Origin of the sequence: Rahnella sp. BIGb0236 (genome assembly GCF_004364755.1) — a bacterium.
Taxonomy (GTDB): Bacteria; Pseudomonadota; Gammaproteobacteria; order Enterobacterales; family Enterobacteriaceae; genus Rahnella; species Rahnella victoriana.
In genome coordinates, this window is sequence record NZ_SOAO01000004.1 from 344,450 (window position 1) to 427,220 (window position 82,771).

Below are 82,771 nucleotides of genomic sequence, written 5' to 3' on the forward strand. Positions count from 1 at the left end.
GCTTGCCGCCGGTTTCCCCGACACCGACTGAAGCACAGCCTGTGCCTGACAACGGTCAGGTGAAAGAACGTGTCGATTTGCCGGGTGACATGAGCGATGCGCTCTCAGCTCAGCAAAATCAGGTGGATGGCGTGGCGCAAGGCAGCATGGCGCCTGCCGCTCAGTCACTGACCTCTCTGCCCACTGCACCGGCAACGGTGAACGGTTCGGCACGGACTCAGGCTCCGGCGGGTTCTCAGCCTTCCGCGACCCATACCCGTCCGGCGCAGCCTTCACGCAATACCCAGCCTGCGCATACCGCCAAAACTGCTGAGCATAAGCCTGCGGCGACGCACACGGCGAAAACACCGGCAACCAAATCTCAGACTGCCGCTCCTGCGGCGTCGGCCCCGGTCGTGGCTTCCGGCAGTGCATCTGCCATCAAGTCTGCACCGGGCACACACTTTACCCTGCAACTGAGCGGCGCATCGCAGTCGAATACACTGAATGCATTTGCCAGACAGCAGGGCCTGAAAAATTATCTGGTTTATCAGACAGCCCGCGACGGGAAGCCGTGGTTTGTGCTGGTGAGTGGTAACTATGCTTCTTCTGCAGAGGCGAAACGTGCTATTTCCAGCTTGCCTGCGGAAGTTCAGGCGAAAAAACCGTGGGTCAAGCCTGTACATCAGGTACAGCAAGACCTGAAAAAATGAAACTGATCTCAACGCGATTTGCTGTCTAAAAACAGGATACAATCCGCGGCTGTGAATTGTATAAGTAGCTACTGACGGCATGAAGAAGAACCGCGCGTTTTTGAAGTGGGCTGGCGGCAAATACCCGCTGATTGATGACATCAAACGTCATCTTCCGGCGGGAGATTGTCTGATCGAGCCTTTTGTTGGCGCGGGCTCGGTGTTTTTAAATACCGAGTATGACGCTTATATTCTGGCAGACATCAACAACGATCTGATCAATCTCTACAACATTGTGAAGACACGCACCGAGGAATTCGTGCGTGATGCTCGTGTGCTTTTTACGCCAGAGTTTAACGAATCAGATCGTTTTTACGTCCTGAGGGCTGAGTTTAATGCCAGCAGCGATCCTTATCGTCGTTCGGTACTTTTCCTCTATCTCAACCGCCATTGTTACAACGGCCTGTGTCGTTATAATCTCAGTGGTGCGTTTAACGTGCCTTTCGGACGTTATAAAAAACCGTATTTCCCTGAAGAAGAACTCTACTGGTTCGCTGAAAAAGCGAAGAATGCGGTGTTTGTGTGTGAGCATTATCAGGACACGTTGCTGAAAGCGCAGGCTGGCTCGGTGGTCTATTGTGATCCGCCTTACGCGCCGCTTTCCGCCACCGCCAATTTTACGGCGTATCACACCAACAGTTTTAGTATGGATGATCAGCGCAATCTGGCCCGGCTGGCGTATCAGCTCTCTCATGAGAACAGTGTGCCGGTGCTGATTTCCAACCATGAAACACCACTGACTCTGGAATGGTACGCAGAGGCCAAGCTGCACCGCGTGTCAGCGCGGCGTACCATCAGCAGCAAAGTTGCACAACGCAGCATGGTGAATGAACTTTTAGCGCTATATCGCTGATTGCTGGCCCGCCGGTGATCGTCAGGTAACCCTATCGTATGGAGAAGCGGATGAAACAGTTTTTGATTGCACCGTCCATTCTGTCTGCTGACTTTGCCCGTCTGGGTGAAGACACAGCCAAAGCCCTGGAAGCGGGCGGAGATGTTGTCCATTTTGATGTGATGGATAACCACTACGTCCCTAATCTGACGATGGGGCCGGCCATTCTTAAATCGCTGCGCAATTACGGCATTACCGCGCCGATCGATGTTCACCTGATGGTCAAACCGGTTGATCGTCTGATCCCGGATTTTGCCGAAGCGGGTGCCTCTTACATCACATTCCATCCTGAAGCCTCCGAGCACGTCGACCGTTCGCTGCAACTGATTAAAAGCCACGGCTGTAAAGCCGGTCTGGTGTTTAACCCGGCGACCTCTCTGAGCTATCTCGATTATGTGATGGATAAACTTGATGTGATCCTGCTGATGTCGGTCAACCCCGGCTTTGGTGGTCAGTCGTTTATTCCCGGCACGCTGGATAAACTGCGTCAGGTGCGCAAAATTATTGATGCCAGCGGATATGACATTCGTCTGGAAGTCGACGGCGGTGTGAAAGCGGAGAATATCGGCGAAATCGCCGCCGCAGGCGCTGACATGTTTGTCGCCGGTTCGGCCATTTTCAACCAACCGGATTACCGCTCGGTGATCGACCATATGCGCAGTGAACTGGCTAAGGTCTCCCATGACTGAGGTCCTCGCCGCGCGCGGTGTCGGTTTTGATCTCGACGGTACGCTGGTGGACAGCGCGCCGGGTCTTTCCGAAGCGATGGATCTGGCGTTGCAGGATTTTGGATTGCCTGCTGCCGGTGTTGAGCGTCTCAGTACCTGGATTGGCAACGGTGCCGATGTCATGGTCGAGCGTGCGGTGCGCTGGGCCGAAGGCGATTTGTCAGCGGAGTATCTGCAAAAAGTCCGCGACAAATTCGATCACTATTATGCGGATACCGCCGCAACCGGCAGCCGTTTATATCCTCAGGTCAAAGAGACGCTGGCGGCACTGGCCGCAGCGGGGCTGCCAATGGGGCTGGTGACCAACAAACCGACGCCGTTCATCGCGCCTTTATTGCAATCGCTCGGTATCGACAGCTATTTCACCGTGGTGATTGGTGGCGACGATGTGGTGGCGAAAAAGCCGCATCCGGCCCCGGTCTACATGACGCTGGCTCTGCTGGGATTGCGCGCCAGTGAAATGGTCTTCGTGGGTGATTCACGCAATGATATTCATGCTGCACAGGCCGCTGGCTGCCCGTGTGTCGGCATGACTTACGGTTACAACTACGGCGAAACTATCGCGCTGACCAAACCCGATCGCGTACTGGATAATTTCGCCGACCTTTTGCCCACTCTGGGGCTGTCATCTTTAAAAGATCAGGAAGCATAAAATGAGTAAACCCATCGTATTTAGTGGCGCACAGCCCTCCGGCGAATTGACCATTGGCAACTACATGGGTGCGCTGCGTCAATGGGTCAAAATGCAGGACGACTACGAATGCATTTATTGCATCGTCGATTTGCACGCGATCACCGTGCGTCAGGATCCGGTAAAACTGCGCAAAGCGACGCTCGACACGCTGGCGCTGTATCTGGCGGTCGGCATTGATCCGAAGAAAAGTACCATCTTCGTGCAGTCTCATGTTCCTGAACACAGCCAGCTGAGCTGGGCGCTGAACTGTTACACCTATTTTGGTGAGCTGGGTCGTATGACGCAGTTCAAGGACAAATCCGCGCGCTACGAAACGTCCAACAGCGAAAGCATCACCGCCGGTCTGTTCGATTATCCGGTGCTGATGGCCGCCGATATTCTGCTGTACCAGACCAATCAGGTGCCGGTCGGTGAAGACCAGAAACAGCATCTGGAACTGAGCCGCGATATCGCTGCCCGTTTTAACGCGATTTACGGTGATGTGTTCACCGTGCCAGAACCGTTTATTCCTAAATCCGGTGCGCGTGTGATGTCGTTGCAGGAACCGACCAAGAAGATGTCCAAGTCGGATGACAACCGCAAAAACGTGATCGGCCTGCTGGAAGATCCGAAAGCGGTGACCAAAAAGATTAAAAGCGCGATGACCGATTCTGAAGAGCCACCGGTCATTCGTTACGATATTAAAAACAAGCCAGGCGTGTCGAACCTGCTGGATATTCTTTCCGGTGTGACCGGCAAAGCGATTCCTGAGCTGGAAGCGGAATTCGAAGGCCAGATGTATGGTCATCTGAAAGGCGCGGTAGCCGAAGCGGTATCCGGCATGCTGACCGAGGTGCAGGAGCGTTTTAACCGTTTCCGCAGCGACGAAGCTTACCTGCAACAGGTGATGAAAGAAGGGGCGGAGAAAGCCCGCGCCCGCGCCAGCGTGACACTGAAAAAGGCCTATGAAGCCATTGGTTTCGTCAGCTACGAATAAGTCAGGCCCGGCACTCCATCAAAAAGCCACGTCTTTTCGGACGTGGCTTTTTACTTTCAGGATTTCACGAGCCGGTGTTGAAGTTATAGGTAAAGGTCGCGTTATAGCGCCAGTCGCGGGACGAACTGTCGAGCGGCACATCGCCAATCGGTCTGGCGGCTTCCACGGATAACGAATAGTGACGGTTATCGCCAAACATCACGCCAATGGCGTAAGACGACAGATTTTGTTTGGGCAGCCCCGGCTGGTTAAATCCGGTATGTGCGGCATCCACTACGGCGTAAGGCTGAATGGTTTTCAGCCATTCTCCCTGTTCCAGACTGTGGATATAACGCATTTCCACCTGTCCGCCGACACCGTAATCCCCCTGGGCATCACTGTCGGGATAACCGCGCCCGTAATGCAGCGCACCAAAATTCACACGCTCCGGTTCAGGTAAATCATTATCCGACCAGTCACCTTCCACGGATGAACTCAACCGCCATTTTTTATCGAACAGATAGGCCGCATCGCCGTTAAATTTCCAGCGGGTAAACGTCAGATCTGCATTGGGTGTGGAGTTCGTCGCCCCCAGACCGTCGATCCCCTGACGGACATTGAAGGTGGTATTCCAGTAAGCCTGATCATATTCCCGGTAGCCGGTCAGTGACAATTCTGCGGCCGGATAGCGGATCCGCTGGCTGACCTGCGGCAGGTCAATCTGCTGATTGCCCAGCCTTGCCCGCAAATCGTATTGGTATTTTTTATCGAGATAATCCAGACCGCCGCTGACCGTCCATTGTTTTTTCCGCGTCAGCTGCAACGGATAACTGAATACCACGCCGCCGTTATATTGTGTCTGGGTGTTTTGCGCCCCGACGTCGATGCCGTTGGGCAGCAGTAATATGCTGTTGTAATCCTTATCTTTCTGCTGGTAATAACTGCCTTTCAGCTGCATCAGCAACCCGTCGTCGCCAAGATATTGCTGATAGTTCAGACCGGCGTAGGTCTTACGGGTATCGCTTTCCAGCGGGATTAAGGTCGCAATGCCGAACTGCTCGCCGTAGGTGCTCAGGCCGCTCAGCGTGGCGTTAACCACGGCAGAACTGTCACCTTTGCGGGTATCGACCGCTGTCGCAATATTCCAGTTCCGCTGGCGTACCGCGTCGACATTCAGCGTGGTCGCGCCGTAAATGTTGTTCGGATTATTGGCCGAGGCGCTGACTTTGGTATCCGGCGTGCGCCCCATCAGAAGGGTGTAACGTTCAAAGGTATCCTGCGTCAGCGGCTTCTCCGCCATGATGTGCTGCGATAATTTACTCAGCCAGCGGCCCACCTGCTGATTGTCGCTGCGGATTTGCGTACCGGAAATGTATCCCTCCACCAGACCGATGCTGAGCACGCCCTCTTTAAAGTTATCGGCCGGAATATAGGCGTAAGAGAGAATAAAACCGTCACGGTGATAGCGTTGGGTGATCGTGTCGGTGGCCGCCAGTAATGCCGAAAGCGGCACCTGTTTGCCGATAAAGGGAGCGAAGGGTGCGGCCAGTGAATCCAGCGGATACTGAGTGCCGCCGACAAACTGAATGTGTCTGACGTCAATCAGGGTCTGGGGTGTCAGGCTGGGAGGAGACTTTTGTGCGGGCAAGGCGATATTTTGCGTTTTGGCCGGAGGCTGGGAAATCGGCTGCGCCAGTTTGGCCGGGTTATTCGGGTCGATCAGGGTAGGAAACATATCTGCCGAGCTGTAGCCAATGGCAGAACCCAGTAAAGCCACTATGCAGGATTTTATTCTCATAAACATTCCTTTGAACGCACAGGGAAACGTTACCACTCAGAGATGCCAGCCCGCTCTCCGCCAGAACCGGAGAGCGGGCTTTTTCTACCCACGCTCATTAACAGATTTACGGCGCGGTTTTGACTTTCAGACCCAGGCCGCCGGTCAGTCCTCCCACTGTCGTGCCTACCCCGGCCAGTAAACCGCCGGATGGCGTGACGGATGTGCCAGCGCCTGCCGAAATGCCGCCGGAATTGCTGGCGGTCGTGGTGGTTGTGCTGCTGGCAGGAACCAGAATGGTCCCGGTTTTAGACACGGCCTGTCCGGTGCCGGTCACCACCTGTCCGAGACCGGCCAGCGCCGGTGTGGTGGTTGCCAGTTGCGTCCCTGCGCCGCTGACGGTAGTGCCCACCTGATTCAGCAAGCCGTTAACCGGTGTGCCCAGCCCTGTTGCGCCGCCGACGTCTTGTGTGGTGCCCTGAACTTTGGCGACAACGGGCGTCACGATCCCGGTGGTCGCCGTGGTGACTTTAGAAAGCTCACCGGTTTGCACGTTTGTCGCTAATCCGTTACCCGTTGTGGTGACCACTTTCCCGACGTTATTGACCAGCCCGCCTGCTGCCGATGTCACGCCGCTGACCGGTGTTCCTGTGGTATTGGCGGCCAGCGAAGTCCCCAGCCCTGACACACCGGTGCCCACATCCGCCACGGCGATGGGCACACCGGCGACGGTGGTGCCGACGGCATTCGGATTGGTGCCGAGTTGTCCCAGCCCGTTTTTCACGCCGCTGCCCACGTCAGTCACCGCTTTACCGGTACTGTCGATGATAGTCACGACGCCAGTCCCGGCGACCGGAATATTACTGATCGGTGTCTGGGTGGCGATGCTGCTGACCTGCGTACCCAGACCACTGACCGCGCTGCCTGCGCTGCTCAGGATCGTCGCGCTGGCAAGCGTGGTTGACGGTGTTGTCCCTGTGCCGCCGGTTCCTGTTCCGCCGCCAGTCCCGGTTCCGCCACCGCTACCGGTGCCATCCCCGGTACCCGATCCTGTGCCGCTTCCATTCCCGGCGGTGGAGGTTCCGTCACCGCCCGTTGAAGTCCCTGTCCCTGAACCTGTGCCATCGCCGGTCGTTGCTGAGCCGGTGGTGGACGTTTTTGCCGTATGAGAAGAACCGCCGCCGCCACTGCCGCTACAGGCAGCCAGTGACAGGGCGACTAAGATTGCCAGGGCAACCTTGTTTACATGACCAAGATGAATGGTATGGCGCATGAGATGACCCTCCACGGGAGAATACGCCACAGTTGGCGCTCTTAAAGTTTAAGTTTAAGATGCTGGATATTCCATTTGACAGGGGGTTTTATTTCAAAATGAGATCGGGGTTTGCCGTGTATAAGGAATTATATTCTGTTATCAGAATCTTCCCATAATGCGACAGGGAGAAGTGAAATGTTATTCACTTCTCTGAATTGATTAATAAAATAAATGGAGTTTTTTTAAGCAGAAGGCGCGGATTGCGGCGTTTCGCTGGCAAACCAGTTGAGTTTCGGCCGCAGGCTGACCACGCTGCCGACAATAATCAGGCTGGGACTTTGGACCTGTTTCGCCAGTTTTTCGAGTTCAGTGAGCGTTCCGGTGACCACGCGCTGCTGCTGGCTGGTGCCATTTTCCACCAGCGCGACAGGCGTTTCTGCTGCCAGACCGTTTTCCAGCAAACGGCGCTGGATCTCAGCGGCCTGCGTCAGCCCCATATAAAACACCAGCGTTTGCTGGCTTTGCGCCATGCACGCCCAGTCAATAATGCCGTCCTGTTTTGCATGACCGGTGATAAGCCTGACGCTTTGCGCGTGGTCACGGTGAGTCAGCGGAATGCCGCTGTAGGCCGAACAACCGGAGGCGGCTGTGATGCCCGGTACGACGGAAAAGGCAATGCCCGCCGCTTTCAGGGCTTCGAGTTCTTCGCCACCACGACCAAAAATAAACGGATCGCCGCCTTTCAGCCGGACAACCCGTTTGCCCATCTGCGCCTGTTCCAGCAGGATTTCATTGATGCGTTCCTGCGGCACACAGTGGTGTCCGGCACGTTTGCCGACGAAAATCCGCTCCGCGTCGCGGCGCACCAGATTCAGCACGCTGTCAGACACCAGCCGGTCGTACACCACCACGTCGGCCAGTTGCATCTGCTGCAAGCCTTTGAGCGTCAGCAGTCCGGCGTCGCCCGGCCCCGCACCGACCAGGATCACTTCGCCATGCTTATCCACCAGCTCGCGGAACATTGCGTCGAGATAGTCGCGGCTTTGCGTGTCGTCGTTATTCGCCAGTGACTGTGCCAGACGATGATGATTGAACAGCTTTTCCCACCAGCGGCGGCGCTCAGAGGCGTCAGGAAAATGCGTTTTGACCCGCGCCCGCAATCCGCCCGCCACCTGCGCCAGCTTGCCCAGATGTTGCGGCAAAATGGATTCCAGACGTTCGCGCAGCAGACGCGCCAGCACCGGCGCGTTCCCGCCGGAAGACACCGCGATCATCAGCGGAGACCGGTCGATGATGGACGGCATGATCACGCTGGCGCTTTCCGGCGCGTCCACCACGTTACAAAACACGCGGCGATGCTCAGCGGCTTCGCTGACTTCCTGATTCACCAAATCGGAATCGGTCGCGGCGACCACCAGCCATTTTTCATCCACCAGCAGCGGTGAGAATTCACCGCGCAACAGGCGGACTTTGCCTTCGTCTGCCCAGATCTGAAATTGCGGCGTAAAGGTAAGCGCATTCACCGTCAGTGTTGCACCGGCATCCAGCAGCAAACGTGCTTTACGTTCAGCCACGTCACCGGCACCCACCAGCAGACAGGCTCTGTTTTTTAACTGACAAAAAAGGGGCAGGTAATCCATAGACAGTGTTCTCTGAGACAGCATGTTTTGAAAAAAGAATAACGCCGCCCGGAGGCGGCGTGGAAAGCGCGGAGTTTAGCAGGTTACAGCCTGAAGGCTGGCGGTATTGATTTCCACCTTCCCGTCGCGCACACGGACTTCGTAAGCCGGAACCGAATACTGGCCGTCTTCCATGCACAGGCCGTCAGTCAGGCGGAAATGTTGTTTTTTCAGCGGACTGGCGACCCACAGCTCGCCCTGATGTTCAGCGATAATCCCGCGTGAAAGTACGCTGGCCTGCGCGAAGGGATCGATATTCGACAGGGCAAAAATTTGCTCATCGGCGTAAGGGCGGAACAGCGCGATTTGCTGATCACCTGCCAGTGCGCACACGCCGCAGGCAGGCAGGATCTGATCGACAGAACAAAGCGTTAACCACTGGCTCATCATACTTCCTCCCCGTCAGTGACCAGCGTCACCGGAATACGTTCGTCAGGACGCGCCGGACGATGCTGCTGACGTTCACCGACAAACTGCACGTTCGGATCACGCTGGCTGCTGTTGATAAAGTGGCTGAAGCGGGTTTGTGCCGCCGGATCATTCAGCGTTTCCTGCCATTCGCAGACCGCAGATTCGCGCAGACGCGCCAGTTCAGCTTCCAGCTGATCGTTAAGGCCGAGTTTGTCATCGATGATGACTTTACGCAGATAGCTGATGCCGCCTTCGAGATTGTCCATCCAGACTGACGTGCGTTGCAGCTTATCGGCGGTGCGGATGTAGAACATCATGAAACGATCGAGATAACGCAGCAGCGTGTCGTTATCCAGATCGGCGGCCAGCAAATCGCCGTGGCGGGGTTTCATGCCGCCGTTGCCGCAGACATACAGGTTCCAGCCGTTTTCCGTGGCGATAATCCCGACGTCTTTGCCCTGCGCTTCGGAACATTCACGGGTACAGCCCGACACGCCGAACTTCATTTTGTGTGGCGTGCGGATGCCTTTATAGCGGTTTTCCAGACTGATGCCGAAACCGAGGCTGTCGCCCACGCCGTAACGGCACCAGGTGCTGCCGACACAGGTTTTCGCCATGCGCAGGGCTTTGGCGTACGCCTGACCGGTTTCGAATCCGGCGTTAATCAGTTTCTGCCAGATGGCCGGTAAATCGTCTTTTTGCGCGCCGAACATGCCGATGCGCTGCGAGCCGGTGATCTTGGTGTAGAGATTGTATTCCGCCGCGATTTCGCCGATGGCCTGCAATCCCTGCGGGGTAATTTCACCGCCCGGCGAGCGCGGGATCACGGAATAAGTGCCGTCTTTTTGCATGTTAGCGAGGAACACGTCGTTGGTGTCCTGCAACGGCGTGTGCTGCGGTTTCAGTACGTAGTCGTTCCAGCAGGACGCCAGCAGCGAGCCGACGGTCGGTTTACACACTTCACAGCCGTAACCTTTGCCGTATTTGTTCAGCAGATCGTCGTACGAACGGATGCCTTCCACGCGGATCAGGTGATACAGCTCCTGACGGGAATACGCGAAGTGTTCGCACAGATGATGGTTAACTTCGATGCCTTGCTTGCTCAGTTCAGCATTCAGCACCTGCGTGACCAGCGGAATACAACCGCCGCAGCCGGTACCGGCTTTGGTTGCCGATTTCAGCGCCGCGACGGTATGGCAGCCGCCCTGAACGGCTTTGATGATGTCGCCTTTGGTGACGTCAAAACAGGAACAGATTTGCGCGCTTTCCGGCAGGGCATCGGTGCCAATCACCGCGCCGCCGCTGCCTGCATGAGCGGGCAGGATCAGCGCGTCCGGATTTTCCGGCAACGGAATGCTGTTCAGCACCAGTTGCAGCAGGTTGCCGTAATCGCTGGTATCCCCGACCAGTACCGCGCCGAGCAGGGTGGTGTTGTCTTCGCTGACCACCAGACGTTTGTACAGCGCCTTGCTTTCATCCAGATACACATAGCTGCGGGCACCCGGCGTACGGGCGTGGGCATCGCCGATACCGGCCACATCAACGCCCAGCAGTTTCAGTTTGGCGCTCATGTCTGCGCCGGTGAAGGCGTTATCGCGACCAAGTAAATGGTCGGCGGTGACCTGCGCCATTTTGTAGCCCGGCGCGACCAGACCGAAGGTGCGCTGATTCCACGACGCACATTCGCCGATGGCGTACACGTCCGGATCGCTGGTCTGGCACTGATCGTTAATCACGATGCCGCCGCGCGGGGCGATCTCTAAATCACACTGGCGCGCCAGTTTATCCTGCGGGCGGATACCGGTGGAGAACACGATGAAATCGACTTCCAGGAAGGTGCCGTCGGCGAATTCCATCGTTTTACGGGCTGACGTGCCGCCCTGAACAATCTGTTGAGTATTTTTGGCGGTGTGAACCCGCACGCCCATGCTTTCGATTTTCTGGCGTAGCTGGCTGCCGCCCATGGTATCAAGCTGTTCCGCCATCAGGCCGGGAGCGAACTCGACCACGTGCGTTTCCACACCGAGGTTTTTCAGCGCACCGGCGGCTTCAAGGCCGAGTAACCCGCCGCCGACCACGGCACCGCGTTTGCTGCGACGGGCGCAGGATTCGATGGCGTGTAAGTCTTCAATGGTGCGGTAAACGAAGCAATCCTGACCGTCGGAACCCGCGATCGGCGGCACCCACGGGTAGGAGCCGGTGGCGATAATCAGTTTGTCGTAATACACCGTGCGGCCGCTGCTGGAATGAATGACTTTTTCCTTGCGGTTCAGCGTAATCGCCCGTTCGCCAATCAGCACGTTGACGTTGTGTTTTTCGTAGAAGCCTTCGCGAACCAGTGACAGTTCTTCGGCGGTATGATGGGAAAAATAGGAGGAAAGATGGACGCGGTCGTAGGCCACGCGCGGTTCTTCACACAATACCGTGATCTCGAACTGACCCGGTTCTGCTTTATCCAGTAAATCTTCGATAAAGCGATGGCCCACCATGCCGTTGCCTATTATCGCGAGTCTGACTTTGCTCATAAATGCCTCAAATTTGATTTTCTACGGCTAAACATAACCCGCGCGTAACAGGGGGTATTGATGCAAATCAAGCCGGTTTCAATATACTCCTTAGGTGGTATTTGCCTGATTTTATTGGGTTTTTATGTAACCTTTCGATTTATAAACACTTTCAGGCTATTGTTCTAAGATTGGCTCTCCCCTCACTGACAACGCAGTCTTTCTAAAAACGATGAGGTAACGCGTGACGAAAACTCTTTTGCGTACCATTAAAAATGTACGATTGCCTGACCGGGAAGGGTTATGGCAGATCGATATCGAAGACGGCGTGATCCGCCAGATTGTCTCCCAACTGGACAATGCCGATTACGGCGAAGATATACTGGATGCCGGGGGCGGGCTGGCAATACCTCCCTTTATCGAGCCGCATATTCATCTTGATACCACCCAGACCGCCGGTCAGCCCGCGTGGAATCAGTCCGGTACGTTGTTTGAAGGCATTGAACGCTGGGCAGAACGCAAGGCGCTGCTGTCGCACGAAGACGTCAAACAGCGCGCATGGCAGACGCTGAAATGGCAGATTGCCAATGGCATCCAGCATGTGCGCACGCACGTGGACGTCTCTGATCCGACGCTGACCGCGCTGAAGGCCATGCTGGAAGTGAAAGCCGAGGTGGCGCCCTGGGTGACGCTGCAAATTGTGGCGTTTCCGCAGGAAGGCATTATGTCGTACCCGAATGGCGAAGCCCTGCTGGAAGAGGCGCTCAGGCTGGGCGCGGACGTGGTCGGTGCCATTCCGCACTTCGAATTCACCCGCGAATACGGCGTGGAATCGCTGCATAAAACCTTCGCGCTGGCGAAGAAATACCATGCGCTTATCGACGTGCATTGCGATGAAATTGACGATGAACAGTCACGGTTTGTGGAAACCGTCGCCGCGCTGGCCCTGCGTGAGAATATGGGCGCACGTGTCACCGCCAGCCATACCACGGCGATGCATTCCTACAACGGCGCCTACACCTCGCGTTTATTCCGTTTGCTGAAAATGTCGGGTATTAACTTTGTCGCCAATCCGCTGGTCAATATCCACCTGCAGGGGCGGTTTGATACCTATCCGAAACGCCGCGGTATCACGCGGGTCAAAGAGATGCTCGATGCAGGGATTAACGTCTGTTTCGGCCATGATGACGTGTTCGACCCGTGGTATCCGCTGGGCACCGCCAACATGTTGCAGGTGCTGCATATGGGGCTGCATGTTTGTCAGCTTATGGGCTATCAGCAAATCGATGACGGCCTGAAACTGATCACCACTTACAGCGCCCGCACCATGAACCTGCAAGGCTACGGTCTGGAAAGCGGCCACGCCGCCAGTCTGGTGATCCTGCCTGCGCAAAGCGGTTTTGATGCGGTGCGTCGTCAGACGCCGGTGCAATATTCCCTGCGCGAGGGCGTGCTGATCGCACAAACGCAACTGGCGAAAACGACAATTCATCTGGATAAAGATTACCCCGTAGATTTCAACAGCTAACGCGGCATTTATCCGATGTAATATTTTGAAATATCTGAATAAATTATTCAAGAGCGTAAATAAAGGTAAAGGTCTGGCGCTGAGCGTAAAGGCTCTTTAGAATCAGTGAGATCTGTTGTTTGTATTCTGGAGAAAGGAACCGTCATGTTTAAACGTACTTTAGTGGCCCTGACTGCGCTGCTATCCCTGTCAGCCCTGTCGCCTGCATTTGCGGCTGGCCAGACTCACGTCATGCTGACCACGTCAGCAGGGAATATCGAACTGGAACTCGACAGTGCGAAGGCACCGGTTTCTGTGAAAAACTTCGTTGATTACGCCCAGAGCGGCTATTACAACAACACCATTTTCCACCGTGTGATCCCGGGCTTCATGGTACAGGGCGGCGGTTTCACCACTGACATGCAGCAGAAAGCCACCAAAGAGCCGATCAAGAACGAAGCCGACAACGGCCTGCGTAACCTGCGCGGAACGGTCGCCATGGCGCGTACTGCTGATAAAGACAGCGCCACCAGCCAGTTCTTCATCAACGTGGCAGACAATGCGTTCCTCGATCACGGCCAGCGTGATTTCGGCTATGCCGTATTCGGTAAAGTCATCAAAGGGATGGACGTGGTAGACAAAATGTCTCAGGTTAAAACCGACAATGTCGGGCCTTACCAGAACGTGCCGACGACCCCGATTGTGATCCTGTCTGCGAAAGTGCTGCCTTAATTTTTCAGCCTTTCTGCCAGAATACTGTTTTTCTAAGCCTCCGGTTCCGGGGGCTTTTTATTGCCCGTTTATTGACGCTCCTCTGATGAGACTTATAGTTTTAAGTAACGCGCCCGCGTCCCCCTTTCAAGGAAAATGACATGAGTGAAGCCCGTCTGATCGCCAAAGCCATGAGTGAAGGTAAACCGGTGGATGATCTGGTGATCCTGCCTGCACTGGCCAACCGGCATGGACTGATTACCGGCGCGACCGGTACCGGTAAAACCGTCACGCTGCAACGGATGGCGGAGCAGTTTTCCCGCATTGGCATTCCGGTTTTTCTGGCGGATGTGAAAGGCGATTTGTCCGGTATTGGCGCAGAAGGCGTGGCCTCGGAAAAGCTCAGCGCCCGGCTGAAGGGTATCGGCGTGACGGACTGGCAGCCGCAGGCGTGCAGCATTATTCCCTGGGATATCTTTGGGGAAAAAGGCCATCCGATCCGCGCGACGATTTCTGATCTGGGGCCGTTGCTGCTGGCGAGACTGCTTGATCTCAATGAAGTGCAAAGTGGCGTATTACAGCTGGTATTTAAGATTGCCGACGACAACGGACTGTTGTTGCTCGACATGAAAGATCTGCGGGCGATGGTGCAGTTTACCGGCGATAACGCGAAACAATTTCAGACGCAGTACGGCAACATTTCCTCAGCCTCCGTCGGGGCGATTCAGCGTGGTTTGCTGACGCTGGAAGGTCAGGGCGCCAATCAGTTCTTCGGCGAGCCGATGCTGGATATCAATGACCTGATGAAAACCGACAGCAACGGTCACGGCATTATCAACCTGCTGGCAGCGGATAAGCTGATTAACCAGCCGAAACTCTACGCCGTTTTCCTGCTGTGGCTGCTGGCGGAGTTGTTTGAGCAACTGCCGGAAGTCGGCGACCCTGAGCAACCGAAACTGGTGTTCTTTTTTGATGAAGCGCATCTGCTGTTTAATGATGCCCCGCAGGCATTGCTGACCAAAATCGAACAGGTGGTGCGCCTGATCCGCTCCAAAGGCGTGGGGATTTACTTCGTGACGCAAAACCCGCTGGATATCCCTGACAGCGTGCTCGGTCAGCTCGGCAACCGCGTACAACATGCCCTGCGCGCGTTTACGCCGCGTGATCAGAAAGCGGTAAAAGCGGCAGCACAAACGCTGCGTGCCAATCCGGCATTTGATGCGGAAACGGCGATTACCGAACTGGGCGTCGGCGAGGCGCTGGTGTCATTCCTTGATGAGAAAGGGCGGCCGGAAGTGGTACAGCGGGCGATGGTGATCGCCCCGGAATCGAAAATGGGCATGCTGGGCGAGGAAGGGCGCAACAAAGCCATCAATCAGTCGCCGCTGTATGGTCGCTACGAAGACAGTATTGACCGTGAATCCGCCTACGAGAAAATCACCGCGCAAGGGTTTGGCACCGTCGCCACACCGCAATCCGCCGGTTCGGCCAAACCCGCCGCAGAAGCCCCTTCCGGTGGCGGGCTGATGGGCGGACTGAATGAGATCCTGTTCGGCAGCACCGGCCCGCGCGGCGGCAAACGCGACGGCGTGGTGCAGGTTGCCGCAAAAAGCATGGCGCGGGATTTAGGGCGTCAGATTTTGCGCGGCGTGCTTGGCTCCATTATGGGCGGCCGGAAAAAGTAATCCCTCTTCAGCTTACGTTCATCAGCTGAAACGCATCAGCTGATGAGCAGATTATCGTGTCTGATATCTCAGTTTTGCCTGCAATTTCTCACTGACTACAAGGCTTTTTGCGAAACCTGGCACGTTGCTGCCAGCCGTTCAGGGGTAAAACCGTTCAACTTGAAGGCTGTCACGTTTTTCGCCTGTGCGGGTTTGTAGGCTGAATTGCTTTTGGGCTAAATCAATTCAGCAAAAAGGAGTTATTGTGAAAAAATTACTCGTTACCGGGATCGTTATGGGGCTTTTTTCGTGGCAGGCTGCAGCACAAACTATTGTGCTGACGGATGCTGAAGCCGGTACAGAACTGGGAAACTGGAAGACTGACAGCAAAAAGCTGAATATCGCAGGGGCAGATTTCAGCATCGAACAGAAAGTGCTGCATGGCGGTAAACAGGAAGGGTCAAAAGTCATCACGATTACCAGCAAAGGGCTGACGATTGCCCTGAGTCCGACGCGGGGGATGGATTTGCTGCATGTGACCGGCGATAACATTCGCTTAGGCTGGGATTCACCGGTTCAGGAAGTGGTCAATCCGGCGTATATCAACCTTGAAAGCCGTAACGGTGTGGGCTGGCTGGAAGGTTTCAATGAAATGATGGTACGGTGCGGCTTTGAATGGACCGGACATCCGGTGACCGCCGACGGCATGATTTATACGCTGCACGGCCGGGCGGGCAATACACCCGCCTCTAAAGTGGAGATTGATATTGCCGACAAAGCCCCTTATGCAATCACTGTGCGCGGCTTGCTGAAAGAAGACACCTTTAAGAAAGCCAGGCTGGAAACCTGGACCGCGCTGCGTTACGTGCCCGGCAGCTATTCCTGGACCATTCACGATACCCTGACAAACGCGTCGGATTATCCGCACGACTACCAGATTATTTATCACAGTAATTTCGGCCAGCCGATCCTTGAAGAAGGTGCCCGTTTCATTGCGCCGCTGAAATCGATTTCGCCATTCAATGATTACGCCAAAAAAGGGTTATCTGACTGGCAGACTTACGCCCGGCCGACCAAAGGCTTTGATGAAATGGTCTTTAATATGGTGCCGCTGGCAGATGCGCAGGGCAAAACCATCGCCGGTGTGGTGAACAAAGCGGGAAATAAAGGGGCATCGATTGAATTCGATACCCATCAGTTGCCGCTGCTGACGCTGTGGAAAAACACCGATACGCTGAAACAGGGCTACGTGACCGGTATTGAGCCGGGGACGAATTATGCCTATCCGGTGACCATCGAACGTGAACAGGGACGGGTGAAACAACTGCAGCCGGGCCAGAGCACGGTGTTTGAGCTGAAATATTCCCTGTTGCCGGATGTCGAAGCGGTGAAGCAGCTTGAAGCGCGGGTGAAAACGCTGCAAGCGGATCATAAAACGGACGTGAACGAGACGCCTGTCGCTGTTGAATAATCCGAGTTTAGGGCGCCGTGACGGGCGCCTTTTTTTCTCTGTCTATACTTAACTCCACAAGGTATGCGCCCGACTGGCGATACCCAGGGAGGAAATAAGATGGCGAAGAAACTGACACTCAGGCAGCAGGAAAAACTTTTTCGCGAACGTCAGCGGCAAAACTTTCAGGCCAGCAGCGCGCTGGATGGCGTGCAGGTAGAGGTTATCACGCTGGATAACGAACAAATCTCGCAACGTCTCACCGAACTGAGGAAGCACTATGAACGATAAACTCGTGGCCGGTGCCGACCCTTATTATTATCCCGGCATCAATGTGCTGAAAAACCGGCTGGAAATCCGCGAAGCGCATCGTCTGTTACAGGCTGAACAGGAATTTACTGCCCTGCGCGCGGCGATCATGCCACTCGGTCCTTCCGCGATGGGGTTACCGCATCTTTGCGCGGTGCATCTGGCTTTGTTCCAGGATATTTATCCGTGGGCGGGTCACTTTCGGGAAATAGATATCTACAAGGACGACACCCAGTTCTGCCATTTCGGCTACATCGAAAAGGAAGGCAATGCCCTGATGCAGGAACTGGAGGAAGAAGAGTTTCTGGTCGGGTTACCGCTGGATAAGTTCGCTGAGCGTCTCGGACATTACTACACCGGCCTGAATCTGTTGCATCCGTTCCGTGAGGGCAACGGGCGCGCGCTGAGGATTTTCATCGAGCAACTGGTGATCCACGCCGGTTACGACATTGAATGGGCGAAAGTCGATCGTGACCGCTGGCTGGCGGCCAATAAAACCGCCGTGTTTGGCGATGAAACCGATCTGGTGGCGATTTTCAATGACGTCGTCAGCGAAATCCACGATGAACATTGATCGACATAAAGCTGAAGCCTGAACGGAAAATTGCGTAGAATTGCCCGGTAAATTCTTTCACTTTTACCGGGTACGCTATGCTGCTGCTGATCGACAACTACGACTCCTTCACTTACAACCTCTACCAATATTTTTGCGAGCTTGGCGCGCAGGTAAAAGTGATGCGTAACGATCAACTGACGCTCACCGATATCGAACAGCTTGCCCCGTCACATCTGGTGATCTCTCCCGGCCCGTGCACACCGGATCAGGCCGGTATTTCCCTGCAAGCCATTACTCATTTTGCTGACCGTATGCCGATCCTCGGCGTGTGCCTCGGGCATCAGGCGATGGCGCAGGCATTTGGCGCAAACATCGTGCGGGCGCGTCAGGCCATTCACGGTAAAACTTCGCCCGTCCGCCACACCGGTAAAAGCGTTTTCAGCGGGCTGAACAATCCGCTGACTGTCACCCGCTATCATTCGCTGGTGGTGGCGCCGGAAACGTTGCCGGACTGTTTTGATGTCACGGCATGGACGGAACGGGATGGCCGTCGCGACGACATTATGGGCATCATGCACAACGCCTTGCCGCTGCATGGGGTTCAGTTCCATCCCGAAAGCATTCTGAGCGAGCAGGGGCATCAGCTTCTGGATAATTTCCTTAAAATCTAACCGTTTAATTCCTCGTTAACATCGCTGCAAAAATTACTTACCCATCAGGTGCGATTTCTGTTTGCCTGCGTGTGATTTTTTATGCATATTTTATGATTATATTTTCACATCACTATCAGTAAGGGCGAAGGGTTATGGCAGAAAAATCAGCGGTAGATCGGGGTACGTTCGACAAAGTGATTTTGCCGGTTTATTCACCTGCGAAATTTATTCCTGTTAAAGGTAAAGGCAGTCGTGTCTGGGATCAGCAGGGCACCGAATACGTTGATTTCGCGGGCGGTATCGCGGTAACGGCGCTCGGGCATTGCCATCCGGCACTGGTAAAAGCGTTACACGAACAGGGCGAAACCCTGTGGCATGTCAGCAACGTGTTTACCAACGAACCTGCACTGCGCCTGGCTCAGAAGCTGATCGACGCTACCTTTGCCGACCGCGTATTTTTCGCCAACTCCGGAGCGGAAGCCAACGAGGCCGCCTTTAAGCTGGCGCGTTACTACGCCTCGCACCGCCACAGCCCGTACAAAAGTAAGATCATCGCTTTCCATAACGCCTTCCACGGCCGCACGCTGTTCACGGTTTCCGTGGGCGGTCAGCCAAAATACTCCGACGGCTTTGGCCCGAAACCTGCTGACATCGTCCACGTGCCGTTTAACGATCTGGACGCCGTAAAAGCGGTGATCGACGATCACACCTGCGCCATTGTCGTGGAACCTGTTCAGGGCGAAGGCGGTGTCACGTCCGCCACCCCGGAATTCCTGCAAGGTCTGCGCGAGCTTTGCGACAAACATCAGGCGCTGCTGGTGCTCGATGAAGTACAAAGCGGCATGGGGCGCAGCGGTAAGCTGTTCAGCTATATGCATTACGGCGTGACGCCAGACATTCTGACCACCGCCAAGGCGCTGGGCGGCGGCTTCCCGGTTTCCGCCATGCTGGCAACCGAAGACGTAGCCTCGGTGATGGAGCCGGGCAAACACGGCACCACATACGGCGGAAACCCGCTGGCCTGCGCCGTCGCCGAAGCCGCGCTGGACATCATCAATACGCCTGAGGTGCTGGCCGGTATCAATGAACGCCGCGAGAAATTTATCAGCGCGCTGGAGGCCATCAATCAGAAATATCACATCTTCAGCGAGTTCCGTGGTCAGGGTCTGCTGATCGGCGCTGAGCTTTCCGATGCATATAAAAACCGCGCCGGAGAATTCCATACCGCCGCCGCCGACTGCGGGCTGATGATGCTGGTCGCCGGACCGAACGTGATGCGGTTTGCGCCATCGCTTGTGATCGACTTCGCGGATATTGAAGAGGGGATGGAAAGGTTTGAGAAAGCGGTAGCAAAGGTCGCAGGCTGACTGTTCCTCCCGCTGCGAAGGGTCCGATCGACGTTTTACTTCTATCCTGCAATGGCTGAACGGTTTTGCTTTTGCTCCTTCCCCTTTCACGAGGGGAAGGCTGGGATGGGGTGTTGGTTTGAGGGCAACCCAGACAATTAAGCCGACTTTAATACCCCACCCCAACCCTCCCCTTCGCAGGGGAGGGAGTTATAAATCACGCCTTCCGCGTCAGCCAGATCCCATGATGCGGCCTCTGCTTCCACGCCAGTGACGAAATGGTATGCATCACGCTGAGATGCGAAATCACCCGCCGCAGATGACGTTCCATCTCCGTCAGCGGCATGTCAGGGTGAAGCTCCGGTGCGTTAAACAGGTTGTTTTCACTGCCCGGTCCGTCGTAAAGCAGACGTTGCTGACAGCTCTGCAACGCGATTTCACAGGTCTGTAAATACTCCGTCGCCAGCGCCTCCGGCAGCATGTAATGCTCGCGGGCAAGGATCGTCATCGCATTGATATGCTCGACCACGAACTGGCTGTGCGTCACCCACAGACGCATATCCGCCAGATAATGCGAGTTAAAACCCGGTTCCTGCATGGCCTGATTCAGTGAGGTGAACAGCTTGTTGTGTGCCTGATTGACCTGCATACGGGTGTACGCCAGTTTGGCGGTGTCCGGGTTTTCCTCAAGCAAAAGCCGGATGGCGTCCTGATAGGTTTCCAGCGCCTGATGCGCATTCTGGCGCAGCAAACCGCTTTGCCATTGCGGCCACAGCCAGATGGTGCCACCGAACGCCAGTGCGCAGCCGATCAGCGTATCCACCAGACGCGGCACCAGAAAATGTATGCCATTCATCGCCAGCAATTGCAGGGTATAAACCGCCGTCACCGTCATACCGACCATCGCCAGCCCGTAGTTTTTACGCAACACCGTATACGACAACAAGGTGATCAGCAGCATGCATAACAGCGTGGTGCCTTCCGGCAGCTCCAGTTTTAACAATCCTGAGGCAATCAGTAATCCGGCCAGCGTGCCCAGCGCACGGTGCTGGATCCGCACGCGCGTGGCGTTATAGCCGTTCTGACTGACCAGCATGATGGTCAGCAAAATCCAGTACGGTTTGGGCAGATTGAAAAACAGACCGAGGCTGCTGCCAATCGCCAGAATAATGCCCAGACGGGCGGCGTTACGCAGGGCGACGGATTTGAACGAGAGATAACTTTTCAGCGCGGGCCAGAAGGGCAGACGCGGCTGCGTGTTCATCAGGTCACGTTTGTACAACGGGCGCTGTGTGCGTAACAGACGGGCAATGCGGCTGAAATGGTAATAACAAAACTGACCGACCGGATTGTCCGGCGTGCGCGCGGCGATTTTCTCCAGCGCCGCCAGTTCATTCGCCATCGTAAAACGCCCGGATAACCGGTGATAAAGAATGTCGTCGGCGATCACCCGCAGCCGCGCAGAAATCACCTGCGCGTTGCGGCGGATCACCGCCTCGGCATGGCTTTCTTCCACCAGCCTTTGCACTTCTTCCGGCTGATGCAGGCTGACGGTGATGTGCTCCTGCAAATCGAGCGCGACCTGAAAACGCTGAAACAGCCGCTTATGGTGATGATGATGCCCGTGCTGCGGCAGCATGTGCAGTTGCTGGTAGAGCAGGGCAATCAGGTCGATGACTTTCTGCTGGCGCGCCAGTAAGGGCGGCAGGGCGGTTTCGGGATCGGTGTGTTGGGTCAGCAGGCTGTATTTGGCTTCGAAATAATCCGCCAGTTGCAGATAAAGCTGGCTGAGGGTTTCGCGCATCGGCTGTTCTTTGGAGATACGAAACCATAACCAGTTAAACAATCCGTACCAGGCGGTGCCGGCGGCAAATAACACCGGTGCCTGCCACATCGGCCGGATCCCGGCCATGCTCAGCGTGAAGATGGTGGCGACCAGCGCACCGGGCAACAGACGCGCATGCAGCGGGCTGATTTCGCCGGTGACGCCGAGCAACAGGGCCAGAGACAGCATGATCAGCGGCAGGGGAATGTGCCAGTTTTCCAGCATCAGTTGCAGCAGAATGCTGCTCACAGCAAAGAGTGAACCGCCGATCATCAGGCGTTTAAAAAAGCGTTTGTGCGGGGTATCCAGACCGGCGACGTTACAACAGGCCGGACAGAGTGAAAAAAGCAGACCCATTTGCAGGTTGCCGAACAGCCAGCAAATGCCGACAGGCAGGCACAACACCAGCGTCTGGCGCAGCGCGTAATTTATTTCAGGATGGTAAAACAGTCTTCGCCATAGCGTCATGGGTAAAGCTTAGCCCATAAAAAAGGCGCGACAGTGTTCTGCCGCGCCGATTTTTGAGGGATTAACGTGTGCCGTAAACGACAATCGTTTTACCGTGTGCGGAGATCAGGCTCTGATCTTCCAGCATTTTGAGAATACGTCCGACTGTTTCACGTGAACAACCGACGATTTGGCCGATTTCCTGACGGGTGATCTTGATTTGCATCCCGTCCGGATGGGTCATTGCATCAGGCTGTTTAGCCAGATTAAGCAAGGTTTGAGCGATACGGCCTGTTACGTCGAGGAAGGCAAGGTTGCCGACTTTCTCTGACGTCACTTGCAGACGGTTAGCCATCTGCGCGGAAAGACGCATCAGAATATCCGGGTTTACCTGAATCAGCTGGCGGAATTTTTTATACGAAATTTCAGCCACTTCGCAGGCAGTTTTAGCACGTACCCAGGCACTGCGTTCCTGACCTTCTTCGAAGAGTCCCAGCTCGCCGATGAAGTCACCTTGGTTCAGGTAGGACAGTATCATCTCTTTGCCTTCTTCATCTTTAATCAGGACGGCAACCGACCCTTTCACGATGTAGTACAGCGTTTCGGCTTTTTCACCCTGGTGAATCAGCGTACTTTTAGACGGATACTTATGTATATGACAGTGAGACAGGAACCATTCAAGAGTCGGGTCTGTTTGTGGCTTGCCGAGAACCATTTGCTATTATCCTCTGTTGTTATCGCTGCCCAAAATCACAGGGCTCAGAGTTCCCTGTACGGCACTTCAACGTAAAAAGCGCCCTTTCAGCATATAACTCCCCAGAAATGCTGCAAGCGGGTGTCGGAGTGCAACAGCCTGTTTATTGCTGTTATCACCGTGGGTTCTGTTCTTAAACCGCGAAAACCGTCACCGCAATTCACTGGAAAGTATGTTTCGGCTTTGTTTGTAGCACAGGTTTGTGATGCTGTCTTCTGTTGTCTCGCTTCAGCATGATGGCGATCGGGTTACGTTGCCAGATTTTAGGTGAAAGGGTACTCTGAGAGCGGATATCGACAAGTTTATTCACCGGGAGAATAGTTCATGCACGCACGTGTTAAATGGGTTGAAGGGCTGACATTTTTAGGTGAGTCAGCGTCAGGGCATCAGATTTCAATGGATGGCAACGCGGGCGATAAAGCCCCCAGCCCGATGGAAATGCTGCTGATGTCTGCGGGCGGTTGCAGCGCGATCGATGTGGTGTCAATTTTGCAAAAAGGTCGCAACGACGTGCGCGATTGTGAAGTGAAACTGACCTCGCAGCGCCGCGAAGAAGCACCGCGTTTATTCACGCACATCAATCTGCATTTCATCGTCACCGGTAAAGATCTCACCGATAAGATTGTCGAGCGTGCGGTCAGCCTGTCTGCCGAAAAGTACTGCTCCGTGTCCCTGATGCTGGGTAAAGCGGCCACCATCACCCACAGCTTTGAAGTGATCAGCGTCGAATAAGTTACGACCAGTCATGCGCGTGGCACTGGCTGCGCAATAAATCCAAAAATCGCCGCGCGGCAAACGTCAGCGGCGATTTTTGCGAGTAAAGCACACAGTATTCTGCCTGCGGCAGGGTATCGATATTGAGCACACTCAACCTTTCTTCCAGCCCAAACGGCGCTTTCATCGCCCGCGCCACAATGGTCAGATAATCAGACTGCAACACCATATTTAGCCCGCACACCACCGAATCTGTATGCACCGGCATTTCCGCTGCCGGCTGATGAAATCCTCCCATCGATATCCTGATTTGCTGGTAATACCCCATATCCGTTTCGGGCAACAGCCAGCGCGCATCCTGTAATTCCGCCAGAGTTGTGGCGTCTGCCAGCGGATGTCCACGCCGGGCGATAACGCAGAAAGGGGCGCTGAACAGCGGCTCACGCACCAGATCTTCCAGCGGAAATCCCGGTCCGGCGGTGCCGACCGCGAAATCCAGTTTCCCTTCGCGCAGTGCAGGTAACAACGTGGAAAGTTGCCCCTCTTTGATCAGCAGTTTGGACTGCGGAAACTGCGTCTTAAATTCTCCTGCCAGTCCGGGAAAAACCGTCAGCGCCAGCAGCGATGAAAATCCAATGGCGACGGAGCCCTGCGAATATTGTTCGATCTGGCGAATTTCATCGGCGGCGCGCTCAAGTTCTTCGAGGATAAATTGCATACGCTGCGCAAATGCACGCCCCGTTTCGGTCAGCGTCATCCCCTGATTACCACGCACAATCAACTGCGTATCGAGCGTTTGTTCCAGTTCACGCAATGTTCTGCTGACCGCCGGTTGTGACTGATTCAACGCCCGCGCCGCGCCGCGAATACTGCCGCTGCGGATAACCTGCTGGAAAACCTTCAGTTGCTGTAATTTCGGCAAATAGCGCATCACGATCCCTATCAGTAAAAAGCATCACCCGCCCAAAAATTGCATCTTATGGTCAGGCTGTAAAGCTGATAGCGTCAGGATTGAGAAAAATAATATGTTGTTATTCAGTTGATTACGTGACGCATGTCGCATTTTACGATTCATCCGGCAGTGAGAAAATCTGACGTGGTGATAACAAAAAGGGATATCCGCTATGAAAAGTCGTTCCCTGATGATCTTCCTGCTATTTGTCGGTTACGCCGTGGTGTATATCGATAAAACAGTGATGGGCTTTGCGCTGCTGCCCATCGAGCGCGAATTTAATCTGCAACCTGAACAGCTGGGGTATATCACCGGCATTTTCTTCCTGGCCTATTCGCTGTTTCAGATCCCCGCGGGCTGGCTGAATGACCGGTTCGGCTACAAAAAAGTGCTCGGCATGTCGCTGTTCTTGCTGGGCGGCTTCGCGCTGTGTTTCGGAACGCTGGGCCTCAGCCTGGGATTACTGGTCACGTTCCGGTTTCTCTCCGGCGTCGGCCATTCCGGCTATCCTGCGTCCTGCGCCAAAGCGGTAGTGTCTAATTTCGCAGTTGAGAAGCGAACCTTTGCGCAGTCGATTTTGCTGTCTTCCGCCGGACTGGCGATGACTGCCGGACCGCTGATTGCGGTTTACAGCCTGGATCATCTTGGCTGGCGCGGATCGTTCTCCATTCTCGGATTGCTGGCTTTTGCCATCGCCGTAACGATTGTGATTTTTGTGCCCAATCCGCCGGAAGCGCAAGCCCGTACCGGCGCGAAAACCGGTTATCGGGACTTACTGAAAAACCCGATTGTCCTGCTGCTGTTTGTCTCAATTTTCTGCATCAACATTCCGTCTTACGGCCTGATGGCGTGGTTGCCGAAATATCTGGTCCAGCAGCGCGGTATGTCACTCGACGTATCCGGCATGGTGGTCGCGACAGGCGGGCTGGGTATTTGGATTTCTTCACTGGCAACCGGCTGGCTGGTCGGACGCTATATGCAGGGCAAAGAGCCGAAAGTGATTTTCTGCTGCGCACTGCTCAGTGCGCTGTGCATCTGGCTGGTCTTTACGTCGGCATCGGCGGTTACGGCCGGGTTGTTCCTGTTCCTCGGCTACGTTTTCCTGATGGCGTCCTTTGTGACCGTCTTTACGCTGCCGATGAAACGCCTGCCTTCTGACGTCATGGGCGCGGCGATGGGGATCATTAATACCGGCGGAACTCTCGGCGGATTTGTGGCGCCGATTGCGATGGGATATCTCATCACCGCCAGCCACGGTTACCTTTCTACGTTTGTATTTCTGGCGCTGGCGATGGTGGTGGCCGGTCTGGCTATCCTGCCGCTGGCAATAAAACCTCGTGCGCCAATGCGCGATGTGGCTTAACTGAGGAGAAGAGTGATGACTTTTAATTTCGAAGCAATGCTGGCTGAAGTCAAAGCGGACGTGCTGCGCTGGCGCAGACATATTCATGCCCATCCTGAACTCTCTTTTCAGGAGCATAAAACGGCGGCGTACATTACTCAACAGCTGGAAAGTTTCGGCGGTCTGACCCTGACACATCTGACGCCCAACAGCGTGATTGCCGATCTGAAAGGGGCGCATCCGGGGCCGGTATATGCGCTGCGGGCGGATATCGATGCCCTGCCGATTCAGGAAGAGAACGATGAACCTTTCTGCTCAACGGTCCCCGGCGTGATGCACGCCTGTGGTCATGATGCTCACACCGCAATGTTGCTGGGTGCGGCAAAAGTGCTGACCCAATGTCAGTCTGAGTTGCATGGTTCTGTGCGGTTTATCTTCCAGCATGCTGAAGAAGTGCCACCGGGCGGGGCACAGGAACTGGTGGATTTAGGTGTGCTGGATGGCGTTGAGAAAATCTTCGGCCTGCACGTGATGCCTAATTCTCCGACCGGTGAAGTGGGGCTGAAAGAGGGCGTGTTCTGCGCGTCCACAGATAACTTCGACATCACCATTACCGGCAAAGGCGGCCACGGTTCTATGCCGCATTTGTGTATCGATCCGGTGGTGATCGGCGCGGAAGTTGTCACCGCACTGCAAAACGTTGTGGCGCGCCGTATTGATCCGCTTCAGGTGCCGGTGCTGACTATCGCAACCTTCCAGACGGGCGAAAGTTATAACGTGATCCCGGAGCGGGTGAAGCTCGCCGGAACGCTGCGGACGCATCACAGCAACGTGCGCGAACAGGTGCCGCAGGTGATGGAGCAGATCATTTCGGGGATCACGGCAGCGCATGGCGCGACATACGGACTGCGCTGGACACGCGGCTATGTGAACGGCGACAACCATCCTGAGGCCTGTGCGATTGCGCGTCAGGTGATTGAAAAAACGCTGGGCCCGCAGGCGCTGCGCGAAGTGACTCAGCCGCTGTTTGGCGGAGAGGATTTCTCTTCCTACCAGCAAAAAGTGCCGGGGTGTTTTCTGTTTATTGGCAGCGGGAATGAAAAAATTGGCGCGACTTATGGCGTGCATAATCCGCGTTTTCGTCTCGATGAAGAGGCGTTACAGACGGGCGTCGCGCTGCATGTCGGGTTTATCCGTCAGTTGCTGATGAACGACGCCTGAGTCCGTTACTCGATCTTTTTGCCTTCCATCAGGCGCTGCACCAGCGGCGCCATAATCAGCTCCATCGCCAGCCCCATTTTTCCGCCCGGCACCACCAGCGTTTTGATGTGCGAGATAAACGAACCCTGCAACATCGCCAGCAGATACGGGAAATCAATGTCATCCAGCCCCTGGAAGTGGATCACCACAAAGCTTTCATCCAGTGAAGGAATGGCTTTAGCGGCAAACGGGTTGGAGGTATCGATAGTCGGTACGCGCTGGAAGTTGATGTGCGTGCGCGAGAACTGCGGCGTGATGTAACTGATGTAGTCATCCATCGAACGCACCACGGAATCCATTACCGCTTCGCGGGAATGTCCGCGCTCGCCGGTATCGCGCAACAGTTTCTGGATCCATTCAAGGTTAACGATGGGCACCACGCCGACCAGTAAATCAACCTGTGCGGCAACGTCAATTTTGTCTGCGACAACGCCGCCGTGCAGCCCTTCGTAGAACAAAATGTCAGTCGGTTCCGGCAGCGCCTGCCACGGCGTAAAGGTGCCCGGCACCTGATTGTAGGGAACCGCTTCGTCATAAGTATGCAGATACTTGCGCGAGCGGCCGGTGCCGTTCTGGCCATATTCGATAAAGCTTTTTTCCAGCAGACCAAAGTCGTTGGCTTCCGGCCCGAAATAGCTGATGTGACGTCCGAGGTCACGGGCTTTGCGGATTGCCGCATCCATTTCAGGGCGGGTGAAATGGTGAAAGCTGTCGCCTTCCAGCTCAGCGGCACGCAGGCCAAGCTGCTGAAATATTTTACGAAATGCCAGGCTGGTGGTGGTGGTGCCTGCTCCGCTGGAGCCGGTAACTGCTATAACAGGATGTTTTGCTGACATAGTCGGGCTTACTCCTTAAACGTCACGCCATATTGCCCTTCAGGTCATTCAGGGCAGGCGGAAACAAAGCGCATAATTAATCCCATTGTTACCATAATTATTCGCAGAGGGACAGGCTGTCCAAATCCATTTTATGATCGTGTTTACCAGTCCTGCGGGGTTTCTTCCTGTCCGGCGCGGAACTGACCGCGCGGCATAATGTTCAGCGTTTCATGCAGTTCTGACCAGACCAGCACGATCTCGCCACTTTTCAGCTGACGTTTTACGTCATCGACTTTTTGCTCCAGCGATCGTTCCTGCTCGCCGTAATCGGTGCCTTCGCGCAATACGAAGGATTCCACCACGCTGGTGAGCAGTTCGGCGTCCAGTTCCTGCCAGGGAATAATCACAATAGGGTTTCCTTTGTCTTTTTCTCTAAATGCGGGGCGATCCAGGCCGGAATGCGTTGTTCCAGCCACATCTGCGGATGACGCAAACTGCCGGACACAAAGCCGACATGTCCGCCGTGTTCGGTGAGCTGATATTCGACGCAAGCTGGCAAATCCTCTGCTTTCGGGATCACTTCCGGCGTCATAAACGGATCGTCTTTGGCGTGGATAATCAGCAACGGCGTTCTGATCTGCGCCAGCAGCGGCAAGGCGCTGCACCGGCGGTAATAATCCAGCGCATCGGCAAAACCGTGAGCTTTCGAGGTAATGGCGTCGTCGAAATCACGAATGCGGCGCATGGCTTTCAGTTGCGCCAGCGTGACGGGCAAGGTGCCCGGATATTTCGCCAGTTTGCGCGTGGCATTGCCTTTGAGCTGACCGAGCAGGTATCGCTGATAAATGCGCGATGAACCGCGCTCCAGCCGGTACGCGCAGGGTTCCAACATCAGCGGGGCGGACACCACCACGGCGGCGCTCAGCGTACAGGTGTCGCCTTCCTGCCCGAGATAACACGCCAGCATGTTGCCGCCGAGCGAGACACCCACCGCACCGGTCGGGACTTCGCCATAGGTTTCATTAAGCCAGCGGATGAAGAAACGGGCATCTTCGGTTTCACCGGAATGGTAGATGCGCAGCAGTTTGTTCGGCTCACCGCTGCATCCGCGAAAATGCATCACCACGCCGAGCCAGCCCTGATCTTTCCAGGCCTGCAATAACCCGTGGGCATAGGGGCTGTAGAAGCTGCCTTCCAGCCCGTGAAACAGGATCATGCGGGGTTTATGGCGCGCCTGTTCCGGGTCTTCACTCCAGGCTAAATCCAGAAAATCGCCGTCCGGCGTATCCAGCCTTTGCCAGTGAGGTTTGAGTTTGGCATGCCGCCGCACCAGTCGCGGTAACAGCGTCTGGAGGTGCGGATTACTGGCCCCGCGCAGGGGGCGAAAGGATTCAACCATAAGATGAATAAATTTCTCTTAAGAGGCTCTTGTGCGATCAATATCACGCTGTTAGCTTCAATGCTATCGCACATCTTTCGGGTCGGAGTACCCAAATTAAATGGAACTCGGTTTATTTTTATCAATGCTCGGATTTTTATGGGTCGCCGCCATTACCCCCGGCCCGAACAATATGTTGTTAACCACGTCTGGCGCTAACTTCGGTTTCTTCCGCTCAATCTGGCTGATGGTCGGCATTATGCTCGGTATGCAAAGTATTTTGCTGCTGGTCGCATTTGGTGTCGGCGGGCTGATCACGGTGTATCCCGCGTTACACCTTTTCCTCAAAATCGCCGGTAGCCTGTATCTGTTATGGCTGGCATGGAAAATTGCCACGTCGGCTTATGAAAAACTGGAAACCGGCGCGCCGCCACCGAAACCCATTCGCATGTATCAGGGCTGGTTGCTGCAATTTCTCAACCCGAAAGCCTGGCTGATGGGGCTGGGCGCGGTGGCGAGTTTCAGTCTGGCCGGTGCCGCCTATAACCATTCCATTGCCGGTATCAGCCTCGGCATGTTCCTGGTGAATCTGGTGTCCGGCATTATCTGGCTCGGCTTCGGTACCGTGATTGGTCGCCTGCTGCGCAGCAAACGCGCGTGGTACACCTTCAATATCGCGATGGGCATTCTGACCGCCGCCTGCGTGTTGCTGATCTGGCACTGATTTGCAGACAAAAGAAAGGCGCCGTCGTGGCGCCTTTCTCATTTCTTACCGAACGATCTTCTAGTCGAGATCAAAGGCCTTCGACATGTCTTCCAGTTGTTCCTGCGCATCGAGCCAGGTCATTTCGGTCTCTTCCAGCGCGCCTTTCACTTTGGTCTGTTGTTGCAGACATTCAGTGAGTTCGGCTTTACGGCTGATGTCGTAGATCGCGGAATCCGCCAGACGTTCTTCAAGGGTCGCCAGCTCGGTACTCAGTTTTTCCATCTGCGCTTCAAGTTTGGTGATGTGTTTGCGCAGTGGCTGGGTCTGGTTGCGGAAATCGGCTTCGCGACGTTTCTGGTCTTTACGCGATTGCGCGCTGTTCACGCCGCCGTCTTTGGCCGGTGCATCCTGCTGGCTTTCCTGACGCTGAATGTCCACCAGCCACTGCTGATAGTCTTCCAGATCGCCGTCGAACTGTTCCACTTTGCCGCCGTGAACCAGATACAAATCGTCAGTGGTGGAGCGCAGTAAATGGCGGTCATGCGACACAACCACCATCGCGCCTTCGAAGTCGATCAACGCCTCGGTCAGCGCCTGTCGCATATCGAGATCCAGGTGGTTAGTCGGTTCATCGAGCAGCAGCAGGTTAGGGCGCTGCCAGACGATCAGCGCCAGCACCAGACGCGCTTTTTCACCGCCGGAGAAGCGCCCGGTCGGATCCGTCACTTTATCGCCGTGGAAACCAAATCCGCCGAGATAATCGCGCAGTTGCTGTTCGGTTTCTTTATTTGCCAGACGCACCAGATGTTGCAGCGGTGAATCTTCTGCACGCAAAAACTCCAGCTGATGCTGGGCGAAGTAACCAAGCTTAACGCCTTTTGCCAGCCCGATATCACCCTGAAGCGGCGGCATAGTGCCAGCCAGCAATTTAATCAGCGTCGATTTACCGGCACCGTTACGGCCCAGTAAGCCGATCCGCGAGCCGGGCACCAGATTCAGTTTGATCGACTCCAGAATGGTGGTGTCGCCGTAACCGGCACTGACTTTTTCCATCCGCAGCAGCGGATCGGGCAAGCTTTCCGGCGAGCGGAAGCTAAAATGAAAAGGATTGTCGACGTGCGCCGGGGCAATCAGTTCCATGCGTTCCAGCATTTTGATGCGACTTTGCGCCTGTTTGGCTTTGGTCGCCTGCGCACGGAAACGGTCGATGTAACTTTGCAGATGCGCCACTTTTTCCTGCTGACTTTCAAATAATGCCTGCTGTTGCGACAGTTTGGTCGCCCGCTGGCGTTCGAAAGACGAGTAGTTACCGGTGTATTCGTTCAGCGACTGCTGTTCGATATGCAGGATTTTATCGACGATCGGATCAAGGAAATCACGGTCATGGGAAATCAGCACCAGCGTGCCGGTGTAGCCTTTCAGCCATTTTTCCAGCCAGATGACCGCGTCCAAATCCAGGTGGTTGGTCGGTTCGTCGAGCAGCAGTAAATCAGAACGGCAAATCAGCGCCTGCGCCAGGTTAAGACGCATACGCCAGCCGCCGGAGAAGGATTTCACCGGTTGCTGCAACTGATTCTGTGTGAAGCCTAAGCCGCTGAGCAGGCTGGCGGCGCGCGCCGGAATGGTCCAGGCGTTGATGGCATCGAGTTTACCGTGCAGCGTGGCGATGGCGTGGCCGTCATCCCGCTCGTTGGCTTGTTGTAATTGTGCTTCCAGCTGGCGGAATTCGCGGTCGCCGTCGATAACATACTCTATCGCAGGCTCGTCCAGAGCCGGTGTTTCCTGGTTGACCCAGGCCAGCGCCCAGTTAGACGGAAAGGTCAGGTTGCCTGCGTCAGCGCTCATTTCACCTTTTAACAGCGAAATCAGGGTGGATTTACCGCAGCCATTTTTGCCCACCAGCCCGACTTTCTGGCCGGGATTGATGGTCGCAGACGCGTTGTCCAGCAGCACATTTGTGCCGCGTCGGATTTGTAAGGAGGAGAAAACAATCATAAAGCGCCGTGTTGAGAGTATGTTAAATTGTCATGATATTCGTTTAAACAAGACGTATCGCGTCCCATTTAGTCTTTGCGAAGCATGGTAACGGAAAAACCGCACCCTGACGACGCTTTGGAGGTATTGATGTCGCAGCCACCAAAGGTTTTGCTGCTGTACGCCCATCCGGAATCACCCGATTCGGTCGCCAACCGCGTTTTGTTACAGCAGGCACAGCGGCTTGAACATGTCACCGTGCATGATTTGTATGCCCACTATCCTGATTTTTTTATTGATATCCACCGCGAACAACAACTGCTGCGCGAACACAAAGTGATTGTCTTTCAGCATCCTCTTTATACCTACAGTTGCCCGGCGCTATTGAAGGAATGGATGGATCGCGTGCTGGCGCGGGGTTTTGCCAGCGGGGCAGGCGGCAATGCCCTCAACGGCAAATACTGGCGTTCGGTGGTGACCACCGGCGAACCGGAAGGTGCCTACCGTGCGGGCGGCTATAACCGTTATCCGATGTCCGACATTATGCGTCCGTTCGAACTGACATCGGCGATGTGTCATATGCACTGGATGACGCCGATTATTATTTACTGGGCGCGACGTCAGAAACCCGATGTGTTGCAAAACCATGCTGAAGCCTACGGTGAATGGCTGCAATCCCCGTTGCCGCACGGAGGGATCGTCTGATGGACGTATCAAATATTCCGACGGCCATCCTGCTGTTTTTGTTCGCTGCGGTGGTTGCCGTCCCGCTGGCTCAACGTTTGGGTATCGGCGCGGTGCTGGGCTATTTGCTGGCCGGGATTGCCATCGGTCCGTGGGGGCTGGGCTTTATCCGCGACGTGGATGAAATTCTGCATTTCTCCGAGCTGGGTGTGGTTTTCCTGATGTTTATCATCGGGCTGGAACTGAACCCCGGAAAGCTGTGGGCGCTGCGGCGGCAAATTTTTGGCGTCGGCGCCGGGCAGGTGGTCCTGACTGCGCTGGTGCTTGGCGGTTTGTTATATCTGACGAAGTTTTCCTGGCAGGCGGCGGTGATCGGCGGTATCGGGCTGGCGATGTCTTCCACCGCGATGGCATTGCAGCTGATGCGCGACAAAGGCATGACGCGTAACGAAGGCGGTCAGCTGGGTTTCGCCGTGCTGCTGTTCCAGGATATTGCGGTTATTCCGGCACTGGCGCTGATCCCGATCCTCGCGGGCGGTTCGGAAGGCAGCAATAACTGGGAAATGATCGGCCTGAAAGTGCTGGCCTTTGGCGGCATGTTGATCGGCGGACGTTATCTGCTGCGGCCGATTTTCCGGCTGATTGTGGCCTCCGGCGTGCGTGAAGTGTTTACCGCTGCCGCATTGCTGGTGGTACTCGGTTCGGCGCTGTTTATGGATACGCTGGGCTTCTCGATGGCGCTCGGTACTTTTATCGCCGGGATTTTACTGGCAGAAAGTGAATATCAGCACGAACTGGAAATCGCTATCGAGCCATTTAAGGGTTTACTGCTCGGGCTGTTCTTTATTTCCGTCGGCATGGCGCTGAATCTGGGCGTGCTGTACACCCACATTTTGCTGGTGCTGGCAGGCGTGATTATTCTGGTGACGGTGAAAGGTGCGGTGTTATACGGGCTGTCCCGCGTGTTTGGTTTGCGCACTTCAGTCCGGCTGCAATTTTCGGCGGTGCTCAGTCAGGGCGGTGAATTTGCTTTCGTGCTGTTCTCGGCGGCAGGGGCGCAGAAAGTGATTTCCTCCTCGCAGCTTTCCCTGTTGCTGGTGGTGGTGACGATATCGATGATGACCACGCCGTTGCTGATGCAGTGGGTCGACCGGATCCTGGTCAAACGCTACAACGACGGTGAAGAAAGCGACGAAAAACATTTTGTGCAGGATGATGAGCCTCAGGTGATCATTGTCGGCTTCGGCCGTTTCGGCCAGGTGATCGGGCGTTTGCTGATGGCCAACAAGATGCGCATTACGGTGCTTGAGCGGGATATCAGTGCTGTCGGGCTGATGCGCACATACGGCTACAAGGTGTATTACGGCGATGCGACCGAACTGGAGCTGCTCAGGGCTTCGGGTGCTGAAAAGGCCAAATCGATTGTGATTACCTGTGATGAGCCTGCGGACACCATGACCATCGTGCATTTGTGTCAGCAGCATTTTCCGCATCTGAATATTCTGGCGCGCGCACGCGGACGCGTGGAAGCACACGAATTGTTGCAGGCGGGCGTGGTGAATTTCTCCCGCGAGACCTTTTCCAGTGCGCTTGAACTGGGTAAGAAAGCACTGGTCACGCTGGGTATGCATCCGCACAGTGCGTACCGCGCGCAGCAGCATTTTCGTCGTCTCGACATGCGCATGTTGCGTGAACTGGTACCGCAAAACCGTGGCGATGTGGCGCAGATTTCCCGTGTGAAAGAAGCCCGGCGCGAGCTGGAAGACATTTTCCAGAGTGAAATGCATAACGAACGTCGCCAGCTTGATGGCTGGGACGATGACGAATAGTCCGGTCGCGGAAAAATAATTTCGGTGGTTGATCGAAAACTGACCGGACGCAATGTCGGCAATTTTTGGAGAAGTAATATGGCTACAACCCGTAAACGGTTCATCGCTGGCGCGGTGTGTCCGAAATGTAAGGCGATGGATACACTGGCTTTATGGCAGGAAGATCAGGTTGAAGTGGTGGAGTGCATGAAGTGCGGACACCATCAGCGTCAGACGGATGCGCAGGTCAGTAAGAAGCTGCGCCCGGAAGAGCAGGTGATTGGTATTTTCGATCCGAAGTAGCGTTATCGCCCGTGTTTTTTTATGCTGTTAGTACAGAGACGCGGATTTCCGCTACACTCTTCGCCAAATTTATCCGGTCACGCTTTTCAGGATGATCTCATCGAAAGGCGTCCGTCACTGAATTAGCCTTAAGCGAAGTAGCGTGCGTTATGCAACGCCCGCAGACAACAAATTGAGTTTCCAACGGTAGGAGTTATCATGAAAGTAGCAAAAGACCTGGTCATCAGCGTGGCATATCAGGTACGTACAGAAGACGGTGTGTTGGTTGATGAATCTCCGGTGAGCGCGCCGTTGGATTACCTGCACGGCCATGGTTCCCTGATCTCCGGTCTGGAAACTGCGCTGGAAGGTCATGCCATCGGTGACGTATTTGACGTGCATGTTGGCGCGAATGACGCTTACGGCAACTACGACGACAACCTGGTTCAGCGCGTCCCTAAAGACGTCTTCATGGGCGTTGACGAACTGGAAGTGGGTATGCGTTTCCTGGCTGATACCGATCAGGGTCCGGTTCCTGTCGAAATCACTGAAGTGGATGGCGATCACGTTGTGGTTGATGGCAACCATATGCTGGCTGGCCAGAACCTGAACTTCCACGTTGAAGTTGTGGCAATCCGTGAAGCGACCGAAGAAGAACTGGCTCATGGCCACGTTCACGGCGAACACGGCCATGATCATGGTCACGACCATGAACACGGTGACGGTTGCTGCGGTGGCCACGGTCACAGCCATGATCACGACCATGACCATGACCACGGTAAGAAAGGTGGTTGCGGCGGTAACGGCGGCTGCGGTTGTCATTAATCGCCCGCACAGTGATATAAACGAAAGGCGCCGCAAGGGCGCCTTTTTGTTGCGTCGCAATCCGTATCAATAATGCGGGGGCGGCGTTTCTTCCGACTGATCGGCAATCATTGATGGCTGGCTGGCGCGCAGTTTGTCTGTCAGCAGGCGCAGATGGTCGTGCAATCTGCTCATTTCCAGCTGATGCTGTGTGACGATCAAATTCAGCTCTTCAATCGTGATTTCCTGAAAAGCCAGTTTGTTTTCCAGCATCTCCAGACGTTGTTCAACGGTATCTGAGTTCATCATCATTTCCTCGCTGTGTGGCTCAAATTGATCAGGTTGAGCACTGACCGGAACCTCATCCTGTATTGTAGACCGGCGATTCTACCCGTAAACCCCTCTGATTACCTGACCTCTGCGGCGCTTTATCTTCGCTCTCCATGACCCGACGAAACTAATTGATGTAAAAAAGGTCTGAATATGACGCTAATGGCGTGTATAGAGATTGTTTTGTCGTGAGACGGACAGTTATAGTAACCGCCGAACTTTCGTAATTATTACCAGAGGTCATACGCTTCTGGTCCTGGAGAAATGGATGAAATCACTGTTTAAAGTAACTCTGCTGGCAACCACCATGGCGCTTGCCCTGAATGCCACTCAGGTTATGGCTGCTGAAGCCACCGCACCGGCCGCTGCTGCACCTGCGCCAGCCGCTGCAGCTGCTCCGGCAGCAACAGATACGACCAAGTTTAAAAGTGATGACGAGCAGGCGGCATACGCTCTCGGCGCATCATTGGGTCGCTACATGGACAACTCCCTGAAAGAACAAGAAAAACTGGGCATCAAACTGGATAAAGACCAGTTGATCGCGGGTGTTCAGGACGCGTTTGCTAACAAAAGCAAACTGTCTGATCAGGAAATCGAGAAGACTCTGCAAACCTTCGAAGGCCGTGTGAAAGCTTCTGCACAGGCTAAGATGGAACAAGACGCTAAAGCTAACGCTGACAAAGGCGACAAATTCCGTGCTGATTTCGCCAAAGAAAAAGGCGTGAAGAAGACTGAATCCGGCCTGCTGTATCAGGTAGAAAAACCAGGTACCGGCGCAGCGCCTAAAGACAGCGATACCGTTGTCGTCAACTACAAAGGCACGCTGACCGACGGTACAGAGTTCGATAACTCTTACACCCGTGGTGAGCCGCTGTCCTTCCGTCTTGACGGTGTGATCCCAGGCTGGACCGAAGGCCTGAAACACATTAAGAAAGGCGGCAAAATCAAGCTGGTCATTCCACCGGAACTGGCTTACGGCAAAACGGGCGTCCCGGGGATCCCGGCTAACTCCACACTGGTGTTCGATGTTGAACTGCTGGATGTGAAAGCTGCGCCTAAAGCGGATCCTAAAGCAGCAGAGAAACCTGCTGAAGCAGAAGCGGCACCAAAAGCAAACTAAGTGGGTGTCGGGTTACTGTTCGGAAACCGTCGCTTAACGCGGCGGTTTTTTTTCGCCCGTCACTTTTCTCTGTACCCGCCCCTCTTTTTGTTGCGGTTACTCTATGATGATAACTTGACGCTTTTGTCTCCCCGGCATAACGTCACAGATCCATATAATCGTAAGGCCGTTTTTTCTGTATTTTTGATACAGTAACGACCCTGAAATGATGAATAATGCGTCCTGACTCCCGTTGGAAGGCGCGATATAGAGGGTGGTAGCTTCGATGTCTAATTCGCTTATAACTGGCGAAACCGGCGAACTGGATTTGCTGGACCAACGTCCTTTCAGCCAGGTCGATCATGAGATTTTGTCTTCATATGAGGCCGTGGTGGATGGACTGGCAATGCTGATTGGTGAGCATTGCGAAATTGTTCTGCATTCTCTGGAAGACCTGAAATGTTCGGCGGTTCGTATCGCTAATGGTGAGCATACCGGCCGTAAGATCGGCTCACCAATTACTGATCTGGCATTGCGCATGTTACATGACATGACCGGTGCGGACAGCAATGTGTCCAAAGCCTATTTTACCCGCGCGAAAAGCGGTGTGCTGATGAAGTCGGTCACCATCGCCATCCGCAACCGTGAGCAGCGTGTGATTGGCCTGCTGTGCATTAACATGAATCTTGACGTGCCTTTCTCGCAAATCATTCAGACCTTTATGCCGCCTGAGACGCAGGAAGTCGCCTCGTCGGTGAACTTCGCGTCATCCGTCGATGATCTGGTCGCGCAGACGCTGGAATTCACCATTGAAGAAGTGAACGCGGACCGCAACGTTTCTAACAATGCGAAGAACCGTCAGGTGGTACTGAATCTTTATGAAAAGGGTATTTTTGATATCAAAGATGCCATTAACCAGGTGGCTGATCGCCTGAACATTTCCAAGCACACGGTCTACCTGTATATCCGCCAGTTTAAAAGCGGTGATCTGGTGGGGAACGAACGTTGAAACTGCGTTACTGTCTGCTGGTCACCGGCCCTGCGTATGGCACGCAACAGGCCAGTGCCGCCTATCAGTTTGCTCTCGCGCTGATCGCCAGCGGTCACCAGCTCGACAGCGTGTTTTTTTATCGCGAAGGGGTGCTCAACGGCAATGTGCTTTCTGCACCCGCATCGGATGAATTCGATCTCGTGCGTTCCTGGCAACGGATGGCGGCAGATTATCAGGTGGCGCTCAATGTCTGTGTCGCTGCCGCATTACGCCGTGGCGTAATCGACGAAACGGAAGCCCATAATCAGGGGCACGGGCAGACAAATTTACAACCGGGTTTTACCCTGACCGGGCTGGGCAGTCTGGCGGAAGCCTCGCTGACCTGTGACCGTCTGGTGCAGTTCTGATGCGTGAGGGCAGGGAACAAAAATGAAAAAGATCGCGTTTGTGTTCACGCAGGGACCGCATGGAACGTCCGCAGGCCGTGAAGGACTGGATGCCTTGCTGGCCACCTCCGCCCTGACCGAAGACATTGGTGTCTTTTTCATGGCGGATGGCGTTTTTCAGTTAATGCCATCCCAGCAGCCGGAAAAAATTTTAGCGCGTAATTATATTGCCACGTTCGGCGTGTTATCTCTTTACGATGTCGATCAGTGTTTCGTTTGCGAAGCGTCTTTGAAGACACGGGGTCTGTCTGCCGGCCACGACTGGGTTCTGGACGTCGAGCCGTTATCAGTGGCTGAAATTCGCGGACGACTGGCTGATTATGATGTGGTAATGACGTTTTAATTCAGGATATTTCATGCTTTTTACGCTTGCACATTCCCCGCAACATTGTGATTTCTCACTGCTTATTAATATGGTTGCTCAGGACGATGCACTATTGCTGATGCAGGATGGCGTACTGGCCGCACTGGATGGCAGTGAGGCATGTGACCGGATGATTCAACAGGTGCAGTCAGTCTATGTGTTGAGCGAGGATTTAGCTGCCCGGGGATTGGTTGGTCAAATTTCGCACAAAATCACGTTGATCGACTATACTGGATTCGTCGCGCTGACTGAGAAACATGCCCAGCAAACAGCATGGTGAATCACTGATGTGCTGTATATTTCTTGACACCCTCTTAGGTCAGCCCTAAAATTCTGCGTCCCCATATTAGCTAATGCTTTTTATGGGGCGATTTATCACGCGTTTACAAAGTAGTTTATGAACCAAAATCCAGGAGCTTTTTAATGGCAACAATTAATCAGCTGGTACGCAAACCACGCTCTACGAAGGTTGCTAAAAGCAACGTTCCAGCGCTGGAAGCTTGCCCGCAGAAACGTGGCGTATGTACTCGTGTATATACTACCACCCCTAAAAAACCAAACTCCGCACTGCGTAAAGTATGCCGTGTGCGTTTGACTAACGGTTTTGAAGTTACCTCCTACATCGGCGGTGAAGGTCATAACCTGCAGGAACACTCCGTGATCCTGATCCGTGGCGGTCGTGTAAAAGACTTGCCAGGTGTGCGTTATCACACCGTCCGTGGCGCACTGGACTGTTCAGGCGTTAAGGATCGTAAGCAATCTCGTTCTAAATACGGCGTTAAAAAGCCGAAGTCTTAATGGTTCTCCGTTAAGTAAGGCCAAACATTTTCACTTTACTGTCAAAATAAACTCTTAGAGTTTTGGACAATCCTGAATTAACAACGGAGTATTTCCATGCCACGTCGTCGCGTCATTGGTCAACGTAAAATCCTGCCAGATCCTAAGTTCGGATCCGAACTGCTGGCAAAATTCGTCAACATTCTGATGGTAGATGGTAAAAAATCTACTGCAGAAGCAATCGTCTACACTGCTCTTGAGACCCTGGCTCAACGTAGCGGTAAAGGCCACCTGGAAGCTTTCGAAGTCGCACTGGACAACGTTCGTCCGACTGTCGAAGTTAAGTCCCGCCGCGTAGGTGGTTCTACTTATCAGGTTCCAGTTGAAGTCCGTCCGGTTCGTCGTAATGCTCTGGCAATGCGTTGGATCGTTGAAGCTGCTCGTAAACGCGGTGATAAATCCATGGCTCTCCGCCTGGCGAACGAACTTTCTGATGCTGCAGAGAACAAAGGTACTGCAGTTAAGAAACGTGAAGACGTTCACCGTATGGCTGAAGCCAACAAGGCGTTCGCCCACTACCGCTGGTAATCACTTCGCTGTAGTTATGCTAACCAAGCGGGCGCTTCAAGAAGCCAACCCGCTTGGGTTAACTGAACTTGAACGTCCTAGTTATAGAGGAATCAAATGGCTCGTAAAACACCCATTGAGCGCTACCGTAACATTGGTATCAGTGCTCACATCGACGCCGGTAAGACAACCACTACCGAACGTGTTCTGTTCTACACCGGTGTAAACCACAAAATCGGTGAAGTTCATGACGGCGCAGCTACCATGGACTGGATGGAGCAGGAGCAGGAACGTGGTATTACCATCACGTCCGCTGCGACGACCTGTTTCTGGTCAGGTATGGCTAAGCAGTTCGAACCACACCACATCAACATCATCGACACCCCAGGACACGTTGACTTCACCATCGAAGTTGAACGTTCCATGCGTGTTCTTGATGGCGCGGTAATGGTTTACTGTGCTGTTGGTGGTGTTCAGCCACAGTCTGAGACCGTATGGCGTCAGGCAAACAAATATAAAGTTCCACGTATCGCGTTCGTTAACAAAATGGACCGTATGGGTGCTAACTTCCTGAAAGTTGTTGATCAGATTGAAAAACGTCTGGGCGCAACTCCGGTGCCACTGCAACTGGCAATCGGCGCGGAAGAGAAATTCACCGGTGTTGTTGACCTGGTGAAGATGAAAGCTATCAACTGGAACGAAGCTGATCAGGGCGTTACCTTCGAATACGAAGAAATCCCTGCAAACATGCAAGAACTGGCTGAAGAATGGCGTCAGAAACTGGTTGAGGCCGCTGCTGAAGGCTCTGATGAGCTGATGGAGAAATTCTTTGGTGGCGAAGAGCTGACTGAAGAAGAGATCAAAACTTCTCTGCGTAAGCGCGTTCTGAACAACGAAATCATCCTGGTTACCTGTGGTTCTGCGTTTAAAAACAAAGGCGTACAGGCAATGCTGGATGCTGTTGTTGAGTATCTGCCAGCACCAACTGACGTTGAAGCTATCAACGGTCTGTTGGATGACGGTAAAGACACTCCGGCAGTTCGCCATTCTGACGATTCAGAGCCGTTCTCTGCTCTGGCGTTCAAAATCGCTACTGACCCATTCGTGGGTAACTTGACGTTCTTCCGTGTTTATTCCGGTCTCGTCAATTCAGGTGACACTGTATTTAACCCAGTGAAATCTCAGCGTGAACGTCTGGGTCGTATCGTTCAGATGCATGCTAACAAGCGTGAAGAAATTAAAGAAGTTCGTGCAGGCGATATCGCTGCAGCGATCGGTCTGAAAGACGTGACTACAGGTGATACCCTGTGTGATCCAGATAACGTGATTATCCTGGAACGCATGGAATTCCCTGAGCCGGTAATCTCCGTTGCGGTAGAACCAAAAACCAAAGCTGACCAGGAAAAAATGGGTCTGGCTCTGGGCCGTCTGGCGAAAGAAGACCCATCATTCCGCGTTTGGACTGATGAAGAGTCTGGTCAGACAATCATCGCAGGTATGGGTGAGCTTCACCTGGATATCCTGGTTGACCGTATGCGTCGTGAATTTAACGTTGAAGCTAACGTCGGTAAGCCGCAGGTTGCATACCGTGAAGCTATCCGCGCTAAAGTTACCGATGTTGAAGGTAAACACGCTAAGCAGTCTGGTGGTCGCGGTCAGTATGGTCACGTTGTGATCGACATGTACCCATTAGAACCTGGCACAAATCCGAAAGGATATGAGTTTGTCAACGAAATCAAAGGCGGTGTAATTCCTGGTGAATTCATCGGCGCGATTGACAAAGGCATCCAGGAACAGCTGAAGTCTGGTCCACTGGCCGGTTACCCGGTAGTAGATCTGGGCGTGCGTCTGCACTTCGGTTCTTACCATGACGTCGACTCCTCTGAGCTGGCGTTTAAACTGGCCGCTTCTATCGCCTTCAAAGATGGCTTTAAGAAAGCGAAACCAGTTCTGCTTGAGCCGATCATGAAGGTTGAAGTAGAGACTCCGGAAGAGAACACTGGTGACGTCATCGGTGACCTTAGCCGTCGTCGTGGTATGCTGAAAGGCCAAGAATCTAACGCTACTGGCGTTGTGATTCATGCTGAAGTTCCGCTTTCCGAAATGTTCGGTTATGCAACTCAGCTGCGTTCACTGACCAAAGGCCGTGCATCTTACTCCATGGAATTCCTGAAGTATGATGATGCGCCAAATAACGTGGCCCTGGCCGTTATTGAAGCTCGTGGCAAATAAGCCACAGTTTTAAACACAATGATCCCGTGCTCTCTCTATGAAGGGAGAGCACAAGAGTAAGGAATATAGCCGTGTCTAAAGAAAAATTTGAACGTAACAAACCGCACGTCAACGTTGGTACTATCGGCCACGTCGACCACGGTAAAACTACCCTGACTGCAGCAATCACTACCGTTCTGGCTAAAACCTACGGCGGTTCTGCACGCGCATTCGACCAGATCGATAACGCACCAGAAGAAAAAGCTCGTGGTATCACCATCAACACTTCCCACGTTGAATATGACACCCCGACTCGTCACTACGCGCACGTTGACTGCCCAGGGCACGCCGACTACGTGAAAAACATGATCACCGGTGCTGCTCAGATGGACGGCGCTATCCTGGTTGTTGCTGCAACTGATGGCCCTATGCCTCAGACTCGTGAGCACATCCTGCTGGGTCGCCAGGTTGGCGTTCCATACATGATCGTGTTCATGAACAAATGCGACATGGTTGATGATGAAGAGCTGCTGGAACTGGTAGAAATGGAAGTTCGTGAACTTCTGTCTGCTTACGAATTCCCAGGCGACGACATCCCGGTCATCAAAGGTTCAGCGCTGAAAGCACTGGAAGGCGATGCAAATTGGGAAGCGAAAATCATCGAACTGGCAGAAGCACTGGACAGCTACATTCCATTGCCAGAGCGTGCTATCGATAAGCCATTCCTGCTGCCAATCGAAGACGTATTCTCCATCTCCGGTCGTGGTACAGTTGTTACCGGTCGTGTAGAGCGCGGTATCGTTAAAGTTGGCGAAGAAGTTGAAATCGTTGGTATCAAGGACACTGTTAAGTCTACTTGTACTGGCGTTGAAATGTTCCGCAAACTGCTGGACGAAGGCCGTGCTGGTGAGAACGTTGGTGTTCTGCTGCGTGGTATCAAACGTGAAGACATCGAACGTGGTCAGGTTCTGGCTAAACCAGGTTCAATCAAACCACACACCAAGTTTGATTCTGAAGTGTACATCCTGAGCAAAGATGAAGGTGGTCGTCATACTCCATTCTTCAAAGGCTACCGTCCACAGTTCTACTTCCGTACAACTGACGTGACCGGTACTATCGAACTGCCAGAAGGCGTTGAGATGGTAATGCCTGGTGACAACGTGAACATGGTTGTTACCCTGATCCACCCAATCGCGATGGATGACGGTCTGCGTTTCGCAATCCGTGAAGGCGGCCGTACTGTAGGCGCTGGTGTTGTTGCTAAAGTTATCGCTTAATCGCTGATAATTTTTGCAAAATAAAAAGGGTGCTTCGGCACCCTTTTTTATTGCCTGAAATTTGTTCTCAGAAGTATGCAAACTGCATTTGCAATAATAACCATTCTCATTTACAGTTAGGTCAGGTTTTGTTCGAAGTGTGGTCTCTATGTACGTGTGTTTATGCAACAGTGTCAGTGATAAAACGATACGGCAGGCAGTTCGTCGTTATCAGCCCCAGACGTTTCAGCAGCTCAGAAATTTTGTTCCGGTGGGCACGCAGTGCGGTAAGTGTGTCCGTGCCGCGCGGCAGATAATGGAAGACGAATTACAACAAATACCCCAATTCGACAATATCGCCTGAAAATACATCGCTAAAAAGTAGGTGTTTTCTTTGACTTACTCTGAACCGGATCTACGCTTTAGATACCGGAACGGAGGAGTTACCTATGAAAGGCGATAAAAAAGTCATTGCACACCTCAATAAACTTCTTGGAAATGAACTGGTTGCCATCAATCAGTATTTTTTGCATGCCCGTATGTTTAAAAACTGGGGGCTGATGCGCCTCAACGGTATCGAATATCATGAATCCATCGATGAAATGAAGCATGCCGATATCTATATTGAGCGGATCCTGTTCCTGGAAGGCCTTCCTAATTTGCAGGATCTCGGAAAACTCAATATCGGTGAAGATGTTGAGGAAATGCTGAAGTCTGATTTGCTTCTGGAACTGGAAGGTGCGAAAGACTTACGCGAAGGCATTGCTTACGCAGACTCGGTGCATGATTACGTCAGCCGCGATTTAATGATTACTATTCTGGCCGATGAAGAACATCACATTGACTGGCTGGAAACTGAACTGGAATTGATCGGTCGTATCGGTATCCAGAATTACATTCAGTCTCAGCTCAAAGAAGAATCCCAGTAATTTTTGCTGCGTTAACTAAACATCAGCCAGATGGTTCTGCTCTCCTGGCTGATGTACACCAGCGCACCAGCCAATGCCAGACAAGGACCGAAAGGGATTTGCTCTGACATCTTATAAAGGCCCACACGCACCAGTGCAAAAACGATCCCCGTAAGCGCGGCGAGAATGCACAAATACGGCAACATCTGCCAGCCCACCCAGGCGCCAAGCGCCGCCAGCAGTTTGAAATCGCCGTATCCCATCCCTTCTTTTCCACTGACGATTTTGACTCCCCAGTACAAAACCCAAAGCACCAGATAGCCTGCGACCGCGCCATATAATGCATCCTGAAGTGTTACCTCACCGGAAATCGAATGAATCAATAATCCTGCCCAGAGCAGGGGAAGGGTCAGGCGATCCGGGAGCAGGTAAGTCGCCAGATCAATCAGGCTCAGGGCGAGAAGAAACCAGAACAGCAATAATGCACTCAACAGGCTCAGTGGTGTGGTAAACAGAAAGGAGAGACCCAGAAACATGACGGCACAACCGGCTTCCGTCAGTGGATATCTTTTCGCGATCGGGGCTGCGCAATAATGGCATTTTCCGCGTAACAGCAACCAGCTCAGCACCGGAATATTTTGCCAGTATTGCAGCGGGTGTTTACAGGCCGGACAGTGCGATGCGGGAAGGCTCAGGTTAAAGCCACATTCACCCTGTTGGCCATCATGCTGAATCATCAACGGTAAGCGATAAACGACGACGTTGAGAAAGCTGCCCAACAGCAAGCCGAAAATAGCGACACTGGTGTAATAAAACCCACCTGACAAAGGTGTGATGTAGTCCATTTGCTGCCAGCCAACAATCATATGAAAATTTCCTGGTGAGGTCATCTGCCCGTTAACGCAGTGTGAGTTGTGGAACACTGACATTTCCGGATTGTCCACCACCGGTCACTATCGTGATGGCCACGACCTGAATGCCATATTCCTTGTTGAGGATTTCAAGCCAGCGCAGCAGGGTGGAGTAAGGAATTTGTCCCACGCTGAAGGTGACGCCCTGTTCATTCTGTGTCGTTTTTGGCATTTGCAGGGATAAACCGGCCGCTGAGGTGTTGATCGCTTCCGTCAGCTTTTCCTTACTCGTTCTCTTTCCGGCAGGTGCACCAAGCCGTTGAGTTTGCTTCACCATCCATTCCAGCTGGTTACGCTGGGTGTTGACCATGACCCGGGATTTGGCGATTTGATTATCGAGGGGGGTTAACAAACCAAACCAGATAAAAGCCATCAATAACAGGCAGGCTGCGATCAGTATCAGCCGTCTTTCACTTTCGCTTTTAAGCATCAACCACTGTTTCATGATTTACTCCGCTGAGTCAGCGTGGCAGTCACGCCTGTTGCCGATGTCGTGAGGTTGGAAACAGCAAAGTGAAAATCATTGGCGGTAATTTTGAGAAAATCATCAATCGCCACACGGTTATCGGTCGTGATCTGCAATGTGAACTGATTCGTTTTCTGCTGGAAATCCAATTTATCGATGGCGATTTGCGGGACTTGTCCCTGATAAGCCGTGAGTTTTGCCAGCGCAGGCAGAAAGGCTGTGGGCGTTTTTTTCATGTTTTGTTCAAAATAGAATTTCAGGTTGCGGGTGTGCTTGTCCTGAGGGAACGCGCTTTGATGCAGGGTCAGCATCTGGTTTTTCAGCGCGGATTCTTGCTGCGACACCTGCCACCATGTGAAAAGTTTACTGCCGAGAATGAGTACCAGCGTGAATATCACCATACCTGCCGCTATCCGTTGCAGATGACGGCCCCAGGCGGGATCTTCCTCGCGCACGGCAAATTCGCCCTGAAGAAGATTCACGGCGGATGGACAATTATTTTTCATCACAATCAGCGGGTCGGAAGGCGCTTCTGCGTGAACCCAGTCAGGAGGAATCTCCTGATCATGCCCGTAATAGTGCACTACTTCAGGCATTGCGATAGCCAGCAACGTATCAAGTAATACTTGTTCGACCAGACACCCCGAATATTCTGACTGCCGGAGCAGCCATTGATGGTCAAGACGGGCGGCCGACCAGCCTTCCTCAGGCAGAGGGAGCAGTAACGCATCTATATAAACGTGCCTGACTGTCAGGCCGGCATCACGAAAACGGTGTATCCAGTTCCGTAAAAAATCGACTTCAATACCGGCGGCATACAGTGTTTGCTCCTGACGGTATAACTCAACCCAATGCAAGGTATCCACATCTGTGGCAATGCTTTCTTCTGTCTGCCAGGCAATCATCTGCCGGGTATTTTTACCCGCACGTTGTGGCACTGTGACCTGACGAAAAATGACTTCACTGGCGGGGATAAGCAGAGAAACGTTCTGTGCCGACGGTTGTGCGGCCAGTTCTGATAAATGCTCAGCGTCTGGTAAAAGATGAATATCCTCATCATTTTCTGCCAGCTCAGTGAACCAGTTAAGTGAGCGTTCTGGCGTGCTGCCTGCTCTGATAAACAGCCTGTTGGCCGGTTGACGGTGTTCCATTTACTCAATTACCCGATAGCGTCGCTGATAAATTGTGATTTTTGAATCTTCTGGATTGAAGTGCGCATAACTGCTCATGGTGTTTTGCTGTTCTTCAAAGTGACCCTGTGTGTGCAGAACGAAATACTGGCTGCGCACTGTCAGCAGCGGTTTCAAATCCCCGGTTTGCACGTCGAGAGTCAGCTTTTGTTTTTTAACCTCTTTCAGAAAAGCATCGACAGAGACCCAGCCTCTGCGTGGCCGTACGGCGATTAATTTCATTGCATCATCCTGATTAATTCCGCCAAGAAATAAGGCGCTCAGCAGGGGAGCCTGCGCTTCGGTCAGCGTATTGACATTGATTTGCTGAGACTCTTCCGGAAGCGCGCAAAGCTGAGTGCGGATCCGCGTCAGGGGCGAAAGAGGCAGGTCTGGCAGTAAAGCCAGTTCATTCATGGAGAAAAGGCGTTGGTTAGCCGCAGCCCGTGGTGGCGTCAGGGTTTCGTAATACTCGGATTCGGCACCGGCGGTACGGGTGTCGTTATCTGTATCAAGATAATCACTGAGGCTGTCGGTGAACCGGTCAATTTCGACGGAAGTTGCCTGTGCATCGAGCAGCAGTTGTTTCAATATCTGCGTATTGTAGGGTTCGTCCTCAAGCTTCGTGTCAGGTTCGTTATTGCGCAGACTATTGAGGTTGAAGCAGTTTTGACCATCGGTGACAATATAGTTTACAGAGAAACCGTCTGGTGCGATGAACGTCCCTTCCTGCATGGAAAACTGATCCAGGTTGTTGTTATATGCGTTTTCGGTCAGCTCTTTCCGAAGCCGGGGCAAGGCAATTTCTTCTGCGGCAAGGGTCAGCCAGCGCAACTGCTGCTGGTTGAGTAACCAGCTCTGACGTTGCTGGCTGACCTGAAATTGCAGCGTCATTTTCGCGGCTAATGCCGCCATGATCGCCAGGATCATTAACACGATCAGCAACGCCACACCTTGTTGCTTATTCATTGTTGAAGCGCCTCCCCGCTCATCGGAACCGGCGTTGCCGAAGTGGGATCTGTTTGCTCCGGCGCTTTGTCATCGGTATTCGCCTTTGTATCCTCAAGTGCGGCAGGCAGGAGGAACAAACGGCGTATTTCACCCATATCATCCAGCGTGACAACGAGTTCGATAGCGGCAGGAAACGTGGTGGTTTGATCCCATTTGTCAGCCCAGCCGGCAGAAAAGAAACGCCAGTGCAACGTGCGTACGCCGGTCAACATGGTCACGGGAGTGAGCGGTGCGGCATCCGGTAAAGGGGCGGAAGGCAGGGCGCTCGCGCTGCGCTTCAACGCATGATCGATTATGGCCCAATCAACCCGGGATAAATCGATGGCAGATAAGGGGGTTGCTGCCGGATAACTTCCCAGGGTGGTAAAACGCAGTGAGGTCTCCGTCGCGGATAAGTACGCCTCTTCTTCCTCCGTTTGCCTTGGCAATACCTGGATCAGGTCACGCTCCAGCAGTGAAAACGCCGTCTGGATTTCGTTGAGTCGCGCAGTATGTTCCTGTGCTATTTCGCTGTTTTTCACTGATGCCGAGAGGATCTGATAGGCCAGTAAGCTGAGCAGGGAAAATATCGCCATCGCAATCATGACTTCTATCAGCGTAAAGCCTTGCTGCCGGGCTGTGCGGTTTTTACTCATGGCTTGTCTGCCGATATCTGAGCCCAGCTGCTGACGGAAAGGAGCGGTGATCGGGCATCTTCAGATTGCTTAACCAGAACACGATTCTGGCGAATTTTATTATCCCGATCAGTGAGTTGCTGTTGCTCAACAAACCACTCCTGACCCGCCAGTGTGACGGGTTCTTTTGTTTTCTTTCCGGATTTGATCTGCGCTTCTGCCAGCGTATTTTCGGCGACCCAGCTGCCAAAAAGGCTGGTGCGGAAATGCTCTGCTGCACGCATCTGCGAACTCATACTGTTCAGCAATGCCAGCGCGGCAGTGGCGAAAATAGCGAGTGCGATGATCACCTCAAGCAGAGTCATTCCTTGCTGATTTTTAGCGTCGGGTTTTACCGGGATGCACATTATTTTTCAGGCCTTTTGACAGTGAAAATCAGAGGCAATCGGCCTTCTGAAATGATGCTGCAACAGGCCGGTTCAGACGCTGAAGGGGCGTAGCTAAGTTCAAATACTGAAAGCGTGCCGTCGGGCATAAAAACAATCTGTGGTGGACGGCTGACAGATTTGTTGAGCGGCATCGGAGTCAGGGAAAGGGTTTCTTCTTGCGTAAATTCACCCGTGAGCGGCATACGGGCAGAATCCATCTCTGCCCACTGCGGCTCGCTGGCGTCAGGAATTAACGGCAGCGCGTTACCCAAAATAACAAACCGGTAGGCGCTGCCCGTCAAAGAAAGCCCAAGGGGTTTTCCTTCTAACACGGCACGCTCAGAAGCATATTCCATCATCGCTTTCATTTTCTCAGCGCGCTGGAGTTGGGCGTTGTCAGAAGGTAAAACCATGACAACTACCCCCGCGGCAATGGCGAAGATCGCCAGTACCATCAGGATTTCCAGTAGCGTAAAGCCGGATTGTTTAGCAGCAGACAAGGTTATTGATCCTTCTCAACCCAGTTTTTAATGTCATCTGCCGTGTTCGGTTCACTGTCCGGTCCGGCGGAGAAGACATCGATAGCACCATGTTCACCCGGGCTGAGCAGCATATATTCGTTGCCCCACGGATCGGCAGGTAAGCGTTTGATGTAGCCGTCGTTGCGGTAATTCGCAGGCACCGGGCTAAGCTTAGGTAAGGTTACCAGCGCATCCAGTGTCTGTTCTGTTGTCGGATAGCGGTGGTTATCCAGCTTATACATGTCGAGCGCGTTCTCGAGAGCGACGATATCGCTGACGGCTTTCTGCGTATCGGCCCGCTCTTTATTCCCCATAACATTGGGAACAACCAGAGCGGCCAGAACGCCGAGAATGACGATGACCACCATCAGCTCCATTAAGGTGAAGCCTTGTTGTTTTTTATCCGTCACCGGAAGATTTTTTGAAATGTCTGACATGGGTTTATTCCTTTAACTGACCAGGTTATTGAGCTGGAGGATGGGTTGTAAAATCGACATGATGATGAACAAAACGATGCTCGCCATTGTGACGATCAAAAGGGGTTCAAACAGAGCTAAGGCCATGGAGAGCCGGTGTTGCATCAGCTTGTCCTGATTGTCTGCGGCGTGCGCCATGAGCTCCCCGAGGCGTCCGCTTTGTTCGCCGGAAGCAATCATGTACAGCATCATGGGCGGGAAGAGGCGTGTTTGTTCCAGCACGGCAAACAGCGAGCTGCCCTGACGGACATTTTCTGCCGCCTGTACAAGCAGAGAGTGGATACGCAGGTTGGTTATCCCTTCTGTCGAGATTTTCATCGCGTCCAGTAAAGGGACACCACTTGATTGCAGGATGCTGAGTGTACGGGCATAACGCGCACTGTTTATCGCCCTGATCAGCGGCCCGAAAACGGCAACACTGAGCAACGCTGTATGAAAACGCATAAGGTTGTTTTTACGGCGGAGAACCAGTTTCGCAGCAGCGATTGTCGCAAATATCCCAATGGCTAATAACCACCACGTCCGTTCGAGGAATCCGCTGATGCCGATTAAAATGCGGGTTGTGATGGGCAACGTATGCTTCATATGAACAAACTGTTCGATGATTTGCGGGACGACGGCCACCAGTAAAATAATAATTACCAGGATGGCGACGATCGTCAGCATCGCCGGATAGATCATAGCCTGCGACAGTTTGCTTTTGATCTGTTGCCGGATTTCATAATAATCCGCCATTTTTTCCAGCACGGACCCGAGTTGTCCGGTGCGTTCCCCGGCGGTGACCAGCGTTCTGAACATCGGGTCAAAGATGCGCGGGAAATCAGCCAGCGCATCGGCAAGCGTATGTCCTTCCACCACTTTGTGACGAATGGCGGTGAGTACCTGCGTGAGTCCGGCGTGCTCTGTTTGTCGGGCGATAACTGCCAGGGCTGCCTCAACGGGCAGGGCTGCGTTGGTTAATGTCGCAAGCTGACGTGAAAACAAGGAGACCGCATGAGAAGGGACGCGGGTTTTTAAACCTTTGCTTTTCATCTTGCTGGCTGTCAGCGAGTTGCCGACCTGCTTTATGTCGAGCAGCGTTAAACCCCGCTCCCGCACCATCTGGCGTGCCTGACGAAGATTGTCGGCTTCTATTACGCCACGTTGCGTCTTGCCCGCCACGGAGGTGGCATGGAAGGAGAAGCGGCTCATCAGACAGGGCTCCCTGTCGTCATCTCATGTTCCGCAGTGACCCTGATGACTTCTTCCAGCGTTGTTTCGCCGCTGATGGTTTTAAGCAGACCATTTTCCCGCAGGCTTCGGGCTGTTTTGCGATGAATATTCTCAATGGAAAATTCATCCTGATTTTCATGAATGGCCTGGCGGATGGCATTATCGACAACCATGCACTCGTGTATCGCTGCCCGGCCCTTGTAACCCGTAAAATGACACTGTGCGCATCCCACGGCTTTAAACACGGCGACCGGTGGTTCAGGTAAAAAGTGGAACAAAGGAATATGGGAGATATCCAGCGGCGCTGGCTGAGCACAATGTGGACACAGACGCCGAACAAGACGCTGAGCTACCACCCCCAGCAACGACGAGGCGAGGAGGAAAGGCTCCAGTCCCATATCACGCAGACGGGTAATGGCACCGACGGCACTGTTGGTGTGCAACGTTGACATGACCAGATGGCCGGTCAGTGACGCCTGTACGGCAATCTGAGCGGTTTCGTTGTCGCGGATCTCACCGACCATCACCACATCCGGATCCTGACGTAAAATTGCCCGCAGTCCGAGAGCAAAGGTCATTTCCACGCGCGGGTTAACCTGAGTCTGGCCCACACCTTCCAGTTCATACTCGATCGGGTCTTCTACGGTAAGAATGTTGCGCTCGTTATTGTTCAGTGCAGAGAGCACCGCATAGAGCGTCGTACTTTTACCGGAACCGGTCGGACCGGTGACCAGAATGATGCCATGAGGTTTATGGATTAATGCGGTGAGCTGTTGCTCATCCTGCGGAGAAAGGCCAAGTTGCGGGATATCAAGGCATAAATTATTTTTATCCAGCAGACGCATTACCACACGCTCACCGTATTGAGCCGGGATTGTCGACACGCGAATATCAATTGCACGGTGACCGATACGCAACGAAATGCGCCCGTCCTGAGGTAACCGCTTTTCGGCGATATCCAGTTTTGCCATGACCTTGATACGGGATACCAGAAACGGAGCCAGCTTGCGGGCCGGCTGCAGGATCTGACGCAAGACGCCATCGATCCGGAACCGGATGCTAAGCATGCGTTCGAAGGTTTCGATATGAATATCTGAAGCCCCTTCTTTTACCGCTTCGGAGAGCACCGCATTAATCAGACGGATAATCGGTGAGTTTTCGTCGCTGGCCAGCAAGTCTTCGTTATCCGGCAGATCTTCAGACAAGGACAGAAGGTCGACTTCATTATCAAGGTCATCAATAATTTGCTGAGAGGCTCCGCTGCTCCGCTGGTAGGTAGCCGATAACTTTTCATCGAAAAGGGGAGTCTCCACGATTTCAATTGCCGTGATTTCCCCCAGGACACGACGTGCTTCAAGCAGCGTTTCCACCGAGATGTCCTGGCGGCAAAAAAGCACGTTATCAACCAGCGTAATGCCCTTTTGTTTGGCATAGGCGTACGGCAGAACAGGGGTGATCTGTTCTGGTTCCGGGGTCTGTTGCAATTCGTTGTCCCTGTTCATGGCTTATCCGCTAAACGGGTTACGAGGTCTGCCGTCATCTGGCGCAGCCGAAATGGACGTTTTGGGCGCAGGATTTTCCGGATAATCCGGTAAAACAGAACGAGTATTTGGTGTGAGCAGATCCTGATGATCCTCATCCTGCCGTTTTTTCTGCAGCTTTTGGAAATGGGAGTATTTCTTATTGGAAATCGAAGAATACACCTCATCATCACGAATAATGGTCGGCCGGATAAACACCATCAGGTTACGTTTTGCTGATTCCGTGCTGGTATAGCGGAACAAATTACCGACCCATGGAATGTCACCCAGCAGCGGCACTTTGGATTTGGTTTCTTTGGTACTGTCATCCAGCAAGCCGCCAAGCACGACGGTTTCCCCGGTGCGAACCAGCACGGCGTTGGAAATGGTGCGGGTATTGAAGGTCGGACCCAGCGATGAATTGGTTGAGGTATCGACACTGGATACTTCCTGTTCGATTTCCATCAGAACCGAATCACCTTCGTTAATCTGCGGCGTGACTTTCAATTTGGTACCGACGGTTTTGTAAACCACACTGCTATAGATGTTGTCGCCGGCTGTGGTTTGCGAACCCGAGAGGGAAGGGACTTCCTGACCGACATTGAACGAGGCTTCTTTATTATCGAGTGTGACAATGCTTGGCGTGGCAAGAATGTCGTTTTTATTGCTGGTGGATAACGCGGTCATTAAGACATTCCAGTCGCCGCTGAAGAAACCTGCCGTCATGCCGTTGAAGGTTTGCAGGGTGCTGCTGAGCGGGTTATCACTGCTGATAACGCCGTCTTTTTTGTACTGACGTACGCCTGACGCAACCGTTGATATCGGCGCGCCGGTGCCGGTGAATTGTGTTCCGCCAAACTTGTCGTTGCTCCATTGGATCCCCAGATTGAGTCCGTTACCATCCTGTACTTCAACAATAATGGCTTCGACTAAGACCTGCGCACGGCGGATATCAAGTTTGGTGATGACCTGCTCGAGTGACTGCATGACATCCTGCTGAGCCGTAATCACAATGGAATTGGTTTGTTCATCTGCGGTGATGCTCATCGGCTTATTAGAGGCGCTCGAAGACTGAGTCGTTTTGCCTTCTTGCATTTCCTGAGTGATGCCGGTCAGCACGGGAACGATTTTCTCCGCTTTGGCATATTTCAGATAGAAAACACGCGTGTTGCCCTGAGATGACTGGTCTTTATCCAGCTGACTCACCAGTTTTGCTGCGCGGCTGCGCACGCTTTCTGGTCCGCTGATGATTAAGGTATTGGTTCTCTCATCCGCGACGATTTTGGCTTGTAATATGGACGACGATTGCCCTTTGGATTCCTCACGAACCAGGTTGTTCATCATCTCGGCCATTTCGGGCGCAGAGGCATATTTGAGTTTGATGGTCTGTCTCTGCTGATCGCCCATCGTGTCAACGCGTTCGACCAGATCAATAAGACGGTTGACCACAGACGCACGGCCGGTGAGCAGCAAAACATTCGAGGGTTCGTAGTGAACGACATTGCCCACACCGGTACTGTCATTCATCTGGCGAAGCAAAGGAGCCAATTCCCGGACCGGCACATTACGAAGTGTCACCACGCGGGTGACGATCTCATCTCCCTTTCCCGGTCGGTTTTTGTCCGCTACGGGGACGCCTGACATCTTGGCATTGGCGGAACGTACAACTTTAAGCAGTCCGTTATCCATAGGAACCACTGCAAAACCATAGACATCCAGAACACTCAGAAAGAACTGGTAGTACTGCTCTTCATTTAAAACATCATAGCTTTTGACAGAAACAGTCCCCTGCACGGACGGATCGATAAGGATAGTTTTATTGAGATTCCTGCTGACCGTATCAATAAACTCTTTAATATCCGTGCCCTTAAAGCTCGCAGTAAATTCTTCCGCATGGACAATCCCCGGAAGGGTAGCAAATAATATGCATGCCTTTACTAAGAGAGGGTTAATGAACTTCTTCATGACTTTCTGTATCCAACGATGTTTCGATAGTGGCTAAATTTATATAGATATTCTGAAGTTGATTCTCTCTCAGAACGGTAAGTTGTACATCTCTCAGACTTTCCAGTTGTTCAATGTATTTTTCTGCGGTTGTGATGTCGTCGAGAGCTTGTCCGTTTATTTTCGTGACAACCTCATCAGGAATAAGTCTCGTTCTAAGATAAATAGTACTGCCCGTTCTGGGATTAAACCTATAACCTGTAAGTTTCTCATCTTTGTATATGGGATTGGCAACTAAATAATGCATTAAGTATTTTGCATGTTCTATTTTTACCTTTTTATTCCTCGGTTCAGCAGGTTTACTATCTCTTAATTTATCATTAAGGTATAAAGCTGCTATTCCCTTGGGGGTGCGTATTAATACCTCATCAGGTTTGACTGACTGGAGGTAGGCATTTCCCAAATCAGCAATTTTCTCGCCTTCGCGATAAGTGTGCTGACCTGAAGGGCCTTGCAGTATAGCCAGAGAGCGCCTGCTGTCGCTGCTTGCCAGTACGCCTTTGAGGAACAACGGCAGTTTAACGTTCTCCACAGCAGGTCGCGCGGGCTGTTTTATCTCAGGTTTTTTTCGATTCTCGAAAAGCGTACCGGGTATATTTGTCATGGTTTGTCCACGTTGAGACGGCGGGTGCAACGCCTCATTCTTTGTGCTGTCATTCATCGCCAGCATGAATATGCTTGAGCAACAAATCATTGCACAGGTGAATATAATTGCGATAAATATTGCCATCTTCAATGATACCTTTGGCCAATACCCTTTAATCTTGATGGCATACATGCGTTGAATCATTCCTTTGCACTTTCATTATTCCTGTGGGTTACATATTAGGCTATATTATACGCAGAAAAACATTGATGCACATTAATACATGTTCAATATGAATGAGGTTGTGTTTCTTGATTTTCAGACTGACTCCTCTTTCGGGTTCTTGTATTTATCAACATTCATCGAATGTGTAAATGGTTATGGAAATTGGCATGTACTGTGATTACTTTAAATTTATTACCCACCCTTTTGGGGACGGTAATTATTTCAATAATATACGTTTGTTGGCCGCTCAGGATTTTATTCTGCAGAAGTTAAACCAGGGCGGTATTGCGATTATCAGTGGAAATAAAGGTGTTGGGAAAACGCGTCTGGCTCATGAAATTGCCAGACAGAGCCAACGCCAGATCCTGAGCTTAAGTGCCGCGTCGGTGAATGGCGCCGACAGTGAAAGCCTGGGGCAGTTGTTAGCATGCTGTTTTCATTTGAAAAAATGGAGAACGTTGCCAGCGTCGATTCTGCCTCTGCGCATTGCAGAATCTTTTGACCAAAATACGGATTCGGCTCAGCCCTGGCTGGTTGTTGTGGACAATGCTGAAAATCTGTCTGTAGAAAGCTATGAATTTTTGAAAACATTCAAAAGCTATCCGCAATCTTCCCGCGTCTCGTTCCTGCTAGTGGAAGAACGCAAGGGGAGTACCCGTGAGGGTAAGCGCCGACAGAAGCTGCTTCCGCATACGGATTATCATCTGCTTCCAATGAGCTTTGCCGAAACCACCGAATATCTGTCACAGCGGTTGCAAACAGCCGGAGAAGATCCGGTCCCGATCCACGGGCCGGTGGCCAGACTGCTGCAGAATGCTTCGGGGGGACGGATCCAACTGATTAATGAACTGGCGGCGGATTCGCTTAACAGTGCTTATGCAGAAAAAACACCGTCAGTCACCTACCGGCAGATGAAGCTCTGTATTGAGGCTCGTGGATTGAAGCCGGGCAGAAAAAAATGCCTCACGCTGCTGATCGCCTGCTACATGCTTTTTGGCGGCGTTCTGGGGTGGACTTATTTCAACTATGCAAAACCCTATCTCCCGATGCCATTAACCCTTTCTGAAAAACTGCATGAAATCCCGGCAGGGGCGAAAACACTTAATGATGTTGGCAGTAATGAGCGTCATGGCATGCGTCAGCTCTTCCAGGTATGGGGGTATGACGTTTCCCCAGATGATGCGTTTTGTGATCAGGCTGCACGGGCACAGCTTACCTGCAAGAAGGGCACGGCCATACTCGATACCTTAACGGAAGAAGGGATCCCCTGGCTGAGTCCGATTACTGTTGATGGGCAGACTGTTTACGCTACCGTGGTGAAAGTGACAGATGAGTCGTTAGATATTCTCATTAAAGGCGATACGTGGACGGTCCAGCGCAGCTGGTTCGATAGCGTGTGGGCCGGCGAATATATCCAGTTAATACCCCAGACACCGAGCGGGAAGAGCGTCATCAACAATACCAGCTCCGAAGCGGATACCGCCTGGCTGGATATGACCCTCAGCAAGATACTTAACCTGCCATTCAGTAAAACGGGGCGGTGGGATAACGATTTGATCGGAAAAATCAAAACATTCCAGCAACGGGAAGATCTGGTTGTTGATGGAAGGGTAGGTAAAGGCACCCTGATGCAAATCGCTAAACGTACCGGCAACATGCCTGGGCTGATTACAAAAGAAGATCTCTAGGTTAAAAATGCAAAACATCCACTTATCGGCTTACACAAGCCACTTGAACAAACAAAAGGTGAAGGTAGCTGTCCGTCGTTCGCTCAGGAAAAGTTTTTACTGCCTGGTGTTTAGTAGCATTTGTTTGGTTCTGGGCGGGCTGGCGGGTTCCTATCTCCACCTGACTTACCTCAACTGGAAAAGCCATCGGGTAGCCGTCAGCGAAGTCTCCCGCCTTCCGTATAAACAATCCCCTTTGCACTATATCTATAAGAACAGGACGCTGCCGGCAGTGAACCAAACCGCCTCTATAGATGACAATGCAACGCCTGAAGATGAAATGCCCGCTGAGGCTGAAGACCCGGCAGAAACGTCAACTATGGAAAATGAAGTTCCTGAAGACGCCGCGGCAGATGAAAGTGATGACAGTCAAAACATGGCGTTAGAAGAAAAGAGCCCGGACATGCCATTGCAGGACTGGTTGAATAAGGCAATGCAGGAACAGCAACAAGAAGAGAAGAGCGCAAAATAAAAGCATTTTCTTTGTGGTTCGGATTGCTTCTTGCTGGTGTTTAAGTATAATGCGCGGGCTTACCTAATCTTGGTAGGTCTGATTCATTGAGAATCAGCTGGCCGATAAGTTTACTTGCCGGTCAACAATACTCCCGATATGGGGGTTATGTGAAGAACGATTACACTCTCCCATCAATCGAAATGGGTTTGAGGAGTAATCATTTACGTTTAAAATAATTGGAGCTCTGGTCTCATGCAGAACCAAAGAATCCGTATCCGCCTGAAAGCGTTTGATCATCGTCTGATCGATCAATCAACTGCGGAAATCGTTGAGACTGCGAAGCGCACTGGTGCGCAAGTTCGTGGTCCAATCCCGCTGCCGACCCGCAAAGAGCGCTTTACCATTCTGATTTCTCCGCACGTCAATAAAGATGCGCGCGATCAGTATGAGATTCGCACTCACAAGCGTCTGGTTGACATCGTTGAGCCAACCGAGAAAACCGTTGATGCTCTGATGCGTCTGGATCTGGCTGCTGGTGTAGACGTGCAGATCAGCCTGGGTTAATCAGGGTCATTGAGCGATTGAGAGGTTGAAACAATGATTGGTTTAGTCGGTAAGAAAGTGGGTATGACTCGTATCTTCACTGAAGATGGCGTTTCTATCCCTGTAACCGTTATCGAAATTGAAGCAAACCGCGTTACTCAGGTCAAAGACCTGGACAACGACGGTTACCGCGCTGTGCAGGTTACTACTGGTAGCAAAAAAGCTAACCGTGTAACCAAACCAGAAGCGGGTCACTTCGCTAAAGCTGGCGTAGAAGCTGGCCGCGGTCTGTGGGAATTCCGCCTTGCAGAAGGTGAAGAGTTCACTGCAGGTCAGAACATTAGCGTTGAAATTTTCGCAGACGTTAAGAAAGTTGATGTTACCGGTACTTCTAAAGGTAAAGGTTTTGCTGGCACAGTTAAGCGCTGGAATTTCCGTACCCAAGACGCTACCCACGGTAACTCCTTGTCTCACCGTGTTCCGGGTTCTATCGGTCAGAACCAGACTCCGGGCAAAGTGTTCAAAGGCAAGAAAATGGCAGGCCAACTGGGTAACGAGCGTGTAACCGTTCAAAGCCTGGACGTAGTACGTGTTGACGCTGAGCGCAACCTGCTGCTGGTCAAGGGTGCTGTTCCGGGTGCTACCGGTGGCAACCTGATCGTTAAACCTGCTGTTAAGGCTTAACGTCGAGGAGATAGGAATGGAATTAGTAGTGAAAGACGCGCAGAGCGCGCTGACTGTTTCCGAAACTACCTTCGGGCGTGATTTCAATGAAGCGCTGGTACACCAGGTCGTTGTTGCTTATGCAGCAGGTGCCCGTCAAGGTACTCGCGCTCAGAAGACCCGTGCTGAAGTAACCGGTTCCGGTAAAAAACCTTGGCGTCAGAAAGGTACTGGCCGTGCGCGTTCAGGTTCTGTAAAGAGCCCGATCTGGCGTTCCGGTGGTGTAACCTTCGCTGCAAAGCCACAGGACCACAGTCAAAAAGTAAATAAAAAGATGTACCGCGGCGCGCTGAAAAGCATCCTGTCCGAACTGGTACGTCAAGATCGTTTGATCGTTGTCGAGACGTTCTCTGTAGAAGCGCCTAAAACTAAGCTGCTGGCACAGAAACTGAAAGACATGGCTCTGGAAGACGTGCTGATTGTAACTGGCGAAGTCGACGAGAATCTGTTCCTGGCCGCACGTAACCTGTACAAGGTTGACGTTCGTGATGTAGCAGGTATCGATCCAGTAAGCCTGATCGCCTTCGACAAAGTAGTTATGACTGCTGACGCTGTGAAGCAAGTTGAGGAGATGCTGGCATGATTCGTGAAGAACGTCTGCTGAAAGTGCTGCGCGCGCCGCACGTTTCTGAAAAAGCGTCTACTGCGATGGAAAAGAACAACACCATCGTTCTCAAAGTTGCCAAAGACGCGACTAAAGCGGAAATCAAAGCTGCGGTTTCGAAACTGTTTGAAGTCGAAGTCGAAGATGTGAACACCTTGCTGGTTAAAGGCAAAGTTAAACGTCACGGTCAGCGTGTTGGTCGTCGTAGCGACTGGAAAAAAGCTTACGTAACCCTGAAAGAAGGCCAGAATCTGGACTTCATCAGCGGCGCTGAGTAAGTCGGAGGAGTAAGAACAATGGCAATTGTTAAATGTAAACCTACATCTCCGGGTCGTCGCCACGTTGTTAAAGTGGTTAACCCTGAGCTGCACAAGGGTAAACCTTATGCTCCGCTGCTTGAAAAACTGAGCAAAAGCGGTGGCCGTAACAACAATGGCCGTATCACCACCCGTCATATCGGTGGTGGCCACAAACAGCATTATCGTCTGGTTGACTTCAAACGCAACAAAGATGGTATCGCTGCAGTGGTTGAGCGTCTGGAGTACGATCCGAACCGTTCCGCGAACATCGCGCTGGTTCTGTACAAAGACGGCGAACGCCGTTATATCCTGGCGCCGAAAGGCCTGAAAGTGGGTGACCAGATCCAATCTGGTGTTGATGCTGCAATCAAGACAGGTAACGCCCTGCCTATGCGCAACATCCCAGTAGGTTCAACGGTTCACAACGTAGAAATGAAACCAGGTAAAGGCGGCCAGATGGCTCGTTCAGCCGGTGCCTACGTTCAGATCGTTGCTCGTGACGGTTCCTACGTAACTCTGCGTCTGCGCTCTGGCGAAATGCGTAAAGTTCAGATCGATTGCCGCGCCACCTTAGGTGAAGTCGGTAACTCTGAACACATGCTTCGCGTTCTGGGTAAAGCAGGTGCTGCTCGTTGGCGTGGTATTCGTCCTACCGTTCGCGGTACTGCGATGAACCCAGTCGATCACCCACACGGTGGTGGTGAAGGTCGTAACTTTGGTAAGCACCCGGTAACTCCGTGGGGCGTTCAAACCAAAGGTAAGAAGACCCGTAGCAACAAGCGTACTGATAAATTCATTGTACGTCGCCGTAGCAAAAAATAATTAGAGGATAAGCCATGCCACGTTCTCTCAAGAAAGGTCCTTTTATTGACCTGCACTTGCTGAAGAAGGTAGAGAAAGCGGTGGAAAGCGGTGACAAGAAGCCTTTGCGCACTTGGTCCCGTCGTTCAACGATCTTTCCTAACATGATCGGTTTGACCATCGCTGTCCATAATGGTCGTCAGCACGTACCAGTATTTGTTTCCGACGAAATGGTCGGTCACAAACTGGGTGAATTCGCGCCGACTCGTACTTATCGCGGCCATGCGGCTGATAAAAAAGCTAAAAAGCGCTAAGGTAGGAGGAAGAGATGGAAACTATCGCTAAACATCGCCACGCTCGTTCTTCTGCTCAGAAGGTTCGCCTTGTTGCTGACCTGATTCGCGGTAAGAAAGTGTCGCAAGCTCTGGAAACTCTGGCCTACACCAACAAGAAAGCTGCTGGTCTGGTTAAGAAGGTACTGGAGTCTGCCATTGCTAACGCAGAACACAACGATGGCGCTGACATCGATGATCTGAAAGTCACGAAGATTTTCGTAGACGAAGGCCCAAGCATGAAGCGCATTATGCCGCGTGCTAAAGGTCGTGCAGATCGCATTCTGAAGCGCACCAGCCACATTACTGTGGTTGTGTCCGATCGCTGAGACTCTGGAGACTAGCAATGGGTCAGAAAGTACATCCTAATGGTATTCGACTGGGTATTGTCAAACCTTGGAACTCTACTTGGTATGCAAATACCAAAGATTTCGCTGACAACCTGGACGGCGACTTTAAAGTTCGTCAGTTCCTGACTAAGGAATTGGCGAAAGCTTCCGTTTCTCGCATCGTTATCGAGCGTCCAGCGAAGAGCATCCGTGTGACTATTCACACAGCTCGTCCTGGCATCGTTATCGGCAAGAAAGGCGAAGATGTCGAAAAACTGCGTAAGGTCGTAGCGGATATCGCTGGCGTTCCTGCGCAGATTAACATCGCCGAAGTCCGTAAACCGGAACTGGACGCAAAATTGGTTGCTGACAGCATCACTTCACAGCTGGAACGTCGTGTTATGTTCCGTCGTGCTATGAAGCGTGCAGTACAGAACGCAATGCGTCTTGGCGCTAAAGGTATCAAAGTTGAAGTAAGCGGCCGTCTTGGCGGTGCTGAAATCGCGCGTACTGAATGGTACCGTGAAGGTCGTGTTCCGTTGCACACTCTGCGTGCGGATATCGATTACAACACATCTGAAGCGCACACCACTTACGGTGTAATCGGCGTTAAGGTATGGATCTTCAAAGGTGAGATCCTGGGTGGTATGGCTGCAGTTGAACAACCGGAACCGGCTGCTCAACCTAAAAAGCAGCAGCGTAAAGGCCGCAAGTAAGGAGAGTCGCTGATGTTACAACCAAAGCGTACAAAATTCCGTAAGGTGCACAAGGGCCGCAACCGTGGTCTTGCGCAAGGTACGGATGTGAGCTTCGGCACTTACGGTCTGAAAGCTGTTGGCCGTGGTCGTCTGACTGCTCGTCAAATTGAAGCAGCACGTCGTGCGATGACCCGTGCAGTTAAGCGTCAAGGTAAGATCTGGATCCGAGTATTCCCGGACAAACCGATCACCGAGAAACCGCTCGAAGTTCGTATGGGTAAAGGTAAAGGCAACGTAGAGTATTGGGTTGCTTTGATCCAGCCTGGTAAAGTCCTGTACGAAATGGACGGTGTGCCTGAAGAGCTGGCTCGTGAAGCCTTCCAGCTGGCAGCAGCCAAACTGCCTATCAAAACCACCTTTGTAACTAAGACGGTGATGTAATGAAAGCACAAGAGCTGCGCGAAAAAAGCGTGGAAGAGCTGAACACTGAGTTGCTGAACCTTTTGCGTGAGCAGTTTAACCTGCGCATGCAAACGGCAAGCGGTCAGTTGCAGCAAACACACCTGTTGAAGCAAGTGCGTCGTGATGTTGCACGTGTGAAAACTTTACTGACTGAAAAGGCGGGTGCGTAATGACTGACAAGATCCGTACTCTGCAGGGTCGTGTAATCAGTGACAAAATGGAAAAATCCATTGTTGTTGCGATTGAACGTGTGGTGAAACACCCGATTTACGGTAAATTCATCAAACGTACGACCAAATTGCACGTACATGACGAGAACAATGAATGTGGTATCGGCGACGTTGTGGAAATCAGCGAATGCCGTCCACTGTCTAAGACTAAGTCTTGGACCTTGGTTCGCGTTGTAGAGAAAGCGATTCTGTAATACAGTAGCGCCTCTCAAAAATAGATAAACGGCTCATGAACGTGGGCCGTTTATTTTTTCTACCCATAATCGGGAACCGGTGTTATAATGCCGCGCCCTCATATTGTGGGGATTTCTTAACGACCTATCCTGGGTCCTAAAGTTGTAGTTGACATTAGCGGAGCACTAACATGATCCAAGAACAGACTATGCTGACCGTGGCCGACAACTCCGGTGCACGTCGCGTAATGTGTATCAAGGTTCTAGGTGGCTCGCACCGTCGCTACGCAGGCGTCGGCGACATCATCAAAATTACCATCAAGGAAGCAATTCCTCGCGGTAAGGTGAAGAAAGGCGATGTGCTGAAGGCGGTAGTGGTGCGCACCAAGAAGGGTGTTCGTCGCCCGGACGGTTCTGTCATTCGCTTCGATGGTAATGCATGCGTTATTTTAAACAATAACAGCGAGCAGCCAATCGGCACGCGTATTTTTGGGCCGGTAACTCGTGAACTGCGTAATGAGAAGTTCATGAAAATTATCTCTCTGGCACCAGAAGTACTCTAAGGAGCGAACCATGGCAGCGAAAATCCGTCGCGATGACGAAGTTATCCTGCTTACCGGTAAAGATAAAGGTAAGCGCGGTAAAGTAAAAAATGTCCTGTCTTCTGGCAAGGTCATTGTTGAAGGTATCAACCTGGTTAAGAAACATCAGAAGCCTGTACCGGCCCTGAACCAACCAGGTGGCATCGTTGAAAAAGAAGCTGCAATTCCGGTTTCTAACGTTGCTCTCTTCAACACGGCAACTGGCAAGGCGGACCGTGTAGGCTTTAGATTCGAAGACGGCAAAAAAGTCCGTTTCTTCAAATCTAACAGCGAAACTATCAAGTAATTTGGAGTAGTACGATGGCGAAACTGCATGATTACTACAAAGACGATGTCGTAAAAAAACTCATGGCTGAGTTTGGTTACAATTCTGTCATGCAAGTCCCTCGGGTCGAGAAGATCACCCTGAACATGGGTGTTGGTGAAGCGATCGCTGACAAGAAACTGCTGGATAACGCAGCAGCTGACCTGGCAGCAATCTCCGGTCAAAAACCGCTGATCACCAAAGCACGCAAATCAGTTGCAGGCTTCAAAATCCGTCAGGGCTATCCGATCGGCTGTAAAGTAACCCTCCGCGGCGAACGCATGTGGGAGTTCTTTGAGCGTCTGGTCTCCATTGCTGTTCCACGTATTCGTGACTTCCGCGGCTTGTCTGCTAAGTCTTTCGATGGTCGTGGTAACTACAGCATGGGCGTGCGTGAACAGATCATCTTCCCGGAAATCGATTATGATAAAGTCGATCGCGTTCGTGGTTTAGATATTACTATCACCACTACTGCGAAATCCGATGATGAAGGCCGTGCATTGCTGACAGCCTTTAACTTCCCGTTCCGCAAGTAAGGCAGGGTTACTAATGGCTAAGCAATCCATGAAAGCACGCGAAGTCGTTCGCGTAAAACTGGCTGATAAATACCGCGCTAAACGCGAGGAATTGAAAGCTATTATCTCTGGTGTGAACTCATCCGACGAAGATCGTTGGGATGCAGTTCTTAAGCTGCAGTCTCTGCCGCGTGATTCCAGCCCGTCTCGTCAGCGTAACCGCTGCCGTCAAACTGGTCGTCCGCATGCTTTCCTGCGGAAGTTCGGGTTGAGCCGTATTAAGGTCCGTGAAGCCGCTATGCGCGGAGAAATTCCGGGTCTTAAGAAGGCTAGCTGGTAATTGTCACCAATTGAATCACGGGAGTAAAGACAGATGAGCATGCAAGATCCGATCGCGGATATGCTGACCCGTATCCGTAACGGTCAAGCCGCGAACAAAGTTGCGGTCACCATGCCTTCCTCCAAGCTGAAAGTGGCTATTGCCAACGTGCTGAAGGAAGAAGGCTATATTGAAGAATTTAAAATCGAAGGCGACGCCAAACCTGAACTGGAATTAGTACTGAAGTACTTCCAGGGCAAGGCAGTGGTAGAAAGCATTCAACGTATCAGCCGTCCAGGTCTGCGCATCTACAAGAAAAAAGATGAGCTGCCAAAAGTTATGGCCGGTATGGGTATCGCTGTTATTTCTACCTCTAAAGGTGTTATGACCGATCGTGCAGCTCGCCAGGCTGGTCTTGGTGGCGAGATTATCTGCTACGTAGCTTAATTGGGAGGAAAGAATGTCTCGTGTTGCAAAAGCACCCGTCGTCATTCCTGCCGGCGTAGAGGTAAAACTCAACGGTCAGGTTATTTCGATTAAGGGTAAAAACGGCGAGCTGTCACGTACTATCCATGACGCTGTTGTAGTTAAACAGGAAGAAAATACACTGACTTTCGCTCCACGCGAAGGCGCTGTAGACGGTTGGGCCCAAGCGGGTACCACTCGTGCACTGTTGAACTCTATGGTTGTAGGTGTTACCGACGGCTTCACTAAAAAGCTTCAACTGGTAGGTGTTGGTTATCGTGCTGCTGTTAAAGGCAACGTGGTGAATTTAGCCTTAGGCTTCTCTCACCCGGTCGATCACCAACTGCCGGCAGGCATTACTGCAGAATGTCCGACCCAAACTGAAATCGTGCTGAAAGGCGCTGATAAGCAGGTAATCGGTCAGGTTGCTGCAGATTTACGTGCCTACCGTCGTCCTGAGCCTTATAAAGGTAAGGGTGTCCGTTACGCCGACGAAGTCGTGCGTACCAAAGAGGCTAAGAAGAAGTAAGGTAACACTATGGATAAGAAATCTGCTCGTATCCGTCGTGCGACCCGCGCACGCCGCAAGCTCAAAGAATTGGGTGCGACTCGTCTGGTGGTACATCGTACCCCGCGTCATATTTACGCACAGGTCATCGCACCAAACGGTTCTGAAGTAATAGTTGCTGCATCTACTGTAGAAAAAACTATCACTGAGCAACTGAAGTATACCGGCAACAAAGATGCTGCCACTGCTGTAGGTAAAGCTATCGCAGAACGCGCATTGGAAAAAGGGATCACGAAAGTATCCTTTGACCGTTCCGGTTTCCAATATCATGGTCGAGTCCAGGCACTGGCAGATGCTGCCCGTGAAGCTGGCCTTCAGTTCTAAGGAAGAGGTTTAAGATGGCTCACATCGAAAAACAAGCTGGCGAACTGCAGGAAAAGCTGATCGCGGTAAACCGCGTATCTAAAACCGTAAAAGGTGGCCGTATCTTCAGCTTTACCGCACTGACAGTAGTTGGTGATGGTAACGGTCGCGTTGGTTTTGGCTACGGCAAAGCACGCGAAGTTCCGGCAGCGATCCAGAAAGCGATGGAAAAAGCCCGTCGCAACATGATGAATGTCGCGCTGAATAGCGGCACCCTGCAGCATCCTGTTAAAGGTGCTCATACGGGTTCCCGTGTGTTCATGCAGCCGGCTTCCGAAGGTACCGGTATTATCGCCGGTGGTGCAATGCGCGCCGTCCTGGAAGTTGCAGGGGTTCATAACGTATTGGCTAAAGCTTATGGTTCCACCAACCCGATCAACGTGGTTCGTGCAACTATCGATGCTTTGGCAAATATGAAATCCCCACAAATGGTCGCTGCCAAGCGTGGTAAATCCGTTGAAGAAATTCTGGGGTAATTAACCATGGCAAAGACTATTAAAGTTACACAAACTCGCAGTTCCATTGGCCGTCTGCCGAAGCATAAAGCTACTCTGCTGGGCCTGGGTCTGCGTCGTATTGGTCACACCGTTGAGCGCGAGGATACTCCTGCTGTACGCGGTATGATCAACCTGGTTTCCTACATGGTTAAGGTTGAGGAGTAAGAGATGCGTTTAAATACTCTGTCTCCGGCTGATGGTGCCAAACAAGCGCCAAGGCGTGTAGGTCGTGGTATTGGTTCTGGCCTGGGTAAAACCGGCGGTCGTGGTCACAAAGGTCAGAACTCACGTTCTGGTGGTGGCGTACGTCGTGGTTTTGAAGGTGGTCAGATGCCTTTATATCGTCGTTTGCCGAAATTCGGCTTCACCTCCCGCAAAGCTATGATCACGGCAGAAGTTCGTCTGTCTGAACTGGCTCTGGTGGAAGGCGACGTGATCGACCTGAACGCGCTGAAAGCCGCTAACGTAGTTGGTATCCAGATCGAGTTCGCGAAAGTAATCCTTTCTGGCGAAGTTGGTCGTGCGGTAACTCTGCGTGGTTTGCGTGTCACCAAAGGCGCTCGTGTTGCTATCGAAGCTGCTGGCGGTAAAATTGAGGAATAAGTAGCAGATGGCTAAGCAACCGGGATTAGATTTTCAAAGTGCCAAGGGTGGACTAGGCGAACTGAAGCGCAGACTTTTGTTTGTTATCGGTGCGCTGATTGTTTTCCGTATCGGCTCTTTTATTCCGATCCCTGGTATTGATGCCGCTGTACTTGCCAAATTGCTCGAGCAGCAAAGAGGTACCATCATTGAAATGTTTAACATGTTCTCTGGTGGTGCCCTTAGCCGTGCTTCAATCTTTGCTCTGGGGATCATGCCGTACATTTCTGCATCGATCATTATCCAGCTGTTAACCGTGGTTCATCCAGCGTTAGCAGAAATAAAGAAAGAAGGGGAGGCTGGCCGTCGTAAGATTAGTCAGTACACCCGTTACGGTACGCTGGTATTGGCAGTGTTTCAGTCGATCGGTATTGCTACCGGTCTGCCGAACATGCCTGGTATGCAAGGTCTGGTGTTAAATCCAGGCTTTGCGTTCTACTTTACTGCAGTTGTGAGCTTAGTGACCGGGACAATGTTCCTGATGTGGCTGGGTGAGCAAATTACTGAACGAGGTATCGGTAACGGTATTTCAATCATTATCTTTGCAGGTATCGTAGCGGGTCTCCCGCCAGCAATCGCCCATACTATCGAACAAGCTCGGCAAGGCGACCTGCACTTCCTCCTGTTGCTGTTGGTTGCAGTTTTAGTGTTTGCAGTGACTTTCTTTGTGGTGTTTGTTGAACGTGGTCAACGTCGTATCGTCGTTAACTATGCTAAACGCCAACAAGGTCGTCGTGTCTATGCAGCACAGAGCACGCACTTACCGTTGAAAGTGAATATGGCCGGGGTTATCCCAGCAATCTTCGCTTCCAGCATTATTCTGTTCCCTGCCACGATTGCATCATGGTTTGGGGGCGGGACTGGTTGGAACTGGCTGACTACGATTTCGCTGTATTTGCAGCCTGGGCAACCGCTTTATGTGTTACTCTATGCGACTGCAATCATCTTCTTCTGTTTCTTTTATACTGCGTTGGTGTTCAACCCGCGTGAGACAGCAGATAACCTGAAGAAGTCCGGTGCATTTGTACCAGGAATTCGTCCGGGAGAGCAAACGGCGAAGTACATTGATAAAGTGATGACTCGTTTAACCTTAATTGGTGCGATGTATATTACTTTCATCTGCCTTATCCCGGAGTTCATGCGTGACGCGATGAAAGTTCCATTCTACTTTGGTGGTACTTCTCTACTGATCGTAGTCGTCGTTATCATGGACTTTATGGCTCAAGTGCAAACTCTGATGATGTCAAGTCAGTACGAGTCTGCATTGAAGAAAGCAAACCTGAAAGGCTATAACCGCTAATCTGGTGAGTTTGCGAAGTTACGGAGAGTAAAAATGAAAGTTCGTGCTTCCGTCAAGAAATTATGTCGTAACTGCAAAATTGTTAAGCGTAACGGTATCGTTCGCGTAATCTGCAGCGCAGAACCGAAGCATAAACAGCGTCAAGGCTGATTATCTCGCATATTTTTCTTGCAAAGTTGGGTTGAGCTGGCTAGATTAGCCAGCCAATCTTTTGTATGTAAGCAGCAATACTATTTGAGTATCCTGAAAACGGGCTTTTCAGAATGGTATTGCCGTATATAAATAGTAGGAGTGCATAGTGGCCCGTATAGCAGGCATTAACATTCCTGATCAGAAACATACCGTGATCGCATTAACTTCGATCTACGGCATCGGCAAAACCCGCTCACAGTCTATCTGTGCTGCATCAGGTATTGCTGAAAATGTTAAGATCAGTGAGCTGTCTGAAGAGCAAATCGAAAAACTGCGTGACGAAGTTGCCAAGTTCATTGTTGAAGGTGATCTGCGTCGTGAAGTCACCCTGAGCATCAAGCGTCTTATGGACCTTGGAACTTATCGTGGTTTGCGTCATCGTCGTGGTCTTCCAGTACGCGGTCAGCGTACCAAGACTAACGCACGTACCCGTAAGGGTCCGCGTAAACCGATCAAGAAATAATCGGGGTGATTGAATAAATGGCAAAGGCACCTGTTCGTACACGTAAACGTGTAAGAAAACAAGTCTCTGACGGCGTGGCTCATATCCATGCTTCTTTCAACAACACCATTGTTACCATTACCGATCGTCAGGGTAATGCTTTGGGTTGGGCAACAGCTGGTGGTTCCGGTTTCCGTGGTTCTCGTAAATCCACTCCGTTCGCAGCTCAGGTTGCAGCAGAGCGCTGCGCTGACGCAGTGAAAGAATACGGTATCAAGAATCTGGAAGTTATGGTTAAAGGACCTGGTCCTGGTCGTGAGTCTACTATCCGCGCATTAAACGCGGCTGGTTTCCGCATCACTAATATTACTGATGTGACTCCTATCCCTCATAACGGTTGTCGTCCGCCGAAAAAGCGTCGCGTATAACGCTGCTTTTAGGTTTGTTGGAGAGAGAAAATGGCAAGATATTTGGGTCCTAAGCTCAAGCTTAGCCGTCGTGAGGGCACAGATTTATTCCTTAAATCTGGCGTTCGCGCGATCGATACCAAGTGTAAAATTGAACAAGCTCCTGGTCAGCATGGTGCGCGTAAACCGCGTCTGTCTGACTATGGTGTACAGTTACGTGAAAAGCAAAAAGTTCGCCGTATCTACGGTGTTCTGGAGCGTCAGTTCCGTAACTATTACAAAGAAGCAGCACGCCTGAAAGGCAACACCGGTGCAAACCTGTTGCAACTGCTTGAAGGTCGTTTGGACAACGTAGTTTATCGTATGGGCTTCGGCGCTACTCGTGCGGAATCCCGCCAGTTAGTTAGCCACAAAGCTATCATGGTAAACGGTCGCGTTGTTAACATCGCTTCTTATCAGGTATCTCCGAATGACGTTGTCAGCATCCGTGAGAAAGCTAAAAAGCAATCTCGCGTGAAGGCCGCTTTGGAGTTGGCTGAACAGCGTGAAAAGCCGACTTGGCTTGAAGTTGATGCTGCTAAGATGGAAGGTGTGTTCAAGCGTATGCCTGAACGTACTGATCTGTCTTCCGACATTAACGAACACCTGATCGTCGAGCTTTACTCCAAGTAAAGCTTAGTACCAAAGAGAGGACACAATGCAGGGTTCTGTGACAGAGTTTCTAAAACCGCGCCTGGTAGATATCGAGCAAGTCAGTTCGACGCACGCCAAGGTGACCCTTGAGCCTTTAGAACGTGGCTTTGGCCATACTTTAGGCAACGCACTGCGCCGTATTCTGCTTTCATCCATGCCGGGTTGCGCGGTGACCGAGGTTGAGATTGATGGTGTACTGCATGAGTACAGCACCAAAGAAGGCGTACAGGAAGATATCCTGGAGATCCTGCTCAACCTGAAAGGGCTGGCGGTGAGAGTTCAAGGGAAAGATGAAGTTATTCTTACCCTGAATAAGTCTGGCATTGGCCCTGTGACTGCAGCCGACATTACCCATGATGGTGATGTCGAAATCGTCAAGCCGCAACATGTCATCTGCCACCTGACCGATGAGAACGCTGCTATCAGCATGCGTATCAAAGTTCAGCGCGGTCGTGGTTATGTGCCGGCGTCTGCCCGAATTCATTCGGAAGAAGATGAGCGCCCAATTGGTCGTCTGTTAGTAGATGCATGCTACAGCCCTGTAGAGCGTATTGCCTACAATGTTGAAGCAGCGCGTGTAGAACAGCGTACTGATTTGGACAAGCTGGTTATCGAAATGGAAACCAACGGTACGATCGATCCTGAAGAGGCGATCCGTCGTGCGGCGACCATTCTTGCTGAACAACTTGAAGCTTTCGTTGATTTACGTGATGTACGTCAACCGGAAGTCAAAGAAGAGAAGCCGGAATTCGATCCAATCCTGCTGCGCCCTGTTGACGATCTGGAATTGACTGTCCGCTCTGCTAACTGCCTTAAGGCAGAAGCAATCCACTACATCGGTGATCTGGTACAGCGTACCGAGGTTGAGTTACTTAAAACACCTAACCTGGGTAAAAAATCTCTTACTGAGATCAAAGACGTACTTGCGTCCCGTGGTTTGTCTCTGGGCATGCGCCTGGAAAACTGGCCACCAGCAAGTATTGCTGACGAGTAACCGGATCACAGGTTAAGGTTTTACTGAGAAGGATAAGGTCATGCGCCATCGTAAGAGTGGTCGTCAACTGAACCGTAACAGCAGCCACCGACAGGCTATGTTCCGTAACATGGCCGGCTCTTTGGTTCGTCATGAGATCATCAAGACGACCCTGCCGAAAGCGAAAGAGCTGCGTCGCGTTGTTGAGCCGCTGATTACTCTTGCCAAGACCGACAACGTTGCAAATCGTCGTCTGGCATTCGCCCGTACTCGTGATAACGAGATCGTGGCAAAACTGTTTAATGAACTGGGCCCGCGTTTCGCGAGCCGTGCCGGTGGTTACACTCGTATTCTTAAGTGTGGCTTCCGTGCAGGCGACAATGCGCCGATGGCATACATCGAGCTCGTTGATCGTGCAGAGTCAAAAGCAGAAGTAGCAACTGCTGAATAATCTGTAGATGCATGAAAAAACCGGGCTTTTGCCCGGTTTTTTTACATCTGAATTTTAGTGCCCCACTTCTTTTTCTTACCGCAATATTTGTCCTGTGTTTCTTCCTCTTTTAAGCCAGTCAGTCAGAGACTATGATTCACAATGATTCGTTCTGATGAGTAGAGGAAAATCATGTTTTTGATTGATCAATGGGTTGAAAAGCACATCAAAGATGCTCAGGAAAAGGGCGAGTTTGATAATCTGCCCGGAAGCGGACAACCCCTTGTTCTGGATGATGACAGCGCTGTTCCGGATGAGCTCAGAACCTCCTATCGTATCCTCAAAAATGCGGGTTACTTACCCCCGGAATTACAGGATCGAAAGGAAGCAATCGAACTGGATCATTTGCTGCAAACATTAGGCAGTGATGACCCGAACTTTGCGCCCACTGAAAAGCGACTGAAAGTCTTGCAGTTACGTTTACAGCAAGCCGGAATGAATACTGATTTCCTTCACGGGCATTACGAAAATGCACTGATAGATAAATTCAAAGGTAAATAGACATGTATAAAATTGGTGAGCTTGCCAGCCTGGCAAATGTATCCACAGATACCGTCCGCTACTACGAAAAGCAGGGGATGATGAGTGCGGGGACACGTAATCCCTCGGGTTACCGTCAATATGACGACAGTGATGTGCAGCGGTTACGATTTATTCGCTATGCCAAATCGACGGGTTTTACACTCGATGCGATTAAGGAGTTACTTTCGATTCGGATCGATCCTCTGCATCACACCTGTCAGGAATCAAAATCCATCGTAGATGAAAGACTTGCCGAGGTTGAGTTGAAATTAAAAGAGCTTAATCAGATGCGCGAATCGTTGCAGAGACTCAGTGCCGCCTGCTGCGGCTCCGCGCATACCAGTGTAAGTTGTTCTATTTTGGAAGCACTGGAAGATGGTGCTGGAAAAGTTGCATGAGCCTTCGCACCTGTTTATAAACCGCTTTCACAGTAATAATTATCGCAGTATGATGTGCGCGTATTTTGTTCAACATGTATGACAATAATCGAGGTTATATGTCCCACTATAAGCACCAGAAAGGCACTATTCAGGATAACGCATTGCAGGCACTTCTTCATGACCCGCTGTTTAAACAGAGAGTTGAGAAAAATCAGAAGGGGAAAGGGAGTTATCGGCGCAAAGAAAAAAATGGCAAGGGGAGTTATCTGGAGGGCAGTGTTGAGTGTTCGCTTGAGTATTCAACACTGCCCTTCTAAAAAGTCTTCGCAGAGAGGGCTTACAGTTTTGGTGTCTGCTGTTCTTTCAGTAAATCGCGAATTTCCGCTAACAGAGTTTCTTCCGCAGTAGGTTTTGGTGGTGCAGCGGGTTTGTCTTCCTGCTTACGACGCATTTTGTTCATCAAGGTAATTGCGCAGAATATAGCCAGTGCGACGATGACGAAATCAAAAATATTCTGAATAAATACCCCGTAATGCATGACTACGGCGGGTGTTGCTCCCTGAGCATCCCTGAGTACGAAAGCAAACTGCTTAAAATCGACCCCACCAATCAGTAAACCCAGTGGCGGCATAATAATATCTGCGACAAATGACGATACTATTTTGCCAAATGCGGCCCCGATGATAACACCGACAGCCAGGTCGACCACGTTGCCACGCATGGCAAACTCACGAAACTCTTTCATAAAACTCATAAATACTCCTTGGCAAATTCATCAAATATAACAAACCAAGTAAAGACCATTTGTGGTGTCTTCGCTACAAAAGTTCTTACCCAAAGCCTGATTAACGCTAAATCCGATTAACAGTGACACACGAATTATAAGAAGAATGGGCTTGGCTGGAACAGGCGCTCTACATCCCTGACAAATTTCTTGTCGGTGATGAACATCACCACGTGATCACCTTGTTGGATCCGGCTGGTACCGTTAGCAATGATTACGTCATTTCCGCGGACAATCGCCCCGATAGTCGTGCCGGGCGGCAGTTTGATTTGCTCTACAGTACGGCCAACAACTTTAGATGTTGTCTCGTCACCGTGTGCAATGGCTTCAATCGCTTCAGCGACACCACGCCGCAGGGATGAAACGCTGACTATGTCCGCTTTCCTGACGTGTCCCAGCAACGCAGAGATGGTTGCCTGCTGGGGTGAAATTGCTATATCGATAACGCTGCCCTGAACCAAATCGACATACGCGCTGCGCTGAATGAGTACCATGACTTTTTTGGCACCCATGCGCTTGGCAAGCATGGCCGACATGATATTGGCTTCGTCATCATTGGTAATTGCAATGAACACATCGACTTGTTCAATATGCTCTTCGGCCAACAGTTCCTGATCGGACGCATCGCCATAGAAAACAATGGTGTCCTGCAGGATTTCCGCAAGCTCAGCGGCACGTTGTTGATCACGTTCGATCAGTTTTACGCTGTAGTTTTTTTCCAGCCGTTGTGCCAGACCCGCGCCGACATTACCGCCACCTACAATCATGATTCGCTTATAAGGCTTTTCCAGCCTCTGAAGCTCACTCATGACTGCACGGATATGCTGAGAAGCGGCCACAAAGAAAACTTCGTCACCAGCCTCAACGATGGTAGAACCCTGCGGACGGATGGGACGATCCTGACGGAAAATCGCGGCTACACGGGTTTCAATATGCGGCATATGCTCACGCATTGAAGACAGCGCGTTGCCCACTAACGGCCCGCCGTAGTAGGCCTTTACTGCGGCAATGCTGACTTTCCCTTCAGCGAAATTCACCACCTGCAATGCACCCGGATACTCAATGAGTTTGTAGATGTAATCCGTCACCAGTTGTTCTGGCGAAATCAGGTGATCAATCGGCACGGCTTCCGGATGGAAGAGCTTTTCGGATTCACGGATGTATTCGGTTGAACGAATGCGGGCAATACGATTGGGGGTATTAAAAAGCGAGTAGGCGATCTGACACGCCACCATATTGGTTTCGTCCGAATTGGTCACAGCGACCAGCATATCGGCATCTTCCGCACCGGCCTCTCGCAGTACGCGCGGATGTGAACCGTGACCCTGGACGACCCGCAGGTCGAATTTATCCTGAAGCTGACGCAGCCGGACGGTATTCGTATCGACAACCGTGATGTCGTTGTTCTCACCCACCAGGTTTTCGGCGAGTGTTCCGCCAACCTGCCCGGCCCCGAGAATTATTATTTTCATATGACTCTCTGCTTTGCCTCGAAGGTATCAGCCTGCGTAAAAAGCACTAATACAAGATGATCAGCTTTTGATGAGTTTAGCGTAATAGAAGCCATCGCCATCTTCAGCATGGGGAAGATTTTGTCGGCCAGGTTTTTCCGCCGTTCCGGTTTCAACCAGCGTTGCCTCCGGATGAGATGCCAGAAACGCGGCGATTTGCTGGCAATTTTCATCTGGCAAAATTGAGCAGGTGGCGTAAACCATGACACCCTGGCTTTTTAATCGTGGCCAGACAGCTTCAAGAATTTCTCTCTGAAGCTTCGCCAGTTCGGCAATATCGCTGTCCCGGCGCAGCCATTTGATATCAGGGTGTCGGCGAATAACACCGGTCGCTGAGCAAGGGGCATCAAGCAAAATCCGATCGAAGAGGCGATCACCGGCCCACGCCTGCGGCTCACGGCCATCACCTTGTTTCACTTCTGCACTCAGTTTCAGGCGCTGCAGATTTTCATGAACGCGTTTCAAACGCTGCTCATCCACATCAATTGCGAGAACATGTGCTTTTGGTGCAGCTTCCAGAATGTGAGTTGTTTTACCGCCAGGCGCACAACATAAATCGAGGATCAATTCGCCATTCTGCGGATCCAACAGATCAACACTGCCCTGCGCCGAAGCATCCTGTACGGTGACCCAGCCTTCAGCAAAACCAGGAAGCAGGTTCACCTGGCAAGGTGTCATCAGCCTTAATGCATCGCTGTACTCATGATGCGGCATGGCTTCAATCTGGGCTTCATTCAGCAGATGCAGGTATTCTTCGCGGGTATGGTGCATTCTGTTGACGCGCAACCACATTGGTGGCCTTTGATTGTTTGCTTCAATAATCGCTTCCCAATCAGCTGGATAGGCTTTTTTCAGGCGGTTAAGCAGCCAGCTTGGGTGAAGATAACGGCTGTCATTGTTGGCCATGCGGGGCAGTAATTCTTCCTGCTGTCGCTGAAACTGACGTAAAACACCGTTGATAAGGCCTTTAAGCTGAGGACGTTTCAGTGCCACGGCACCGTTCACAGTTTCAGCAAGAACGGCATGCGCCGGAATACGGGTGTGGATTAACTGATACAGGCCAACCATCAGCAAGTAATGCAAAGTTCTTTGCTTACCAGTGAGAGGTTTTGCCATCAGTTGCTGCAAACACCATTCCAGCTGAGGAAGAACCCGAAGCGTACCAAAACACAGTTCCTGAAGGAGTCCGCGATCTTTTTCTGAGACATTTTTTTGCAGACCAGGAAGCACGGTAGACAAGGATAAACCTTTGTCCAGAACCTGACTGATGGCTTGGGCGGCAATGCTACGGAGATTATAGGCTGTTTTCATAGTCAAAAAAGCTGACCGGAGCCAGCATCATCAGAGAGATAAGGCCCGACGAAATATCGGGCGTAGTCGTTATGGTCAGGCTAAACAGGTGCCTTCGGTAAACCATTCGCGACGAGAGTTCAGCAAGTCTTGTGCAGACATCGCTTTTTTACCCGAAGGTTGTAGCTGGGTAATGTTCAGGATCCCGTCGGCCGTCGCAATCTGAATGCCTTTTTTGTTGGCAGACACAATGGTTCCGGGAGCCGCACTGCTTTTCTCTGACAAACATTCCGCCTGCCAGACTTTAACCGGTTGTTCTTCAATCATGAAAAAGCTGACAGGCCAGGGATTAAACGCGCGAATACAACGCTCGAGTTGTTCAGCGGATAAGTTCCAGTCTAAACGGGCCTCTTCCTTGCTCAGTTTTTCAGCGTAAGTGACGTGTTCTTCGCTTTGAACTTCCGGTCTGGCGGTACCGTTTGCCAACTGCTCAAGAGTTTCCAGCATGCCTTGCGGGCCAAGTTCGGCCAGCTTGTTATAAAGCGATGCGCTGGTGTCTTCGGGCAGGATGTCACACTCGACTTTATGCAACATGTCACCGGTATCAAGCCCGACATCCATCTGCATGATCGTGATGCCTGTTTTGGCGTCGCCAGCCCACAAAGAACGTTGGATCGGCGCGGCGCCACGCCAGCGCGGCAGCAAAGAGCCGTGCACATTGATGCAGCCCAGTTTCGGCATATCCAGCACTGCTTTAGGTAAAATCAAACCATAAGCAACAACAACCATGACATCAGCCTCTAACGAGGAAACCAGCGATTGGTTTTCTTCAGGGCGTAACGATTTAGGTTGGAAAACAGGAATGTCGTGGGTTTGAGCCAGAACTTTTACCGGGCTTGCGGTGAGTTTATTTCCGCGGCCAGCCGGGCGATCAGGCTGAGTGAAAACACCGACAACCTGATGTTCTGATGATAAAAGCGCGTCGAGATGACGCGCTGCAAAGTCGGGAGTACCGGCAAATATGATTCGCAAAGCAGTGTCCTGTGTTACACGAATATTAGTCAGCCCGTGCGTTCAGCTTGGCCATTTTTTCCATTTTCTGGCGAATACGCTGACGTTTCAGTGGAGACAAATAATCCACGAACAATTTGCCCACCAGATGATCCATTTCATGCTGGATACAAATTGCCAGCAAGTCATCAGCTTCCAGTTCGAAGGATTTGCCTTCACGGTCAAGTGCGCGAATTTTAACTTTTTCCGCACGTGGCACCAGCGCCCGTTGATCCGGGATCGACAGGCAGCCTTCTTCAATCCCCGTTTCGCCGCTCTTTTCCAGCAATTCCGGGTTGATGAGAACCAGACGCTCGTCGCGATTTTCAGAGACATCAATAACGATGATCCGTTGGTGAATGTCGACCTGAGTAGCAGCAAGACCAATGCCTTCCTCTGCATACATGGTTTCAAACATATCATCCACGATCTGCTGGATTTCGGCGTTAACTTCTTTGACCGGTTTTGCAGTTATGCGAAGCCGCTCGTCTGGGAAATGTAATATCTGTAATACGGACATATTTTTCTGGATCTTTATTCAATTGATTGAAGATATATAGACTCTATTCTAGACATTTCCTGCCCCGATTGACAGCATCCTCTGCCAATTGAATCAGTCGCCGAAAGGCATTGAGAAGGGAAAGGACAATGACATTACAGGAAGTATGGATACGTTTATCTGCGGTGAAACGCCTCGGTGCAAGACATGCCCTTGAGATCGTTCAGGCATTATTTTGTCGCGGAACGTATTCCCCGTCAGCGTTACCCGTCTGTGGTCTTTCAGCCGAACAGGTCGCAGACTTTCAGCATCTCAGTCAAAAGTGGGTGTCAGCATCTCTGCGATGGCTGGAAGGGGACAACCGCCACCTGGTGACGTTCGGCAGCGCGTTGTATCCGCCGCTGCTGGCACAAATATCCTCCCCACCTTTAATGTTGTTCGTCGAAGGCACCGCTGACCTGCTCCAGTCTGCGCAAATCGCAATGGTGGGTAGCCGAAATTTCACGCACTACGGCGAACAATATGCTCAGGTTTTTGCCGGTGGCCTTGTCAGCAGCGGTTTTACCGTCACCAGCGGACTGGCAATGGGGATTGATGGCATCAGCCACAGGGCAACATTAGAGGCTCAGGGGAAGACGATTGCGGTACTGGGCAGCGGACTGCTGAACCGTTATCCACTCCAGCATGCAAAGCTTGCGGACCATATCCTTGAGCAGGGAGGGGCTCTGGTCTCTGAGCATCTGGTAACGGCTCCGCCTTTAGCTGCTCATTTCCCCCGGCGGAACCGTGTGATTAGCGGGTTAAGTGCCGGTGTGCTTGTGATTGAGGCAACGTTGCGCAGCGGGTCACTGATTACCGCGCGTTATGCGCTGGAACAGGGAAGAGAAGTTTTCGCGTTACCCGGCCCGTTGGGAAGTGCCACCTCAGAAGGCACGCACTGGCTGATTCAGCAGGGGGCGTATCTGGTGACGGCACCCAATGATATCGCTGAACAGATAGGAAGCGGGCTGACGTGGTTTCCCAATATCCAGTCTTCAGAGTCTTATAAACGGACACCGGCGAAACGATTAACGGCGTCAGAGGCGATTATTTGTGCATCAGATAGCGAAGTTGAATTGCCATTTGCTGATGTGTTGGCTAACGTAGAATATGAGGTGACATCTGTTGACGTCGTCGCCGAACGTGCCGGCCAACCTGTGCCAGAAGTGGTAGGTAAACTACTCGAGCTGGAGTTAGCAGGATGGATCGCAGCTGTATCCGGCGGCTATGTCCGAATTAAGAGGGCAAGCCATGTTCGACGTACTAATGTACTTATTTGAAACTTACATTCACAACGAAGCGGAGATGAATGTTGACGAGGATAGGTTAACGGATGACTTGACCGAGGCTGGTTTTCACCGGGCCGATATTCACAATGCGCTGAATTGGCTTGAAAAACTTGCGGATATGCAAGAGGGTGGAACCCCATCTTATATGCTGGATTCTGATCCTTCAGCATTGCGTGTTTACACCGATGAGGAAACAAGTCGGATAGATTGCAGTTGTCGTGGTTTTCTGTTGTTCCTTGAACAGATCAAAGTATTGAATTTCGATACCAGGGAGATGGTTATCGATCGTGTTATGGCTCTGGACACTGAGGAATTTGATCTTGAGGATCTGAAATGGGTCGTGCTGATGGTTCTGTTTAATATTCCCGGATATGAAAGTGCGTATCAGCAAATGGAAGAGCTATTATTTGAAGTTAATGAAGGTTATCTCCATTAAGAGATAACAGGTAAAACGTAACCTATGACAAAAGCAGCACTTTTTGCTGAGAAGCAAAATGGATCCTGTCCAGAATGCGGGGCCGGTTTGGTGATCCGTAGTGGTCGCCACGGCCCTTTTCTCAGTTGTTCATCCTATCCACAATGCCAATATATTCGTCCCCTGAAATCACAGGCAGATGGTCATATTGTGAAAATTCTGGAGGGACAAGCATGCCCTAAATGTGAATCTACTTTAGTGCTGCGTCAGGGCCGCTATGGAATGTTTATTGGCTGCAGTCAGTATCCTGAATGTGACCATATTGAAGCCATCGATAAACCTGAAGAAACCAGCCTCGGATGCCCGCAATGTGGAAAAGGTCATTTACTACAACGAAAATCACGTTTTGGTAAAGCTTTCCACGCCTGTGACCGTTACCCGGATTGCCAGTTTGCTATCAACAATAAGCCGGTGGCGGGTGAGTGCGAACATTGCCACTACCCCTTATTGATGGAAAAGAAAACGGCTCGGGGAATAAAGTTATTCTGTGCCAGTAAATTGTGCGGTAACGCCGTCGAAATAAAAGATAACGAACAAGATGAATAAAGAAACAGAAAATACATTAAGCACAGTGCTTGAAGCGCTGCGCGGGCAACAAGTCATTGCGTATCCGACAGAAGCAGTATTCGGTCTGGGTTGTGATCCTGACAGTGAACAAGCAGTAGAGGCCCTTCTGGCACTTAAAAAGCGGCCTAAAGATAAAGGACTGATTCTGATTGCTGACAGCTACCAGCAACTCCTTCCCTATATCGATGACTCATCATTAACTGAGCAGCAACTTCAGCATATTTGGTCATTCTGGCCCGGCCCGGTCACCTGGGTGATGCCGGCGAAGCCATCGACACCAGACTGGTTAACTGGCCGTTTCAGCTCGCTGGCCGTCCGTGTCACCGATCATCCCCTGGTAAAAGAACTCTGCCAAAAGTTTGGCAAACCGCTGGTGTCCACCAGTGCCAATCTGAATGGCCAGCCGCCGTGCCGACTTTCCGACGAGGTCAGACGCCAGTTTGGCAATGTTTTCCCGGTGCTGAATGGCCATGTGGGAGGAAGAGACAATCCATCTGAAATCAGGGATGCCATTACCGGCAACCTTATTCGTCAGGGCTAAACAATGAAAGTCACGCCATCCTTTGCAGTATTTGGGAATCCTATCGGCCATAGTAAATCCCCGCGTATTCATGCGCTGTTTGCCAGCCAGACGGGAATTGATCACACCTATGGTACGGTTCTGGCTCCGCATGAAACGTTTGAAGAAACGCTGCGATCCTTTTTTGAAGGCGGCGCGCGTGGTGCCAATATTACTGTCCCTTTCAAAGAGCGTGCTTTTGCACAATCTGATGAGCTGACGGAACGTGCTGCGCTGTCCGGAGCGGTTAACACCCTCAAAATATGTGAGGATGGGCGACTGCTTGGGGATAACACGGATGGCATCGGTATGCTGAGTGATCTGGAGCGGCTGGCGCTTTTGCAGCACGGCAACCGGGTTTTACTGGTCGGTGCGGGTGGTGCCGCGCGTGGGGTGATCCTTCCTCTGTTGTCTTATGGCTGTTCAGTGATCGTCACAAACCGGACGTTTGAACGGGCGCAGCAACTGAGCCATATTTTCGAAGAAAAAGGAGACATCCGGGCGGTAGCATTAGTGGATCTGGCTGATGAATCTTTCGATCTGATTATTAACGCCACAGCATCGGGTATCAAAGGTGAGATCCCGGCGATCCCCGAAAAAGTACTGACAGCCCGGACTCGCGTCTACGATATGTATTATCAGGCAGGATTAACGCCTTTTATTGCGTGGGCTATAAATAATGGGGTAACCCGTTATGCCGACGGATTGGGCATGCTGGTGGGGCAGGCGGCTCATGCTTTCTATTTATGGCATGGCGTGATGCCGGAGATAGAACCTGTGCTGGAACAGCTAAAGGAAGATTTGCTGGGATAACCGGTAATGCCTGAACAGTCCGGATTCATTACTGTTCAGGCAACGCACTTCTTTATTGTTCTTGCGACAGATAGAGATCTTTCCATGTCACATAGTTATTAGAAGAGTACGTCAGTCCTGCGAGTTCTTCAGAGGTCAGCTCCCGTATCTGCTTAACGGGGCTGCCTAAATAGAGGTAGCCACTTTCAAGCGTCTTGCCCGGTGGAACCAGGCTACCGGCACCAATCATGACATCATCTTCTACAATCGCCCCGTCCAGCAAAATGGATCCCATCCCGACCAGAACCCGATTTCCGATTGTGCAGCCATGCAACATTGCTTTATGTCCGACAGTAACATCTTCCCCAATAATTAGAGGATAGCCCTCGGGATTGTGTCGTGACTGATGGGTCACATGTAGCACACTGCCATCCTGAACATTGGTTCTGCAGCCGATCACGACATTATTCACATCACCACGTATGACAACTAACGGCCAGATGCTGACATCATCCGCAAGATCCACATCGCCAATGACCACACTGGAGGGATCAACCATGACTCTTTCGCCCAATGTGGGTGTTAATCCCTGATAAATACGTAAAGCCTCAGACATCTGTAAGTACCCCATAAGTGAGTTATAACCTTGGCAATATAGTTCGGGTCAGAGGAAATACCAATTTGGACCCGCTGAGATCGGTGTCAAAACCAGCGGATCGGGTGAGATCTCCGCGAAAGGGTCGAAAAACACGCAGTCGATCCTTTTATTGGAAAAAAGGCTTGTGCAAAAAATTCGGATCCCTATAATGCCGCTCCATCGACAGGGAACAACGTGAACAACATCACGAAGTAACCGGGTCGGAAAGATTAAAAACAGTGATGACCGGATGAAATAAACGGTTGACACTGAATGAGGAAAGCGTAATATACGCCACCTCGAGTTAGCAAGCGAAAGCGCGTAACTCACTGCTCTTTAACAATTTATCAGACAATCTGTGTGGGCACTCACAAGACGATATCAGCCACTTCGGTGGCAAAAAAATATCAAGTCTTAGAGTGACCAAGCAGTAATTCATTTAGTTGAATTATTACGAAGTAATCTTTGAGCACCGCTTCACTTGTTGAAGCAAATCGAACTTTTAATTGAAGAGTTTGATCATGGCTCAGATTGAACGCTGGCGGCAGGCCTAACACATGCAAGTCGA

General features: G+C 52.0%; 101 protein-coding genes and 1 rRNA gene (1 of these 102 only partly in view). 71 read left to right on the forward strand and 31 right to left on the reverse strand.

From position 1 onward, the window contains the following. The 5 genes from EDF78_RS11225 to trpS all read left to right on the forward strand — a co-directional run. Positions 1-692, forward strand: partial view of an SPOR domain-containing protein gene (locus EDF78_RS11225; protein WP_095923802.1) — the 3' portion only. The gene continues 349 nt to the left of window position 1, outside the view; only the last 692 of its 1,041 coding nucleotides appear in the window; its start codon lies off the left edge, out of view; its stop codon occupies positions 690-692. A 79-nt stretch (positions 693-771) separates the two neighbouring features. Then, positions 772-1,584: an adenine-specific DNA-methyltransferase gene (gene dam / locus EDF78_RS11230; protein ID WP_095923801.1), complete on the forward strand. Its 813-nt coding sequence runs from the start codon at positions 772-774 to the stop codon at positions 1,582-1,584. A 50-nt stretch (positions 1,585-1,634) separates the two neighbouring features. Beyond that, positions 1,635-2,312, forward strand: a complete 678-nt coding sequence (gene rpe, locus EDF78_RS11235; protein ID WP_133823119.1) for a ribulose-phosphate 3-epimerase — start codon at positions 1,635-1,637, stop codon at positions 2,310-2,312. Then, entirely contained in the window at positions 2,305-3,003 is a 699-nt protein-coding gene (locus tag EDF78_RS11240; protein ID WP_119825289.1) for a phosphoglycolate phosphatase, read from the forward strand. Before rpe ends, EDF78_RS11240 begins: the two co-directional genes overlap by 8 nt. A gap of 1 nt (position 3,004) precedes the next feature. Beyond that, positions 3,005-4,021 (forward strand): tryptophan--tRNA ligase, encoded by a 1,017-nt coding sequence (trpS, locus tag EDF78_RS11245; RefSeq protein WP_095923798.1) that lies wholly within the window; start codon positions 3,005-3,007, stop codon positions 4,019-4,021. A gap of 64 nt (positions 4,022-4,085) precedes the next feature. Here trpS and EDF78_RS11250 read toward each other — a convergent pair whose 3' ends face one another. From EDF78_RS11250 to nirB, 5 genes are all read right to left on the reverse strand, one after another. Beyond that, positions 4,086-5,798 carry a POTRA domain-containing protein gene (locus EDF78_RS11250; RefSeq protein ID WP_095923797.1) on the reverse strand — a complete coding sequence of 571 codons (1,713 nt, stop codon included), beginning with the start codon at positions 5,796-5,798 and terminating at the stop codon, positions 4,086-4,088. Between the two features lie 106 nt (positions 5,799-5,904). Next, positions 5,905-7,050, reverse strand: coding sequence for a collagen-like triple helix repeat-containing protein (locus EDF78_RS11255; RefSeq protein WP_133823120.1), 1,146 nt, complete (start codon positions 7,048-7,050; stop codon positions 5,905-5,907). 224 nt (positions 7,051-7,274) lie between these two features. Next, complete coding sequence (gene cysG, locus EDF78_RS11260) at positions 7,275-8,672, reverse strand: siroheme synthase CysG (protein ID WP_133823121.1); 1,398 nt, start codon at positions 8,670-8,672, stop codon at positions 7,275-7,277. Between the two features lie 75 nt (positions 8,673-8,747). After that, positions 8,748-9,098: a nitrite reductase small subunit NirD gene (nirD, locus tag EDF78_RS11265; protein ID WP_133823122.1), complete on the reverse strand. Its 351-nt coding sequence runs from the start codon at positions 9,096-9,098 to the stop codon at positions 8,748-8,750. Continuing rightward, positions 9,098-11,647 carry a nitrite reductase large subunit NirB gene (gene nirB, locus EDF78_RS11270; RefSeq protein WP_133823123.1) on the reverse strand — a complete coding sequence of 850 codons (2,550 nt, stop codon included), beginning with the start codon at positions 11,645-11,647 and terminating at the stop codon, positions 9,098-9,100. The genes nirD and nirB overlap by 1 nt, the downstream gene beginning before the upstream one ends. Positions 11,648-11,870: 223 nt before the next feature. Between nirB and EDF78_RS11275 the strand changes: the two genes are divergently transcribed. The 8 genes from EDF78_RS11275 (at position 11,871) to EDF78_RS11310 (ending at position 19,843) form a co-directional block, all read left to right on the forward strand. Next, a complete protein-coding gene (locus tag EDF78_RS11275; protein ID WP_095923792.1) occupies positions 11,871-13,154 on the forward strand; it encodes a cytosine deaminase in 1,284 nt (427 codons plus the stop codon). Between the two features lie 144 nt (positions 13,155-13,298). Further along, entirely contained in the window at positions 13,299-13,865 is a 567-nt protein-coding gene (gene ppiA, locus EDF78_RS11280; RefSeq protein WP_095923791.1) for a peptidylprolyl isomerase A, read from the forward strand. Positions 13,866-14,005: 140 nt separating this feature from the next. Further along, a complete protein-coding gene (locus tag EDF78_RS11285) occupies positions 14,006-15,529 on the forward strand; it encodes a helicase HerA-like C-terminal domain-containing protein (RefSeq protein ID WP_119825280.1) in 1,524 nt (507 codons plus the stop codon). 244 nt (positions 15,530-15,773) lie between these two features. After that, the gene (locus EDF78_RS11290; RefSeq protein ID WP_119825278.1) at positions 15,774-16,979 is read left to right on the forward strand and encodes an aldose 1-epimerase family protein; all 1,206 of its coding nucleotides are present in this window, start codon (positions 15,774-15,776) and stop codon (positions 16,977-16,979) included. Positions 16,980-17,078: 99 nt separating this feature from the next. Next, the gene (locus EDF78_RS11295; RefSeq protein WP_119825276.1) at positions 17,079-17,249 is read left to right on the forward strand and encodes a YhfG family protein; all 171 of its coding nucleotides are present in this window, start codon (positions 17,079-17,081) and stop codon (positions 17,247-17,249) included. Continuing rightward, entirely contained in the window at positions 17,239-17,841 is a 603-nt protein-coding gene (locus tag EDF78_RS11300) for a putative adenosine monophosphate-protein transferase Fic (protein ID WP_119825274.1), read from the forward strand. The genes EDF78_RS11295 and EDF78_RS11300 overlap by 11 nt, the downstream gene beginning before the upstream one ends. A gap of 77 nt (positions 17,842-17,918) precedes the next feature. Beyond that, a complete protein-coding gene (locus EDF78_RS11305) occupies positions 17,919-18,494 on the forward strand; it encodes an aminodeoxychorismate synthase component II (RefSeq protein ID WP_095923786.1) in 576 nt (191 codons plus the stop codon). A 134-nt stretch (positions 18,495-18,628) separates the two neighbouring features. Next, the gene (locus EDF78_RS11310; RefSeq protein WP_133823124.1) at positions 18,629-19,843 is read left to right on the forward strand and encodes an aspartate aminotransferase family protein; all 1,215 of its coding nucleotides are present in this window, start codon (positions 18,629-18,631) and stop codon (positions 19,841-19,843) included. Between the two features lie 196 nt (positions 19,844-20,039). Here the strand turns inward: EDF78_RS11310 and EDF78_RS11315 are convergent, their stop codons facing one another. Continuing rightward, complete coding sequence (locus EDF78_RS11315; RefSeq protein ID WP_095923784.1) at positions 20,040-22,115, reverse strand: YccS/YhfK family putative transporter; 2,076 nt, start codon at positions 22,113-22,115, stop codon at positions 20,040-20,042. A gap of 61 nt (positions 22,116-22,176) precedes the next feature. Further along, positions 22,177-22,809 carry a cAMP-activated global transcriptional regulator CRP gene (gene crp / locus EDF78_RS11320; protein ID WP_013573634.1) on the reverse strand — a complete coding sequence of 211 codons (633 nt, stop codon included), beginning with the start codon at positions 22,807-22,809 and terminating at the stop codon, positions 22,177-22,179. A gap of 363 nt (positions 22,810-23,172) precedes the next feature. Here crp and EDF78_RS11325 point away from each other — a divergent pair, with 363 nt between their 5' ends. Beyond that, positions 23,173-23,580, forward strand: coding sequence for an OsmC family protein (locus EDF78_RS11325; RefSeq protein ID WP_112288612.1), 408 nt, complete (start codon positions 23,173-23,175; stop codon positions 23,578-23,580). 1 nt (position 23,581) lies between these two features. On the opposite strand, the gene EDF78_RS11330 is transcribed toward EDF78_RS11325, so the two are convergent. Continuing rightward, on the reverse strand, positions 23,582-24,493 hold the full coding sequence (locus tag EDF78_RS11330; protein WP_133823125.1) for a LysR substrate-binding domain-containing protein: 912 nt from the start codon (positions 24,491-24,493) through the stop codon (positions 23,582-23,584). 193 nt (positions 24,494-24,686) lie between these two features. On the opposite strand from EDF78_RS11330, the gene EDF78_RS11335 reads away from it, so the two are divergent. Together EDF78_RS11335 and EDF78_RS11340 are read left to right on the forward strand one after the other, a co-directional pair. After that, complete coding sequence (locus EDF78_RS11335) at positions 24,687-25,877, forward strand: MFS transporter (protein ID WP_133823126.1); 1,191 nt, start codon at positions 24,687-24,689, stop codon at positions 25,875-25,877. A gap of 15 nt (positions 25,878-25,892) precedes the next feature. Continuing rightward, positions 25,893-27,077 carry an amidohydrolase gene (locus EDF78_RS11340; RefSeq protein ID WP_133823127.1) on the forward strand — a complete coding sequence of 395 codons (1,185 nt, stop codon included), beginning with the start codon at positions 25,893-25,895 and terminating at the stop codon, positions 27,075-27,077. A gap of 5 nt (positions 27,078-27,082) precedes the next feature. Here the strand turns inward: EDF78_RS11340 and EDF78_RS11345 are convergent, their stop codons facing one another. The 3 genes from EDF78_RS11345 to EDF78_RS11355 all read right to left on the reverse strand — a co-directional run bounded on the left by EDF78_RS11345 (position 27,083) and on the right by EDF78_RS11355 (position 29,333). Then, the gene (locus EDF78_RS11345) at positions 27,083-27,952 is read right to left on the reverse strand and encodes a phosphoribulokinase (RefSeq protein WP_133823128.1); all 870 of its coding nucleotides are present in this window, start codon (positions 27,950-27,952) and stop codon (positions 27,083-27,085) included. 143 nt (positions 27,953-28,095) lie between these two features. Continuing rightward, positions 28,096-28,341: a YheU family protein gene (locus tag EDF78_RS11350; RefSeq protein ID WP_131693894.1), complete on the reverse strand. Its 246-nt coding sequence runs from the start codon at positions 28,339-28,341 to the stop codon at positions 28,096-28,098. Further along, positions 28,338-29,333, reverse strand: a complete 996-nt coding sequence (locus EDF78_RS11355) for a hydrolase (RefSeq protein ID WP_131693893.1) — start codon at positions 29,331-29,333, stop codon at positions 28,338-28,340. The genes EDF78_RS11350 and EDF78_RS11355 overlap by 4 nt, the downstream gene beginning before the upstream one ends. Before the next feature lie 100 nt (positions 29,334-29,433). On the opposite strand from EDF78_RS11355, the gene EDF78_RS11360 reads away from it, so the two are divergent. Continuing rightward, entirely contained in the window at positions 29,434-30,036 is a 603-nt protein-coding gene (locus EDF78_RS11360) for a LysE family translocator (protein ID WP_095923778.1), read from the forward strand. Between the two features lie 60 nt (positions 30,037-30,096). Here EDF78_RS11360 and EDF78_RS11365 read toward each other — a convergent pair whose 3' ends face one another. After that, entirely contained in the window at positions 30,097-32,013 is a 1,917-nt protein-coding gene (locus EDF78_RS11365; RefSeq protein WP_095923776.1) for an ABC transporter ATP-binding protein, read from the reverse strand. A 129-nt stretch (positions 32,014-32,142) separates the two neighbouring features. Between EDF78_RS11365 and kefG the strand changes: the two genes are divergently transcribed. The 4 genes from kefG to slyD all read left to right on the forward strand — a co-directional run bounded on the left by kefG (position 32,143) and on the right by slyD (position 35,591). Further along, entirely contained in the window at positions 32,143-32,697 is a 555-nt protein-coding gene (kefG, locus tag EDF78_RS11370; RefSeq protein ID WP_095923775.1) for a glutathione-regulated potassium-efflux system ancillary protein KefG, read from the forward strand. Further along, on the forward strand, positions 32,697-34,505 hold the full coding sequence (gene kefB, locus EDF78_RS11375; protein ID WP_095923774.1) for a glutathione-regulated potassium-efflux system protein KefB: 1,809 nt from the start codon (positions 32,697-32,699) through the stop codon (positions 34,503-34,505). The genes kefG and kefB overlap by 1 nt, the downstream gene beginning before the upstream one ends. A 78-nt stretch (positions 34,506-34,583) precedes the next feature. Next, the gene (locus tag EDF78_RS11380; protein WP_112288600.1) at positions 34,584-34,787 is read left to right on the forward strand and encodes a YheV family putative zinc ribbon protein; all 204 of its coding nucleotides are present in this window, start codon (positions 34,584-34,586) and stop codon (positions 34,785-34,787) included. Positions 34,788-34,985: 198 nt separating this feature from the next. Next, positions 34,986-35,591: a peptidylprolyl isomerase gene (slyD, locus tag EDF78_RS11385; protein ID WP_095923773.1), complete on the forward strand. Its 606-nt coding sequence runs from the start codon at positions 34,986-34,988 to the stop codon at positions 35,589-35,591. A 66-nt stretch (positions 35,592-35,657) separates the two neighbouring features. Here slyD and EDF78_RS11390 read toward each other — a convergent pair whose 3' ends face one another. Further along, positions 35,658-35,876, reverse strand: coding sequence for a protein SlyX (locus EDF78_RS11390; RefSeq protein WP_095923772.1), 219 nt, complete (start codon positions 35,874-35,876; stop codon positions 35,658-35,660). A gap of 292 nt (positions 35,877-36,168) precedes the next feature. Between EDF78_RS11390 and fkpA the strand changes: the two genes are divergently transcribed. From fkpA to bfr, 11 genes are all read left to right on the forward strand, one after another. Beyond that, on the forward strand, positions 36,169-37,020 hold the full coding sequence (fkpA, locus tag EDF78_RS11395) for an FKBP-type peptidyl-prolyl cis-trans isomerase (protein ID WP_095923771.1): 852 nt from the start codon (positions 36,169-36,171) through the stop codon (positions 37,018-37,020). 265 nt (positions 37,021-37,285) lie between these two features. Continuing rightward, complete coding sequence (locus EDF78_RS11400; protein WP_013573664.1) at positions 37,286-38,008, forward strand: transcriptional regulator; 723 nt, start codon at positions 37,286-37,288, stop codon at positions 38,006-38,008. Between the two features lie 2 nt (positions 38,009-38,010). Continuing rightward, a complete protein-coding gene (gene tusD, locus EDF78_RS11405; RefSeq protein WP_229921178.1) occupies positions 38,011-38,397 on the forward strand; it encodes a sulfurtransferase complex subunit TusD in 387 nt (128 codons plus the stop codon). Positions 38,398-38,419: 22 nt separating this feature from the next. Further along, complete coding sequence (gene tusC, locus EDF78_RS11410; protein ID WP_133823129.1) at positions 38,420-38,779, forward strand: sulfurtransferase complex subunit TusC; 360 nt, start codon at positions 38,420-38,422, stop codon at positions 38,777-38,779. A 13-nt stretch (positions 38,780-38,792) separates the two neighbouring features. Continuing rightward, on the forward strand, positions 38,793-39,080 hold the full coding sequence (gene tusB / locus EDF78_RS11415; protein ID WP_095923768.1) for a sulfurtransferase complex subunit TusB: 288 nt from the start codon (positions 38,793-38,795) through the stop codon (positions 39,078-39,080). A 143-nt stretch (positions 39,081-39,223) separates the two neighbouring features. Beyond that, a complete protein-coding gene (gene rpsL / locus EDF78_RS11420) occupies positions 39,224-39,598 on the forward strand; it encodes a 30S ribosomal protein S12 (protein WP_013573668.1) in 375 nt (124 codons plus the stop codon). A 96-nt stretch (positions 39,599-39,694) separates the two neighbouring features. Continuing rightward, a complete protein-coding gene (rpsG, locus tag EDF78_RS11425) occupies positions 39,695-40,165 on the forward strand; it encodes a 30S ribosomal protein S7 (RefSeq protein WP_005969574.1) in 471 nt (156 codons plus the stop codon). Positions 40,166-40,261: 96 nt separating this feature from the next. Next, entirely contained in the window at positions 40,262-42,376 is a 2,115-nt protein-coding gene (gene fusA / locus EDF78_RS11430; RefSeq protein WP_013573669.1) for an elongation factor G, read from the forward strand. Between the two features lie 71 nt (positions 42,377-42,447). Continuing rightward, positions 42,448-43,632, forward strand: a complete 1,185-nt coding sequence (gene tuf, locus EDF78_RS11440) for an elongation factor Tu (protein WP_095923767.1) — start codon at positions 42,448-42,450, stop codon at positions 43,630-43,632. A 148-nt stretch (positions 43,633-43,780) separates the two neighbouring features. Next, positions 43,781-43,975, forward strand: a complete 195-nt coding sequence (bfd, locus tag EDF78_RS11445) for a bacterioferritin-associated ferredoxin (protein WP_133823130.1) — start codon at positions 43,781-43,783, stop codon at positions 43,973-43,975. 85 nt (positions 43,976-44,060) lie between these two features. Continuing rightward, the gene (gene bfr / locus EDF78_RS11450; protein WP_014333589.1) at positions 44,061-44,540 is read left to right on the forward strand and encodes a bacterioferritin; all 480 of its coding nucleotides are present in this window, start codon (positions 44,061-44,063) and stop codon (positions 44,538-44,540) included. 11 nt (positions 44,541-44,551) lie between these two features. On the opposite strand, the gene EDF78_RS11455 is transcribed toward bfr, so the two are convergent. Genes EDF78_RS11455 through gspC form a run of 12 tightly spaced genes read right to left on the reverse strand, consistent with a single transcriptional unit; the run spans position 44,552 to position 55,629 of the window. Further along, the gene (locus tag EDF78_RS11455; protein WP_133823131.1) at positions 44,552-45,385 is read right to left on the reverse strand and encodes an A24 family peptidase; all 834 of its coding nucleotides are present in this window, start codon (positions 45,383-45,385) and stop codon (positions 44,552-44,554) included. 31 nt (positions 45,386-45,416) lie between these two features. Then, complete coding sequence (gspM, locus tag EDF78_RS11460; RefSeq protein ID WP_095923765.1) at positions 45,417-45,875, reverse strand: type II secretion system protein GspM; 459 nt, start codon at positions 45,873-45,875, stop codon at positions 45,417-45,419. Beyond that, a complete protein-coding gene (gene gspL / locus EDF78_RS11465; protein WP_133823132.1) occupies positions 45,872-47,047 on the reverse strand; it encodes a type II secretion system protein GspL in 1,176 nt (391 codons plus the stop codon). Before gspL ends, gspM begins: the two co-directional genes overlap by 4 nt. Then, positions 47,048-48,034, reverse strand: a complete 987-nt coding sequence (gene gspK / locus EDF78_RS11470) for a type II secretion system minor pseudopilin GspK (RefSeq protein ID WP_133823133.1) — start codon at positions 48,032-48,034, stop codon at positions 47,048-47,050. Continuing rightward, the gene (gene gspJ, locus EDF78_RS11475) at positions 48,031-48,711 is read right to left on the reverse strand and encodes a type II secretion system minor pseudopilin GspJ (protein WP_133823134.1); all 681 of its coding nucleotides are present in this window, start codon (positions 48,709-48,711) and stop codon (positions 48,031-48,033) included. The genes gspK and gspJ overlap by 4 nt, the downstream gene beginning before the upstream one ends. Continuing rightward, positions 48,708-49,097: a type II secretion system minor pseudopilin GspI gene (gene gspI / locus EDF78_RS11480; protein WP_095923761.1), complete on the reverse strand. Its 390-nt coding sequence runs from the start codon at positions 49,095-49,097 to the stop codon at positions 48,708-48,710. Before gspI ends, gspJ begins: the two co-directional genes overlap by 4 nt. Continuing rightward, positions 49,097-49,618, reverse strand: coding sequence for a type II secretion system minor pseudopilin GspH (gene gspH, locus EDF78_RS11485; protein WP_119825244.1), 522 nt, complete (start codon positions 49,616-49,618; stop codon positions 49,097-49,099). The genes gspI and gspH overlap by 1 nt, the downstream gene beginning before the upstream one ends. A 2-nt stretch (positions 49,619-49,620) precedes the next feature. Continuing rightward, positions 49,621-50,076: a type II secretion system major pseudopilin GspG gene (gene gspG / locus EDF78_RS11490; protein WP_133823135.1), complete on the reverse strand. Its 456-nt coding sequence runs from the start codon at positions 50,074-50,076 to the stop codon at positions 49,621-49,623. A gap of 12 nt (positions 50,077-50,088) precedes the next feature. Next, on the reverse strand, positions 50,089-51,306 hold the full coding sequence (gspF, locus tag EDF78_RS11495; protein WP_133823136.1) for a type II secretion system inner membrane protein GspF: 1,218 nt from the start codon (positions 51,304-51,306) through the stop codon (positions 50,089-50,091). After that, the gene (gspE, locus tag EDF78_RS11500) at positions 51,306-52,829 is read right to left on the reverse strand and encodes a type II secretion system ATPase GspE (protein WP_131693883.1); all 1,524 of its coding nucleotides are present in this window, start codon (positions 52,827-52,829) and stop codon (positions 51,306-51,308) included. Before gspE ends, gspF begins: the two co-directional genes overlap by 1 nt. Positions 52,830-52,832: 3 nt before the next feature. Further along, positions 52,833-54,812: a type II secretion system secretin GspD gene (gene gspD, locus EDF78_RS11505; protein ID WP_119825236.1), complete on the reverse strand. Its 1,980-nt coding sequence runs from the start codon at positions 54,810-54,812 to the stop codon at positions 52,833-52,835. Further along, a complete protein-coding gene (gspC, locus tag EDF78_RS11510; RefSeq protein WP_133823137.1) occupies positions 54,796-55,629 on the reverse strand; it encodes a type II secretion system protein GspC in 834 nt (277 codons plus the stop codon). The genes gspD and gspC overlap by 17 nt, the downstream gene beginning before the upstream one ends. A gap of 188 nt (positions 55,630-55,817) precedes the next feature. Here gspC and EDF78_RS11515 point away from each other — a divergent pair, with 188 nt between their 5' ends. From EDF78_RS11515 to EDF78_RS11675, 33 genes are all read left to right on the forward strand, one after another. Continuing rightward, positions 55,818-57,350 carry an ExeA family protein gene (locus tag EDF78_RS11515; protein WP_243839447.1) on the forward strand — a complete coding sequence of 511 codons (1,533 nt, stop codon included), beginning with the start codon at positions 55,818-55,820 and terminating at the stop codon, positions 57,348-57,350. 7 nt (positions 57,351-57,357) lie between these two features. Next, a complete protein-coding gene (locus EDF78_RS11520; RefSeq protein WP_133823138.1) occupies positions 57,358-57,861 on the forward strand; it encodes a hypothetical protein in 504 nt (167 codons plus the stop codon). A 234-nt stretch (positions 57,862-58,095) separates the two neighbouring features. Continuing rightward, the gene (rpsJ, locus tag EDF78_RS11525; RefSeq protein ID WP_009639175.1) at positions 58,096-58,407 is read left to right on the forward strand and encodes a 30S ribosomal protein S10; all 312 of its coding nucleotides are present in this window, start codon (positions 58,096-58,098) and stop codon (positions 58,405-58,407) included. Between the two features lie 33 nt (positions 58,408-58,440). Further along, a complete protein-coding gene (rplC, locus tag EDF78_RS11530; protein WP_013573687.1) occupies positions 58,441-59,070 on the forward strand; it encodes a 50S ribosomal protein L3 in 630 nt (209 codons plus the stop codon). A 16-nt stretch (positions 59,071-59,086) separates the two neighbouring features. Beyond that, the gene (gene rplD / locus EDF78_RS11535; RefSeq protein WP_013573688.1) at positions 59,087-59,692 is read left to right on the forward strand and encodes a 50S ribosomal protein L4; all 606 of its coding nucleotides are present in this window, start codon (positions 59,087-59,089) and stop codon (positions 59,690-59,692) included. Further along, positions 59,689-59,991, forward strand: coding sequence for a 50S ribosomal protein L23 (gene rplW / locus EDF78_RS11540; protein WP_013573689.1), 303 nt, complete (start codon positions 59,689-59,691; stop codon positions 59,989-59,991). Before rplD ends, rplW begins: the two co-directional genes overlap by 4 nt. A gap of 18 nt (positions 59,992-60,009) precedes the next feature. After that, entirely contained in the window at positions 60,010-60,834 is an 825-nt protein-coding gene (gene rplB, locus EDF78_RS11545; protein ID WP_095923753.1) for a 50S ribosomal protein L2, read from the forward strand. A 14-nt stretch (positions 60,835-60,848) separates the two neighbouring features. Next, on the forward strand, positions 60,849-61,127 hold the full coding sequence (gene rpsS / locus EDF78_RS11550; protein WP_004929772.1) for a 30S ribosomal protein S19: 279 nt from the start codon (positions 60,849-60,851) through the stop codon (positions 61,125-61,127). Between the two features lie 14 nt (positions 61,128-61,141). Beyond that, the gene (rplV, locus tag EDF78_RS11555; protein WP_004391423.1) at positions 61,142-61,474 is read left to right on the forward strand and encodes a 50S ribosomal protein L22; all 333 of its coding nucleotides are present in this window, start codon (positions 61,142-61,144) and stop codon (positions 61,472-61,474) included. A gap of 17 nt (positions 61,475-61,491) precedes the next feature. Next, positions 61,492-62,190 (forward strand): 30S ribosomal protein S3, encoded by a 699-nt coding sequence (gene rpsC / locus EDF78_RS11560; protein WP_013573691.1) that lies wholly within the window; start codon positions 61,492-61,494, stop codon positions 62,188-62,190. A gap of 12 nt (positions 62,191-62,202) precedes the next feature. Beyond that, positions 62,203-62,613 carry a 50S ribosomal protein L16 gene (rplP, locus tag EDF78_RS11565; protein ID WP_009639183.1) on the forward strand — a complete coding sequence of 137 codons (411 nt, stop codon included), beginning with the start codon at positions 62,203-62,205 and terminating at the stop codon, positions 62,611-62,613. After that, positions 62,613-62,804 carry a 50S ribosomal protein L29 gene (gene rpmC / locus EDF78_RS11570; RefSeq protein ID WP_013573692.1) on the forward strand — a complete coding sequence of 64 codons (192 nt, stop codon included), beginning with the start codon at positions 62,613-62,615 and terminating at the stop codon, positions 62,802-62,804. Before rplP ends, rpmC begins: the two co-directional genes overlap by 1 nt. After that, positions 62,804-63,058 carry a 30S ribosomal protein S17 gene (rpsQ, locus tag EDF78_RS11575; protein WP_014333604.1) on the forward strand — a complete coding sequence of 85 codons (255 nt, stop codon included), beginning with the start codon at positions 62,804-62,806 and terminating at the stop codon, positions 63,056-63,058. The genes rpmC and rpsQ overlap by 1 nt, the downstream gene beginning before the upstream one ends. 170 nt (positions 63,059-63,228) lie before the next feature. Further along, complete coding sequence (gene rplN / locus EDF78_RS11580; RefSeq protein ID WP_008457164.1) at positions 63,229-63,600, forward strand: 50S ribosomal protein L14; 372 nt, start codon at positions 63,229-63,231, stop codon at positions 63,598-63,600. Between the two features lie 10 nt (positions 63,601-63,610). Continuing rightward, complete coding sequence (gene rplX, locus EDF78_RS11585; protein ID WP_095923752.1) at positions 63,611-63,925, forward strand: 50S ribosomal protein L24; 315 nt, start codon at positions 63,611-63,613, stop codon at positions 63,923-63,925. Between the two features lie 14 nt (positions 63,926-63,939). Next, positions 63,940-64,479, forward strand: coding sequence for a 50S ribosomal protein L5 (rplE, locus tag EDF78_RS11590; protein WP_013573695.1), 540 nt, complete (start codon positions 63,940-63,942; stop codon positions 64,477-64,479). A gap of 13 nt (positions 64,480-64,492) precedes the next feature. Then, entirely contained in the window at positions 64,493-64,798 is a 306-nt protein-coding gene (rpsN, locus tag EDF78_RS11595; protein ID WP_013573696.1) for a 30S ribosomal protein S14, read from the forward strand. Positions 64,799-64,831: 33 nt separating this feature from the next. Continuing rightward, a complete protein-coding gene (gene rpsH, locus EDF78_RS11600; protein ID WP_013573697.1) occupies positions 64,832-65,224 on the forward strand; it encodes a 30S ribosomal protein S8 in 393 nt (130 codons plus the stop codon). Between the two features lie 13 nt (positions 65,225-65,237). Beyond that, the gene (gene rplF / locus EDF78_RS11605) at positions 65,238-65,771 is read left to right on the forward strand and encodes a 50S ribosomal protein L6 (RefSeq protein ID WP_119825232.1); all 534 of its coding nucleotides are present in this window, start codon (positions 65,238-65,240) and stop codon (positions 65,769-65,771) included. Positions 65,772-65,780: 9 nt separating this feature from the next. After that, on the forward strand, positions 65,781-66,134 hold the full coding sequence (rplR, locus tag EDF78_RS11610; RefSeq protein WP_013573699.1) for a 50S ribosomal protein L18: 354 nt from the start codon (positions 65,781-65,783) through the stop codon (positions 66,132-66,134). Positions 66,135-66,148: 14 nt separating this feature from the next. Beyond that, positions 66,149-66,649 (forward strand): 30S ribosomal protein S5, encoded by a 501-nt coding sequence (rpsE, locus tag EDF78_RS11615; protein ID WP_013573700.1) that lies wholly within the window; start codon positions 66,149-66,151, stop codon positions 66,647-66,649. 6 nt (positions 66,650-66,655) lie between these two features. After that, entirely contained in the window at positions 66,656-66,835 is a 180-nt protein-coding gene (gene rpmD, locus EDF78_RS11620) for a 50S ribosomal protein L30 (RefSeq protein ID WP_013573701.1), read from the forward strand. Positions 66,836-66,838: 3 nt separating this feature from the next. Beyond that, positions 66,839-67,273 carry a 50S ribosomal protein L15 gene (gene rplO / locus EDF78_RS11625; protein WP_013573702.1) on the forward strand — a complete coding sequence of 145 codons (435 nt, stop codon included), beginning with the start codon at positions 66,839-66,841 and terminating at the stop codon, positions 67,271-67,273. Between the two features lie 7 nt (positions 67,274-67,280). Further along, a complete protein-coding gene (gene secY / locus EDF78_RS11630; protein ID WP_014333605.1) occupies positions 67,281-68,612 on the forward strand; it encodes a preprotein translocase subunit SecY in 1,332 nt (443 codons plus the stop codon). Between the two features lie 33 nt (positions 68,613-68,645). Further along, positions 68,646-68,762 carry a 50S ribosomal protein L36 gene (rpmJ, locus tag EDF78_RS11635; protein ID WP_012768118.1) on the forward strand — a complete coding sequence of 39 codons (117 nt, stop codon included), beginning with the start codon at positions 68,646-68,648 and terminating at the stop codon, positions 68,760-68,762. Between the two features lie 148 nt (positions 68,763-68,910). Continuing rightward, on the forward strand, positions 68,911-69,267 hold the full coding sequence (gene rpsM, locus EDF78_RS11640) for a 30S ribosomal protein S13 (protein ID WP_013573704.1): 357 nt from the start codon (positions 68,911-68,913) through the stop codon (positions 69,265-69,267). Positions 69,268-69,284: 17 nt separating this feature from the next. Next, positions 69,285-69,674 (forward strand): 30S ribosomal protein S11, encoded by a 390-nt coding sequence (gene rpsK, locus EDF78_RS11645; RefSeq protein ID WP_004929731.1) that lies wholly within the window; start codon positions 69,285-69,287, stop codon positions 69,672-69,674. Between the two features lie 30 nt (positions 69,675-69,704). Beyond that, entirely contained in the window at positions 69,705-70,325 is a 621-nt protein-coding gene (gene rpsD / locus EDF78_RS11650; protein ID WP_095923750.1) for a 30S ribosomal protein S4, read from the forward strand. Positions 70,326-70,350: 25 nt separating this feature from the next. Beyond that, a complete protein-coding gene (rpoA, locus tag EDF78_RS11655) occupies positions 70,351-71,340 on the forward strand; it encodes a DNA-directed RNA polymerase subunit alpha (protein WP_002919219.1) in 990 nt (329 codons plus the stop codon). Positions 71,341-71,380: 40 nt separating this feature from the next. Then, positions 71,381-71,770: a 50S ribosomal protein L17 gene (rplQ, locus tag EDF78_RS11660; protein WP_013573706.1), complete on the forward strand. Its 390-nt coding sequence runs from the start codon at positions 71,381-71,383 to the stop codon at positions 71,768-71,770. A gap of 171 nt (positions 71,771-71,941) precedes the next feature. After that, entirely contained in the window at positions 71,942-72,310 is a 369-nt protein-coding gene (locus tag EDF78_RS11665; RefSeq protein WP_095923749.1) for a DUF1992 domain-containing protein, read from the forward strand. 2 nt (positions 72,311-72,312) lie between these two features. Then, on the forward strand, positions 72,313-72,729 hold the full coding sequence (gene zntR, locus EDF78_RS11670) for a Zn(2+)-responsive transcriptional regulator (RefSeq protein ID WP_095923748.1): 417 nt from the start codon (positions 72,313-72,315) through the stop codon (positions 72,727-72,729). A 98-nt stretch (positions 72,730-72,827) separates the two neighbouring features. Further along, complete coding sequence (locus tag EDF78_RS11675; protein WP_095923747.1) at positions 72,828-73,028, forward strand: ribosome alternative rescue factor ArfA; 201 nt, start codon at positions 72,828-72,830, stop codon at positions 73,026-73,028. 20 nt (positions 73,029-73,048) lie between these two features. Here EDF78_RS11675 and mscL read toward each other — a convergent pair whose 3' ends face one another. The 5 genes from mscL to def all read right to left on the reverse strand — a co-directional run bounded on the left by mscL (position 73,049) and on the right by def (position 77,866). After that, positions 73,049-73,465, reverse strand: coding sequence for a large-conductance mechanosensitive channel protein MscL (gene mscL / locus EDF78_RS11680; RefSeq protein ID WP_095923746.1), 417 nt, complete (start codon positions 73,463-73,465; stop codon positions 73,049-73,051). 125 nt (positions 73,466-73,590) lie between these two features. Next, positions 73,591-74,967 (reverse strand): Trk system potassium transporter TrkA, encoded by a 1,377-nt coding sequence (trkA, locus tag EDF78_RS11685; protein WP_095923745.1) that lies wholly within the window; start codon positions 74,965-74,967, stop codon positions 73,591-73,593. A 60-nt stretch (positions 74,968-75,027) separates the two neighbouring features. Continuing rightward, positions 75,028-76,317: a 16S rRNA (cytosine(967)-C(5))-methyltransferase RsmB gene (gene rsmB, locus EDF78_RS11690; RefSeq protein ID WP_131693880.1), complete on the reverse strand. Its 1,290-nt coding sequence runs from the start codon at positions 76,315-76,317 to the stop codon at positions 75,028-75,030. Between the two features lie 75 nt (positions 76,318-76,392). Beyond that, on the reverse strand, positions 76,393-77,352 hold the full coding sequence (fmt, locus tag EDF78_RS11695; protein WP_208294474.1) for a methionyl-tRNA formyltransferase: 960 nt from the start codon (positions 77,350-77,352) through the stop codon (positions 76,393-76,395). Between the two features lies 1 nt (position 77,353). Then, a complete protein-coding gene (def, locus tag EDF78_RS11700) occupies positions 77,354-77,866 on the reverse strand; it encodes a peptide deformylase (protein WP_119825222.1) in 513 nt (170 codons plus the stop codon). Between the two features lie 128 nt (positions 77,867-77,994). Here def and dprA point away from each other — a divergent pair, with 128 nt between their 5' ends. Genes dprA through aroE form a run of 5 tightly spaced genes read left to right on the forward strand, consistent with a single transcriptional unit; the run spans position 77,995 to position 81,587 of the window. Beyond that, positions 77,995-79,164, forward strand: coding sequence for a DNA-protecting protein DprA (gene dprA, locus EDF78_RS11705; protein WP_133823140.1), 1,170 nt, complete (start codon positions 77,995-77,997; stop codon positions 79,162-79,164). Further along, positions 79,136-79,609: a DUF494 family protein gene (locus EDF78_RS11710; RefSeq protein WP_133823141.1), complete on the forward strand. Its 474-nt coding sequence runs from the start codon at positions 79,136-79,138 to the stop codon at positions 79,607-79,609. The genes dprA and EDF78_RS11710 overlap by 29 nt, the downstream gene beginning before the upstream one ends. Before the next feature lie 24 nt (positions 79,610-79,633). After that, entirely contained in the window at positions 79,634-80,194 is a 561-nt protein-coding gene (locus EDF78_RS11715) for a type I DNA topoisomerase (protein ID WP_095923739.1), read from the forward strand. Beyond that, the gene (tsaC, locus tag EDF78_RS11720; protein WP_133823142.1) at positions 80,187-80,756 is read left to right on the forward strand and encodes an L-threonylcarbamoyladenylate synthase type 1 TsaC; all 570 of its coding nucleotides are present in this window, start codon (positions 80,187-80,189) and stop codon (positions 80,754-80,756) included. Before EDF78_RS11715 ends, tsaC begins: the two co-directional genes overlap by 8 nt. A 3-nt stretch (positions 80,757-80,759) precedes the next feature. After that, positions 80,760-81,587: a shikimate dehydrogenase gene (gene aroE / locus EDF78_RS11725; RefSeq protein WP_133823143.1), complete on the forward strand. Its 828-nt coding sequence runs from the start codon at positions 80,760-80,762 to the stop codon at positions 81,585-81,587. A gap of 52 nt (positions 81,588-81,639) precedes the next feature. Here aroE and EDF78_RS11730 read toward each other — a convergent pair whose 3' ends face one another. Next, complete coding sequence (locus EDF78_RS11730; RefSeq protein WP_095925230.1) at positions 81,640-82,182, reverse strand: gamma carbonic anhydrase family protein; 543 nt, start codon at positions 82,180-82,182, stop codon at positions 81,640-81,642. Positions 82,183-82,706: 524 nt separating this feature from the next. Between EDF78_RS11730 and EDF78_RS11735 the strand changes: the two genes are divergently transcribed. Beyond that, positions 82,707-82,771: ribosomal RNA gene (locus tag EDF78_RS11735) — 16S ribosomal RNA — on the forward strand; the annotation flags it as partial.

Excerpts from the sequence above, each read along its gene's own strand:
- dam (WP_095923801.1), top strand. The coding sequence starts at position 772 with ATGAAGAAGAACCGCGCGTTTTTGAAGTGGGCTGGCGGCAAATACCCG.
- rpe (WP_133823119.1), top strand. The coding sequence starts at position 1,635 with ATGAAACAGTTTTTGATTGCACCGTCCATTCTGTCTGCTGACTTTGCC.
- EDF78_RS11240 (WP_119825289.1), top strand. The coding sequence starts at position 2,305 with ATGACTGAGGTCCTCGCCGCGCGCGGTGTCGGTTTTGATCTCGACGGT.
- trpS (WP_095923798.1), top strand. The coding sequence starts at position 3,005 with ATGAGTAAACCCATCGTATTTAGTGGCGCACAGCCCTCCGGCGAATTG.
- EDF78_RS11250 (WP_095923797.1), bottom strand. The coding sequence starts at position 5,798 with ATGAGAATAAAATCCTGCATAGTGGCTTTACTGGGTTCTGCCATTGGC.
- EDF78_RS11255 (WP_133823120.1), bottom strand. The coding sequence starts at position 7,050 with ATGCGCCATACCATTCATCTTGGTCATGTAAACAAGGTTGCCCTGGCA.
- cysG (WP_133823121.1), bottom strand. The coding sequence starts at position 8,672 with ATGGATTACCTGCCCCTTTTTTGTCAGTTAAAAAACAGAGCCTGTCTG.
- nirD (WP_133823122.1), bottom strand. The coding sequence starts at position 9,098 with ATGAGCCAGTGGTTAACGCTTTGTTCTGTCGATCAGATCCTGCCTGCC.
- nirB (WP_133823123.1), bottom strand. The coding sequence starts at position 11,647 with ATGAGCAAAGTCAGACTCGCGATAATAGGCAACGGCATGGTGGGCCAT.
- ppiA (WP_095923791.1), top strand. The coding sequence starts at position 13,299 with ATGTTTAAACGTACTTTAGTGGCCCTGACTGCGCTGCTATCCCTGTCA.
- EDF78_RS11285 (WP_119825280.1), top strand. The coding sequence starts at position 14,006 with ATGAGTGAAGCCCGTCTGATCGCCAAAGCCATGAGTGAAGGTAAACCG.
- EDF78_RS11295 (WP_119825276.1), top strand. The coding sequence starts at position 17,079 with ATGGCGAAGAAACTGACACTCAGGCAGCAGGAAAAACTTTTTCGCGAA.
- EDF78_RS11300 (WP_119825274.1), top strand. The coding sequence starts at position 17,239 with ATGAACGATAAACTCGTGGCCGGTGCCGACCCTTATTATTATCCCGGC.
- EDF78_RS11305 (WP_095923786.1), top strand. The coding sequence starts at position 17,919 with ATGCTGCTGCTGATCGACAACTACGACTCCTTCACTTACAACCTCTAC.
- EDF78_RS11310 (WP_133823124.1), top strand. The coding sequence starts at position 18,629 with ATGGCAGAAAAATCAGCGGTAGATCGGGGTACGTTCGACAAAGTGATT.
- EDF78_RS11315 (WP_095923784.1), bottom strand. The coding sequence starts at position 22,115 with ATGACGCTATGGCGAAGACTGTTTTACCATCCTGAAATAAATTACGCG.
- crp (WP_013573634.1), bottom strand. The coding sequence starts at position 22,809 with ATGGTTCTCGGCAAGCCACAAACAGACCCGACTCTTGAATGGTTCCTG.
- EDF78_RS11325 (WP_112288612.1), top strand. The coding sequence starts at position 23,173 with ATGCACGCACGTGTTAAATGGGTTGAAGGGCTGACATTTTTAGGTGAG.
- EDF78_RS11330 (WP_133823125.1), bottom strand. The coding sequence starts at position 24,493 with ATGCGCTATTTGCCGAAATTACAGCAACTGAAGGTTTTCCAGCAGGTT.
- EDF78_RS11335 (WP_133823126.1), top strand. The coding sequence starts at position 24,687 with ATGAAAAGTCGTTCCCTGATGATCTTCCTGCTATTTGTCGGTTACGCC.
- EDF78_RS11340 (WP_133823127.1), top strand. The coding sequence starts at position 25,893 with ATGACTTTTAATTTCGAAGCAATGCTGGCTGAAGTCAAAGCGGACGTG.
- EDF78_RS11345 (WP_133823128.1), bottom strand. The coding sequence starts at position 27,952 with ATGTCAGCAAAACATCCTGTTATAGCAGTTACCGGCTCCAGCGGAGCA.
- EDF78_RS11355 (WP_131693893.1), bottom strand. The coding sequence starts at position 29,333 with ATGGTTGAATCCTTTCGCCCCCTGCGCGGGGCCAGTAATCCGCACCTC.
- EDF78_RS11360 (WP_095923778.1), top strand. The coding sequence starts at position 29,434 with ATGGAACTCGGTTTATTTTTATCAATGCTCGGATTTTTATGGGTCGCC.
- EDF78_RS11365 (WP_095923776.1), bottom strand. The coding sequence starts at position 32,013 with ATGATTGTTTTCTCCTCCTTACAAATCCGACGCGGCACAAATGTGCTG.
- kefG (WP_095923775.1), top strand. The coding sequence starts at position 32,143 with ATGTCGCAGCCACCAAAGGTTTTGCTGCTGTACGCCCATCCGGAATCA.
- kefB (WP_095923774.1), top strand. The coding sequence starts at position 32,697 with ATGGACGTATCAAATATTCCGACGGCCATCCTGCTGTTTTTGTTCGCT.
- EDF78_RS11380 (WP_112288600.1), top strand. The coding sequence starts at position 34,584 with ATGGCTACAACCCGTAAACGGTTCATCGCTGGCGCGGTGTGTCCGAAA.
- slyD (WP_095923773.1), top strand. The coding sequence starts at position 34,986 with ATGAAAGTAGCAAAAGACCTGGTCATCAGCGTGGCATATCAGGTACGT.
- EDF78_RS11390 (WP_095923772.1), bottom strand. The coding sequence starts at position 35,876 with ATGAACTCAGATACCGTTGAACAACGTCTGGAGATGCTGGAAAACAAA.
- fkpA (WP_095923771.1), top strand. The coding sequence starts at position 36,169 with ATGAAATCACTGTTTAAAGTAACTCTGCTGGCAACCACCATGGCGCTT.
- EDF78_RS11400 (WP_013573664.1), top strand. The coding sequence starts at position 37,286 with ATGTCTAATTCGCTTATAACTGGCGAAACCGGCGAACTGGATTTGCTG.
- tusC (WP_133823129.1), top strand. The coding sequence starts at position 38,420 with ATGAAAAAGATCGCGTTTGTGTTCACGCAGGGACCGCATGGAACGTCC.
- tusB (WP_095923768.1), top strand. The coding sequence starts at position 38,793 with ATGCTTTTTACGCTTGCACATTCCCCGCAACATTGTGATTTCTCACTG.
- rpsL (WP_013573668.1), top strand. The coding sequence starts at position 39,224 with ATGGCAACAATTAATCAGCTGGTACGCAAACCACGCTCTACGAAGGTT.
- rpsG (WP_005969574.1), top strand. The coding sequence starts at position 39,695 with ATGCCACGTCGTCGCGTCATTGGTCAACGTAAAATCCTGCCAGATCCT.
- fusA (WP_013573669.1), top strand. The coding sequence starts at position 40,262 with ATGGCTCGTAAAACACCCATTGAGCGCTACCGTAACATTGGTATCAGT.
- bfd (WP_133823130.1), top strand. The coding sequence starts at position 43,781 with ATGTACGTGTGTTTATGCAACAGTGTCAGTGATAAAACGATACGGCAG.
- bfr (WP_014333589.1), top strand. The coding sequence starts at position 44,061 with ATGAAAGGCGATAAAAAAGTCATTGCACACCTCAATAAACTTCTTGGA.
- EDF78_RS11455 (WP_133823131.1), bottom strand. The coding sequence starts at position 45,385 with ATGATTGTTGGCTGGCAGCAAATGGACTACATCACACCTTTGTCAGGT.
- gspM (WP_095923765.1), bottom strand. The coding sequence starts at position 45,875 with ATGAAACAGTGGTTGATGCTTAAAAGCGAAAGTGAAAGACGGCTGATA.
- gspL (WP_133823132.1), bottom strand. The coding sequence starts at position 47,047 with ATGGAACACCGTCAACCGGCCAACAGGCTGTTTATCAGAGCAGGCAGC.
- gspK (WP_133823133.1), bottom strand. The coding sequence starts at position 48,034 with ATGAATAAGCAACAAGGTGTGGCGTTGCTGATCGTGTTAATGATCCTG.
- gspJ (WP_133823134.1), bottom strand. The coding sequence starts at position 48,711 with ATGAGTAAAAACCGCACAGCCCGGCAGCAAGGCTTTACGCTGATAGAA.
- gspI (WP_095923761.1), bottom strand. The coding sequence starts at position 49,097 with ATGTGCATCCCGGTAAAACCCGACGCTAAAAATCAGCAAGGAATGACT.
- gspG (WP_133823135.1), bottom strand. The coding sequence starts at position 50,076 with ATGTCAGACATTTCAAAAAATCTTCCGGTGACGGATAAAAAACAACAA.
- gspF (WP_133823136.1), bottom strand. The coding sequence starts at position 51,306 with ATGAGCCGCTTCTCCTTCCATGCCACCTCCGTGGCGGGCAAGACGCAA.
- gspE (WP_131693883.1), bottom strand. The coding sequence starts at position 52,829 with ATGAACAGGGACAACGAATTGCAACAGACCCCGGAACCAGAACAGATC.
- gspD (WP_119825236.1), bottom strand. The coding sequence starts at position 54,812 with ATGAAGAAGTTCATTAACCCTCTCTTAGTAAAGGCATGCATATTATTT.
- gspC (WP_133823137.1), bottom strand. The coding sequence starts at position 55,629 with ATGTATGCCATCAAGATTAAAGGGTATTGGCCAAAGGTATCATTGAAG.
- EDF78_RS11515 (WP_243839447.1), top strand. The coding sequence starts at position 55,818 with ATGGAAATTGGCATGTACTGTGATTACTTTAAATTTATTACCCACCCT.
- EDF78_RS11520 (WP_133823138.1), top strand. The coding sequence starts at position 57,358 with ATGCAAAACATCCACTTATCGGCTTACACAAGCCACTTGAACAAACAA.
- rpsJ (WP_009639175.1), top strand. The coding sequence starts at position 58,096 with ATGCAGAACCAAAGAATCCGTATCCGCCTGAAAGCGTTTGATCATCGT.
- rplC (WP_013573687.1), top strand. The coding sequence starts at position 58,441 with ATGATTGGTTTAGTCGGTAAGAAAGTGGGTATGACTCGTATCTTCACT.
- rplD (WP_013573688.1), top strand. The coding sequence starts at position 59,087 with ATGGAATTAGTAGTGAAAGACGCGCAGAGCGCGCTGACTGTTTCCGAA.
- rplW (WP_013573689.1), top strand. The coding sequence starts at position 59,689 with ATGATTCGTGAAGAACGTCTGCTGAAAGTGCTGCGCGCGCCGCACGTT.
- rplB (WP_095923753.1), top strand. The coding sequence starts at position 60,010 with ATGGCAATTGTTAAATGTAAACCTACATCTCCGGGTCGTCGCCACGTT.
- rpsS (WP_004929772.1), top strand. The coding sequence starts at position 60,849 with ATGCCACGTTCTCTCAAGAAAGGTCCTTTTATTGACCTGCACTTGCTG.
- rplV (WP_004391423.1), top strand. The coding sequence starts at position 61,142 with ATGGAAACTATCGCTAAACATCGCCACGCTCGTTCTTCTGCTCAGAAG.
- rpsC (WP_013573691.1), top strand. The coding sequence starts at position 61,492 with ATGGGTCAGAAAGTACATCCTAATGGTATTCGACTGGGTATTGTCAAA.
- rplP (WP_009639183.1), top strand. The coding sequence starts at position 62,203 with ATGTTACAACCAAAGCGTACAAAATTCCGTAAGGTGCACAAGGGCCGC.
- rpmC (WP_013573692.1), top strand. The coding sequence starts at position 62,613 with ATGAAAGCACAAGAGCTGCGCGAAAAAAGCGTGGAAGAGCTGAACACT.
- rpsQ (WP_014333604.1), top strand. The coding sequence starts at position 62,804 with ATGACTGACAAGATCCGTACTCTGCAGGGTCGTGTAATCAGTGACAAA.
- rplN (WP_008457164.1), top strand. The coding sequence starts at position 63,229 with ATGATCCAAGAACAGACTATGCTGACCGTGGCCGACAACTCCGGTGCA.
- rplX (WP_095923752.1), top strand. The coding sequence starts at position 63,611 with ATGGCAGCGAAAATCCGTCGCGATGACGAAGTTATCCTGCTTACCGGT.
- rplE (WP_013573695.1), top strand. The coding sequence starts at position 63,940 with ATGGCGAAACTGCATGATTACTACAAAGACGATGTCGTAAAAAAACTC.
- rpsN (WP_013573696.1), top strand. The coding sequence starts at position 64,493 with ATGGCTAAGCAATCCATGAAAGCACGCGAAGTCGTTCGCGTAAAACTG.
- rpsH (WP_013573697.1), top strand. The coding sequence starts at position 64,832 with ATGAGCATGCAAGATCCGATCGCGGATATGCTGACCCGTATCCGTAAC.
- rplF (WP_119825232.1), top strand. The coding sequence starts at position 65,238 with ATGTCTCGTGTTGCAAAAGCACCCGTCGTCATTCCTGCCGGCGTAGAG.
- rplR (WP_013573699.1), top strand. The coding sequence starts at position 65,781 with ATGGATAAGAAATCTGCTCGTATCCGTCGTGCGACCCGCGCACGCCGC.
- rpsE (WP_013573700.1), top strand. The coding sequence starts at position 66,149 with ATGGCTCACATCGAAAAACAAGCTGGCGAACTGCAGGAAAAGCTGATC.
- rpmD (WP_013573701.1), top strand. The coding sequence starts at position 66,656 with ATGGCAAAGACTATTAAAGTTACACAAACTCGCAGTTCCATTGGCCGT.
- rplO (WP_013573702.1), top strand. The coding sequence starts at position 66,839 with ATGCGTTTAAATACTCTGTCTCCGGCTGATGGTGCCAAACAAGCGCCA.
- secY (WP_014333605.1), top strand. The coding sequence starts at position 67,281 with ATGGCTAAGCAACCGGGATTAGATTTTCAAAGTGCCAAGGGTGGACTA.
- rpmJ (WP_012768118.1), top strand. The coding sequence starts at position 68,646 with ATGAAAGTTCGTGCTTCCGTCAAGAAATTATGTCGTAACTGCAAAATT.
- rpsK (WP_004929731.1), top strand. The coding sequence starts at position 69,285 with ATGGCAAAGGCACCTGTTCGTACACGTAAACGTGTAAGAAAACAAGTC.
- rpsD (WP_095923750.1), top strand. The coding sequence starts at position 69,705 with ATGGCAAGATATTTGGGTCCTAAGCTCAAGCTTAGCCGTCGTGAGGGC.
- rpoA (WP_002919219.1), top strand. The coding sequence starts at position 70,351 with ATGCAGGGTTCTGTGACAGAGTTTCTAAAACCGCGCCTGGTAGATATC.
- rplQ (WP_013573706.1), top strand. The coding sequence starts at position 71,381 with ATGCGCCATCGTAAGAGTGGTCGTCAACTGAACCGTAACAGCAGCCAC.
- EDF78_RS11665 (WP_095923749.1), top strand. The coding sequence starts at position 71,942 with ATGTTTTTGATTGATCAATGGGTTGAAAAGCACATCAAAGATGCTCAG.
- zntR (WP_095923748.1), top strand. The coding sequence starts at position 72,313 with ATGTATAAAATTGGTGAGCTTGCCAGCCTGGCAAATGTATCCACAGAT.
- EDF78_RS11675 (WP_095923747.1), top strand. The coding sequence starts at position 72,828 with ATGTCCCACTATAAGCACCAGAAAGGCACTATTCAGGATAACGCATTG.
- mscL (WP_095923746.1), bottom strand. The coding sequence starts at position 73,465 with ATGAGTTTTATGAAAGAGTTTCGTGAGTTTGCCATGCGTGGCAACGTG.
- trkA (WP_095923745.1), bottom strand. The coding sequence starts at position 74,967 with ATGAAAATAATAATTCTCGGGGCCGGGCAGGTTGGCGGAACACTCGCC.
- rsmB (WP_131693880.1), bottom strand. The coding sequence starts at position 76,317 with ATGAAAACAGCCTATAATCTCCGTAGCATTGCCGCCCAAGCCATCAGT.
- def (WP_119825222.1), bottom strand. The coding sequence starts at position 77,866 with ATGTCCGTATTACAGATATTACATTTCCCAGACGAGCGGCTTCGCATA.
- dprA (WP_133823140.1), top strand. The coding sequence starts at position 77,995 with ATGACATTACAGGAAGTATGGATACGTTTATCTGCGGTGAAACGCCTC.
- EDF78_RS11710 (WP_133823141.1), top strand. The coding sequence starts at position 79,136 with ATGTTCGACGTACTAATGTACTTATTTGAAACTTACATTCACAACGAA.
- EDF78_RS11715 (WP_095923739.1), top strand. The coding sequence starts at position 79,634 with ATGACAAAAGCAGCACTTTTTGCTGAGAAGCAAAATGGATCCTGTCCA.
- tsaC (WP_133823142.1), top strand. The coding sequence starts at position 80,187 with ATGAATAAAGAAACAGAAAATACATTAAGCACAGTGCTTGAAGCGCTG.
- aroE (WP_133823143.1), top strand. The coding sequence starts at position 80,760 with ATGAAAGTCACGCCATCCTTTGCAGTATTTGGGAATCCTATCGGCCAT.
- EDF78_RS11730 (WP_095925230.1), bottom strand. The coding sequence starts at position 82,182 with ATGTCTGAGGCTTTACGTATTTATCAGGGATTAACACCCACATTGGGC.